General features: G+C 69.7%; 79 protein-coding genes and 1 pseudogene. 49 read left to right on the top strand and 31 right to left on the bottom strand.

From position 1 onward, the window contains the following. Positions 1 to 319 precede the first annotated feature (319 nt). Entirely contained in the window at positions 320 to 1,102 is a 783-nt protein-coding gene (locus tag ACIA5D_RS48930) for a transposase family protein (protein WP_396037592.1), read from the top strand. A 146-nt stretch (positions 1,103 to 1,248) separates the two neighbouring features. Here the strand turns inward: ACIA5D_RS48930 and ACIA5D_RS48925 are convergent, their stop codons facing one another. From ACIA5D_RS48925 to ACIA5D_RS48915, 3 genes are all read right to left on the bottom strand, one after another. Continuing rightward, the gene (locus tag ACIA5D_RS48925) at positions 1,249 to 2,571 is read right to left on the bottom strand and encodes a hypothetical protein (protein WP_396037591.1); all 1,323 of its coding nucleotides are present in this window, start codon (positions 2,569 to 2,571) and stop codon (positions 1,249 to 1,251) included. After that, positions 2,568 to 3,764, bottom strand: a complete 1,197-nt coding sequence (locus ACIA5D_RS48920; RefSeq protein ID WP_396037590.1) for an ATP-binding protein — start codon at positions 3,762 to 3,764, stop codon at positions 2,568 to 2,570. Before ACIA5D_RS48920 ends, ACIA5D_RS48925 begins: the two co-directional genes overlap by 4 nt. Before the next feature lie 178 nt (positions 3,765 to 3,942). Then, on the bottom strand, positions 3,943 to 5,238 hold the full coding sequence (locus tag ACIA5D_RS48915) for a DNA sulfur modification protein DndB (protein ID WP_396037589.1): 1,296 nt from the start codon (positions 5,236 to 5,238) through the stop codon (positions 3,943 to 3,945). A 373-nt stretch (positions 5,239 to 5,611) separates the two neighbouring features. Here ACIA5D_RS48915 and ACIA5D_RS48910 point away from each other — a divergent pair, with 373 nt between their 5' ends. Continuing rightward, the gene (locus tag ACIA5D_RS48910) at positions 5,612 to 6,022 is read left to right on the top strand and encodes an NUDIX hydrolase (RefSeq protein ID WP_396037588.1); all 411 of its coding nucleotides are present in this window, start codon (positions 5,612 to 5,614) and stop codon (positions 6,020 to 6,022) included. 496 nt (positions 6,023 to 6,518) lie between these two features. Next, on the top strand, positions 6,519 to 6,908 hold the full coding sequence (locus tag ACIA5D_RS48905; RefSeq protein WP_396037587.1) for a nuclear transport factor 2 family protein: 390 nt from the start codon (positions 6,519 to 6,521) through the stop codon (positions 6,906 to 6,908). 57 nt (positions 6,909 to 6,965) lie between these two features. Here the strand turns inward: ACIA5D_RS48905 and ACIA5D_RS48900 are convergent, their stop codons facing one another. Continuing rightward, a complete protein-coding gene (locus ACIA5D_RS48900; protein WP_396037586.1) occupies positions 6,966 to 9,383 on the bottom strand; it encodes a transglycosylase domain-containing protein in 2,418 nt (805 codons plus the stop codon). A gap of 298 nt (positions 9,384 to 9,681) precedes the next feature. Between ACIA5D_RS48900 and ACIA5D_RS48895 the strand changes: the two genes are divergently transcribed. Continuing rightward, positions 9,682 to 9,984, top strand: coding sequence for a WhiB family transcriptional regulator (locus ACIA5D_RS48895; protein ID WP_396037585.1), 303 nt, complete (start codon positions 9,682 to 9,684; stop codon positions 9,982 to 9,984). 2 nt (positions 9,985 to 9,986) lie between these two features. Here the strand turns inward: ACIA5D_RS48895 and ACIA5D_RS48890 are convergent, their stop codons facing one another. Genes ACIA5D_RS48890 through ACIA5D_RS48880 form a run of 3 tightly spaced genes read right to left on the bottom strand, consistent with a single transcriptional unit; the run spans position 9,987 to position 12,971 of the window. After that, positions 9,987 to 11,108: an ArsA family ATPase gene (locus ACIA5D_RS48890; protein ID WP_396037584.1), complete on the bottom strand. Its 1,122-nt coding sequence runs from the start codon at positions 11,106 to 11,108 to the stop codon at positions 9,987 to 9,989. Positions 11,109 to 11,127: 19 nt separating this feature from the next. After that, positions 11,128 to 12,084 carry an ArsA-related P-loop ATPase gene (locus ACIA5D_RS48885; protein WP_396037583.1) on the bottom strand — a complete coding sequence of 319 codons (957 nt, stop codon included), beginning with the start codon at positions 12,082 to 12,084 and terminating at the stop codon, positions 11,128 to 11,130. Between the two features lie 23 nt (positions 12,085 to 12,107). Further along, positions 12,108 to 12,971, bottom strand: coding sequence for a hypothetical protein (locus tag ACIA5D_RS48880; protein ID WP_396037582.1), 864 nt, complete (start codon positions 12,969 to 12,971; stop codon positions 12,108 to 12,110). A gap of 110 nt (positions 12,972 to 13,081) precedes the next feature. Here ACIA5D_RS48880 and ACIA5D_RS48875 point away from each other — a divergent pair, with 110 nt between their 5' ends. The 5 genes and pseudogenes from ACIA5D_RS48875 to ACIA5D_RS48855 all read left to right on the top strand — a co-directional run. After that, positions 13,082 to 13,237 (top strand): DUF4177 domain-containing protein, encoded by a 156-nt coding sequence (locus ACIA5D_RS48875; protein WP_185038204.1) that lies wholly within the window; start codon positions 13,082 to 13,084, stop codon positions 13,235 to 13,237. Continuing rightward, entirely contained in the window at positions 13,234 to 13,719 is a 486-nt protein-coding gene (locus tag ACIA5D_RS48870) for a RidA family protein (RefSeq protein ID WP_396037581.1), read from the top strand. Before ACIA5D_RS48875 ends, ACIA5D_RS48870 begins: the two co-directional genes overlap by 4 nt. A gap of 114 nt (positions 13,720 to 13,833) precedes the next feature. Continuing rightward, positions 13,834 to 14,604 (top strand): MBL fold metallo-hydrolase, encoded by a 771-nt coding sequence (locus ACIA5D_RS48865; protein WP_396037580.1) that lies wholly within the window; start codon positions 13,834 to 13,836, stop codon positions 14,602 to 14,604. Then, complete coding sequence (locus ACIA5D_RS48860) at positions 14,601 to 18,266, top strand: adenylate/guanylate cyclase domain-containing protein (RefSeq protein ID WP_396037579.1); 3,666 nt, start codon at positions 14,601 to 14,603, stop codon at positions 18,264 to 18,266. The genes ACIA5D_RS48865 and ACIA5D_RS48860 overlap by 4 nt, the downstream gene beginning before the upstream one ends. A gap of 31 nt (positions 18,267 to 18,297) precedes the next feature. Further along, positions 18,298 to 19,113: pseudogene (locus ACIA5D_RS48855) on the top strand (serine/threonine-protein kinase); the annotation flags it as partial. A 120-nt stretch (positions 19,114 to 19,233) separates the two neighbouring features. Here the strand turns inward: ACIA5D_RS48855 and ACIA5D_RS48850 are convergent. The 3 genes from ACIA5D_RS48850 to ACIA5D_RS48840 form a co-directional block, all read right to left on the bottom strand. Further along, positions 19,234 to 21,240: a biotin carboxylase N-terminal domain-containing protein gene (locus ACIA5D_RS48850; protein WP_396037578.1), complete on the bottom strand. Its 2,007-nt coding sequence runs from the start codon at positions 21,238 to 21,240 to the stop codon at positions 19,234 to 19,236. Beyond that, the gene (locus tag ACIA5D_RS48845; protein ID WP_396037577.1) at positions 21,237 to 22,493 is read right to left on the bottom strand and encodes a carboxyl transferase domain-containing protein; all 1,257 of its coding nucleotides are present in this window, start codon (positions 22,491 to 22,493) and stop codon (positions 21,237 to 21,239) included. The genes ACIA5D_RS48850 and ACIA5D_RS48845 overlap by 4 nt, the downstream gene beginning before the upstream one ends. A gap of 249 nt (positions 22,494 to 22,742) precedes the next feature. After that, positions 22,743 to 23,420: a Crp/Fnr family transcriptional regulator gene (locus ACIA5D_RS48840; RefSeq protein WP_020515203.1), complete on the bottom strand. Its 678-nt coding sequence runs from the start codon at positions 23,418 to 23,420 to the stop codon at positions 22,743 to 22,745. Between the two features lie 207 nt (positions 23,421 to 23,627). Here ACIA5D_RS48840 and ACIA5D_RS48835 point away from each other — a divergent pair, with 207 nt between their 5' ends. The 6 genes from ACIA5D_RS48835 to ACIA5D_RS48810 all read left to right on the top strand — a co-directional run bounded on the left by ACIA5D_RS48835 (position 23,628) and on the right by ACIA5D_RS48810 (position 28,492). Continuing rightward, the gene (locus tag ACIA5D_RS48835) at positions 23,628 to 24,815 is read left to right on the top strand and encodes a CapA family protein (protein WP_396037576.1); all 1,188 of its coding nucleotides are present in this window, start codon (positions 23,628 to 23,630) and stop codon (positions 24,813 to 24,815) included. Between the two features lie 41 nt (positions 24,816 to 24,856). Continuing rightward, positions 24,857 to 25,654, top strand: coding sequence for an endonuclease III (nth, locus tag ACIA5D_RS48830; protein WP_396037597.1), 798 nt, complete (start codon positions 24,857 to 24,859; stop codon positions 25,652 to 25,654). Between the two features lie 131 nt (positions 25,655 to 25,785). After that, positions 25,786 to 26,310 (top strand): TlpA family protein disulfide reductase, encoded by a 525-nt coding sequence (locus tag ACIA5D_RS48825; RefSeq protein WP_396037575.1) that lies wholly within the window; start codon positions 25,786 to 25,788, stop codon positions 26,308 to 26,310. Beyond that, positions 26,307 to 27,017, top strand: coding sequence for an NUDIX hydrolase (locus tag ACIA5D_RS48820; protein WP_396037574.1), 711 nt, complete (start codon positions 26,307 to 26,309; stop codon positions 27,015 to 27,017). The genes ACIA5D_RS48825 and ACIA5D_RS48820 overlap by 4 nt, the downstream gene beginning before the upstream one ends. Positions 27,018 to 27,051: 34 nt before the next feature. Further along, the gene (locus ACIA5D_RS48815) at positions 27,052 to 28,230 is read left to right on the top strand and encodes a MarP family serine protease (protein WP_396037573.1); all 1,179 of its coding nucleotides are present in this window, start codon (positions 27,052 to 27,054) and stop codon (positions 28,228 to 28,230) included. A gap of 31 nt (positions 28,231 to 28,261) precedes the next feature. Next, a complete protein-coding gene (locus ACIA5D_RS48810; RefSeq protein WP_396037572.1) occupies positions 28,262 to 28,492 on the top strand; it encodes a hypothetical protein in 231 nt (76 codons plus the stop codon). A 72-nt stretch (positions 28,493 to 28,564) separates the two neighbouring features. On the opposite strand, the gene mycP is transcribed toward ACIA5D_RS48810, so the two are convergent. Together mycP and eccCa are read right to left on the bottom strand one after the other, a co-directional pair. After that, positions 28,565 to 29,857 (bottom strand): type VII secretion-associated serine protease mycosin, encoded by a 1,293-nt coding sequence (gene mycP / locus ACIA5D_RS48805; RefSeq protein WP_396037571.1) that lies wholly within the window; start codon positions 29,855 to 29,857, stop codon positions 28,565 to 28,567. A gap of 294 nt (positions 29,858 to 30,151) precedes the next feature. Next, positions 30,152 to 34,138 (bottom strand): type VII secretion protein EccCa, encoded by a 3,987-nt coding sequence (gene eccCa / locus ACIA5D_RS48800; protein WP_396037570.1) that lies wholly within the window; start codon positions 34,136 to 34,138, stop codon positions 30,152 to 30,154. 184 nt (positions 34,139 to 34,322) lie between these two features. On the opposite strand from eccCa, the gene eccD reads away from it, so the two are divergent. After that, the gene (gene eccD, locus ACIA5D_RS48795) at positions 34,323 to 35,756 is read left to right on the top strand and encodes a type VII secretion integral membrane protein EccD (RefSeq protein ID WP_396037569.1); all 1,434 of its coding nucleotides are present in this window, start codon (positions 34,323 to 34,325) and stop codon (positions 35,754 to 35,756) included. 90 nt (positions 35,757 to 35,846) lie between these two features. Here the strand turns inward: eccD and ACIA5D_RS48790 are convergent, their stop codons facing one another. Then, positions 35,847 to 36,344, bottom strand: coding sequence for an inorganic diphosphatase (locus ACIA5D_RS48790; RefSeq protein WP_396037568.1), 498 nt, complete (start codon positions 36,342 to 36,344; stop codon positions 35,847 to 35,849). A gap of 658 nt (positions 36,345 to 37,002) precedes the next feature. Here ACIA5D_RS48790 and dacB point away from each other — a divergent pair. The 7 genes from dacB to ACIA5D_RS48755 all read left to right on the top strand — a co-directional run bounded on the left by dacB (position 37,003) and on the right by ACIA5D_RS48755 (position 44,583). Beyond that, positions 37,003 to 38,427, top strand: coding sequence for a D-alanyl-D-alanine carboxypeptidase/D-alanyl-D-alanine-endopeptidase (gene dacB / locus ACIA5D_RS48785; RefSeq protein ID WP_396037567.1), 1,425 nt, complete (start codon positions 37,003 to 37,005; stop codon positions 38,425 to 38,427). 82 nt (positions 38,428 to 38,509) lie between these two features. Further along, the gene (locus ACIA5D_RS48780) at positions 38,510 to 39,571 is read left to right on the top strand and encodes a zinc-dependent metalloprotease (protein ID WP_396037566.1); all 1,062 of its coding nucleotides are present in this window, start codon (positions 38,510 to 38,512) and stop codon (positions 39,569 to 39,571) included. Further along, positions 39,572 to 40,525, top strand: coding sequence for a tRNA lysidine(34) synthetase TilS (gene tilS / locus ACIA5D_RS48775; RefSeq protein ID WP_396037565.1), 954 nt, complete (start codon positions 39,572 to 39,574; stop codon positions 40,523 to 40,525). A gap of 139 nt (positions 40,526 to 40,664) precedes the next feature. Continuing rightward, a complete protein-coding gene (gene hpt, locus ACIA5D_RS48770) occupies positions 40,665 to 41,240 on the top strand; it encodes a hypoxanthine phosphoribosyltransferase (protein ID WP_396037564.1) in 576 nt (191 codons plus the stop codon). A gap of 252 nt (positions 41,241 to 41,492) precedes the next feature. Next, complete coding sequence (ftsH, locus tag ACIA5D_RS48765) at positions 41,493 to 43,505, top strand: ATP-dependent zinc metalloprotease FtsH (protein ID WP_396037563.1); 2,013 nt, start codon at positions 41,493 to 41,495, stop codon at positions 43,503 to 43,505. Continuing rightward, complete coding sequence (gene folE / locus ACIA5D_RS48760; protein WP_396037596.1) at positions 43,502 to 44,149, top strand: GTP cyclohydrolase I FolE; 648 nt, start codon at positions 43,502 to 43,504, stop codon at positions 44,147 to 44,149. Before ftsH ends, folE begins: the two co-directional genes overlap by 4 nt. 29 nt (positions 44,150 to 44,178) lie before the next feature. After that, positions 44,179 to 44,583, top strand: coding sequence for a RidA family protein (locus ACIA5D_RS48755; RefSeq protein WP_396037562.1), 405 nt, complete (start codon positions 44,179 to 44,181; stop codon positions 44,581 to 44,583). On the opposite strand, the gene ACIA5D_RS48750 is transcribed toward ACIA5D_RS48755, so the two are convergent. From ACIA5D_RS48750 to ACIA5D_RS48740, 3 genes are read right to left on the bottom strand one after another with little or no spacing between them, the layout of a single operon-like run. After that, entirely contained in the window at positions 44,580 to 44,840 is a 261-nt protein-coding gene (locus tag ACIA5D_RS48750; RefSeq protein ID WP_396037561.1) for a hypothetical protein, read from the bottom strand. The genes ACIA5D_RS48755 and ACIA5D_RS48750 overlap by 4 nt on opposite strands. Positions 44,841 to 44,871: 31 nt before the next feature. Further along, on the bottom strand, positions 44,872 to 45,573 hold the full coding sequence (locus ACIA5D_RS48745; RefSeq protein ID WP_396037560.1) for a hypothetical protein: 702 nt from the start codon (positions 45,571 to 45,573) through the stop codon (positions 44,872 to 44,874). 31 nt (positions 45,574 to 45,604) lie between these two features. Then, positions 45,605 to 48,202, bottom strand: a complete 2,598-nt coding sequence (locus tag ACIA5D_RS48740; RefSeq protein WP_396037559.1) for an FtsK/SpoIIIE domain-containing protein — start codon at positions 48,200 to 48,202, stop codon at positions 45,605 to 45,607. A gap of 139 nt (positions 48,203 to 48,341) precedes the next feature. Between ACIA5D_RS48740 and ACIA5D_RS48735 the strand changes: the two genes are divergently transcribed. Then, positions 48,342 to 48,896, top strand: a complete 555-nt coding sequence (locus ACIA5D_RS48735; protein WP_396037558.1) for a hypothetical protein — start codon at positions 48,342 to 48,344, stop codon at positions 48,894 to 48,896. Positions 48,897 to 48,900: 4 nt separating this feature from the next. Here the strand turns inward: ACIA5D_RS48735 and ACIA5D_RS48730 are convergent, their stop codons facing one another. The 7 genes from ACIA5D_RS48730 to ACIA5D_RS48700 all read right to left on the bottom strand — a co-directional run bounded on the left by ACIA5D_RS48730 (position 48,901) and on the right by ACIA5D_RS48700 (position 57,367). Next, complete coding sequence (locus ACIA5D_RS48730) at positions 48,901 to 49,503, bottom strand: hypothetical protein (RefSeq protein ID WP_396037557.1); 603 nt, start codon at positions 49,501 to 49,503, stop codon at positions 48,901 to 48,903. Next, positions 49,500 to 50,615, bottom strand: coding sequence for a M23 family metallopeptidase (locus tag ACIA5D_RS48725; RefSeq protein ID WP_396037556.1), 1,116 nt, complete (start codon positions 50,613 to 50,615; stop codon positions 49,500 to 49,502). Before ACIA5D_RS48725 ends, ACIA5D_RS48730 begins: the two co-directional genes overlap by 4 nt. Further along, complete coding sequence (locus ACIA5D_RS48720; RefSeq protein ID WP_396037555.1) at positions 50,612 to 51,157, bottom strand: hypothetical protein; 546 nt, start codon at positions 51,155 to 51,157, stop codon at positions 50,612 to 50,614. Before ACIA5D_RS48720 ends, ACIA5D_RS48725 begins: the two co-directional genes overlap by 4 nt. A gap of 4 nt (positions 51,158 to 51,161) precedes the next feature. Beyond that, positions 51,162 to 53,147 carry an MFS transporter gene (locus ACIA5D_RS48715; RefSeq protein ID WP_396037554.1) on the bottom strand — a complete coding sequence of 662 codons (1,986 nt, stop codon included), beginning with the start codon at positions 53,145 to 53,147 and terminating at the stop codon, positions 51,162 to 51,164. 3 nt (positions 53,148 to 53,150) lie between these two features. Beyond that, complete coding sequence (locus ACIA5D_RS48710) at positions 53,151 to 56,606, bottom strand: ATP-binding protein (protein ID WP_396037553.1); 3,456 nt, start codon at positions 56,604 to 56,606, stop codon at positions 53,151 to 53,153. A 103-nt stretch (positions 56,607 to 56,709) separates the two neighbouring features. Next, the gene (locus tag ACIA5D_RS48705) at positions 56,710 to 57,072 is read right to left on the bottom strand and encodes a hypothetical protein (protein WP_396037552.1); all 363 of its coding nucleotides are present in this window, start codon (positions 57,070 to 57,072) and stop codon (positions 56,710 to 56,712) included. Position 57,073: 1 nt separating this feature from the next. After that, positions 57,074 to 57,367 (bottom strand): hypothetical protein, encoded by a 294-nt coding sequence (locus tag ACIA5D_RS48700; protein ID WP_396037551.1) that lies wholly within the window; start codon positions 57,365 to 57,367, stop codon positions 57,074 to 57,076. Between the two features lie 308 nt (positions 57,368 to 57,675). On the opposite strand from ACIA5D_RS48700, the gene folP reads away from it, so the two are divergent. The 7 genes from folP to ACIA5D_RS48665 all read left to right on the top strand — a co-directional run bounded on the left by folP (position 57,676) and on the right by ACIA5D_RS48665 (position 62,231). After that, positions 57,676 to 58,539 carry a dihydropteroate synthase gene (gene folP / locus ACIA5D_RS48695; protein ID WP_396037595.1) on the top strand — a complete coding sequence of 288 codons (864 nt, stop codon included), beginning with the start codon at positions 57,676 to 57,678 and terminating at the stop codon, positions 58,537 to 58,539. 5 nt (positions 58,540 to 58,544) lie between these two features. Continuing rightward, complete coding sequence (folB, locus tag ACIA5D_RS48690) at positions 58,545 to 58,907, top strand: dihydroneopterin aldolase (protein ID WP_396037550.1); 363 nt, start codon at positions 58,545 to 58,547, stop codon at positions 58,905 to 58,907. After that, a complete protein-coding gene (folK, locus tag ACIA5D_RS48685) occupies positions 58,904 to 59,431 on the top strand; it encodes a 2-amino-4-hydroxy-6-hydroxymethyldihydropteridine diphosphokinase (protein WP_396037549.1) in 528 nt (175 codons plus the stop codon). Before folB ends, folK begins: the two co-directional genes overlap by 4 nt. Positions 59,432 to 59,466: 35 nt before the next feature. Continuing rightward, the gene (locus ACIA5D_RS48680) at positions 59,467 to 59,946 is read left to right on the top strand and encodes a DUF3180 domain-containing protein (RefSeq protein WP_396037594.1); all 480 of its coding nucleotides are present in this window, start codon (positions 59,467 to 59,469) and stop codon (positions 59,944 to 59,946) included. Positions 59,947 to 60,090: 144 nt separating this feature from the next. Then, the gene (locus ACIA5D_RS48675; RefSeq protein ID WP_396037548.1) at positions 60,091 to 61,323 is read left to right on the top strand and encodes an ABC transporter permease; all 1,233 of its coding nucleotides are present in this window, start codon (positions 60,091 to 60,093) and stop codon (positions 61,321 to 61,323) included. 54 nt (positions 61,324 to 61,377) lie between these two features. After that, positions 61,378 to 61,683 (top strand): hypothetical protein, encoded by a 306-nt coding sequence (locus ACIA5D_RS48670; RefSeq protein WP_396037547.1) that lies wholly within the window; start codon positions 61,378 to 61,380, stop codon positions 61,681 to 61,683. 53 nt (positions 61,684 to 61,736) lie between these two features. Continuing rightward, entirely contained in the window at positions 61,737 to 62,231 is a 495-nt protein-coding gene (locus ACIA5D_RS48665; RefSeq protein WP_396037546.1) for a hypothetical protein, read from the top strand. 50 nt (positions 62,232 to 62,281) lie between these two features. On the opposite strand, the gene ACIA5D_RS48660 is transcribed toward ACIA5D_RS48665, so the two are convergent. After that, positions 62,282 to 63,289: an ABC transporter ATP-binding protein gene (locus ACIA5D_RS48660; protein ID WP_396037545.1), complete on the bottom strand. Its 1,008-nt coding sequence runs from the start codon at positions 63,287 to 63,289 to the stop codon at positions 62,282 to 62,284. 2 nt (positions 63,290 to 63,291) lie between these two features. Between ACIA5D_RS48660 and ACIA5D_RS48655 the strand changes: the two genes are divergently transcribed. The 4 genes from ACIA5D_RS48655 (at position 63,292) to ACIA5D_RS48640 (ending at position 67,461) form a co-directional block, all read left to right on the top strand. Further along, on the top strand, positions 63,292 to 64,011 hold the full coding sequence (locus ACIA5D_RS48655; RefSeq protein WP_396037544.1) for an ABC transporter permease: 720 nt from the start codon (positions 63,292 to 63,294) through the stop codon (positions 64,009 to 64,011). Next, positions 64,008 to 64,721 carry an ABC transporter permease gene (locus tag ACIA5D_RS48650; RefSeq protein ID WP_396037543.1) on the top strand — a complete coding sequence of 238 codons (714 nt, stop codon included), beginning with the start codon at positions 64,008 to 64,010 and terminating at the stop codon, positions 64,719 to 64,721. Before ACIA5D_RS48655 ends, ACIA5D_RS48650 begins: the two co-directional genes overlap by 4 nt. A 140-nt stretch (positions 64,722 to 64,861) precedes the next feature. Further along, positions 64,862 to 65,854: a glycine betaine ABC transporter substrate-binding protein gene (locus ACIA5D_RS48645; RefSeq protein ID WP_396037542.1), complete on the top strand. Its 993-nt coding sequence runs from the start codon at positions 64,862 to 64,864 to the stop codon at positions 65,852 to 65,854. A gap of 137 nt (positions 65,855 to 65,991) precedes the next feature. Then, positions 65,992 to 67,461 carry a hypothetical protein gene (locus ACIA5D_RS48640; RefSeq protein WP_396037541.1) on the top strand — a complete coding sequence of 490 codons (1,470 nt, stop codon included), beginning with the start codon at positions 65,992 to 65,994 and terminating at the stop codon, positions 67,459 to 67,461. A gap of 1 nt (position 67,462) precedes the next feature. On the opposite strand, the gene ACIA5D_RS48635 is transcribed toward ACIA5D_RS48640, so the two are convergent. Together ACIA5D_RS48635 and ACIA5D_RS48630 are read right to left on the bottom strand one after the other, a co-directional pair. After that, entirely contained in the window at positions 67,463 to 68,587 is a 1,125-nt protein-coding gene (locus tag ACIA5D_RS48635) for an NADH-quinone oxidoreductase subunit D (protein WP_396037593.1), read from the bottom strand. Between the two features lie 17 nt (positions 68,588 to 68,604). Continuing rightward, on the bottom strand, positions 68,605 to 69,789 hold the full coding sequence (locus tag ACIA5D_RS48630; protein ID WP_396037539.1) for an SAM-dependent methyltransferase: 1,185 nt from the start codon (positions 69,787 to 69,789) through the stop codon (positions 68,605 to 68,607). Between the two features lie 109 nt (positions 69,790 to 69,898). On the opposite strand from ACIA5D_RS48630, the gene ACIA5D_RS48625 reads away from it, so the two are divergent. The 10 genes from ACIA5D_RS48625 (at position 69,899) to ACIA5D_RS48580 (ending at position 81,497) form a co-directional block, all read left to right on the top strand. Continuing rightward, on the top strand, positions 69,899 to 70,801 hold the full coding sequence (locus tag ACIA5D_RS48625; protein ID WP_396037538.1) for a Rossmann-like and DUF2520 domain-containing protein: 903 nt from the start codon (positions 69,899 to 69,901) through the stop codon (positions 70,799 to 70,801). Beyond that, positions 70,798 to 71,628: a pantoate--beta-alanine ligase gene (gene panC, locus ACIA5D_RS48620; protein WP_396037537.1), complete on the top strand. Its 831-nt coding sequence runs from the start codon at positions 70,798 to 70,800 to the stop codon at positions 71,626 to 71,628. The genes ACIA5D_RS48625 and panC overlap by 4 nt, the downstream gene beginning before the upstream one ends. Beyond that, entirely contained in the window at positions 71,628 to 72,053 is a 426-nt protein-coding gene (gene panD, locus ACIA5D_RS48615) for an aspartate 1-decarboxylase (protein WP_396037536.1), read from the top strand. The genes panC and panD overlap by 1 nt, the downstream gene beginning before the upstream one ends. A 154-nt stretch (positions 72,054 to 72,207) precedes the next feature. Beyond that, a complete protein-coding gene (locus tag ACIA5D_RS48610) occupies positions 72,208 to 73,119 on the top strand; it encodes a septum formation family protein (RefSeq protein ID WP_396037535.1) in 912 nt (303 codons plus the stop codon). Between the two features lie 63 nt (positions 73,120 to 73,182). Beyond that, the gene (locus tag ACIA5D_RS48605; RefSeq protein WP_396037534.1) at positions 73,183 to 74,826 is read left to right on the top strand and encodes an L-aspartate oxidase; all 1,644 of its coding nucleotides are present in this window, start codon (positions 73,183 to 73,185) and stop codon (positions 74,824 to 74,826) included. After that, the gene (gene nadC / locus ACIA5D_RS48600; RefSeq protein ID WP_396037533.1) at positions 74,823 to 75,671 is read left to right on the top strand and encodes a carboxylating nicotinate-nucleotide diphosphorylase; all 849 of its coding nucleotides are present in this window, start codon (positions 74,823 to 74,825) and stop codon (positions 75,669 to 75,671) included. The genes ACIA5D_RS48605 and nadC overlap by 4 nt, the downstream gene beginning before the upstream one ends. Before the next feature lie 130 nt (positions 75,672 to 75,801). Further along, positions 75,802 to 76,560: a type III pantothenate kinase gene (locus ACIA5D_RS48595; RefSeq protein WP_396037532.1), complete on the top strand. Its 759-nt coding sequence runs from the start codon at positions 75,802 to 75,804 to the stop codon at positions 76,558 to 76,560. Between the two features lie 57 nt (positions 76,561 to 76,617). Continuing rightward, positions 76,618 to 78,162 (top strand): lysine--tRNA ligase, encoded by a 1,545-nt coding sequence (gene lysS / locus ACIA5D_RS48590; RefSeq protein ID WP_396037530.1) that lies wholly within the window; start codon positions 76,618 to 76,620, stop codon positions 78,160 to 78,162. An 89-nt stretch (positions 78,163 to 78,251) separates the two neighbouring features. Then, entirely contained in the window at positions 78,252 to 78,608 is a 357-nt protein-coding gene (locus tag ACIA5D_RS48585; RefSeq protein ID WP_396037529.1) for an Lsr2 family protein, read from the top strand. 366 nt (positions 78,609 to 78,974) lie between these two features. Beyond that, on the top strand, positions 78,975 to 81,497 hold the full coding sequence (locus ACIA5D_RS48580) for an ATP-dependent Clp protease ATP-binding subunit (RefSeq protein ID WP_396037528.1): 2,523 nt from the start codon (positions 78,975 to 78,977) through the stop codon (positions 81,495 to 81,497). Between the two features lie 57 nt (positions 81,498 to 81,554). Here the strand turns inward: ACIA5D_RS48580 and ACIA5D_RS48575 are convergent, their stop codons facing one another. After that, on the bottom strand, positions 81,555 to 82,964 hold the full coding sequence (locus tag ACIA5D_RS48575) for a family 43 glycosylhydrolase (RefSeq protein ID WP_396037527.1): 1,410 nt from the start codon (positions 82,962 to 82,964) through the stop codon (positions 81,555 to 81,557). Then, complete coding sequence (locus tag ACIA5D_RS48570) at positions 82,961 to 85,456, bottom strand: alpha-L-arabinofuranosidase C-terminal domain-containing protein (RefSeq protein WP_396037526.1); 2,496 nt, start codon at positions 85,454 to 85,456, stop codon at positions 82,961 to 82,963. The genes ACIA5D_RS48575 and ACIA5D_RS48570 overlap by 4 nt, the downstream gene beginning before the upstream one ends. A 198-nt stretch (positions 85,457 to 85,654) precedes the next feature. On the opposite strand from ACIA5D_RS48570, the gene ACIA5D_RS48565 reads away from it, so the two are divergent. After that, complete coding sequence (locus tag ACIA5D_RS48565) at positions 85,655 to 86,626, top strand: arabinan endo-1,5-alpha-L-arabinosidase (protein WP_396037525.1); 972 nt, start codon at positions 85,655 to 85,657, stop codon at positions 86,624 to 86,626. 104 nt (positions 86,627 to 86,730) lie between these two features. Here ACIA5D_RS48565 and ACIA5D_RS48560 read toward each other — a convergent pair whose 3' ends face one another. Next, positions 86,731 to 87,633 carry an A/G-specific adenine glycosylase gene (locus tag ACIA5D_RS48560; protein WP_396037524.1) on the bottom strand — a complete coding sequence of 301 codons (903 nt, stop codon included), beginning with the start codon at positions 87,631 to 87,633 and terminating at the stop codon, positions 86,731 to 86,733. A 21-nt stretch (positions 87,634 to 87,654) separates the two neighbouring features. On the opposite strand from ACIA5D_RS48560, the gene ACIA5D_RS48555 reads away from it, so the two are divergent. The 3 genes from ACIA5D_RS48555 (at position 87,655) to ACIA5D_RS48545 (ending at position 89,526) form a co-directional block, all read left to right on the top strand. Continuing rightward, positions 87,655 to 88,158: a glycine cleavage system protein R gene (locus tag ACIA5D_RS48555; RefSeq protein ID WP_396037523.1), complete on the top strand. Its 504-nt coding sequence runs from the start codon at positions 87,655 to 87,657 to the stop codon at positions 88,156 to 88,158. Beyond that, positions 88,155 to 88,676, top strand: a complete 522-nt coding sequence (gene def / locus ACIA5D_RS48550; RefSeq protein WP_396037522.1) for a peptide deformylase — start codon at positions 88,155 to 88,157, stop codon at positions 88,674 to 88,676. The genes ACIA5D_RS48555 and def overlap by 4 nt, the downstream gene beginning before the upstream one ends. Positions 88,677 to 88,815: 139 nt before the next feature. Beyond that, positions 88,816 to 89,526 (top strand): adhesin, encoded by a 711-nt coding sequence (locus ACIA5D_RS48545; protein ID WP_396037521.1) that lies wholly within the window; start codon positions 88,816 to 88,818, stop codon positions 89,524 to 89,526. 143 nt (positions 89,527 to 89,669) lie between these two features. Here the strand turns inward: ACIA5D_RS48545 and disA are convergent, their stop codons facing one another. Both disA and radA read right to left on the bottom strand, forming a co-directional pair. Next, positions 89,670 to 90,860 carry a DNA integrity scanning diadenylate cyclase DisA gene (gene disA / locus ACIA5D_RS48540; protein ID WP_396037520.1) on the bottom strand — a complete coding sequence of 397 codons (1,191 nt, stop codon included), beginning with the start codon at positions 90,858 to 90,860 and terminating at the stop codon, positions 89,670 to 89,672. A gap of 83 nt (positions 90,861 to 90,943) precedes the next feature. Continuing rightward, on the bottom strand, positions 90,944 to 92,362 hold the full coding sequence (gene radA / locus ACIA5D_RS48535) for a DNA repair protein RadA (RefSeq protein WP_396037519.1): 1,419 nt from the start codon (positions 92,360 to 92,362) through the stop codon (positions 90,944 to 90,946). Between the last annotated feature and the right edge of the window lie 128 nt (positions 92,363 to 92,490).

Genomic DNA, 92,490 nt, shown 5'->3' with positions numbered 1-92,490 from the left:
CACCCGCTACGACAAACTCGCCGTCCGGTACCAGGCCACGGTCCACATCGCCGCGATCAACGAGTGGCTATGACACTTCATAAACACGCCCTAGCAGCAACCGATTCGACCTGCCGGGCCCAAGGAGCCCGTCGCAGGAGGTCTGACCTCGTATTACACCCGATCCGACCGAGTCGTGGTGGCTCCATCGCTCAATGAGCCATTTTCAACGTGATGGTGCAGGTCACGGTCGTTGCGGCAACCCGGTGTCTACATAGGACGAGGCTCCCGGTAAGACAGCAGTCGACCAAGATCCGATGCCCCAACCGGGAGCCTCGCTGTGCTGTCTTACCCTGCCGCGATTCCGCTGTCCACCCGCACCCTCAACCACCTCGCCGGCCTCATCCGCCGGAACCGCGAGCTGCGCCGATCGAGGTGGCGGCGCCTCGACCCGGGCCGGCAAGCCCTGCTCGCCCTGGCGCATCTGCGCAACGGCGACACCTACACCCGGCTGGCCTGCGGATTCGAGATCGGCGTGGCCACCGCCTGGCGGTACGTGCGTGAGGCCGTCGACCTGCTCGCCGCGACCGCTGACGGCCTGCACACCGCGATGGACAGGATCGGCCTGCTGGCCTACGCAATCCTGGACGGCACCCTGATCCCCGCCGACCGGGTCGCCGACCAGAAGCCCTACTACTCCGGGAAACACCGGCGCCACGGCGTGAACATGCAGGTCATCGCCGACCCGGCCGGTCGTCTCGTCTGGGCGTCCGCCGCGCTGCCCGGCGCCGCCCACGACCTGACCGCGGCCCGCACCCACGGCATCATCGATGCCCTGACCGGTGCCAACGTGATGACCTTCGCCGATAAGGCGTACCAGGGTGCCCGCGGCAGTATCCGGACGCCGTTCAAACGCCACCGGTACCGGCCGAAACTGTCGGCCCGGCAGAGAGCCGTCAACCGGGCCCACGCCCGCCTCCGCGCCCTCGGCGAACGCGCCAACGCCACCCTCAAGACCTGGAAAGTCCTGACCAAGCTACGTTGCTGCCCGCGCCGAGCGACCGCGATCGTGCAGGCCATCCTCGCTCTACACCACATCGAGAACCCGATCTACCGAGGATGAAAAAGGCTCAATGACCGGCCTCGTAAGATCTTCGATTGGAAGAAACCCTCCGAGGTATTAGCCGAACTCGTAGAGTCACATGCTTCCACCGGCTGAATCTGCCCAGTCCTACACGTTGGGAGGCGCGGCTTCAATCTCGGGGTTCGCTACCAGTAAATGGCAACAAATTCGACCTCAAGCTTTCGGGTAAGCGGTGCGTCGGCTCGTCTACGTTGTACCAGATTGTTCTGGCCGCCGCCCTCAGGAACTGAAATGTTCCGAAGAGCGGTTTCGCGAACGCGACGGACGATTTCGCGGTCGGCTTGTGTATCGACGGCCCTCACAACAACGTCAAAAGCTCGTCTCTGCGATTCCAGTTCGCCATTGTCCTCTAGCGTTGCCGCTGCGGCATCTACCGCGGCTGCGAGGGCTGCTGCATTCGTCTGGACACCCAGTTCGCAAGCCAAGTTGTGTCCGAAGTCCCGCACGACTTCAGGCCAGTCAATCTTTGGCGGATTTGCGTCATTTTCATTGGGTCCAGAAAAGTCATCCGGAAGCGCTGACATGAGTTCTGTTACGTCCAAAGAAACGCTCTTGAGGACGCCAGAGAGCTTTACGGGATCCCACTTATCGCGAAGCTTCGGCGATTCTACGCGTACGTAGGCGGTGTAGGCTTCTTCGCCGAAGAGAACCCTTCGTAGATCCCGCGAGTAGGCCGAAAAATTGGTGACTCCAACAATTTCAAGCGGCACGAGCATGTGCGCAATGCGACTTTCGGGCATGATGAGGGAGCGCTCGACTAAGATCTCCTCATCGTCCAACTTTAGAACCGCATATTTGTTGCTAATTCCGCAAACCGGGACTAGGCCGACCAAAAGTCCGTCAATCATCTGTAAGATCGTCACGGCCTGCTCGTAGCTCGACTTGTCAATTCCAAAGAAGGACTCTCGGTCCTTGACGATTTCGACGATAGAGGAAACTGCGCTCACGAGCTGATATGTCTTCTCCGCCGAGAGGGTGAGTTCCAATTCCAGGACGTCGCCACGCTTGACTTGATCCATAGATATCATCTGGCCGTGACGGATTAGCTTCCGCCGATTTCCAGAGATATCAGCTACCGTTGCAAGAGAGCCGTGCTCGATTGCGTGCCATCGACGCTTTGGGCCAGGGGCTGTCAATAGCAGCTCATCCTCACCGCCAATGCGCAAATCACGAAACGTGCTCTGAATTACGGCTTTCCGGACGGTCTCCCTGGCGGAAGTATCCGAATTCTTCACTCTCGACTCGGAGCCGAACTTTATTTTGCTCATTGCTAAGCCAGACGTCGCCTTGGCCTCGCGTTCGCTTGACCTTGTGAGAGTCTCCTTTACTGTATCCTTAATGGCTCCGTCCCGTGCCGCAATCAGGCTCGTAACGCTTACCTCGTCGAGGTAAACAAATTCTCGGCGCTGCTTGGACCATGACCGGTCACGTTTGCGAAAGATATTCATTCCTGGCCAGTCTTCTTTAGCGTTGGTATGCGCTGTACTCGCGTTACGGCTTCATTGACATCTTCTAAGCAAAGAGAGTTGCGGCCGTCGAGCGCGGCGAGGACAGCCGCTTCGGTCCAGATTGCCGATAGGTCCGCTGCCGTCCAACCATCGGTCCCGGCTGCCAATTCCGAGAAGTTCGGCTGCTCAGAAAACTTCAGCCGCCGCGCAGAAGCTGCCAGGATTGCGCTGCGATTTGTTGCATCGGGAAGCGAAAACTCCAGCTTATGGGATAGTCGACCAGGCCGAAGCAGGGCCTCGTCAAGGCTCCCGGCTAGGTTAGTGGTCGCAATTACGATTACTTGTTCATAGGCGGTGAAACCATCAAGGAGAGAAAGAAACTGGCCAACAAGGCGATTGGTTGCCTCGTGATTCGCCGCCCCCCTTTGTGTATATAGGCTGTCGATCTCGTCGAAGAACAGAACCGCCGGCGCGTGACTTTGAGCGTGTTCGAAGATGCTTCTGAGTGTTCTTTCGCTCTGCCCAACGAACTGATCAATGATCGCAGGGCCACTAATGTTGTAGAAACGTGCCTGAGTGGCGCTAGCGAGCGCTTTCGCAAGAAACGTCTTGCCGGTACCGGAAGGGCCAGAGAAGAGCATTCCCTTGATGGGATTGGCGCCAATGGCTTTTATCCTGTTGGCCGGGTCAAGCGCCACAGTGACCAAATCCCTGGCGCGCTTCACCATCTTGGTTGAGCCGCCAAAATCATCAAGTGTTGTTGTGTCCGAGGGCTCGTATATCAAAGACTCAATATCGAATTCGTTCCGATCGAGAAGACCCAGACGATCAACCGGCTTGGCTGAAAGCAATTTCCCGGGGTTTCCCGACGAGTCCATCTCAATTGTCTGACCGATTTCGAACGGTAGGTTCGGCCGTTGTCGAAAGGACCTAAGCTTGCCGTCGATCTCGACGACTGCGCTATCCTCGGCCACGAGGCGGACCGTGCCGACGTCTGAGCCCGTGCTCCACAGATTGGCCGAAACTTTCTCGGCAGGCTCGCCGTCTACGCAAAAGAGCACATCGCCTATTGAGTAGCTCTCACAATCGCCGGATTCAAAGTAGCCTGTTGCGCCGCCCTGAAAGTCAAGCCATACTCGATAAATTTCGGGTTCGACCAGTCGAACCTTCGCAACTCGTCCTTCGGCGTTCAATGCGTTTCCTGTAAGCAGTCGTTAGGGTTTATTGAAGACAGCACCTCAGCGAGTCCCCGCGGATGAGAACCGGCCGCTCAACTTCTAGATATGATTCTTTCCGCAAATATGGCTTGCTACGCCTTCAACACGTGTCGACCTTGTCTGCGTGCAAACGCAAGGATGCCTATGAATGTATTCACAGCATGGGCAACGTGCTGATTGCAGAATCGTGTGCCGGGAGACGAAGTGCAGCCATGACCTTCTTGGCCGCCACGCGTCCAGGGCCTCGCGTGGTGCTTATCTTGTCATCCGCGATGATGTTGCCGTCCCACATCTCGGCATCGCGGCGCCAATCGATCGTGGTGGCGAGGTCGATGTAGCGGGCGGTCCTCCAATCCGGGTCCGGATTCTTTTCGATCTCATAAGCTACGTGACCAATGACGACCAAGCCGGTCGCGGTCATATTGATGAAGTGCTTTCGGAAGTCTACGACCTGATTCGCCGGCCCACCCGACGTAGGCAACGCTGCAATGGAGTTCCACGGTGCCATGTGCTCGGTCAAGGTGGCGAGCATGGCGAGGGTCCGCTCGACGAAGGCGTCTTGAGTCTCGGTGGAGCCGATTACCTGGAGGCTTCTGCTCGGAATGCTCGCCTCGCTCAATGCGTAATCATGGAAGAGTAGCTCCTTGACCATCCCGCGAACCTGGTTGAGGAGGAAGATTGCTGGTGAAAGCTTCGATAGGCTCTTGGAGGTTTCGTCGATTCGCCCTCGCATTAGGGCTGAACCGTCCACGATCTTCGTCAAGACCCTATTCAACGGCTCCCTGGTGTTATATGCAGCTAGGAGGCTGGCGGGGATTTGCTTGGTCTGTGCTGCATCAGCGAAGTCCTGATGGACACGGGCCAGGTCCGGTTCCACGACGATAACCACAGAGATGCTGTCGCTCATGAACGGCGAGTCGATATCGGTCAAAGACTCGCTGCGCCTGGCAATCGCGGCAAGACGATGCTGGCCGTCAGTCACTGAGAACTTCGTCTCGTCTCCGATGACGACGAATCCGGCGGTCATTGCAAAGTTCCCTCGCGGGATGTGGATGGCAGGGATGGAGCGGACATTGAGCGTGACCGGCGGCAGGATGTAGTTGCCCTCGTTGTCGGTCAAGTACTTGGCAATGGAGCGAACATGGCCGGTGTCCATCGGACGGTTTGTAGCCATGCGGGGATTGCCCCCTTTGGTTGCCGAGTCCGCGACCACATGCTTGACAAGGAAGGCATTCGAGAAGGCCGTGGTCAGCATGAGGCGACCGCCCTGCTGAAAAACGACGCACGTAAAGACGCGGCCTCCTGCCGCCGACGCGGCCTCACTCGCCGCAGTCTGAGCCGCGGTCAATGAGTCGTGCTGGGTAAGGCCAAGTTCCGCGAAGAACAACGTGATGCCTCCGTCAGTCGGCGCCCTCCACAGTGAAGTGGCGCGAGTAGCAACGTATGGCATGCCGCGTACTACGTCAAGATGCCCACGTAGTACGTCTTGCCTTCAGCGTAATTCTGGTGGGCGCCTGTCTGATGGCTGTCCTGGCACGACACGCCTCCCTGCCGTTTTGGTGCGTGGGGTCGCTTCGCGACTTGACAGCCCCGGGTCCGTCGGTATCCGGGTTTAGGCCTCCGGGAGGACGGGAACAGCCGACCACCGCAGACCGCAAGGCGCACGGCGGAGTAATCGCCGGTGAGTGACTGATCAAGTGACGACCGTGGCGCCTACTGTCGGACCTTGTTCCTTTGCGGACGGGGTTGGTCGGGCTTGGATCCTTCGCCAGACTACGGAGGCGAGCCGCGAAGCATCTTGGTCCATGACGGAGCGAGGACATATGACCGAGTCAGGGAACACTGAGGATTTAGCCGTCGCTGCGGCCGTGGTTGTAGACGACGGTCGGGTGTTGCTGGTCCGTCGGCGTGTGGAGGAAGGCCGGCTTTCGTGGCAGTTTCCGGCAGGGAAGCTGGATCCGGGTGAGTCTGGTGATGCCGCCGCTGTCCGGGAGACCCTGGAGGAAACTGGCCTGACCGTTCGAGCCATCAGCCGCCTTGGCACACGAGTGCATCCTGACACCGGCAGGTCGATGCTTTACGTCGCATGCGACGTTGTCGCCGGCACGGCATATGTGGCCGCCATGGACGAGATAGCGGACGTGGCCTGGTGTGACCGCGCAATGCTTGCCGCATACGTGCCGTACCCGATATTCGGTCCCGCTCAGGAGTACCTCGACGGCAAGATCCGCTGACGATGCTCTTTGTGCAGCCCACGGCGGCGGGCTCGCCGACCGCGCCCTCGTTTACCCCCCGAAAACCACTTACAACCGTTGATCAAGGGCGGCAAATGACGATCGACCTCGGCGCACGCATGCGCTGGTGGTGGTTACTCCTGACGAACAATGACAAACCCGTTGGAGTGACGGTTGGCAAGAAGAGGGCCGTCGGTTCAAATCCGGCCACCCCGACCAGGTCAGAGGCCGTTTCCTTCAATGGAAGCAGCCTCTGCTGCGTCCTGGGCAACCGACCGTCTGGCTATCCCTTCCGGGCGACTGAGCAGGCAGGGAAGCCACCGCGACCACCAGATCCCCCGGCAACGCCGGCGTCCTCGACGTGGGCCAGCGCCGAGTCCAGCAACTCGCTGGGTTTACGAAGCAACGAGCGGCGAGCAACGAGCCAGCGAGGGCCGTAGGCTCGGTCGTCGCTTGGTTGCAGTTGAAGTTGGGAGAGCCTGCTGTGGCGTTGTCCGTGGAAGACAGGCTTGCGGTGCATGAGCTCATCTCGCTGCACGGCCACCTGATGGACAGCGGCGAATTCGGCCGGATGGGCGAGCTCTTCACCGCCGACGTTGTCTACGACCTCTCCGCGTTCGAGCGCGAGGAATTGCACGGGTACGAGGCGATCACCGAGGCGAGCCTGGCGTTGGGCGACGCGAACCCTGTCGGTCATCACGTCACGAACATCTGCGTGACCGAGGACGCGGACGGCACCGTGCGAGTGCGGTCGAAGGGGATCGGGATCTACGCCAACGGCACCGCGGGCAGCGTTGTCTACGAGGACGTCGTGCGTAAGGAAGCGCGCGGGTGGCGGATCGCCTATCGCAAGGTGGGTCTTCGTCGCGTGCCGTTGCACCCCTGAGCACCGAAAAGGGCGGGCCATCGGATGATGGCCCGCCCGTTCGTCACGTCGAAGCCGTCAGCGGCGGCCGGGTTTTGTGGGCTTGACGGTGGGGGTGCCGGGGAGCTGGGGGGTCTGGGGCTGCTCGGCGCCCTTCCCGTTGCTCTTCTCGATGATCACCACGCCGCCCTTGATGGTGCGGCCGCTGGGGTTGGTGCCGGCCACGGTGCCTGCTGGGCACTTCGAGTCGACGTCCTGGCCTACCGAGACGTCGAAGCCGGCGCTCTCCAGGCGGCTTCGGGCGCTGTCGACCGAGTCGCAGGTGACGTCGGGGATCGAGCGCTGGTCGCCGGTGGCGATCTTGTCGTCGCCGGCGGTTTTGAACTGGACCTTGGGTTTGCCCTTCATGAAGTCGGCCAGGGTGTTCCAGACTGCCGGGTTCACGGTGCCGTGGGACATGCGGTCGGAGTGGTCCTGGTAGTCCGGGTTCACCAAGTAGCCCGCTACCACCAGCGACGTGGTTCCTGCGATGAGGGCCGCGGTCTTGTCGTGGTCGGTGGTGCCGGTCTTGCCGAAGACGGGGTGGCCGACGACGCCGTGCGTCTGGCCGGCGGTGGTGCCGTGGCACTGGCCCATCTGCGCCGAGTCGCCTACCGGGCAGCGGGCCGCGTCCAGCGCGGCGCGGGCTACGTCTTTGCTTGTCGCGCGGATGCAGTGTGACTTGCCGATGTCGAGCTTCTCGTTGTTCTGCGTGGTGATCTGCTCGATCGGGGTGGGCTCGCAGTACATGCCGTCGCCAGCCAGCGTGGCGTATGCGTTCGCCATGTCCAGCGGGGTCGAGGCGGACACGCCCAGCGTGAACGCGCCCCACTGGTTGGCCGAGCCGGGGGCGGCCAGGTCGGCGTCCTGCTTGACGCGGAACTGCACGCCGAAGCGCTTGGCGACCGCGACCACGTTCTCGGCGCCGACTCGCTCTTCCAGCGGCACGAAGTAGGTGTTCACCGAGTTGCCGAAGCCGGTCCACATGTTGTAGACGCCGGCCTCGCCCTCGCCCGCGTTGCCGGGGCACCAGAAGTGGGTGCCGCTACAGGCGGACGGGCTGTTCGAGTCGATGATGTAGCCCGACTTGTACTGCTTCGGCGCGTTGATGGTGTAGCTCAGCGGGTAGCCCTTTTCCAGGGCCGCCACCATCGTGAACATCTTGAACACCGAGCCGGCCTGGTAGCCGGTGATGTCGCCGCCGCCGGAGAGCAGCGGGTTCGTGGTGTTCGGGTACGTGCCCCGGACGCCCTTCTTCGCCTTCTTCGGGTCGGAGGACATCTCGTTCTGCGGGTGCGACGGGTCGTCTAGCTTGTACTTCCGGTTCGCCGCCAGGGCGCGCACCTTGCCGGAGCCGGGCTCGACGGCGGAGATCAGCAGCGCGTTCTTGTTCTTGTCGCCGATCTCGTCGGTGATGTTGGCGCGGGCCGAGGTCTGCGCCTTGATGTCGAGCGTGGTGGTGATGCGGTAGCCGCCGCTCTTGAGGCGGCGCTCCCGGTCGTACTGGGTCTCGCCGAACTCCTCGCGGCCCATCCACCAGCGGTAGAAGTAGTCGCAGAAGAAGCCCCACGCGTTCTTGGCGACCGAGACGCAGCCGTTGCCGACCGGCTTGACCTTGGTCGGGATCTTCTCCTTGACCGCCTTGTCGGCCTCGGCCTGGGTGATGGCGCCCATCTCGACCATGCCGGGGATCACGTAGTTGTTCCGGCGCTGGAGGATCTGGTCGTACCCCTCCTTGCTGGTGGGGTTGAAGCTGGTCGGCGCCTTGACCATGCCGGCGAGCATCGCGGCCTCGCCGACGGTCAGGTCTTTGGGCTTCTTGTTGAAGTAGACCTGGCTGGCGGCGAAGACCCCGTACGCCTGGTTGCCGAACGGCGCGATGTTCAGGTAGCGCTCGACGATCTGGTCCTTCGAGAGCTCCTTTTCCACCTGCAGCGCGTACTTCATCTCGGTGACCTTGCGCTTCGGCGTGTCCTTGGTGGCGTCCACGACCTCCTGCGGGTTGGTCGCCGAGTACGCCAGCGACATGCGGACCCACTGCATGGTGATCGTCGAGGCGCCCTGCTTGGACTTGCCGTTGTTGTTGTTGACGAAGGCCCGGGCCACGCCCTTCAGGTCGACGCCGTTGTGGTGGTAGAACTCGCGGTCCTCGGCGGCGACGATGGCCGCGGTCATGTACTTCGAGATGTCCTTGAGCGGCACGTCGCTGCGGAACTCGTCGTAGAACTGCGAGATCTGCGTCTTGTTGTCGGACGCGTAGATGCGGGTGATCTGGGGGGAGCTGAAGTCTTTGAGCTCACTGGGCAGGTTCGCGAACGTCTGGCCGCCGGCCTTGGCGGCCAGCCCCGACATGGCAGCGGCCGGGAAAGCGGCCGCCGCGACGACGACGCCGGCGAGTAATCCGCAGATCAGCAACGACGTCGCGTTGGCGAAGATGTTGTGATCGCGTCTGCGCATCCAGGAGGTCACCTGAGCAGGGTACGCGAAGGGCACACGGGATCGCCCGTCGAGAAGCTCACGGGTCGCCCAGATTGATTGTGCTACGAAGCGGCGACTCTGTGCTGCCCCTTCTCGGAAGCCGGTGCCGCCGAAAAGCCCGGTACACCCGAGCTATGCGTATTTGAGGGACAACGTTGCGTAATCACCCGACTACAGAGCATGATGGTCCGGCGAGCTGTCGCACGACGTCTGCACTGCTTGGGGGACATAAGCGCGCGGACGTCAGGGGGTGAACCGCAAGGGGGGACGTGTACAGATGGGGATGATCAGCGACTGGCCCAGCATGGCGGCGTGTCAGAGTGGCGACCCTGACGCGCTGTTCGTGCAGGGTGCCGAGCAGAACGTGGCGAAGAGGATCTGCCGCAGCTGCCCGGTCCGCTACGAGTGCCTCGCCGATGCCCTGGACAACAGGATCGAGTTCGGCGTTTGGGGAGGCATGACGGAACGGGAGAGGCGGGCGCTGCTGCGCCGCCACCCGCACGTGGCGAGCTGGCGGAAGATGTTCGAGGCCGCGCTCCGGGAGAAGAGCGCCGACAAGGTTCTCGTCCCGACCCGCTGACTTCAACTTGTGAGCAGGGCGCCTATCGTTCGCAGCCCGTCGACGTCGTGGACGTCGGCGGGCTGCGCCGTGATCGAGGCGGCCGGGACGTCGGGGAACGCGTCCGTCAACGTGGCGGCCACGCGTACCTCTCGCTCGATCTGCCGCATCAGCGCGGCATGAATGCGGAGCGCATCGGCCGTCGTGGCCTGCGCCGGCGGCAAGGCGTCGGCCGAAGCGTCGGACAGGGATGCCGGCAGATCGGAGATGTCCGACCGGTGCATCCGGTTGAGGACCAGGCCCGCGAGCGGCATCCGCTCGGCGACCAGACGCTCCGCGAAATACGCGGCCTCGCGGACCGCGTCGCGCTCCGGCGCGGCGACCAGCAGGAACGCGGTCTGTGGGTCTTGCAGGATCCGGTACGTCTCGTCGGCGCGCTGCCGGAATCCGCCGAACATCGAGTCGAGGGCGGCCACGAAGCCCGACAGGTCGGTCAGCAGCTGGGCGCCGAGGATCTTCTGCACGGTACGGGAGAACAGCCCGAACGAGGCCGTGACCAGGCTGAACATGCTCTTGCCCGAGCGTGCCGGCGCGAGCAGGAGACGCAGCATGCGGCCGTCGAGGAAGCGGGACAGGCGAGCCGGCGCGTCCAGGAAGTCGAGCGCCGAGCGGGACGGCGGGGTGTCCACCACGATCAGGTCCCACTCGTCGGTGGACCGCAGCTGCCCCAGCTTCTCCATCGCCATGTACTCCTGCGTGCCGGCGAAGGTCGAGCTCATGGCCTGGTAGAACGGGTTCGCAAAGATCTCGGTGGCGCGCTGCGGGGTGGTGTGCTGCTGCACGACCTCGTCGAACGTGCGCTTCATGTCGAGCATCATGGCGTGCAGCTCGCCGCCGTTCTCGGTGTCGATGCCCTTGACCTGGCGCGGGGTGTTGTCGAGCTCGCTCAGGCCCATCGACTGCGCCAGCCGGCGCGCGGGGTCGATGGTCAGCACCACGGTGCGCCGGCCGTGCACCTCGGCGGCGCGTACGCCCAGCGCGGCCGCGGTGGTCGTCTTGCCCACGCCGCCGGCGCCACAGCACACGACGATCCGGATGGCCGGATCGGCGAGAAGACGGTCGACGTCGAGAGGTTCAGCCACCACTACTCCAGAGTAATCACGGTCAGGCCCGCATGAGCTCGCGTGCGAGCTCGTCCAGGCCGGCACGGTCGGCGCCGCCGGGCAGCAGGGGAAGCTCGATCACCGGGCGGCCGGCGTCGGCCAGCTCGACCCGCAGGGACTCCTCGAGATCGCGCCGGGTCAGATACGCCTTCGCCTCGGCGGCCAGGCCGTTGACCGTCGCCGCGTCGGTCGGCAGGCCGGCGTCGGTGAGGCCGCGCTTGAGCTCGGCCTTGGTCACCTTGCCGGCGGTGAGCAGCGCCGGGCGGGCGCCGTTCACGATGATCCGGCCGAGCGAGATGTTCAGCGCCTGGAGCTCGGCGATCGCGTCCAGCGTCTCTTGTACCGGCATTTCCTCGAGCAGGGTGACCACGTGCACCGAGGTGATCGGGGAGCGCAGCAGCGAGGCGACGCCGTCGCTCTGCGTCTTGATCGGGCCCATCTTGGTGAGCTTGGCCGTCTCGGCCGTGACGTTGAGGAACCGGCCGATCCGGCCGGTGGGCGGGGCGTCGAGCACCACGGCGTCGTAGACCCGGCGGCCGTCGTGCGAGCGGGTGGTCGACTCCTTCACCTTCCCGGTGAGAAGCACGTCACGCATGCCCGGCGCGATCGTGGTGGCGAAGTCGATGGCGCCCACCTTGCGCAGGGCCCGGCCGGCCGCGCCCAGGTGGTAGAACATGTCGAGGTATTCCAGGAGCGCCTCTTCCGGGTCGACCGCGAGCGCGCGCACCTCGCCGCCGCCGGCCAGCTTGGCGATCCGCAGCTCCTTGTACGGCAACGGGGCCACCTCGAAGAGCTGGGCGATGCCCTGCCGGCCTTCCACCTCGACCAGCAGCGTGCGGCGCCCGCCCTCGGCCAGGCCGAGGGCCAGCGCGGCGGCCACCGTCGTCTTGCCGGTGCCGCCCTTGCCGGTCACGACGTGCAGCCGCGCCGGCCATCTGCTGTTGACGTGCTCGCCCATGCCCACAACGGTACGGCGGGCTGTCAGCCGGACACCTCGCAGACCAGCCAGCCCGTCTTGCGGATCACGGTGAACTCGAGGGCTTGCCTGGCCGTTTTCTCGTCGCCGGTCGACATGGTGATCTGCACCGAGACCAGCGCCCGGTCTTCGCCGGAGGTGGACACGGCCGGTTCTTCCCAGCGGTAGACCGGGTCTTGATAGCCCTCCGAGTACGTCCGGATCTCGTTGACCCGGTCGGCGAGCTTGGTCTTGTCGCGCGCCTCGCGGCACACCAGGTCGTCGGCGGCGGTCGCGTCCTGCTGGGTGTAGACCGCGGTGAGGAAGCGGTTGACCGCGGTCGCCGGGTCGGGCGAGCCGGGGTTGTCGGCGTCGCGGAGCAGCAGGTATGCCGAGGTGGCGCCCCCGGCGCAGAGCAACAGCGTGGCGGCGAGCGCCAGCGAGACCCAGAGCCCGCCGCGCTTGCCCGTGGCGGCCGGCGCGGGCGGCACCTGCCAAGGCTGCTGCGGCCCCGACCAGATCGGTTCGGGCTGGACCTCGGGCGCGGACGGGCCCCAGCCCATGTTCTCGGGCGGCTGGGTCTGCCACTGCCCCGCCGCCTCGTGCTGGGCGTGCCAGGGCGTAGTGGCCGGAATCACCTGTGTGTGATCGGCCGCAGCGGCCGGCACGACGGTCGGCATGGAGGCCGTCGGCGCCTCGTCGGCGAACGTTCCCGACGGCGGCCACTGCGGTGCGTGCGGATCGGGCGCGGCGTCGATGAAGTCGAGCACGTGCGGCGGTTCCGGCGGGATCGGGTCGCCGGGCGGGATCGGCTGCGGCGGCTCGGGCTCGGGCGAGGGCACGGGCGCGGGCTCCGGATGACCCGGGTGGCCGCCCTGCGGGTGCGTCATGTCGCCCTCCAAGATCTCCTCTGCGAGGCCTTGGCGTCAGCCTAGCCAAGCCGGGCCGTGCGTGGGTCCTAAGCTGACCCGGTACCCGACGATTAGGGAGTATGCAGGCGATGCAGAAGTGGGAGTACGTGACCGTGCCCCTGCTGGTCCACGCGACCAAGCAGATCCTCGACAACTGGGGCGAGGACGGCTGGGAGCTCGTCCAGGTCGTTCCCGGTCCCAATCCTGAGCAGCTGGTCGCTTACATGAAGCGGCCGAAGTCGTGACGACTCCCATCGCCGGCGAGGGCGGCGTCGACGCCTACGAGAAGCTGGCCGAGCTCGGGATCACGCTTCCGCCGGTGGTGCCCCCGCTCGCGGCGTACCTCCCGGCCGTTCAATCCGGCAATTACGTGTACGTCTCGGGCCAGCTTCCCCTGGTCGAGGGCAAGCTGCCGCTGACCGGCAAGGTCGGCGCCGAGGTCACCGCCGAGCAGGCCGCCGAGCTGGCCCGCACCTGCGCGGTGAACGTGCTCGCGGCCGTCGAGTCGCTGGTCGGCCTGGGCCGGGTCGTCAAGATCGTGAAGGTGTCCGGGTTCGTGGCGTCGGCGCCCGGCTTCACCGGTCAGCCCGCGGTCGTGAACGGCGCCTCGAACCTGTTCGGTGACGTCTTCGGCGAGCAGGGCCGGCACGCGCGCAGCGCGGTCGGGGTGGCCGAGCTTCCCCTTGGCGCGCCCGTCGAGGTCGAAGCGATAGTAGAGGTCGCCTGAAGAGCCAAGAGATCCGTTTTGCCGGAAAGGGCAACGCAGCGTGACCTGAGCGGCCGCTGAGATCGCACATCCGGTCCTCGGCTCCACCCCCGTGCGCGACGTAGGATTTCGCGCATGGGGGGAGCTGCGCTCGACGGCCTGCCGGGCTGGGTGACGCTGCTCCGTGCCCCCAACCCGGGGCCGATGACCCTCGACGGCACCAACACGTGGGTGCTGCGCGCGCCGGGCGAAGAGTTCGGCTTCGTGATCGACCCGGGCCCGCTCGACGAGGGTCACCTCCGCAAGATCGCCGAGCACGGCCCGTTCCGCGCCATCCTGATTACGCACGGTCACCACGACCACGTCGAAGGTGCTCCGCGGCTGTCCGAGATGCTGGGTGCGACGCCGATAGCGACCGGGTCCGAGATCAAGAGTGACGGCCTGGACATCCAGGTTCTCCCTACTCCCGGGCATACCGCCGATTCGGTGTGTTTTCTGGTCGAGTCCGGGAATGTCCGGGCGATGTTCACCGGCGACACGATCCTCGGGCGCGGAACGACGGTGGTGGCCGCGCCCGATGGCGACCTGGGCTCCTATCTCGACAGTTTGACGGCGCTGACGGCGTACGAAAGCGTCTTGATGTTTCCGGGCCACGGCCCGGCGCAGGACGACGTGGCCGTATTCGCGCGGTTCTATCTCGATCACCGGCGGGAGCGCCTCGCCCAGGTGGAAGCGGCCATGGCGCGCGGCGCGGAGACCCCGGAAGCGGTTGTTGATCTCGTTTATCCCGACATCGACCCGGCCGTGCGGTTTGCGGCGATCTTCAGTGCCAAAGCGCAACTGGATTATCTCCGTCACAAAAATCGGGAATCAGGAACAAGGGCCGACGGGTTGGATCGGCTGTGACCTGTCCTGTGTGTGGAACCGTCGCCGTCCCCGGCGCCCGCTTCTGCCACAACTGCGGCGCCGCCCTCCCGGCCGCGGCCACGTTGCCCGCTGCCGAGCGACGCATCGTGACCGTGCTCTTCGGTGACCTGTCCGATTTCACGTCCTGGTCGGAAGATCTCGATCCCGAGCGCGTCGGCGCGGTGACCGACCGCGTGCTGGCCGCGCTCGCCGGCGCGGTGAAGACGTTCGGCGGTCACGTCGACAAGCTGACCGGCGACGGCATCATGGCGGTCTTCGGCGCCCCGGTGGCCCATGAGGACGACGCCGAGCGCGCGGTCCGCGCCGCGCTGAGCATGCAGCGCGCGGTCCGCCGGGTGCTCGACGACGAGCGCGGCGGCGGCGCCCCGCTCGGCCTGCGCATCGGCGTCAACACCGGCGACGTGGTCGCCGGCATTCAGGCCGGCATCGAATACACGGTCATCGGCGACACGGTGAACACGGCCGCGCGGTTCGCCGACGCGGCCGCGGTCGGCGCGGTCTACGCGGGCTCGCGCACCAGCGCCGGCACCCGGCACGTCGCCTCCTGGCGGCAGCTGCGCCCGCTGCGGCTCAAGGGCAAGCGCGAGCCGGTGCCCGCGTTCGAGCTGCTCGGCCTGCACGACGCGCCCGGCACCCGGTCGGGCCTGGGCGACGAGGCGCCGTTCGTGGGTCGCGAGACCGAGCTGGGCCGGGTGTCCGGCCGGCTCGCCGAGGCGATCGACTCGGGCACGCCGCGGGTCATGGTGATGACCGCCGAGGCCGGCATCGGCAAGTCCCGCTTCGCCGGCGAGGTCAAGCGGCTCGCCGCCGGCTATGACGTCGGCGCCGGCGGCCGGTACGCGGCGCACACCGGCGCCCGGGTGCTGCGGGTGCGCTGCCGCGCGTTCGGCGAGCGCCGTCGCTTCGCGCCGCTGGCCGACCTGGTGCGCAAGTCCGTCGGCCTGCCCAAAGACGTGGTCTCCACGGTCGGCCGCACGGTGGTCGAGGAACGCCTGCGCAAGCTCACCAACCGGCTGAGCCGCGAAGGGGAGGCCGCCAAGATCGATATCGACCGGTTGCTGGCCCTGCTCGGGTACGGCGAGGCGCCGGCGAACCCGGTCGGCCCGGCCACCGGCGCCGACTGGCAGCCGGCCACCACCCGGCAGGACGCCGACGCGGTGTCGTCGGCCGTGGCCGACCTGCTCTCGGCGCTCGCGGCCGAGGCGCCGCTGGTGGTCATCGTCGACGACCTGCACGACGCCACCGCGTCGACGGTCGACGGGCTCGGCCGCACCCTGTCGCTGCTCGAGGGCCCGGTCGTGGTGCTGCTGCTGGGCCGCCCCGAGCTGGTGCGCACGGCGGGCGCGCTGACCAGGCTCGCCGACGCCGAGGTCTACACGCTTCCCCCGCTGCGCGGCGCCGACGCGTCCCGGCTGCTCACGTCGTACCTGAACGGCGGCAAGCTGCCCCAGCCCGACACCGACCGCCTGCTCGCCACCGCACAGGGCAACCCGTTCTACCTGGCCGAGATGGTCACGCTGCTGATGGAGCGCGGCGCGCTGACTCCGGCGGTGGGCGCGAACGCGGTCGGCAAATGGCAGCTCACCAACGGCTCGCTCGGCAGCTCGCTGGGCAGTCAGGCACTGGGCAGCCAACTGCTCTCCCGCGATCTGGCCGCGGTGCTCGCGGCGCGTATCGACGCGCTGCCGCCCGAGCCCCGCGCGGTGCTGCGCGACGCCGCCGTCGTCGGCGACACCGTGCCGACCGGAGTGATCGAAGCGCTCCGGGAGCGGCGGGCGACCAGCGACGCGCGGCCCGGCGCGGTGGCCGCGGTCGAGCTCGAGCGCTCGATCGACGAGCTGCTCCAGCGCCGCATGCTGCACCGGGTGCGCGGCGGGTACGCGTTCACCACCCCGCTGATGCGCGAGGCGGCATACTCCGGCATCGGCAAGGCCGACCTCGCCGACCGGCACTCCTACCTGGCCACCTGGGCCGCGCCCGAGCTGATCGACCGGCTCGGCTACGACGGCGCCTCGCGCCTGAGCCTCACCGAGAACGAGCGGGACGCGTTCGTCGCCACCCACGCCGAGTGCGCGGTCGAGCTCGCCGACCAGGTGCGGCTGCGGCCCGACGCCGCGGTGCGCGATGTGGCCCCGCTGGGCGTCGCGGCGCTCGGCCGGATGGCCCGGCGGGCGCTGGCGAACATCGAGCCGGCCGCCTCGATCGAGTACGCCGAGCGCGCCTCGCTTCTGGTCAAGGAGCCACTGCCGGCGGCCGACCAACTCGTGCACGCCCGCGCGCTGCTGCGCCTGGGCCGGGCCGAGGAGGCGCTGGCCCACGGCGAGAAGATCGCCAAGAACTCCGCCGACGAGCCGGTGTCGCGGGCCGAGGCGCTGCTGGTGGTGGGCCGGGCGCACGAGGCGCTGGGCGACATCGGCCGGGCCGTCGCGGCCTGGCAGGAAGCGCTCGACGTGGCCACCGAGGCCGAGCTGCTGCCCGAGCGGGCCAACGCGATGCGCCGCCTCGGCATGGCCGACTTCCTGGCCGGCCGGCTGAGCCAGGCGAGCAGCCGGTTCGCGGCGGCCTATCAGGTGACCCTGGCCGCCGGCGACCGGCACGGGCAGGCCTGGGCGCTGCAGAACCTGGCCTGGGTGACCACGACGCGGGGTGACTTCGCCGGCACCGACGCCGTGCTCGGCCGGGCCGCGCGTCTCTTCGCCGAGCTGGGCGACCCGGTGGGCCGGTCCTGGCTGCGCGGCACCACGGCGTTCGCGCGGCTGCTGGCCGGCCGGTTGCAAGAGTCGCGCCGGCTGGCGCGCATCTTCCTGCCGTTCGGCGACCGGGTCGGCGAGGCGTGGGCGGTGGGCACGCTGCGTGCCGTCGAGGCGTACGCGGCGAGCGAGCTCGGCGAGCTGGGCGAGGCCGACGGCGAGGCCCGGCGGGCCTACCGGGACTTCAACGCGGTCGGCGACGACTGGGGGCGGGGCCTGGCGCTGGTCGTCCGCGGCGCGATCGCCCGCGGCCTCGGCGAGCTCGACCACTCCTTCGACCTGCTGAGCGACGCCCTCGGGTACGCCGACCGCACCGGTCACCCGCTGCTGCTGGGCATGGCCGGCACGCTGCGCGGTTTCGTCGCCCTCCAGCGGGGCGATCTGGCCCTGGCCGAGGCCGACGCGCGCCGGGTGATGGCGGCCGTCGAGCCGCACAACCCGCTGGCCCCGGCCCAGGTCGGGCCGCGGGTGCTGATGGCCGAGGCGCGGATCCGGGCCGGCGACGCGGTGACGGCGATCGGCCTGCTCGCCCCGATCGCCAGCGACACCGGTTCGCCGTCGCTGCTGTTCGCCCGGCGGCACGCGCTCGCGTCGTACGCGTCGGCCCTGCTCGCCGACGGCCGGGTGGCCGAGGCGCTGACCTGGATCGAGCGGGCCCGCGACGCGAAGTCCGAAGACGTGCGCAGCGGGGTGCTGGCCGAGATGACGTACGCCCGGGTGCTGGCCGCGGCCGACCGGTGCGACGAGGCGCGGCAGGCGGCCGAGCAGGCCGTTCTGCTGGCGTGTGCGACCGAGCAGGCCAGCGAGCGGGCGGCGGCCGAGGAACTGCGGGCCACCCTCGCCACCGGGCCGCTGGAAACTGTCGCGTACGCGTCGGACGTGCCGGGATGACCTAGCGCGGTCCTGGCGTAAGTTCTGTGGCATGACGGAGACGCCGCCAGGACCCCTGCCCGTGCCGTACGTGCCGGGCATGTCCGGTTTGTCCGTCATGGCGCGCGGCGGATACGCGACGGTCTATCGCGCGATGCAAGATTCGGTCGGCCGCGAGGTCGCCATCAAGATGGAGAACCGGCGCCTCGAGAGCAACCGTGACCAGGCGCGTTTCCTGCGCGAGGCCCGGGCCGCGGGCCGCATGTCCTCGCACCCGCACGTGGTCGATCTGTTCGACGTGGGCGTGACGGTCGACCAGCACCCGTACCTGATCATGGAACTTTGCGATGGCTCCTACCTGGACCGCATGCGGATCTCGCCGCTGAGCGCCACCGAGGCGCGCGACATGGGTATCAAGATCGCCGATGCGCTGGTGCACTCGCACGCCAACGGCGTGCTGCACCGCGACGTGAAGCCGGCCAACATCCTCTACTCGCACTTCAACTCGGCCGTGCTCGCCGATTTCGGCCTGGCCGTGCTGGGCGAGATGCGCGACTCCTCGGTCACCCTCGAGGTGCTCACCCCGGCCTATGCGCCGCCCGAGATGTTCCGGCACGACAACCCGTCCGGCGCCGTCGACGTCTACGCGCTCTGCGCGACCCTGTACGCGGTGATGCGCGGCCGCCCGCCGCGCTGGGACGGCGACCGCAACCCCAGCCTGATCACCCTGATGGAACTGTTCCACCAGCCCATCCCCGACCTGCCCGGCGTGCCCGGCGAGCTCATCCGGCTGCTGCGCTACGGCATGGCCAACGACCCGGCCTCCCGGCCCACCGCCGAGCAGCTGCGCGACCTGCTGACGAAGGTGGACCTGGAGGGCCCGGGCAATCCGCGGGTCCCGCCGCCGCGCTGGTCACCCGGCGACGACACCCCGACCGTCCGCCAGCAGAATCCCCTTCGGCCGGCCAAGAAGAAGTGGCTGTTCGGGCTACTCGGGATCCAGGACCGCTAGCAGCTCCCCGGTGTCCACCTCGGCGCCCGGGTGCACCGGCAGCGAGGCCACCACGCCCGCGCTCGGCGCGTGCACCGGGTGCTCCAGCTTCATCGCCTCCAGCGTGAGCAGCAGCTCGCCCGCGCGCACCCGCTGGCCGGGCACGACCAGCACGCGACGGACGGCGCCGGGCAGCGGGGCGATCAGCGAGCCCTCGGCGGCCTCCGGCGCGGGCAGCGGGAAGCGGGACAGTTCGCGCAGCGCCACCGACCCCTCCGGGCTGTCCACGTAGGAGACCTCGCCGACCCGGTGGACGTTGAAGGTCAGCCGGATCCCGTTGACGTCCAGCACCACCCGCTCGTCGCCGGCCGCCACCACCACGGTCTCCGGGTGATCGCCGACCACCGGCGCCTGGCCCAGCCCGGCCAGATCGAGCTCCTCCGGGTCGACCGCGCGCACCCACCAGCCGGCCAGTTCGCCGTGCCGGTTCATCCGGTAGCCCACTTCGACCGGGCCGGCCGGGCCGTCGTACACCGCGGTCTGCGAGCCCGACGGGACATTGCGCCAGCCCGAGGGCAGCGAGCCGAGCACCGTCGCGGTCGCGCGCCGTCCGGCGGCGCCGGCCAGTGCCGCGGCAAGACAACTGATGCGTACGGCGTCGACAGCCGAAAGCAACGGGGCGAACACCTCGGGGCGCCGGTCGAGGAAGCCCGTGTCCAGGTCGCCGGTGCGGAACGAGTGATGCCGCAGGACCCGGACCAGCAGATCGCGGTTGGTGGCCACCCCGTGCAGCTGGGTGCGGGTCAGCGCCGAGGCGAGCATGCGCGCCGCCTCCTGCCGGGTCGGCGCCCACGCGATCAGCTTGGCCAGCGTCGGATCGGGGTGCACGCCGATCACCGAGCCGTCCTCCACTCCGGCGTCCAGGCGAAGGCCGGGCTGGGGCAGCGGCCGGAAGGCGCCGGCCACGTCGGGAACGGCGAAGCGGTGCAGCGTGCCGGAGGCGGGCAGCCACGCATACGCCGGGTCCTCGGCGCAGATGCGCACCTCGATGGCGTGTCCCCGGATCGGCGGCGGGCCCGGCATCGGCAGCACGCCGCCCTCGGCCACCAGCAGCTGCAGGCGCACCAGGTCGTATCCGGAGACGCACTCGGTGACGGCGTGTTCGGCCTGCAGCGTCGGGGTCAGCTCGAGGAACCAGAAGTCGCCCTCGGCGTCGAGCAGGAACTCGACGGCGCCCGCGCCCACGTACCCGATGGCCCGGACCGCGATGATCGCCGCCCGGCACAGCTCCTCGCGCAGCGCCGGATCGACCGCCGGCGACGGCGTCTCCTCGATGATCTGTTGGTAGCGGCGCTGTACCGAGCACTCGCGCTCGCCGAACGGCACGACCGAGCCGTGCTCGTCGGCCAGGATCGGGATCTCGATGTGCCGGACCTCGTCGAGATACGGCTCGCAGAAGACGTCGCAGCCGGCCTCGCGCCGGGTGGAGGCGATCGCCTCGGCGAGCGTCGCCGCGTCGCGCACCACCCGCATGCCGGCGCCGCCCGAGCCGGTGTCCGGCTTGATCAGCACCGGATAGCCGGGGACCTTGGACGGCTCGGTGAAGGTCGGCAGCACCGGCACCCGGGCCTCGGCCACCAGCTCCTTGGTCTCCCGCTTGCTGCGCAGCACGCCCAGCGTCTTGGCGGGTGCGCCCACCCAGATCATCCCGGCGTCGGCGACCGCGGCCGCGAAGTCGGCGTCCTCGGCGAGCAGGCCGTTGCCGGGATGGATGGCGTTCGCGCCGGTCCGCTGGGCGGCCGTGATGATCAGGTCGCCGCGCAGGTACGCCGCCGCGGAGGCGCCGCCGTCCAGGCGTACCGCGTAGTCGGCCTCGGCCACGTGCGGCGCGTCGGAATCGGCGTCGGAGTAGACGGCGACCGTCTCGATGCCGACCAGGCGGCAGGTGGCGAATACCCGGCGGGCGATCTCCCCACGGTCTGCCACCAATAGCCGTCGGATCACTGGTCTACCTTTCCGGGTCGGAACACGCCGACGTGCCCGGCGCCCTCGACGACCGCGCTGTGCGCGGCGGAAAGGCACAGACCGAGGACGGTACGGGTGTCGCGGGGGTCGATGACACCGTCGTCGTCACCGCAGGTCGGCTCGTCGGCCGGCCAGCTGAACACGAAGCGGGGGTCGCCGGCGCGGCCGGTGTCCAGTGCCAGGTGCGGCACCGAGGACAGGGTCAGCGCCTCGATCTCGGCCGAGCCGAACCGCGTGGCCAGGAACAGCAGCGCGGTGTCGGTGGCGTTGGCGAGCTGGATGAAGTGGACGGCCTTCTGCGCCTCGGCCGTGCCGTGCGGCGCGCCGGTGCCGGCCAGCACGCCGACCGGGTAGCCGTGCAGCTCGCCCCAGCCGGCCACGAGCGCGGGGCCGTGCACGGGCTTGAACTCGTCGAAGTCGCTGCCGTCGAGGATCCGGGCGACGATCTCGCGCGGATCGTCGTCCCGGGTGAGCGAGAGCAGGTCCTCGGCGTCGTACTTGGGCGGCTCCGGCGGGAACGTGCGCGGCGCCGGGCCGCGCTTGCGCCAGTTGAGCCGGCGCACAGACTGGCGGGCCAGGCGCAGCCCGTCCCGCTCGTCCTCGGCCAGCTGGTCGGCGGGCCCGGTCGCGCCCGCGTGGCCGCGCACCAGGACGGTGTAGTCGGAGAGCTGGGGCAGGTAGGCGTCGTCGCCGCTGACCGGTCCGAACGCGACGCAGACCGTGGGTATCCGCTCGGCGGCGAGCCGGCTCAGGTCGCGTGCGAGCCCGCCGGAGCGGCGCCGGCCGCCCTTGGCCTCGCCTGGCGACTCCACCAGGTTGACCAGCGGCAGGCGGTTGGCCGCGGCGATCCGCGCGGCGCGGCGGATCTTCTCGAGCGGGTACGGGTCGACCGTGTTGCGCTCGACGGTCGGATCGATCGCGATGATCACGCACTCGACGCCCTCGACCACCCCCACGCCGGTGACCACGCCGGCGCCGACCGGGAACTCGGTGCCCCAGGCCGCTTCCGCCGACAACTCGAGGAACGGGCTGTCCTGGTCGAGGAGCATCTCGACGCGTTCCCGGGGCAGCAGCTTGCCGCGGGCGTGATGCCGGGTCACCGCCTTCTCGCCGCCGCCGGCCCGCGCCTCGTCCAGCGCCGCCTCGAGCCGGGCGAGCCGCGCCAGGGCGACCCCGCGGCACTCCAGGTAGGCGGGGGTCCGCGGGTCGATCGCCGTGTCGAGCACGGTCACGTCGGGACCCCGATGCGGTGTACGCCCCCCACCATGTTCAAAGCCGCGCCCTCTCGTGTTCGCCGGTGCCTCTCGACCACCTCCGTAACGAGCGGCCAAGCGGGTGCGACACGGATCCGAATGCGGCGGCTTTGTCGCCTTTTCAGGGGTAATCGGCGTGTTTGCGGTGCAGCCCTCTACGGCCCGTGATGAGGACGCGCAAAAGCAGAGCCCTCTTCCGAGGACTCTGCCGTTATCGGTGCGTCGGGCCTAGACGCGGGCCCGGCGGGCCAGGCGCTCGGGGTCGAGGATGATCACGCTCTTGCCGTCGAGCCGAAGCCAGGCGCGGGAGGCGAAGTCGGCCAGCGCCTTGTTGACCGTCTCGCGTGAGGCGCCGACCAGCTGGGCCAGCTCTTCCTGGGTGAGGTCGTGCGTGACGCGCAGCACACCGCCGTCGCGGGTGCCGAACCGGCCCGCCATCTGGAGCAGGTTTTTCGCGACGCGGCCGGGCACGTCGGTGAAGATCAGGTCGGCCAGCGCGTCGTTCGTGCGGCGCAGGCGGCGGGCCAGCACCCGCAGCAGCTGCTCGGCGATCTCTGGCCGGTTGTTCAGCCAGGGGCGCAGCGACGTCTTCTTGAGCCGGGCCAGGCGGGCGTCGGTCACCGCGGTGGCGGTCGCCGTGCGCGGACCCGGGTCGAACAGGGAGAGCTCGCCGACCATGTCGGACGGGCCCATGATCGAGACCAGGTTCTGCCGGCCGTCCGCGGCACGGCGGCCCAGCTTGATCTTGCCGGACAGCACGATGTACAGGCTGTCACCGGCCTCGCCCTCGTTGAACAGGACGTCGCCCTTGCGGACCTCGACCGTGTCCATCTCCTTGGCGAGCGCCTCGGCGGCCTCCGGGTCTACGCCCTGGAAGATCCCGCTCCGCGCCAGCACCTCATCCATGCCGCACACCTCCGAACACGCGCAACGCCTGCGCTCGATCAGTCTAGGCGCACGCGGGCGGGAATCGGGCAGGCACCCCTTGATCCAGATACTCCGGGGTAACCATTCCGACCGTGACGGGCCGTGTTGTTCGTCGCTCACGCATACGCGACAACAAGCCATTCGACGGAACGTCCGCGGTGCAACCCGAAGGTATCGTCGCCGTCGATGAATTCCCACCCCTCGTCCCATAGCCCGGGCCTTTTCGGGCGCCCTGTCCTTACTATCACGATTGTCCTGGCGGTTTTGGCCGGTGTCGGCGCCGGCGGGGTCGCTTTCGCCAATCGTGGATCGGGCCCTGGCCCGCAATGGCAGGAGCCCGCCGCCGCCTCGTCCCCGGCGGCCGCGCCCGCGAAATCCGCTGCCACCGAGGCCACGTCGGCGCCGGAAACGATCACGGTTTCGGCGACCGGCGACATCATGATGAGCAACGCGCCGAGCAAGATGCCGCCGGACGACGGCGACGGGTTCTTCGACTCGGTCAAGGCCGGCCTCGAGTCGGATCTCGTGATGGGCAATCTCGAGCAGCCGCTCACGGTCGACACCGGCGCCTCCAAGTGCGGCTCGCCGCCCTCGGCGAACTGCTTCGCGTTCCGGTCGCCGCCGGCCTACGCGAAACACCTCAAGGAGGCCGGGTTCGAGCTGATGAACCTCGCGAACAACCACACCAAGGACTTCGGCGCGAAGGGCGCGGTCAACACCCGTGCCGCCCTCGACGACGCCGGCATCAAATACACCGGCAACAAGGACGAGATCACCGTCGTCGAGGTCAAGGGGATCAGGGTCGCGGTGGTGGGCTTCTCCGGGTACGCGGGAGCGAACAATCTCAACGATCTGGAGCACTCGAAGGCCGTGATCCAGGAAGCCAAGCAGCAGGCCGATCTGGTCATCGTGCAGGTGCACATGGGCGCCGAGGGCGCGACCATGCAGCACGTCAAGCCCGGCAACGAGATCTTCCACGGGGAGAACCGCGGCGACCCGATCAAGTTCAGCCATGCGGTCATCGACGCGGGGGCCGACCTGGTCGTCGGGCACAGCCCGCACGTGCTGCGGGGGATGGAGTTCTACCAGGGCAAGCTGATCGCGTACAGCCTCGGGAACTTCGCGGGCGGCGGCAAGACGCTGTCCAGCCAGGGCGTGCTCAAGTACGGCGGGATTCTGCGGGTCACGCTCGGCAAGGACGGCTCGTACGCGGGCGGGAAGTTCCTTTCGACGTACATGAGCTCTGTCGGCCTCCCGACCCGCGACACCGGGCAGGAGATGGGCCGGCGGCTGGTCGCGCAGCTCAGCGAGGAGGACTTCGGGGACACCGCGGCGGCGCTCGGCAAGGACGGATCGATCAAGCCACCGGCGTAACGATTCCTGTCGTACCCACGACGTACTCTTTACCGGTGACTCTGGTGGTGCGGTCGGTCAAGCGATTCGCGGGCGAGACGCCGATCGGGCGCAAGCGGCGCGCCCGAAAGATGGCCAAGGTCCTCGCCGAGACCCATCCCGATGCCCATATCGAGCTCGACTTCACCACTCCGCTCGAGCTGGCGGTCGCCACCATCCTCTCGGCGCAGACCACCGACGTGCGGGTCAACCAGGTGACGCCGACGCTGTTCAAGCGCTACGTCACCGCGGCCGACTACGCCGCCGCCGACCGCACCGAGCTCGAGACGCTGTTGCGCCCGACCGGCTTCTTCCGCGCCAAGACCGACTCGCTGATGAAGCTGGGCCAGGTCCTGGTCGAGAAGCACGACGGCGTGCTGCCCAGCAAGCTCGACGAGCTGGTCAAGCTGCCCGGCATCGGCCGCAAGACGGCCAACGTGATCCTCGGCAACGCGTTCGGCGTCCCCGGCATCACGGTCGACACCCATTTCCGCCGGCTGACCAACCGCTTCGGCTGGGTGCACGAGGAAGACCCGGTGAAGATCGAGTTCCAGGTCGCCGATCTGATCGAGAAGCGCGACTGGACGATGCTGTCGCACCGGGTGATCTTCCACGGTCGGCGGGTCTGCCACGCGCGCAAGCCGGCCTGCGGCGCCTGCACGCTGGCCGCCATGTGCCCGTCCTACGGCACCGGCCCGACCGAGGCCGCCGCCGCGGCCAAGCTGCTCAAGGGCCCGCGCGCCCGCGAGCTGGCGGCCGCCGCCGGCGTCGACCCCGATCTGGTCCCCGCGGCCGCCGTGACGGCGCCGGAGGCCCCGTGAGGGCCTCGCGCGGCGCTGGCGCCTTACGGTCCTCGCCGGGGGCCCGGGCTTTGCGGTCCTCGCCGGGGGCTCGCGTTTTACGGGCCTCGCCGGGGGCCCGGGCTTTACGGGCCTCGCTTGCGGTCGGCGCCGTGGCGCTCGCGCTCGCCGCCGCCGGGTGCACCGCTTCGGCGGAAGACTCCAAGACTCCATCGCCGTTCGCCGCCTGCGCCGCCCTCGAGGGCGATGGGCCGGCGTCCTCCACCGTTCCCGATGTGACGCTGCCGTGCTTCACCGGTGACGACGAGGTGGCGCTGCGCTCGCTGCGCGGTCCCACGGTCATCAACCTGTGGGCATCGTGGTGCGGCCCCTGCCGCGAGGAACTGCCGGTCATGCAGCGGTTGGCCGACAAGGCCGGCGACAAGCTCACCGTCGTCGGCGTCGACACCCGGGACGGGCGCGAGGCCGGCGCCTCGTTCGCCGCGGCCAAGGGCGTGACGTTCCCGACGCTGTTCGACCCCGACAGCAAGCTGCTCAACGCGGTGGCCCAGATCAACCTGCCGGTCACCATCTTCGTCGACGCGTCCGGCAAGGCATTCGTGAACAATCTGCCGCTCGACGCCCCGAGGCTCACCACGATGCTCCGCGAGCACACCGGCGTGGCGGTGGCCCTGTGAGTCAGGGGCGGGTGCTGTCGCGCCCCGACGATCTGCCGTCCTGGTTCGACCCGCTGCTGACCCGGGTCGCCACCTGCCGCACCGAAGATTTCACGCCGCTGCGCCCGCCGGCCAACGGTGGCCGCCCCAGCGCGGTGCTCGTGCTGCTCGGCGAGCAGACCCCCGGCGAGCCCGACCTGCTGATCCTCCAGCGGGCCGCCACGATGCGAAACCACGCCGGGCAACCGGCCTTCCCCGGCGGTGGCACCGACCCCGAAGACGCCGACGCGGTCGCCACCGCGCTCCGCGAGGCACAGGAAGAGGTCGGCCTCGACCCGGCCGGCGCCGAGGTGCTGGCGCTGCTGCCCGACCTGTTCATCCCGGTCAGCTCGTTCGTGGTGACCCCGGTGCTGGCCTGGTGGCGCCGCCCGCACCCGGTGCACCCCCGCCAGCCCGCCGAGGTCGCGCACGTGGCCCGTCTGCCGATCAATGAACTCGTCGACCCGGAAAACCGTATCCGGGTGCGACACCCCAGCGGTTGGGTCGGACCCGCCTTCCAGGTCCGTGGATTGCTGGTCTGGGGATTCACGGCGGGGGTGATCTCAGCGTTGCTCGACATGGGTGGCTGGTCGCGACCCTGGCAGCCGGGTCGCATAGTGGAGTTGCCGGAAGCGTCCGCTCCGGTACCGGCGGCACGCGGCGGTGCGCCGGACGAGGTTCTGCCATGATCTCCCACTGGCCCGCCGCCTCTACGCTGAGTGAGTGTTCGTGGTCGATGGCATCCTGATCCTGCTCATGCTGGTCTTCGCGATCAGCGGCTACCGCCAGGGCTTCGTCATTGGCGCGCTGTCCTTCGGTGGCTTCTTCAGCGGCGTGTTGATCGGCCTCCAGATCGGCCCGCTCATCGCGGACAAGTTCTCCGACCCGACCGCCCGGCTCGTGGTGTCGCTCGCCTCGATCTTCGCGCTCGCCGTGCTCGGGCAGACCCTGGCCGGCTGGCTCGGCACCCACCTGCGCCGGCAGATCTCCAGCAAGCCCCTCCAGCGCGTCGACGACGCCGGCGGCGCGCTGATCTCGCTGGTCGCGGTGCTGCTGGTGGCATGGCTGATCGCCGTGCCGCTCGGCTCCACCCCGTTCGAGGGGCTCAACCGCGAGGTGCGCAACAGCGCCATTCTCGGCGGCATCGACAGCCTGATGCCCGAGCAGGCGCAGGCGCTCTCTTCTGCCCTGCGCGAGACGCTCGACACCAACGGCTTCCCGGACGTCTTCGGCGGCCTCGCGCCGACCAAGACCAAGGAGGTCGCGGCGCCCGACCCGGCGCTCAAGGGCTCCCAGATCGTGCAGAAGTCCAAGAAGTCGGTAATCAAGGTGCTCGGCACCGCGCCGAGCTGCTCGCGGCGGATCGAGGGCTCCGGCTTCGTCTACGCCGGCGAACGGGTGATGACCAACGCGCACGTGGTCGCCGGCACCCGAGAGGTGGCGGTCGAGGTCGACGGCGAGCGCCTGCAGGGCAAGGTCGTCGTGTACGACCCGGAGCGCGACCTCGCCGTGGTCTACGTCCCCGGCCTGAAGGCGCCGGTCATGCCGTTCGTCCCGAAACAGGCCGCGAGCGGCGCCAGCGCGATCGTGCTCGGCTACCCGCAGGACGGGCCCTACGACGCGCAGTCGGCCCGGGTCAGCGACGTCAGCCGGATCACCGGCCCCGACATCTACGACTCCGGCGACGTGACCCGCGAGATCTACACGATCCGGTCCCTGGTCCGCAGCGGCAACTCGGGCGGCCCGCTGATCACCCCGACCGGCCAGGTCCTCGGCGTGATCTTCGCGGCGGCTGCCGACGACAAGAACACCGGCTTCGCCCTCACCGCGAGCGAGGCGGCCCCGGTCGCCCAGGCCGGCCTCAGCCGCACCCGAGGCGTCTCGACCGACGACTGCGCGTAACCGGGCCCGTCTGGCCGAACACGCTGAGTGATTGGCCGGCTCCGCACCGGCGCCGTCGGCGGTCGGCACCGCCGGGCCGGCGCGGCCCGATGAGGTCGGACTGTCGGTTCCGGGCTTCGCGGCCGCCCGGCCGATCACGGGCGGGCCGTCGTGGGGCAGGACGACGATGTACTCCGCGGCCAGGACGAGCCCGCTCGGCTCGGGGACGTCGAGCGCCTCGGCCACCGCCCGTTCGCCCTCGATGGGGTCGAGCGGGGCGTAGTGCCGGGCCACTGGGCGGGCTCCCGCGCCGAGGCGAAGGACCAGCCCGCGGACGTCATGGCGTCGGCGGTCGTCAGGTCGTGTAGGCGAAGCGGCGGACGGTCAGCAGGGCCGCCGTCGCCGAGATCAGCAGGAGGGCGCCGGCCAGCCACCAGGTGTGGCTTGCCGGCTTCTCGGCGACCGTCGCGGGGGAGGCGGCCTGGCCGGCGGCCACCCGCGGCGGCACGGTCGACGCGTCGTCGGGGGCCGACTGGGCCTGGCCGGGGGCGGGAGCCGAGCCGAAGCGGGCGATGCCCGGCGACGGCGAGGTGTCCAGCGGGTTGTCGAAAACGGCCGGGACCGAGGCGGTCAGCGCGCCGGTCGGGTCGACCATGCCGAAGCCGAAGCCGGCGTCGCGGCCGGCGGGGCCCTCGTCGCGGGCAGTGCGGATGATGCGGTTGATGACCTCGCCGGCCGGCATCGTGGGCCAGCGGGAACGGATCAGCGCCGCCGTGCCGGTCACCATGGGCGCCGCGAAGCTCGTGCCCTGCACCTTCCAGTAGCCGCCGCCGGACTGGGCGCCGACCAACTGGGTGGCCGGGGCGGTCACCACCGTTTCCTTGCCGGTGATCGAGCCGGACCAGAGCGAGCTGCTGTCCTTCTCCATACCGGCCACGGCGATCACGCCGGGCTCACGAGCGGGGTACCAGACCTCGCTGTCCGACGAGGCGCTCGTGTTGCCGGTGCAGGCGACCACCACGACGTCCTTGGCGAACGCGTAGTCGAGCGCGGCGGCCAGGGTGGCGCTGCTGCCGTTGCCGCCGAGCGACAGGTTGATCACCCGGGCGCCGTGGTCGACCGCCCAGCGGACGCCCTTGGCCACGATGATCGCGTCGTCGTAGCGGTTCTCCTCGTCGAGCACCCGTACCGGAAGGATCTTGGCTTTCGGGGCGATGCCGATGACGCCGGTCAGGTCGTCGCCGCGGCCCGCGATGATCGCCGAGACCGTGGTGCCGTGGCCGACCAGGTCGGTGTCGCCGTCGCCCTTGGGGTCGACCAGGTCGAGGCCGGACAGCACCTGGCCGGTCAGGTCGGAGTGGGTGGAGTCGACGCCGGAGTCGATGACCGCGACCGTGACGCCGGCGCCGCTCGAATACGTCCACGCGCCGGCGATGTTCAGCGTCTTCAGGTACCACTGGTCGTCGCGGACCGAGTCGCCGACCAGCGGGCTGGGCGGCTCGGCGAGGGGACCCGGCTCGGCGAGAGGGCCCACCGCAGCGAGACGGGCCTGCGCCGGGAGAGGGGCCGCTTCGGCGAGAGGCGGCGCGGCGAGAGGCGGCGCGGCGAGCGCGGTCGCGGGCGCGACGGGCACGGCGAGCGTGAACACCCCAGCGAGCGCGGCGGAGGCAAGCCGTCGGCCGCTCAGCAACGGGCACCGCCGAAGGGCCGGGGAGAGTCGGAGTCGCCGCAGGTCACGCGGGTATCGGAGGCTGCGCGGCGCGCGGCGCCGGAGGGCACGCGGCATCGCGCCCTGGCGGGCCAGGGGCCGGGGCTCGCAGCACTCACGGGTCGCATCGCCTATCCGATCCTGGATGGTCGATGCAGATTACTCCGAAACGGGGGCTTGTTGGTGGGGTCCGTCGATGGATATCGCACCGGCAGTGTGTTAAATCGGTTTCGCTCACGCATACGGCGGTAGGTGCGCAAGTTGCACGAGGCGAATGCCCTCACGACGGGTGAGCAGGCGGCCACGTCCCGGCGGCATCAGCGTCGGTTTGACCGCGCCGATCAGGGCGCCCTCATCGGACGGACCGGACATCACCAGGCCTGGCACCGACAGCTCCCGCAGTCGCTGGATCACCGGCTCGTAGAGCGCCCGGCTCGCGCCGCCTGCCCGCCGGGTGAGCACCAGGTGCAGGCCGACGTCGCGGGCTTGCGGAAGGTATTCGAGCAACGGGTTGAGCGGGTTGGTCGGGCCGGCCACCACCAGGTCGTAGTCGTCTACCAGCACGAACAGCTCGGGTCCGGTCCACCATGACCGGTCGCGGAGCTGCTGCGCGGTGACGTCGGGGCCCGGCAGGCGGCGCTCCATGTATCCGGCGACCGACTGCATCAGCTCCAACGTCTTCTGGGCCTGGATCCCGTACCCGATGCGGTGTTCCGACTCGGGCAGGTCCATCAGGCTGCGCCGGTAGTCGACCAGGATGATCCGGGCCTCCTCGGGGGAGAACCGCCGGATCACCGAGGTCGCGAGGGCCCGCAGGAACGAGCTCTTGCCGCACTCGGCGTCGCCGAAGAGCAGGAAGTGCGGGTCGGACGCGAAGTCGATCTCGACCTGCTGGAGGTCGGCCTCGGAGATGCCGATCGGCAGCCGCAGCCCGGTGCCACGGTCGAGGTCGAGCTCGGCGTACGGAACCGACGACGGCAGCATGCGCACGCGCGGGGCGAGCGGCCCGTGCCAGTTGGTGGCGATCGCCTTGACCAGCGCGTTGGTATCGGCCATCGTGCTCAGCTCGGGCCGCACGGTCAGCAGGTGGAGGAACTTGTTCTTGTCGGTGGGGTGCTCGACGATGCCGCGGCCCGCCTTCTCGGGCACGGACATCGCGGCCCGCCGGTTGATGGTGGAGTCGCTCGGGTCGCCGAGCCGCAGCTCGAGCCGGGATCCGAACAGGTCGCGGATCGCCGGGCGGAAGTCCATCCAGCGCGAGGACGAGGCCACCACGTGGATGCCGTAGGACAGGCCGCGGGTGGCGATGTCGGTGATGACCGACTCGAGCTCCTCGTACTCCTTGCGCAATGTGGACCAGCCGTCGACCACGAGGAACACGTCGCCGAACGGGTCGGCGTCGGCCGCGCCGCCGGCCGGGTTGGCCCGCCGCCGGCGGTAGGAGGCCATCGAGTCGATGCCCATCGCCGCGAACCGCGTCTCGCGCTCGGTGAGCAGCGTCGAGATCTCGCCGACCGTGCGTCGCACGCCGACCGTGTCGAGCCGGCCCGAGACGCCGCCGACGTGCGGCAGGTCCCGGACCGTGGTGAGCGAGCCGCCGCCGAAGTCGAGGCAGTAGACCTGCACCTCGGCCGGGGTGTGTGTCAGCGCGATTCCGCAGATCATCGAGCGCAGCGCGGTCGACTTGCCGGAAAGCGTCGAGCCGACGATCGCCACGTGCCCGGCCGAGCTGCTCAGCTGCAGCCACATCACGTCGCGCAGCTGCTCGCGCGGCTTGTCGACCATCGCGATCGGCACCTGCAGCGCGCCGTGCAGCTCGGGGTTGGCGAACGCGAGGCCGCGATTCGGGTCGACGACCACCGGGCCGAGCAACTCGTCGAGGGCCGGCGACAGGTTGAGCGGCGGCAGCCACACCTGGTGGGCCGGCGGGCCCTGTCCGTTGAGCCGGTCGACCATCACGTCGAGCACGCTCTCGCCCGCGGCCAAACTCTCGGCGGCCAGTTCCTCTGGCTTGGGCTGCACCGGTTTCGCGGGCTTCGGCGCCGGGATGTACCGGGTCGAATACTCCAGCACCTGCGGGACGGCGTTGGCGCCACCGGCCGCGGCGCGGGCGCCCGCCTTGCGCATCGGCCCTGACACGTACGCGGCCTTGAAGCGCAGCAGCGGTTCGGTGCCGAACTTGAGGTAGCCGTGGCCGGGCGAGCGGGGCAGCTCGTAGGCGTCGGGCACGCCGAGCACGGCCCGGGACTCCAGCGCCGAGAAGGTCCGCAGACCCACCCGGTACGACAGGTGCGTGTCGAGTCCGCGCAGTCGGCCTTCCTCGAGCCGCTGGCTGGCCAGCAGCAGGTGCACGCCGAGCGATCGGCCCAACCGTCCGATCTGGACGAACAGGTCGATGAAGTCGGGCTTGGCGCTGAGCAGCTCGGAGAACTCGTCACAGATCACCAGCAGCGACGGCAGCGGGGGCAGCGCCGCGCCGCCGGCCCGGGCCTTCTCGTAGTCGCGCAGGCTCGCGTAGTTTCCGGCCTTGCGGAGCATCTCCTGGCGGCGGATCATCTCGCCGTCGATCGCGTCGACCATGCGGTCGACCAGCACGAGCTCGTCGGCCAGGTTGGTGATCACGGCGGCGGTGTGCGGCAGGCGATCGAGCGACGAGAACGTCGCGCCGCCCTTGAAGTCGATCAGCACGAAGTTCAGCGTCTCGGACGAATGGGTCGCCGCCAGCGCCATCACCAGCGTGCGCAGCAGCTCGGACTTGCCGGAGCCGGTCGCGCCGATCAGCAGGCCGTGCGGGCCCATGCCGTCCTGCGCCGATTCCTTGAAGTCGAGCTCGATCGGGCTGCCGTCGGCGCCCACCCCGATCGGCACGCGCAGCTTGTCGCGGTTGGGGCGCGGCGCCCAGCTCTGCTGCACGCTGAACGTCTCGGGGTCGCCCAGCCCGAGCAGGTCGGGCAGGCCCATCTCGGCGGCCAGCGGCGTGTCGGACGACTTCGACATCGCGGCCAGCCGCAGCGGGGACAGCCGGCGCGCGACTGCCTCGGCCTGCTCGACGGTGAGCTGGTCGGGCGTGCCCACCTCGGCCTCGTGGTCCATCGAGTAGGTGTTCAAGACCCGGCGTCCGCCCGCGTGCGCGGTCTCGAGCACCAGCAGCGACCGGTCGAGCAGGCGTGGCGGCAGCTCGTCGAGGTCGAGCACGGTCACGCCGTCGATGCCGTCGTCGAGCTGGGTGGCGCCCTTGAGGTCGATGCCGTCCAGCACGATGACCACGTGCGGTGAGCTCGTGCTCGCGCCCATCGGGTTGAACCGCGGCCGGTTGCCGATCACGTCTTCCAGCAGACGCTCGAGATCGGGGCCGGTGCTCGCGACCAGCCGCACGTGGCCGAGCGCGTCGGTGCGCGACGGGTGCAGGTTGTGCGGCAGCCACTTGACCCATTCCCAGTCGGCCCGGCGGTCGGCGCCGGCGCAGATCGCGACGATCACGTCGTCGGGCGCGTGGAACGTGGCGAGCTGGCAGATCACGGCCCGGGTCAGCGCGCGGGCGTCCTGCTCGCCGGTGGGTCCGGCGCCACGCACGAAGACCCGCGCGAAGCCGCGCAGCGAGGCCGCGACCGGCAGGTCGGGGACCACCGAGTACGCGTCGAGGAAGCGCCGCAGCGCGCCCGCGGTCATCGGCTCGAGCTCGTCGAGCGGCCGGGTCTCGGGCGGGATCAGCGGCGTGGCCAGGGTTTGCGGGCCGACCGCGAGCCGCACCACGCCGAAGTCGGGGTCGGCCGGGCGGCGTTCCCACACCCGATGGCTGCTCGCGGTCGACCAGAGCTGGTGCGGGTCGGGGTGGCGGTAGAGCATGCCGACGCGCTGTTTGGTCGCCGTCTCGCGGACTCGGCGGCGGAGCCCGGACAGGTGGCGCAGGTACTCCCGGCGCGCGGCCATCATCTCGGCCTTCTTGGGTGAGCCGCTCGAGCCCATGCTCGTGGTGAGCATGGCGATCGAGGAAACCCCGAAAAGACCGCCGATGACGTACGAATACGGCCCGCTCCGGCCCTGGCCCATCATCATCGCCATGGCTACCGAGCCGCCCAGCATGGGCAGCGCCATCATCGCCTGCTGCCAGCGGCCGCCGGTCGCCTGCGGGATCTCCGGCGGCGGCTCGACAGCGATCTCTCCAGTCGGAATCTCCGGCGCCGGGCGGCGCGCCGACCGTTTGATCACCACCGTGCTCATGCCTGGAATATCCCCTTCGTCCACAAAGGGGTGTGGTCACCCCGTGTGCGCGCGCCGTTGGCCGGACATCGCGACGCGCCCATGGTAGGTAAAGTGCGGTTCGTTCCGCACCCGTCCAACCACCCCACCGCCACCCTAAAGTCGACTAAAGACTTTCCAAAACATCGATGGGAAAAGAAGTCACGTGAGCGTCGGCCTCGCCCGAGTCACCATCAGCGCGCCGAACCGTCGCGTTGACGTCGCTCTGCCCGAGCACGTGCCGCTGGCCGAGCTGCTGCCCGAGGTGCTGCGTCACGCCGGCGAGGGTCTCGCCGACGACGGCGAGAGGCACGGCGGGTGGGTGCTCCGGCGAACCGACGGGGTCGCGCTGATCACGTCCCAAGGGCTTTTCCCCCAGGGCGTACGCGATGGCGAAGTCCTCCATCTCGTGCCCGCGCACAACGACTGGCCCGAGCTCGAGTACGACGATGTGGTCGAGGCGATCGCCGAGGGCGCCCGGCGTCGCGGCAGTGCCTGGACGGCGGCCTCCACCCGGACGGCGACCCTGGCCGCGGCCGGGGTGCTGCTCAGCCTCGGACTGATCGCGATCCTGCTCGCCGGGCCGTCCTGGAACGGCGCGGCCGTCGCGGGCCTGGGCGTCGCGATCGTGCTCGCGGTCGCCGGCGTCACCGCGTCCCGCGCCTACAACGACGGCCGGGCCGGCGCGGCGCTCGGCGCCTACGCGATGCCGTACGCGTTCGCCGGCGGCGCGGTGCTGGTCGCCTCCAACGACCGGGTGGGCGTGCTGGCGTTCCTGCCCTGGCTGGGCGACTCCGAGCTGCTCGCCGGGTCGGTGGCGCTGCTGATCGTGGCCGCCCTCGGCGGTGTCGGCGTGTCGGCCGCGCTGCGGCTGTTCACGGCGGGTGTGGTCACCGGGCTGCTGGGCGCCGTGACGGCGCTGGTCAGCATGTTCACGACGGCCGCCGGGGCCGCGGCGGTGCTGATCTCGGTGCTGGTGTGCGGGATCGGGGCGATGCCGCTGCTGGCGATCCGGTTCGGGAAGATGCCGACGCCGCCGGTCACCCTGCCGACCGGGACCGACGCGTCCGCCGGCTTCACCGGCGCGAGCGCCGCCGGCGCGTTCGACGTGGCCCGCGAGCGGCCCGACCGCGAGACGGTCTTCGCGGCGGTCACGCGGACGGAAGAGCTGCTCGCGGGCATGCTGCTCGGCCACGCGGTGCTGGCCGCCGGCGCGTTCCTGGTGCTGGCCGCCTCGGGGTCGCTGTCGTCGCGGATCCTGATCGCCGTGTCGGCCGCCGCGTTGCTGCTGCGTTCCCGGCTCTTCGTGACCTTGCGGCAGCGGGTGCCGCTGGTGGTCGGCGGCCTGATCGGGGTGTTCGCGCTCGGCGCCGACCTGATGCGTTCCGCCGACGCGACCCTGCTGCTGGTGCTGACCGTCGGCGTGCTGCTGCTCGCGATCGTGACCGTGGTCGCGGGTGCGACCTATTCCGCGCGGCCGCCGTCGCCGTACATGGGACGCGCCGCCGACATCGTCGACACCCTCGTGGTGGTCTCGGTGATTCCGGTGGCCTGCGCCGTGGTGGGGCTCTATGCCGCCGTCGGAAGCATCAGCCTGTAGATCCGCGTGAGATCAGGTCCCACCGCGGCGTGGAGCAGGTTGCCGCGGCTGGGATCCGGGGTGACCGTGGCGGAACGATCACGGGGTACGTCAGTGGTGTTCTTCGCCCTCGACCTCGGCGCGCTTGAAGGAGGCACGGATCTCCTCCTCGGCCTCGACCCGGCCGACCCAGGTCGCGCCCTCGACCGATTTGCCGGGCTCGAGGTCTTTGTAGACCGTGAAGAAGTGCTGGATCTCCATGCGGTCGAACTCGCCCAGGTGGTGGATGTCGCGCAGGTGCTCCTGACGCGGGTCCTCGTAGGGAACGCAGAGAACCTTGTCGTCGCGGCCCTTCTCGTCGCTCATCCGGAACATGCCGATCGCGCGGGCGCGGATCAGGCAGCCCGGGAACGTCGGCTCCTGCACCAGGACCAAGGCGTCGAGCGGGTCGCCGTCCTGGCCGAGGGTGCCCTCGATGAAGCCGTAGTCGGCCGGGTACTGCGTCGCGGTGAAGAGGGTCCGGTCGAGACGGATGCGGCCCGTCTTGTGGTCGACCTCGTACTTGTTCCGCTGGCCCTTGGGGATCTCAACCAGAACGTCGAAATCCATCGTTATGCTCCCTTGACTCGCCCACCGAAAATGCCGGTCACGACGGGCGGGGACCGAGGCGAGATGTCAGTGCCCACGGGATCCGCGCGCAACGGTGTGCCGGATGTCGCTAGTCTCCCCTAAGTCTGGTGCGGCGGGCGAGGAGGGGCGCGTGGGGAGGCAAGATTCACACGACGGGCCCGTTTACGAAGGCGCGCCCGAGCGCCATCATGCTTCCGGTTACGGTAACGCATCCGCCGGGCGCGCGAGCGTGCCTTCCGTGCCTTCCGGGTCTTCCGACAGTCCGCCGCCCGCCACGAATCCGCCCGGGTCGCCGCGGGCCACGCCGCCGATGCGCCTTCCGATGGCCGACGCCACCTGGGGCCCGGATAGGGTGGATTCGCCGCGAGGGCGGCCAAACGCGACGAATCGGGCGGAAGATCAACAGATGCAGCCCCAGGATCCGTACGCCGGTCGTCCCGAAGCCCCGCTGCCCGGTTCGCCGGAGCGTGCGTTCGGGGCGTGGTCCTCGCCGCCCGGGGCGCCCGGGCGGCCGGCGGGCGCGCCCGGGAATGGCCCGGCAGCTCAGCCCGGCGGCGGCGGCAATGGCGTGACCAGCGACGGCGCCGGGCCGGAAACGGCGGGGACGGATGCCGGTCCTCGTACCCTCAAAAAGCGCATGGTGATCGCCTTGATCTCCGCGGTCCTGGTCTTGGTTGCCGGGGTTGCGGTGGTCGGGCTGGTGAAGCCGGGGCCGGTGAAGGGCTGGCTCGAGGCGGAGACGAGCAGCGCGCCCACGAAGGCGCCGGTGACGCCGGATCCCACGCCCACGCCGGTGCTGGTCGCGGCCGCAGGTGGCGGGACGGCGCCGGATCCCGCGAAGGTGAAGGCGGCGCTCGATCCGCTGGTGGGAGCGCCGGCGCTGGGCAACACCGTCCATATGTCGGTGGTGGATGCGACGTCGGGGCAACCGCTCTACGAACGGGACGCCGACGTGCCGACCACACCGGCCTCGACGACGAAGCTGCTGACCGCGGTGACCGTGCTGGCGGCGCGCGGACCGGCCTACCGGCTGAGCACGACCGCGGTGGCGGGCAACGCTCCCGGCGAGGTGGTGCTGGTGGGCGGCGGCGACCCGACGCTGTCGGTCGACGCGAAGGGGCTGTACCCGGGCGCGGCGCGGCTCGACCAACTCGCGGCCCAGGTGAAGAAGGCGCTGGGCGGCGCCAAGCCGACGAGAGTGCTGGTCGACACGTCGCTGTTCAGTGGACCGGAGACCGCGCTGGGCTGGTCGTCCGACGACGTCTCGCCGGCCGGGCAGGTCGCCCGGGTGCAGCCGTTGATGACCAATGGCGGGCGGGTCAAACCGGTGCACAACGCACACGGCGGCGATCCGCGGTTCGGCGATCCGGCCATCGGGGCCGGCAAGGCGTTCGCGAAGCTGCTCGGGGTCTCGACCGCGACGGTCAAGCGAGGCAAGGCCCCGGCCCCGGCCACGTCGGCGGCGCCGTCCGGGCCGGCCGAGGTCGTGCCCGGCGCCCGGCTCGGTGAGGTGCAGTCGCCGCCGCTGGTGCAGGTCACCGACTGGATGCTCGAGCAGAGTGACAACATCATCGCCGAGGTGCTGGCCCGGCAGGTGGCGGTCGCGGCCGGCCAGCCGGCCACCTTCGACGGCGCCACCGACGCGATGATCGCCAAGCTGCGGGAGCTGGGGCTGCCCGGCGACGAGGCCGACCTGTACGACGGGAGCGGGCTCTCCCGGCACAACGGGATCAGCCCGACGCTGCTCACCCAGGTGCTTGCCCTGGCGGCGAGCGGCAAGCAGCCGGCGGTCACCGGGATCTTCAGCGGGCTGCCGGTCGCGGGCTGGTCCGGGACGCTCTACGGACGGTTCGTGACGCCGGCGCCCAACCGTGCCGCGTACGGGATCGTGCGAGCGAAAACCGGAACGCTGAGCGGGGTCAACACGATGGCCGGCGTGTTGGTGACCAAGGACGGCCGGCTGCTGGTCTTCGCGATCATGGCGAGCGGATCGGCCAACGCGATCACGGCCAAGTCGGCTCTCGACCGCGTGCCGGCCCGGCTGGTCGCGTGCGGTTGCTGAGCCGCTGAGAGCCCGCTGAGAGCCCGTTGAGGTCAGGGTTTCCACCGAGTGCGGGCTGGATTTCCGCGGGTACGGTGGGTGCATGGCGCAGTTCGTTGACTGGGATCTGGCCGCTGCGACCGCGGGGGCCCTGTCCAAATCGGGGCCCGCGGTCTCCTACGACGACGCGATGGCGGTGGTGACCGAGCTGCGCGCGCTGACCGACGAGGCGGCCGGCCACGTCGCCACGTACACCGGCCTGCAGTCGCAGGTCGAGGTCCCGCCGGTTCGGGTGGTCGACCGGAAGGACTGGGCCGCCGTCAACATCCAGGGCCTCAAGCAGGTGATCATTCCGCTGGTCACCCGGCTCTCCGGCGACAAGCAGCCGGGCGGGCTCGCCGACGCGATCGGCTCCCGGGTCACCGGCGTACAGGCCGGCACGATCCTGGCCTATCTCTCCGGCCGCGTCCTCGGGCAGTACGAAGTGTTCTCCGGCAACCCCGGCCAGCTGCTGCTCAACGCGCCCAACATCGTCGAGGTGGAACGCAAGCTCGGCGCCGACCCGCGCGACTTCCGGCTCTGGGTCTGCCTGCACGAGGTCACCCACCGCACCCAGTTCACGGCGGTCCCCTGGATGCGGGGGTACTTCCTGGGCGAGGTGCAGGCGTTCGTCGACGCGTCGCAGAGCGGGGAACACATCCTCGAGCGGCTGCGCCGCGGCGTCGCCACCCTCTCCGACGCGCTGCGCGACCCGGAAAGCCGTTCCTCGGTGATCGACATCGTGCAGACCCCGGCGCAGAAGGCGGTGCTCGACCGCCTGACCGCGCTGATGACGCTGCTCGAGGGGCACGCCGAGTTCGTGATGGACGGTGTCGGCCCCGAGGTGATCCCGAGCGTCGAGTCGATCCGCTCCAAGTTCAACCGGCGTCGCGAGAGCGGCAACCCGCTGGAAAAGGCGATCCGGCGGCTGCTCGGCATCGAGGTCAAGATGCGGCAGTACGCGGAAGGCCGCAAGTTCGTGCACGGCGTGGTGGAACGGGTCGGCATGGAGGGGTTCAACAAGGTCTTCGACTCGCCGCTGACCCTGCCCCGGCTCGACGAACTGGGCGACCCCGACGCCTGGGTGACCCGGGTGCACGGGCCGCAGCCCGCGATCGGGGGGTAGGTGGCGCGCATCCCGGCGGCGGTAGCGGCGGTGCGGCAGGCCGTGCGCCACGCGCTCCCGGCCGACGGGCTCGTGCTCGTGGCCTGCTCGGGCGGGGCCGATTCGCTGGCCCTCGCCTCCGCCGTTCGTTTCGTCCACCGCGGCGGCGTGGGGCTCGTGACGGTTGATCACGGGCTGCAGGAGGGGTCTGATTCGCGCGCCTCGTCAGTGGCGTCCTGGGCGCGTTCGGCCAGATTTGACCCGGTCGACGTGGTGACGGTGGCGGTCGGCGGCCGGCCGGGCGGGCCCGAGGCGGCGGCTCGGGAGGCTCGATACGAGGCGCTCTCCGCCGTCGCCGCTCGCGTGGGCGCGGTGGCGGTGCTGCTCGGGCACACCCGCGACGACCAGGCCGAGACCGTGCTGCTGGCGCTGGCCCGGGGGGCCGGGCCGCGGGGCATCGCGGGGATGCCGGCCCGCAAGGGGCTCTTTGTGCGGCCGCTGCTCGATGTGGCGCGGGCGGACACCCGCAAGGCCTGCGCGGCCCAGGGGCTCGTGCCGTGGGACGACCCGCACAACGTGGATCCGGCGTTCGCTCGATCCCGGGTGCGTGGGGCGGCGCTGCCGGCGTTGGTCGAGGCTCTCGGGCCCGCGGTGGTGGCGAATCTCGCGCGGACCGCGGGGCAGGTCGCGACGGACAACGCGGCGCTGGACGCGCTCGCCCGGGATGCTCTGCTTTCGGCGTACGAAAGCGGCGGTCTTGAAATTCTGGTTCTGTCGGGAATGGTGAGCGCCATCCGGACCCGGGTGCTGCATACCTGGGCCAAACAGCTCGGTGCATCCGGGTCGGCGCTCTCGCACCGGCACGTCGAGGCGCTCGACGCGCTGATCACCGATTGGCACGGTCAGGGGCCCGTGCACCTTCCGGGCGGGATTCGGGTGGCGCGGGTGCAAGGAAGACTCGTTCGGGTGGCCTGAACGCCTGTGAGAACTGTCACTCAGAGTGTCTGATTCGCCGGGCTTGATGGGTGGAAAGGGCATCTTTCCAGCGGTTCTTCAGGAACGGACTGGAGACCCGTGCGACGAGCGGCAACCTTCATGCGGCAGTCTTACCGTCATGGCTGACGGCTCCTGGTACGACGCCGACATCGATCACGTGATCATCTCTGAGGAGCAGATCCGCGACAAGATCTCCGAGCTGGCGAAGCAGGTCTCTGCCGACCACTCCGGCGCCGAGGGCGGCATCCTGCTGGTCTGCGTGCTCAAGGGCGCGGTCATGTTCATGGCCGACTTCGCCCGGGCGCTCGGCAAGCACGGCCCCTCCGTCGAGATGGAGTTCATGGCGGTCTCCTCCTACGGGCAGGGCACGACCTCCTCGGGCGTGGTGCGCATCCTGAAGGACCTCGATCGCGACATCACCGGGCGGCACGTCGTGGTCGTCGAGGACATCGTCGACTCCGGCCTGACCCTCTCCTGGCTGATGAAGTACCTTCAGTCGCGCTCGGCGGCGAGCGTCGAGGTGGTGGCCCTGTTCCGCAAGCCGGACGCGGTGAAGGTCCAGGTGCCGGTGAAGTACGTGGGCTTCGACATCCCGAACGAGTTCGTGGTCGGTTACGGCCTGGACTTCGCCGAGCGGTACCGCGAGCTGCCGTACGTCGGCGTGCTCAAGCCCGAGGTCTACGCCCGTAGCTGAACCGGTTCCTCAGCCTCTTCTCAGAATTCGTCTTTATGGGTGGATTTGCCACGAAAGCAGGCTGAACGGACGAGAGCGCGGTGGTGTCCGGCCAGCGGGCTCACGGGTTCGCGGGCGGCACGTACGGTGTACCGTCGAGTGACCGATGGCCGCAGTGTCACAGAGCGCCGGAGGGGCCGCCGGTGTGCGGCGACGTTGAGGTGACCAGGACGCCAATCAGGAGGGTCGGGGCGCTCGCCGCCCGACAACAGCATGGAGCGTACGCGTTTCTTCCGCCGCCCGGTGGTCTGGATCATTCTGGTGATCATCGGCGTTATTGCGCTGAGCTCGTTCTTCACCAGTGGTCCGAGCTACCAGCGCGTCGATACTTCCGTGGCGCTCGAGCGCCTTAACCAGCCCGGCATCAAGGACGTCGTCCAGAAGGACAAGGAGCAGACGCTCCAGATCGACCTGGCGACCCCTGAGCGGATCGATGGCAAGACGACCGACAAGATCGAGACTCAGTACCCGTACGAGGTCACGAGCGAGATCTGGCAGGACGTCCAGGAAGCCAAGACCGCCGGCCGGATCACCGGGACGATCGACACCAAGGTCTCCGGCGACAACATCCTCTTCAGCCTGCTGATCAACCTGCTGCCGATCGCCATCCTGGTGATCCTGCTGCTGCTGTTCATGTCGCAGATGCAGGGTGGCGGCTCCCGGGTGCTCAACTTCGGCAAGTCCAAGGCGAAGATGATCACCAAGGACACGCCGAAGACGACGTTCGCCGACGTGGCGGGCGCCGACGAGGCGGTCCAGGAGCTGTACGAGATCAAGGACTTCCTGCAGAACCCGGCGAAGTACCAGGCTCTCGGCGCCAAGATCCCGAAGGGCGTGCTGCTGTTCGGCCCGCCCGGAACCGGTAAGACGCTGCTAGCCCGCGCGGTCGCCGGCGAGGCCGGTGTCCCGTTCTACTCGATCTCCGGCTCCGACTTCGTCGAGATGTTCGTGGGTGTCGGCGCGAGCCGCGTCCGCGACCTGTTCGAGCAGGCCAAGTCGAACGCGCCGGCGATCGTCTTCGTCGACGAGATCGACGCGGTCGGCCGGCACCGCGGCGCCGGCATGGGCGGCGGCCACGACGAGCGCGAGCAGACGCTCAACCAGTTGCTCGTCGAGATGGACGGCTTCGACACCAAGGGCGGCGTCATTCTGATCGCGGCCACCAACCGGCCCGACATCCTCGACCCGGCGCTGCTGCGCCCGGGCCGCTTCGACCGGCAGATCCCGGTGGACAACCCCGACATGGAGGGCCGCAAGGCGATCCTGCGGGTGCACGCCAAGGGCAAGCCGTTCACGCCCGACGTCGACCTCGACGCGGTGGCCCGCCGCACGCCCGGCTTCTCGGGCGCCGACCTGGCCAACGTGATCAACGAGGCCGCTCTTCTCACCGCGCGTAACGAGAAGCGGGCGATCTCGAACTACTTCCTCGAGGAGTCGATCGACCGGGTCATCGCGGGCCCCGAGCGCCGCACCCGGGCGATGAGCGACAACGAGAAGAAGATCACCGCCTACCACGAGGGCGGGCACGCCCTGGTGGCGTACGCGCTGCCGCACTCCGCGCCGGTGCACAAGGTGACGATCCTGCCGCGTGGCCGCTCGCTGGGTCACACGCTGGTGCTGCCGACCGAAGACAAGTACACCCAGACCCGCGCCGAGATGATCGACACGCTGGCGTACGCGCTGGGTGGCCGGGCCGCCGAGGAGCTCGTCTTCCACGAGCCCACCACGGGCGCCGGCAACGACATCGAGAAGGCATCCGGCCTGGCCCGTGCCATGGTCACCCAGTACGGCATGAGCTCGAAGCTCGGCGCCGTCAAGTACGGCACCAGCGGGGACGAGCCGTTCATGGGCCGCAACATGGGCCACGAGCGGGACTACTCCGACTCGGTCGCCGCCGACATCGACTCCGAGGTGCGCGCGCTGATCGAGCTCGCGCACGACGAGGCGTGGGAGATCCTGGTCGAGTACCGCGACGTCCTCGACAACATGGTCCTCGAGCTGATGGAGAAGGAAACCATCACCCGCGAGGACATGGACCGGATCTGCGAGCGGGTCGCCAAGCGCCCGCCGATGTCGCCGTTCAACGGCTTCGGCAAGCGCCTGCCGTCGGAGGCGCCGCCGGTGCTCACCCCCGCCGAGCGGGAGAAGCTGAAGGCTCAGGCCGAGGCGGACGGTCAGTTCGCGGTCGGCTCGAACCCGAACGGCCTCGTGGAAGGCAGTAACTGATCAGCGACGACGGCGATCTCGACTATCTCGCCGCGCGCCTGGTCGACGGCAAGCTCACCGGTGCGCCGGTGGAGCAGGCCGTCGACCTGGCCCGCATAGAGAAAGCGGTCCGGGAGATCCTCATCGCGATCGGTGAGGACCCGGACCGGGACGGCCTCGTGCGGACTCCCGCCCGGGTCGCCCGCGCGTACGCCGAGCTCTTCGCCGGCCTGCGGGTCGACCCGGCGAAGGTCCTCACCACCACGTTCGAGGCCGACCACGAGGAGTTTGTGCTCGTCCGCGACATCGAGGTGATGAGCATGTGCGAGCATCACCTCCTGCCGTTCAAGGGCGTCGCGCACGTCGGGTACATCCCGGGAACGCACGGCCGGATCACCGGCCTCTCCAAGCTGGCCCGGCTCGTCGAGGTCTACGCCCGCCGGCCCCAGGTGCAGGAGCGGCTCACCTCGCAGATAGCCGACCTCCTGCTCGAAAGGCTGGAGGCGCGCGGGGTGATCGTGGTGCTCGAGTGCGAGCACCTCTGCATGGAGATGCGAGGCATCCGCAAGGTGGGGGCCCGCACGGTGACCAGCGCGGTGCGCGGGGCCTTCCAGACCGACGGCAAGGTGCGCGCCGAGGCGATGGCGCTGATCAACGCCCGATAATCGGTGGCGGGCGCCGCGATACTGGCGACGTGATCGAAAAGTTCAACCCACCGACCGTGCATGATCCGGCGGGCTACAGCCACGTCACCATCACGTCCGCCGGGCGGCTCGCCCACTTGGCCGGGCAGTGCCCGCTCAACCTGGACGGCAAGGTGGTCGGCGAGCCGGGCGACTTCGACGCGCAGACCGACCAGGTGATCGCCAACTGCCTCGCGGTGCTGGCGGCGGCCGGCGCCGGCCCGTCCGACGTCGTTCGCTCGATCATCTACGTGGTCAGCCCCGACAGCGCTGTTCTCGCCGGAGTGTGGCAGCGGCTCAACGCCTCGCCGCTCGCGCCGGCCTTCACCACCGCCAGCACCCTGCTCGGGGTGGCTTCGCTCGGCTACCGCGGCCAGCTGATCGAGGTCGACCTGACAGCGGCGCTTCCCGGTTAGATCACCGTGCGGAACGTGTCGGCCGCGTCCATCGCGGCCCGGGTCAGCTGGGCGGCCTCGTCGAGCCGCATGCGGGCCTGCTCGAGCTGCGCGATCGCCGACGCCACCGATGGGTGGAACGATCCCACCGCGGTCATCCGCAGCAGCGCCAGCGAGTCTTCCAGCTGGTCGGTGACCTGCTGGATGCCGCTCACCGCCCGGCCCGCGCCGTCCACCGACGCGGACACGTGCGCCTTGACCTCTTCGACGCTCGCCATCGCAGCTCCCTTTACCGGCTCGTTCGGGCGGTCAACGGAAGAACGCCAGCAGGCCGACGCCCATGCAGGTCAGCAGAACCGGAGTGAGGCAGACGACCGCGCCGAGGATCGGGGTGCGGTCGACCTTGACCCCTCCGCCGCCGTAGACGAAGCCGATCGTCGCCCAGCCGAGGCCGAACGCCAGCACCGGCATGCTCAGGCCGCAGAGCAGCGCATACGTCGGCACCGAGCCCTGCGGCGCGACCAGGTACAGCACGATCTGCACGATCAGCACCGCGGCGGCGAACGGGCCGTAGATCAGCAGGTTGCGGGCCCAGGGGCGCAACGGGCTGGCCTTCGCGGTGTCGAGGAGGGTGGCGTCCGCGGTGTCGGCGGTGCGCCGGGCCTGCTGCAGCGCCGCGAGCACGGCGGTGGGCCCGCCGGCCATCGCCAGCGACGCGGATTCCAGTTCCGCCGGGCGCGGGGTGAGCTCTATTTCGGGTACGCCGAAGTCGCGCACCAGCCGTGCGTGCTGGGGAGCCAGCCGGGCGCGTACGTCGGCGAACTCTTTGTGCGCGGCCGTGGCCGTCGCTTGTTGCTCGCTCGCCGCGGCGCTCGCGGCGCGGCGGACGGCGTCGAGGCGCTGGGCTGCGGCCAGATAGTCGGCCCACGGGCCGGGCGCCGGCTGGGTCGCCTGCTGGGTCGCCTGCGCCGGAATGCCGCCGGTCGTCTCCTGCTCCTGCTGGTCGGTCATGGCTCGTCGCTCTCGGGCTTTGTCATCGCCGTCATAGCTCGTCGCTTTCGGGCTTCAGGAACGGGACGATCGTGACGGTGCGGTCGGCGTGGCGGTCGTGCAGGAGCGCCCGGTTGGGCCTTGGGTGCCAGTCGACCGGGCGGCCCAGCATCAACGCCACATCGGACTGCGGGCTGTTGAGGAAGAGCAGACCCGCCACGTCCTCCCGGCCGGCGCTGCCGCCCGTCTCGTCGGTGAACCGGCGCGTGCCCCGCCACCAGGACAGCAGGTGCACGCCTCGGCCCGGCCCCTCGCGCAGCAGGCGGCGCAGGCCGGGCAGGCTGCCGGGACTCGCCGCGTCCATGCCGAACACCACCAGATAGCCCGGGCGCTCCAGGTCCATCGCCGTGGCCAGCCCGGCGGCGTCGACCAGCGTGACCTCCTGCCGGTGGCCGATCTCCTCGGCCAGCGCCTCGGCGAGCCGGTCGCCCTCGGCCACCAGCGACGAGATGACGAAGCGGGTGGTGCGCGGCTGATGGAACGCGGCCACGCCACGGGCCGCCGCGTCGAGCACCTCGGAGCCGGTCGCGGACGAGCCGAAGATCGCCAGATGCCGGCCGGGGGACGCGTCGAGCGGGAACGCGGCCGTGGAGAGGCTCACGTCGATCACCCGGCCCACCAGCGCGGCCGGTCGGCCGGCGCGGCCGGCCATCGCGGCCCGGTACGTCGGGTCGTCGGCCAGATGCTGGTGCGCGTAGCCCGCGAAGATGCGCGGCGGGATCGCCTCGGGGTCGCGGGCGCCCCACAGCTTGTGCCGCAACGCGCTCAGCACCTCGCGGTCGGCGTGCGGGTCGGGGAAGCGGACCACCCGCTCGTGCCCGCGGGTGGCGCCGCGCGGGCCGCCCAGGCCGCCCGCCGTGTTCACCACAGCGGTGCCCAGCGGCAGACCCGCCGCCGAGTCGTTGGTCGGTTCCAGCACGTCGCCGCCGCCCGGCAGGGCGATCCGGACCGGGAACTGGCCGAAGATCGAGTCACGCTTGGCGTAGAGCGCCTCGACGCCGAGGACCGTCTGGCTCGCCAGGATCAGGTGGATGCCGTACGAGCGGCCCTTGCGGGCCAGCGACTCGAGCAGGCCGACCGCCTCGGTGGCGATCGGGTCGTTGCCGGCCAGCAGCACCTGGAACTCGTCGATGACACAGAGGATCCGCGGCATCGGGCGACGCTGCCCCTCCTCGGCCGCCACCTGCCGCAGGTCGGCGAAGCGGGTCACGCCGGCGTTCTTGTACGCCACCGAGCGCCGGGTCATCTCGGCGTCCAGCTCGCGCAGCACCGCCAGGCCGTACTCGCGGTCGGACTCGACACCCACGGCGCGGGCGTGCGGCAGCCAGGTGCGGTCGCGCCGGGTCGGCACGAACTCGGCGAACGACACGCCCTCCTTGAAGTCGAGCAGGTAGAGCGCCATCTCGTCCGGGCTGTACCGGGCGCCGAGGCCATAAAGCACGTTGATCAGGTACGCCGTCTTGCCGGCGCCGGAACGGCCACCCACCAGCCAGTGCGGGGTGAGGTCGTTGAAGCGCAGCACCAGCGGGGTGTCGCCGTCGTGGCCCACCACGGTGCTCAGGCCCTCGGCCGCGTCGCCGCCCCACAACTCTTCGCCCGGCTCGGGCAGCAGATCGGCCAGGCCCACCTGGGAGGCGGCGGACGAGTGCGCGGCCAGCTCACGGCAGATCTGGTCGACCAGGTGCGGCGGCGGGTCGTCGTCGAAGTAGACCGGGGCGTTCAGCCAGCGGGCATCGGGTATCGAGCCGTACGTGGCGCCGGGCGGATCGCCGACCACCACATAGGGATCGCGGACCGACACCGTGGTGGTGCGCGGCAGCGGCGCCTGAGAGGTCTCGGCGGTCAGCGGCGGGGGCGGCCAGCCGGCCACGATCAGGTGCAGGCCGGAGTCGGGACCCTGCTGGGCGAGCGCCGCGATGCGCCGCAGTTCCTCACCCTCGGTCAGGTGCGGCAGGCCCGCGATGACGACCAGCATCATGCGGTCCCGACGACTCCGCCGCGGCGCGGCGCCCCGCCCCGGCCGCAGCCACTTGTCGGCCTCGGCGAGCACGTCGAGCAGCCCCTGCCGATCGGTGACGGGCGGCGACATGAGCCCCGCGTCGTACAGATCGGCGAACGGGGCGAAGACGGCGCCGCCGCCGACCCCGTCGACGGCCCGCACCAGCAACGAGCCGGCGGGCGCGGCGGCCAGCAGGCGCACCAGCAGACAACGCAGAAGGCCGAAGACACGGGAGTCGGTGGCGTTGGCATCGACCGTGAGATGCCCGGTGCCGAGCAGCGGCACAATCACCGGAAAGCGGGCGTCATCGAGCGGCTGAGCGACACCCAGGCGGACGAACTGAGGCGGGTAGACGCCGCCCAGCGGCGTGTTGGCGGACTGCGCGTCCAACGGGGAGCCCAGCCAGCCCGGCGCAAGCAGGCCCGCAGCGGCCCGCAGTTGCTCAGCGATCGAGTGCTGCTCCAACGGGTCGGCGACCGGCCGCGCCTCGGCCTCCAGCGCGACGGCGGCGGCCTCGACCACGGCGCCCGCCTGCCGATGCAGGGCAGCAGCCTGCTGGACCCGCAAAGCTGAATCCGCCACCGCCCTCACCTCCTGTGTGCGGATAAAACTTATCCCAGACCGGGCCCGGCATCGTGCTCCCGGGGGCCAGCGGGTTCCGTGCCGCGGCATTCACGGCCTTGGGTGGTGTGGCACGGTCTGGGTGCCGGGAGGCACTACTGTCGTATGTGTGCAGCCGCAGGAGCCCGTGACCGGAGCAGCGCCCCCGCCCCCGCCGGCGGTGCCACTCACGCCCGCGGTGCGCCCCGGCCGAAAGACCCCCAACCGCCGCACACGCCTGATCCTGGCCATGGTCGGCGGCGTCATGGCCCTGCTCTGCCTCGGCGTAGCCGGCGTCGTGGTCTCCCTCTACGACGAGGCCACAAAAATCGATCGCAGCGAGCCTGATGTGGTCACCGACAGCTTCCTCATCGCCTATCTCGTGAACCGCGACGACAAGGCTGCCCAACTGTTCACGTGCAAGAACCCAGATCTTGCTGAGATCAGTGCCCTTCGCGATCAGCTTGTCGCACGCGAGAAGCAGTTCAACGTGACGGTGTCAGTCAGTTGGGGAGCTTTAAACCGCCACGCCGTTGGCCCCGGGCAAGAGGACGTGACCACGCAGCTGACGATCTCGGGCTCCGCGAATGGCCAAATCAGTAGCAGTCGAAACGAAGACTGGCGATTCCGCGCAATCGACGAGAGTGATAGCTGGCGACTCTGCGCCGGAACCAAGGTCGGCTAGCCCCCTATTCCACCCACAGCAGGTGGACAGGAACCTCGAGGGTCTTCGGAGCTTTTCCGCTCCAGGCCCAGCGATACCAATCGAGCTCGCCGGCCACGCGCGCGCAGATGTCACCGACGTCGTTGGTGTGCAGCTCCGTCACGGCCCGCAGGTCTCGGCGCTCGCTACCGTCCTCCAGAAGCTCGACGACCCGCCGGCCGGTGATGATGCCTGCATCGAGCGCGGCGGTCGGTACCTTTCGCGGCGGCTCGTCCAGCGACACGAGCCGGGCCGTGAGGCCCTGATCCGTCGAGAACCCGGCTATCCCGAACTCTTCGACCCAGACCCGCTCGATCGGCACCAGCGGCGCGAAGACCTCGGTCTGCTCGGCCTCCGCCCGATACCACTCGGACTCGACCATGACCGGCACGTAGGTGCGGCTACCTTGCACGACCTTCTCGTCGGCACGCAGGTCGGCCCGCCAGCCGTGGCCGGGCAGGCCGACGATCACTCGCCGCCCGCGCAGCTGCCCGCTCATGTTCGCGGGCGTGGGAACGATCGACCGTGGCGGGTCCAGCGCCCAGTCGGGATGTGCCGCGAACGGATCTGGCACGGCTCCTCCGGTCATCCCTCACCTCCTAGCGGGGCGCCTTGCTGCCGCATGAACGGCACGGGATCGATCGCCCCGGCGCTCGACCGATCATTGTTCAGGTGTACCTCGAAATGAAGGTGTGGTCCGGATGAATTGCCGCTGGTGCCGACCCGGCCGATGATTTCACCGGCCGTGACCTCCTGGCCCTCCTTCACGAACGGGCGCTGCACCATGTGGCAGTACCTGGTCATGACGTCGCCGGCGCTCTGGATCTCCACCATCCAGCCGCAGCCACCCTTACCGGGGTAGCCGTCGACATTGCAGGTCTGCCGGCCGTTGTGGTCCTCGTCGCACTTCACCTTCGAGACGATGCCGCTGGCCGCCGCCGCGATCGGCGTGTACCGCCCGACGATCAGGTCGACGCCCTGGTGGGTAGGTCGATCCGCGGTGCGGAAGCCGGAGCCGACGGCCGCCTTGACCGGGTTGGTCCAGCCGGACGCCGCGATCTGCCCGCCCGAGGCACAGACCATGCTGATCGAGTTGCCCACCGCCCCGGCCGCCCCGTCAGCGAGCTCGTTCACGATCTGGGTAGCGACCGGCTCGTGCTTCGCGTACGCATCCGGATACGCGCTGATCTGCACCCGCTGGGCCGCCTCGGTGAGCGGCATGTTCTCCCAGCCCCCGACCGTCTTGAGCTTCTCGTAGAACTTCGTGCTCGCGTAGACCGGGTCCGTGATCTGCGCCGGAGTGCCCCAGCCGGAGCTCGGTCGCTGCTGGAACAGCCCGAGCGAGTCGTGGTCGTTCTTGGATCCGAGGTTGCCGAGGTTGGTGAGCCGGGACTCCTGCATCGCGGTAGCGACCGCGATGACCCAGGCTCGGGGCGGCATCTTCAGATCGGATCCGACATTGATGATGACAGCGGCATTTCGGATCTGCGCGGCGCCGTACTGCCGGACCCGGGGCAGCTTCGAGTCGGGGTCGACCGGCCCGCCCTTGCCGCAGCCGAGCGCCGCATTGAGCTTGTTGTTCTCACCGTCGGTGAGCCCGCCGAGCAGCACGGCGGTGATGCTTCCGCCGCAGCACAGCAGGACGAGCGTCACGACGAGGGCGACCAGGAGGACGATCCGGCGAGGGCGCGGGACACTCATGACCCGTCCCAGTCGATGCCGTCGACGAGCCAGTGCCCGTCGGGCGCGACCAGGCGCAGTTTGAGCTTGCCGGAGTCCATGGTGACAACCGCGGTCACGACGGTCTCGCTCACCGGCACGAGCGCCGGCCGGCCGATCACCCGATCGGCGGGGACGCCGACCGGATCGACGCCGTTGAGCTCGTCGGCGAGGTTCTTGGTGGAGTTGGGCAGGAGCCGATCACGCCACGTCTTCGGAGTGACTTTGGTGTGGTTGCACCAGGCCGACGCGAAGGCGTAGGCGACCTCCTCGGGCTGGGCCCGCCCAGGAAGCGTGGACGGGCTCGGCGGCGGGCCCGAGTCGATGACGCTGTCGTCGTCCTTCGGGTCGATGCTGATCGCCGGGGCCGGTGAGACCGCCCCGAGGGACGGCCGCCCGTCATCGCCGTTCGAGAAGACTCGGCCGATCCCGACCACCGCCCCCACGAGCGCCACGATGACGATCGCGACGCCGATACGGGAGCGGAAGATCCGGTTGAGGCCGAGTTCGAGGATTCGGGGCATGCGATCACTTGGCCTCGGAGCGCACCCGCGGCGTGGCGGGCTCCCGGGTCGTGTTCCCGGTCTCGGGCCGATAGATGGCGTACGAGGCAGGTTGCTCGGTCACGTCCGGCTCGGTCCATGTCGTGGCCCGGCGCGGTCGGGCAGGCCCGGCGGGGTCGCGGCGCGGCTTGTCGCCCGTCGGTGCGGGCGGATGGTCATGCACCGACTCGTTGCCGTCCGGGCGGGTATGTGACGGGACGACCTCGCGGCCTCCGCTCCTGGCCGGCTCGAGCTCGGCGCGGCTCGTCGCCGAGTGGGCCGGGTCCTCGAGGCGTGCCTCGGGCCGAAGGTTGCCCTGGTCGGCGTAGACGGTCCGGCCGTTCTTGCCCATCGTCGGCTCGCGAGTACCGCCGCCCTCGGCGACGTCAAGCTTGGCCGCCTCCCGCATGTCCCGGAAGAACCGCCGGTGCCACTGCCCGGCCGAAGCGATCGCCCGAGTGCCGTCCTTGCCGCCCAGCTGCGTGATCCGCCGATACGGCCGCAGCAGCAGCCATCCGACCACACCACAAAGCCACACAAGCACGACCTGCAGCCAGCCGGGCAGGCTCGGCGTATTCATGATCAGGTCAACTGCGAACAGGTAGACCGCCGCGCCAGTGCCGAAGATCGCGATGTTGAAAATGGCGGCGACGACTGCGTTGCCCAGTCGCCGAATTCCCGCGCTCGCCGGGCGAAGTAGACCCACAGTGCCCAGGATCGGAGCGGCGATTACCGCCCAGCGGAAGATCAAGAATCCGAGCAGTACGAGGACCGACGCAGTCAGATCAAACATTGCGAACATGATTGACGCGAGAACAGATATGAAGCCCGCACCGATGCGATCCATGCCGTTTACACCCTGCAAGTACTGATACGCTTCAGGGTCTTCTTGCTTGATCTGCTCGGCGACCTTCTCCCACTGGGTGTTCTTCTGCTTGATCAAGGCGTCCCGTGTCTGCGGGTTGGCCCGGAGTTTTTCGGCTTCCTGCCACGAAATCGACTTCGCGTCGTAGAGAGCTAGGCCGTATTTCTTGGCGGTTTCACTGTCGGCCGAGCCAAGGAGCCCACGAAGGAAATTCCGGTAGAGAATCGTTTCGGTAGCCGTGTCGCTCGCCCGAACCGCCGGAGGCCGGTTGTCGTCGCATGCGCCAGGTGTCGGGTCGTCGCACTGACCCGGCGGAGTGTCGTGGGCGCGGGGGCCGACGGCATCGTGGACAACGCCGAGGCTCGTGATGAGGGTCTGGTCCGCCAAGTTGGCAGATCGCACCGGCCATGCGGCGATCGCTGTCACAGCGACCATGACAAGAATGGCCCAACCTGCAGTCGTCGTCGCTGCGCCCATGTCGGCTTGCCGCGATCGCCAGAGAAGGTACAAGCCGACGATGGCCAGGGTGATGACGCCAAAAACGCTGAAGACTTTCTGGTAGACAGCCTTGGTGGCTTGATCTACCAGTGGATCGGCCCAACCCCATAGTGTTTGCGGATCCCACGCCCGTTCACGTAGCGCATTCGACGCGCCAATGATCGCAGTAGCGATCATGAATTCGCCATTGGCGACAGTTGTTTCGAATTTATAGTCAGGATCTATCAGCGTTGATGCGCATCCGCTGTCGAGATCGTATGTGGTGTAGCTGTAGCCAGCGTAGCCGTACTTGCTATAAAGGCCGTCGTATCCAAGCCCGTCAGCCGAAGCTGGACGTTCGGCAAACCAACCTGCGAGCCCGGAGTCCGGTGTGCTAGGTGTGGGGGGCAGGAGACACTGAGCTCGGCCCGCGCTGACGTCAGCCAGTCGGCTGACGCAAGCCTTGAAGTCGACCTGCCACTCCTCGGTGCTGCACGCGCCGCCTGGCGCCTTCAGCACCCCGCCACCCACCGCAGCCCCCGCAGGTGCCGGCGCCGCCACCGCCCAAACGATCGACGCCACAACCGTGACGAACATCGTCATGGCCAGCGCCACCGCCCGCCGCACCATTTCTCAGTCCTCCATGTCTGACGCAGACATCGGAATCGCCGCAGGCGGCGCCGCCGCAGGTGTGGTGTCCAGGTGCTCCAGCAGGCCCTCAACGTACGACACGTCCACACGCACCTTCTGGACGCGTCCGTCCACGTCGCGCATCACGAACTCGCGGAAGCCGAGCCGGTTCGTCGACGAAGTGTCGACCTGGGACAGCGAGGCCAGCGTCGCCTCGTACCCGTCGTGGACCGGCACCCGCAGCAGCCGTAGCGCCTCCGACGCGATCTCCTGGTCCTCCGCGATGCGGCCCACGAAGACTGTGGAGACCAGGTTTTGCACGTCGAGCCCGAGGATGTCGCGCGGGTTCTGCGACGCCACCAGCGCCGCGAGGTTCCACTTCCGGGAGTCGCGGGCGAGCCGCACCAGGAACGAGCGGCCGGAGCGCCAGCCCTCCATGAAGTGTGCCTCGTCGAGGCCGACCATCTTGCGGGAGGACATCGAGCCGCCGTAGCAGCGCCGCACCGCGAGCCGGTGGGCGGTGTGCAGCATCGGCAGCGCGAGCGATTCTTCGGCCGACCAGTACTCCCGCTCGATCTTCAGGTCGGGGAGGCGCAGGCCGGCCATGGTGATCACGGTGAGCGCCGCGTCGGCGCCGAGCAGGTGCTGCGGCGGGGAGCCGAAGAACAGCAGCGCCAGCGGCATCTCGGCCGTGTCGAGCAGGAGGTTGGCGAGTTCCTGGCCGTCGTGGTCGAGGCCCTGCAGGGTGCGGACCACGTCGTCGAGCGTGGACGACTCCTCGGCGGGCACCCGCCGGACGGCGTGCCGGAGCAGGGTCGCCGTCGATGCCTCCTTGGCGACCTGCGGCGGCACCAGCATGGAGCAGATGTCCTGCACCAGCATGCGGCGCTCGGCGCGGGCGTTCGAGACGGCGATCTCGAACTCCCGGTCGCCTCCGGGCCCGGTCGGGAACTCGGAGCGCACCGGCGTCGGGATCAGCGCATACGGCGCCAAGGTTCCCTGTTCCGATCCGGTCAAGTTCAACACCCGCGAGTACGGCCGGAGCTCGGGCATCTGGCACAGCCGGGCAAGGGGGCCGGACGGGTCGAGCAGGGTCACCTGGACGCCGCGACGGGCGTTCAGGTAGCCCAGCGCGCCCATCAGCGTCGACTTTCCACCGCCGGGCTCGGCCACGAACACCCCGAGGCCGGAGCGCTCCCGCACCTCCATCGGGAAATGCAGGTCGAGGAAGACCGGGCGACGGCAGGTGCCCGACGTACGCCCGATCAGGTCGCCACGACGGTCGCCGACGTTCGATGCCGCCTGCGGCAGCGCCGCCGCCAGCAGCTTGACCGGCATGCGCCGGACGTAGCCGGTGTTGGCGATCGGCTCGCCGGGGATGAACTCGCGGGCCAGCTGGTCCTGGTTCTTCGGGTGCTGCAGCGAGATCCGCAGCTCGCGCGAGTACAGCTGGATGAGCCGGCGGGCCCGCTCGAGGCACTCCTCGCGGGTGGCGCCGCCGACCGCGATCCGGTGCCAGCCGTGCGCGCGGGCCGATTCGACGGGCAGTCCGGTGGTCATCTCGTCGCCGATCACCAGCGCGCGCTTGGCGAGGCGCTCGAGCTCGGGCGGGGCGTCGATGCCGTGCTCGGCGTAGTCGAGCTGCTGCGAGCGGATCATGCGGAGCCGGTGCTCGAGGTTCTTGAACGAGCTGTTGGAGCCGAGGATGTCGATGCGCGAGGACAGCTCCATCGGCCACGGGAGACGCTCGTGGAAATGCAGCCAGGGCTCGTGCTTCTCGGGGATCTCGAGCGGCTCCATCCGGCCGACGGAGAGGACGGCGACGTGCCGCTCCTCGCCGGTCATCCGGTTGACCAGCTTGACCGTGGATCCGTACGGCGTGCGGTAGCGCTCGACCTGCTCGGTGAGCGCGAGGAGGTCGCCGGTCTCCCACTGCCCGTTGGTGATCGGCGAGAGCAGGGCGGGCGGCGCCATGCACAGCGCCACCGACCGGTACATCAGCCATTCCAGCTCGGCGGGGACGACCCGGCGGCCGCGCATGCCGAACGCGTTGAGGACCTCGTCGAACTGCTCGACGGTGCGGCCGAGCTTGCGCCGCTCGCCGTCCGTGGTGCCCTTGCCGAAGACCCGCATGATCCGCTCGGCGAAGGTGTCGCCGAGGGAGCGCCGGGCGAAGGTGACGCCGAGGTAGGTCTGCCCCTCGGCGTGGTTGACCGAGAGCAGGTGGCGTTGCGCGGCGACGAGGTGGTCGGACCACGAGGTCGCGCCGCGGACGTCGGGCAGCGGCTTCGCGGTGAACGAGTCGACCGTGCGAGCCCACTCGTCGGCCGGGAACGGCCGGTTGGTGCGCCGCAGGTGCAGGCGGAAACCGGCGAGGCCCGCGTACTGCTCGGAGATCGCCGACAGCAGCGCCTCACGCTCGGCGTCGGGCCGGAACGCCCAGCGCACCTCGGGCAGGGCGTACCAGGCCGTGACGGTGCTCTGGGTGAAGGTCAGGTGTCCGGCGATCTCGCTGATCGCGAGTTCCATGGCCGGGTCGCGGTCGTTGAACTTGAGCTTGTGCGGGCGCAGCTGCGCGGCCTTGACGTCCTTCTTCGAAGGAAGGGCGGGAAGGTTATCCGCCTCCTTCTTTCGCCGGGCCGGGGACTTTTCCTTGCGCTTCGCGGGCGGTTTCGCCGGAGAGGGTACGGGTAGAGCGGTATCGGGCGCGGTCTGCGCGGGCGGCGCGTACGGCTGCACGGCCGCCGCCGGGGCAGGAGCGGGCCGGGAGCCGACGGTCTGCCAGAGGGGAGTCGGAGTCTCCGGAGGCGCCACGGCAACCGGCGGGGTCGCCGGCCAGTCGTCGAAGTTGGGCCACTGTTCGTCGGACCCGCCGCCGTTCTCCTGATAGAAGTCGGCCTGGGGTCCCACCGGCGCCCGGCTGAACGACGGGATCGACTCGGGCACGCCCCAGGCCCCGGCGGACCCGTTGCCGGTCGGCGACGCGCCGGGGGCGGAAACAGGCGGCGGCACAGATATAGGCGCAGCTGCGGCCGGCGCCGCGGAGGCGGGCGGCGCGGAGACCGGCGGCGCGGAGACCGGCGGCGCGGAGACCGGCGGCGCGGAGACCGGCGGCGCGGAGACCGGCGGCGCGGAGACCGGCGGCGCCGACGCCGGCGGCAGCGCCTTGGGCGACGGCGCTCCCGGCGAGTCGAAATCGAACCCGAAATCGAAGTCGGGTTCGGACTCGGGTGAGCCCGAAGGCGAAGGCTCGACGGCCGGAGTCACCGACACCGGCGTCCCGCCGAAGAGGTCGAGGAACGGCGAGTCGATGTCGAGCGTGGTGTCGACGGCGCCGCCGCGCGGCCGGACCGGCTGCGGCGCCTGGAAGACCCCGACCGCGCCGTGCCCCGGCGCGGCGACGAGCTCTTCCGGGTTCGTTTCCGCCGAATCGGGCGCAGAGTAGTGGTCCGAACGCATACCGTTACTCTGTCTGCCCGGCGTGTTCGCGTCCGCGCGGGGCTGCCCGTGCGGTAGGGATCCGGTCATGCGCCAACCCCGAGGGAGCGTGCGGCAAAACTGGTCATACCAACTCCTCCCGAACCCGGATGCGAGTGGCGACAAGTCTCGGATCGCGTTGTTCCACGGCCGGCTCGCGCGTACGACGCCAATCGGTGAGCGCGGTGCGGATGACGACCCGGGCCGGCCGATCGGGGTCGACGTGCCGGAACACGTACGACGTGGTGACCATGGCGAGGGCGATCTCCCACGCCGGGAACACGTCGAAGTCGAACGTGATCAGGTAGTGCCCGAGCATGAACAGGGGGACCAGCGCGACGAACATGCCGTACTGCGCGTACGGCAGGTGGATGGGCAGCGTGTAGCCGGGCGGACCCAGATAGACCAAGCGCGCCCGGTAGATGTCGTCGTCGGTACGAAGCCGCATCTCAGTTGAAGATCAGGTTGATGAGGTAGTCGCCGACGAAGAACAGTGTCGCCGCGCCCGCGATGAAGGCCAGGCCCACGATCGCGATGGCGGAGCTGGTCAGCACCTTCGAGATCTCACCGCGACTGGCGCGTCCGATGAAGATCACGCCGAGCACCGCCAGGAGGATCGGTGCGATGTTGCTCGCGAAGAACTTGACGATGCCCTGGGTGTCGATGCCCTTGGGTTCGGGTGCGGCCAGCATTCCCTGCTGGACAGCTGCCACGACATGCGTGGCGAGCTCGGTGGCGATCATTGGTAAACCTCCCCGCGTCCGGTTAGGGGGGTCCGGACACGTCGCAGTTGTGAAGCCGCACGGCGACGCCCATATCGTGCTACTTCCAGCTCACCGCGTCGAGTGAGCTGTTCGGGCACTGCCATGCTCGTCTGCTCTCTTCGGTTCCTTCATGATGCCCAGATCCGAAGAGTACGGCGCGTCTTTCTTGGCTTCAAGCGGCCCATTCGTTACGCAAGGTAAGCGCATGCGTGAAAATGAGTCACCAGACATCGTACATACGTGCCACAACCCGCCCGTCCTACCCTCGTTCCGTGACGAGTCAGGCAATGGATGCGCAGCTCACGGGCGGGGAAACGACCCGCCGAGATCACCCGGTCGTGATGGGGATAGTCAACGTCACGCCGGACTCCTTCTCGGACGGCGGCCGGTACACCGACGTGGACGCCGCGATGGAACATGGCATGGCGCTGCACCGCGCCGGCGCGGACATCGTGGACATCGGGGGCGAGTCGACCAGGCCCGGCGCCGAGCGGGTGGACGCCGAGACCGAGGTGGCCCGGGTCGTGCCGGTGATCAGGGGGCTGGCCGCCGCCGGCGTACCGATCAGCATCGACACCACCCGGGCCGCGGTCGCGGCCGCCGCGGTCGCGGCCGGCGCCACGGTGATCAACGACGTCTCCGGCGGCCTGGCCGACCGGGCGATGGCCGGGGTGGCCCGGGATGCCGGCTGCCCGTGGATCCTCATGCACTGGCGCGGGCACTCCCGCGACATGAACAAACTCGCCGTGTACCACGATGTGGTCGCCGAGGTGCGCGCCGAGCTGCTCGAGCGGGTGGACGACGCGGTCAGTGCCGGCGTCGACCCGCGACAGATCATTCTCGACCCGGGCCTGGGCTTCGCCAAGAACGCCGAGCACAACTGGCAGCTGACCCGGCATCTCGACGTCTTCGTCGACCTCGGCTACCCGGTGCTGTTCGCGGCGAGCAGAAAGACCTACCTCGGCCGGCTGCTCGCCGACGCCGAGGGCCACCCGCGCCCGGTCGACCAGCGTGAGGCCGCCACGCTCGCGACCTCGGTCCTGGCGGTGGCGGCCGGCGCCTGGGGCGTACGCGTCCACGACGTCCGCGGCACCGTCGACGCCCTCGCCGTCTGGCGAGCCTCCGGCTCGCCGCGGCTGAGTAGGAGGTGAGGCACATGAACGGAACAATCACGCTCAGCGGGCTCAAGGCACGCGGGTTCCACGGCGTCTTCGACTTCGAGCGGGAACAGGGACAGGACTTCGTGGTCGACGTCGTGCTCGAGCTCGACCTGTCCAAGGCCGCGGCCACCGATGACGTCACCGACACCGTGCACTACGGCGAGCTCGCCGGGAAGCTGGTCGCGGTGATCGCGGGGGATCCGGTCAACCTGATCGAGACGCTCGCCGACCGGCTGCTCGGCGTCTGCCTGGCCGACGACCGGGTGGCGACCGCGGAGGTCACCGTCCACAAGCCGCAGGCGCCCATCCCGCACGAGTTCGCCGATGTGGCCGTCACCCTGCGCCGGGGCCGGTCGTGACCCGGGCCGTGCTGTCGATCGGCAGCAACCTGGGCGACCGCTACCGCCACCTCCAGCAGGCGGTCCGCGCGCTGGGCGAGAGCGTGGCCGTGGCGTCCGGCGTCTACGAGACCCCGCCGTGGGGCGACACCGACCAGCCCGCGTACCTGAACGCCGTGGTGCTCGCGGTCGACCCCAAGGCCGCCCCGCACAACTGGCTGGAGCGGGCGCGGGCGTGCGAGACGGCGGCCGGCCGGGTGCGCGACCCGGAGCGCCGGTTCGGCCCGCGCACGCTCGACGTGGACGTGATCGCGGTCTGGGATGCCGACGACCAGCCGGTGATCAGCGACGATCCGGAGCTCACGCTCCCGCACCCCCGCGCCCATCTGCGGGCGTTCGTGTTGCGGCCGTGGATCGACATTCAGCCGTACGGGCAATTGCCCGGCCACGGCTGGCTGACCGACCTGCTCAACGATCCCGCCCTCGCCGACGACCTCGCCGGAATGACCCCGCGCCCGGATCTGCCGTTAGAGTCGAGGTTGTGAGCAGCAACCCCCAGGCGCCCAAGTCGGACCCGTCGATGCGGCCGACGAGCATCTCGGTGCTGATCGTCGCCGGCCTGACCGCGGCCGCCCTCGGCTGGCTGCTGCTCAGCTTCTCCTACTCGTCGCTGCCCGACCTGCCGTGGTCCCCGATCATCGTGCTGCTCGTGCTCGCGATCGCCGAGGGCCTGCTCGCGCAGAACACGAGCGCCCGCATCCAGCGCAAGCCGGGCACGCTGCCGGTCGACCCGCTCGCGGTCGCCCGCTACGTCGCGCTGGCCAAGGCGTCGTCGCTGGTCGGGGCGATCTCGGCCGGGTTCTCGGCGGGCCTGCTGGCCTGGCTCGCGATGGAGCCCACCCAGGCGGCGCACGACGACCTGCCGACCGCGGTGGGTGGCTTGGTCTCCGCGCTGGCCCTGGTCGGGGCCGCGCTCTGGCTCGAGCGCGCGTGCCGCATCCCCGAAAAACCCGACGCCAAGGACGAGGACGACTCCGACCGCCCCAGCGGCCGGCGCTGATTTCGGGGCCGCCGATCCTTGCCAGCGGCAAGCATCGATAACCGGGCGCTACCGGCCGTCGTCGATCCGCCACTATTTCGGCCTTGAACTGAGACCGACCACTATCCGTATGCTTCGGGGCGCGAGCAACGAGGAGGCGCGAGGATGGCGTACGACGAGACGACCTTCAGTCGGACTGATGAACAGCCGACCGATCCGGCCGCCTACCGAGCGAACACCCTGGCCGCGGCCGAGCAGCGTCGCCGCGAGGAACTGGCCGCCGAGGCGGCGGCCGCCGACACCTCGCCCGACCTGCTGCGCCGCGACGACGACGGGCGCGACCGGCTCGGCATCCACCTCGGGTGGGAGGTCGTGCTGCTGCTGGCGGCGGCGGCCTTCGGCTTCCTGCTCTGGCGGCTCGACCCCTCCAGTCTCAAGCGCCCCTCGCTCGACAACCTGCTGGTGACCGGCGCCGCGATCGGACTGCTCACGCTCGGCGGCGGGCTGACCCTGCGGGCCGGCGTGCCCAACCTCGCGCTCGGCCCGATCGCCCTGGCCGCCTCCCTGCACTACGCCGAGCAGGGCGACCAGGGCCTGCTCAAGGCCGCGGTTCCGGCGCTGATCATCGCGGCGGCCGGCGCGATCGTCGTCGGCCTGCTCATCCTCGTGCTGCACGTGCCCGGCTGGGCGGCAACGCTCGCGGCCGCGCTCGGTGTGATCGTCTACGACCAGCTGCGCGTCGACCCGGTCGTCGTGCAGGGCAACTACGACCCCACCGACCAGGCGTTCTTCCTCTTCGGCGGCTTCGCGTTGCTGGCCGTCCTAGGCGGCGCGCTCGGCACGGTCACGCCGGTGCGCCGCTGGCTGGGCGGCATGCGCCCGCAGGGCGACCCGGCCCGCCGCCGCGGCGCGGTGGTCGCCGCCCCCGTGATCCTCTCGCTGGTGCTGTCCTCGCTGTTCGCGGTTGCCGCCGGCATCCTGATGGCCGCCCAGTCGGTGACCGCGATCGCCCCGGGCACCGGCCTCGAGTGGAGCGGCATCGCCCTCGGCCTGGCCATGCTCGCCGGCACCAGCGCGTACGGCCGGCGCGGCGGCATCTTCGGCACGCTCTTCGCGGTCGCGGCGCTCACCCTCTTCCTCGACTGGTCGACCCGCAAGGGCATGGACATCGCCCTGTTCGCGACCGCGGCCTGCGTCTTCGGCGGCGGCCTGATCGTGACCCGGCTGGTCGAGACCTACGGGCGCCCGCTCTCGCCGGGCAGCGGAGAGGACTGGAACGCGGCCCCCACGACCGGCGTCACGAACTGGACGCCCGACCTGGAGAGCTGGAACCCGGCGACGACCACCTCGGCCCGCACCGACCGCTGGGACGAGGGACCCTGGGGATCCGGCCGGTAGCGACGGTCTGTCCTGCCGGTCGGGGCAGATCCCGGCGGTCCTATGCTTGCCGTCATGACCACTCCGAGCTTCGCCGAGCTGGACGCCTTGACGACCGAGGAGCTGCGCGAGCGCGCCTTCGCCCTGGCGCGCAAGCACCACGACATCAAGTTCTTCTGGACCGTCAGCAAGCACCTGCCCGACTCCGACGACGTCGGTGAGCTCGACGGCGCGCCCAACTCGATCGGCCCGATCATCGACGAGTACGTCGCGCTCTGGCGCGAGTTCCGGGGCCGCGGCGGTTACCAGGAGCACGGCTACGGCGAGTCGGAGCCGCTGCTGCGCGCGGCCTTCATCGACTACCTGCAGAAGCACGAATAGCGGTATTTACCGCGGTCGTTTGAAAAGCCATTCGCGCTGGGAATTATCGGCGCATGGCTCTCGGCAACCGGTTCAAATCTGCGATCGGTGCGGGCACTCTGGCCGCACTCATACTGGTCCTCGTCTTCGGCAGCACGTGGTACGTGGACTGGGTATCCGACAACACCAACCCGAACACCGCCGGCGGGTGGTGGCTGCGGCTGCTCTCCTGGCCGCGCTGGTCGTTCAACTCCAACGACTCGCTGCGCGAGATCATCGTGGGCGACCTGCGGGCGATCCTGCTGGTCGTTCTCACCGCGCTTTTCCTGTACATGCTGCCCGGCTCGCAGCTGGCCCGGGCCCGCGGCACGATCAGCCAGTTCTTCGCGGGCTGGGCGTCGTACATCTTTGCGGGCGCCTTCGCGGCGCTGCTCACGACCCTGTTCCTCAAGAACCCGTCACTGCTCGGCGCGTTCCAGTCGGCCGGCAGCGGCGCCACCTACGGCCTGTTCATCGGCTGGATCGTCGGCCTGGCCACGCTCGGCGGTTACCGCGGCACGAGAAGTTGATCCCCACGCGGTGAGTGCGGGCCGGGTGGTGAAACCCCCGGCCCGTGCGCTCAGACCTTCGCTTCCGCTTCGGGCACTTCAAAGATCGACGTACGGGTGATGACGCCCACCACCTGCTCGCCCTCGACGACCGTCACCTCGGCCGCGTCCACCGCGAGCATGGCCGCCAGCGCGTCGTAGAGCGTGCCGCCGGCGTCCACGGTCGGCCGGCCGCCCGCCGCGGCCCCCGAACCGGCCGGGCTCATCGCCTGCTTGAGCGGGGTCACGGCCAGCCGCCGGATCCCGCGGTCGGCCCCCACGAAGTCGCTGACCGCCGTCGAGTCCGGCTTGCTGAGCAGCTCGGCCGGCGGTGCGTACTGGAGCAGCCGGCCGCCCTCGGCCAGCACCGCGATCCGGTCGCCGAGCCGCACCGCCTCGTCGATGTCGTGGGTGACCAGCACGATCGTCTTGCGCACCGTGGCCTGCAGCCGCAGGAACTCCTCCTGGAGCCGGCCGCGGGCGATCGGGTCGACCGCCGAGAACGGCTCGTCCATCAGCAGCACCAGTGGGTCCGCGGCGAGCGCCCGGGCCACCCCGACGCGCTGCCGCTGGCCGCCGGAGAGCTCGTGCGGATAGCGCTTGGCGTACCGGGAAGGATCGAGACCGACCAGGTCGAGCAGCTCGTCGGCGCGAGAGTTGATCTTCGCCTTGTCCCAGCCGAGCAGTCGGGGGACCGTGCCGATGTTGGTGCGGATGTTCTGATGCGGGAAGAGCCCGACGTTCTGGATCACGTAGCCGATGTGCCGGCGCAGCTCGACAGGATTCCGCTTGAGGATGTCGTCGCCGTCGATGAGGATCCGCCCGTGCGTCGGCTCGACCAGCCGGTTGATCATGCGGAGGATGGTGGACTTTCCGCAGCCCGACGGCCCGATCAGCACGGTGAGCTCGCCGGCGCGGACCTCGAGGCTGAAATCGCCGACGGCGACCGTCCCGTCCGGGTACGTCTTGCCGATGTCCTCCAGCGTGATCGAGGCCGCGCTCCGGGCAGGCCCGGATCCGTTGATCGCGGTAGCGTCCACGTATGTCCTTCCTGTTGCGGGCGCCGGCGCCCCCGCCGCTGGCCGCACCCGCCGGTGACGGGCCCGGGAATCCGTGGTTCTCCTGGCAATACGTCCAGGACAACGCGGACACCATCATGACCAAGCTCGGCTTCCACATCGGGATCACCCTGGAGACCGTGGTGATCGCGCTGCTGGTCGCCGTGCCGCTCGCCGTCCTCGCGTACTGGATCAGACCGTTGACCGGCCCGATTCTCGCACTCTCCGGCGTGCTCTACACGATTCCGTCGCTGGCGCTGCTCGCGCTGCTGGCCCCGCTGCTCGGCGCGACCAGCCGGGTGACGGTATTGATCGCGCTCGTGCTCTACGCCCTGCTGCTGGTGGTTCGTAACGCCTTGACCGGTCTGACCCAGGTGTCGGCCGACGTCAAGGACGCCGCGTCCGGCATGGGATACGGGCGATTCGGGCGGCTCTGGCACGTCGAGCTGCCGCTTGCGCTGCCGGGCATCGTGACCGGCCTGCGGCTGGCCACGGTCTCGACCGTGGCGTTGGTCACGATCGGCGCGATCATCGGGCAGGGCGGCCTCGGCGATCTGATCATGGGCGGCTTCTGGAACAACTTCTACAAGGCCGAGATCATGACCGGCACGGTGCTCTGCGTCGGGCTGGCACTGGTGCTCGACCTCGCCCTGATCGGGCTCGGCCGCGTGCTGACACCGTGGAGCCGGAGGCGCCTCGCATGAGCTACTTCCGCGACGGGATCGTCTGGCTCAACGACCCGCTCAACTGGACCAACCCGGGCGGCCTGCTCGACCGCCTTCAGGAGCACCTGATCATCACGTTCTGGGCGGTGCTGCTCGGCTGCGTGGTCGGGCTGCCGCTGGGCATCTGGCTCGGCCACCGCGGCCGGGGCGGCGGCGCCGTGGTCACCGTGGCCAATCTCACCCGGGCGCTGCCCACGCTGGCCCTGCTCACGATCCTGCCGCTCACCCCGATCGGCTTCGGCAAGCTCCCGGTGATCCTGGCGCTGGCCGTCTTCGCGGTGCCGCCGCTGCTGGCCAACGCGTACACGGGGCTGCGATCGGTCGACGCCGAGACCAAGGACGCGGCGATCGGGATGGGGCTCTCCGGCGGGCAGTTGTTGCGGCGGGTCGAGCTGCCGCTCGCGGTCCCGTACATCGCGGGCGGCCTGCGTACCGCGGTGGTGCAGGTGGTGGCGACCGCCACGCTCGCAACGTTTGTGAACGGCGGCGGCCTCGGAACGATCATCACGGCCGGATTCGGACTGGGCATCAGCGTCGGCGGCGCGCAGATTGTGGCCGGCGGCATAGCTGTGGTGCTCCTCGCACTTCTTGCCGAGGCCCTGTTCGCGGGCCTGGAACGCCTGGTCACGCCCCGTCCGCTGCGTTCGGTGCGCCGCCGCCGGGTCCCCCGGGCGGCTACGACCGGGTAACGGACCAGCATCTTTCGCGGAAGTTGTCATACCCAGCGGGTAGACCTAGGCACTGCATACATACGGGCAATCGCACTTCGGCTGCCCGTCGGACACGCGGCACGGCCACACGGTCGCGCCGGGACACAGAAGGCGGCAGTATGCGTCGACACCTGCTCCTGATGGCCGCCAGTGCCACAGCGGCCATCGTCACTCTCGCCGGCTGTGGCAGCGCCGGCTCCTCCGGCACGGAGGCACCTCCCTCGTCGGCCACCGGCCAGGGCTGCGCCCCGGTCGCGGGCAACGACCTGGTCGTCCTCACCGACGACAAGCACCTGCAGAACACCGACAACGTGATCCCCGCGATCAACAAGAAGGCGTCCTCGCCGCAGCTGATCGCCGGTCTGGACAAGGTGTCCGCGGCGCTCGACACGACCAAGCTGATCGCGCTGAACAAGGCGGTCGACATCGACCGCAAGTCCTCCAAGGACGCGGCCGCCGAGTTCATCACCACCAACAACATCACCGCGGGCCTCGAGAAGGGCTCCGGCAACGTCACCGTCGGCGCGGCGAACTTCAGCGAGAGCGCTACCCTCGGCGAGATCTACGGCCAGGTCCTGACCGCGGCCGGCTTCAAGGTCAAGGTCCAGCAGATCGGCAACCGCGAGCTGTACGAGCCGGCGCTGGAGAAGGGCGAGATCTCGGTCGTCCCCGAGTACGCGGCCACCCTCGCGACCTTCCTGCAGGGCAAGGTCGACAAGACCGGCAAGGACCCGTCCTCGTCCGACCTGGCCACCACGGTGACCAACCTGACGGCCCTCGGCGAGAAGGTCGGCCTGGTCTTCGGCAAGGCCTCCGAGGCGCAAGACCAGAACGCGTTCGCGACCACGACCGCCTTCTCCGACAAGTACGGCGTCAAGACGCTGTCCGACCTGGCCGCCAAGTGCTCCGGCGCGGCGACCGTGCTCGGCGGCCCGGCCGAGTGCCCGCAGCGGCCCAAGTGCCAGCAGGGCCTCGTCGACGTCTACAACTTCCAGGCCGGCAAGTTCTCCAGCCTGGACGCGGGCGGCCCGCTGACCAAGACGGCCCTCAAGCAGGCCACGATCAGCGTCGGCCTGGTCTTCAGCTCGGACGGCGCACTGGCGGCCGGCTGACCGTTTGCCGGGCGACCGGCAGCAGGGTGACCTTTTTCACCAAAAATTAACCGTTTGAAGGGCAAGCGCCGGGTTTCACGCGAAGCCCGGCGCTTGACCGTTCCGATCCTGGCGCACTCTGGGTAACATCGGCGGCCATGCCGGAGAGGGACCCCGAGACTGGAAACAGCTCGCGACTGCTCCGCGGCCTCATCTGGGCGGGCGTGCTGCTCGCTCCCGTGGCCGCGGCTGTTGTGCTGCTCGGCGACAGCTCGGCCTCGGTTCGCTTCGCCGTGCTGCTGGTAGCCGTGAGTGTCGTGCTGATCGGCGCGTCGGTGCTCATCCGCAACGACCCGGTCCTCCAGCGCATGCACGTCGAGGACCGCGTGGCCGAGGAGATCGAGGTCCTGCGCCGTGACCTACGAGCCGAGTTCAGCCGCGCCGCCCCGTCAGGTCCCGGCTTCCGCCCCGGTCTCGGCGCTTCCGGCATGTCCCCGGTATTCGACAATTCCGATAATTCCGGGTTTTTCGGCGATGCCCCGATGATGCCGCCTGAAGACGACCCGTTCCCGGCCGCGCCTCGCCGAGACCCGGGCTTCGCCGGCGGCGGCCGTGCCAGCGTCCCGGCCCCCGCGGTCGCTTTCGCCTCGGCAGGCATCCCGCAGCCACGCGGCTCGGCCTCGGTTCCGGCCTCGGCGCCCCCGCGCGCCTCGGCGTCCGTGCGACCCGGCAGCGTCCCACCCGGCGGAAGCGCCTACGGCCGCGCTGAGCAGCTCGAGGGCGACTTCGGCGCGAGCAATGGCTACGCCGACATGCCCGCGGCCAACGGTTACGCCGACGTGCCCGCGGCCAACGGCTATGCCGACGTGCCGGCGGCCAACGGCTATGCCGACGTGCCGGCGGCCAACGGCTATGCCGACGTGCCGGCGGCCAACGGCTACGCCGACGTGCCTGCGGCCAACTCCTACCCGGTCCCAGGCGGCACCTACGGCTCCGCCCGGGTCAACGGCCCCGGCTACGACGAGCCCGACGACTACCCCGCCGATGACTACGGCTATGCCCGGGCCAACGGTCACGCGAGCGACGGATATCCCGAGGTCGACAACGGCTACGGCCCACCCAACGGCGGCGGTCGGGCTTCGGTGAACGGCTACGGCCCCGATGGCGGCACCGGCCGCGCCTCGGTGAACGGCTATGGCCCGGGCAACGGCAGCGGGTCGGTCAACGGCTACGGCCCCGCGAACGGCGGCGGCCGAGCCCGGGTGAACGGCAACGGCCGGGCGTCCGTGAACGGCTACGGCCCAGCGGACGCTCCGAACGGCTACGGCCCGGCGGACGGCCCGAACGGCTACGGTCCGGCGGACGGCCCGAACGGCTACGACCCGGCTGACGACTACGACTCCTACCCTTCGCAGGCCGATCCCGAGCTCACCGGCTACGGCCTCGACGGCGGTTACGACGGCCCCGGCGAGCAGTCCTCCGGCGACCCCGCCTACAAGGCTCGCCGCCACCGCCCCTCGGCCAACGACACCAACGTCGGCACGCTCGCCGACTTCGCCGGCTACCCGGGCTGGGACAACGAGCCCCAGCCCGACGAGCGCTACGTCCAGGGGTACGGCCGGCGATAGGTCACTTGTCGATGTCCCCGACCACGAAGAACATCGACCCCAGGATCGCGATCAGGTCGGGCACCAGGCAGCCGGGAATCAGCGTCGCCAGGGCCTGCACGTTGGCGTAGGAGGCCGTCCGCAGCTTCAGCCGCCACGGTGTCTTCTCGCCGCGCGACACCAGGTAGTAGCCGTTCACCCCGAGCGGGTTCTCGGTCCACGCGTACGTGTGGCCCTCGGGCGCCTTCACCACCTTGGGCAGCCGCACGTTGACCGGTCCCGAGATCTTGTCGACCCGGTCGAGGCACTCTTCGGCGAGGTCCAGCGACACGTACGCCTGGTCGAGCAGCACCTCGAACCGTGAGTGACAGTCGCCGTCCTTCTTCGTCACCACCGGCACGGTCAGCTGGTCGTAGGCCAGGTACGGCTCGTCGCGCCGCAGGTCGAAGTCGAGCCCGCTGGCCCGCGCCACCGGGCCCGACGCCCCGTAGGCCGCCGCCTGCGCCGCCGTGAGCACACCCACCCCGACCGTGCGGGCCAGGAAAATGTCGTTCAGCCGGATGATCCGGTCGAGGTCGGGCAAGCGCTTGCGGACCAGCGCGATCGCCTGCCGCGCCCGCTTGGTCCAGCCGGCCGGCACCTCTTCCTTGAGGCCGCCGACCCGGTTGAACATGTAGTGCATCCGCCCGCCGGTGGCCTCCTCCATCACCGCCTGCAGCGTCTCCCGTTCGCGGAACGCGTAGAACATCGGCGTGATCGCGCCGATCTCCAGCGGGTAGGAGCCGAGGAACATCAGGTGGTTGAGCACCCGGTTGAGCTCGGCCATCGCGGTGCGCAGCCAGATCGCCCGCTCGGGCACCTCGATACCCATGAGCCGCTCGACCGCGAGCGCGACGCCCAGCTCGTTGGCGAACGCGGACAGCCAGTCGTGCCGGTTGGCCAGCATGATGATCTGCCGGTAGTCGCGCACCTCGAACAGCTTCTCGGCGCCGCGGTGCATGTACCCGACGATCGGTTCGCAGGCGACGACCCGCTCGCCGTCGAGGGTGAGCTTGAGGCGGAGCACCCCGTGCGTGGACGGGTGCTGGGGGCCGATGTTGAGCACCATGTCGGCCGTGTCGAGCCCGGCGCCGGTCCCGACGGTCATCTCCCGCAGAACGTCACTCACAGCAGCATGCTCCCACGCCCGTCCAGCCCGACCGTGTGCAGAAGCCACCAGTGCCCGCCGAGTCCGCCCGGTTCCAGGAGCTCGGCGGCCTCGCCCGCCGCGGAGAGGGCTCGCAGGTAGGCCGCCGGGTTGCTGCGTGCAAGATCAATCGGTGGTCGCGCGCCGTCGATTCCCAGCGCTTTCAGCGCCTCACGCTGGCGCATCATCCGGTACGGCGTCCCGGCCGCCGCCGCAACTGCGTCCATCGCCACGTGCGCGGTGACATCGCAGCTCCCGTCCGGCACCGGCGCCACCTGCCGTCCCTCCCGGAAGCCCGTCAGCGTCCCCCAGGCCGGTCGCGAATCGCGCAGATGCCCGTAGTCGACGGCGAGCGCGCACCCCCGCCGCACCCGCCCCACCGCGTCGGCCCAGGCCGCATCACGCGGCCAGCCGATCTCGACCCGCCCCGTCCCGGCCCGCTCGTTCCCGGCCCGCTCGTTCCCGGCCTGCTCGTTCCCGGCCTGCCGGTTGTGGGCCTGCCGGTTGTCGGCCTGCCCGTTCCCAGCCTGCCCGTTCCCAGCCTGCCCGTTCCCAGCCTGCCCGTTCCCAGCCTGGCCGTTCCCAGCCTGCGCGTTCCCGGCCTGCCCGTTGTCCTGCTCCGTTCCGGCCCGCTCGGCTCCCGGCCACCACCGTGCCAGCCACAAGAGATCGGCCGCGTCGGGTGCCCCACCGAGCGTCTCGGTCCCGGTCTCCGGGTCGACCAGCACCTTCCTCAGCCGCCCGTGGTCGTCGATGTCGGCCACGTCGAGCGGCACGTTGTCGAGCCATTCCGTGGCGATCAGCAGCCCGACGATCCCGTCCGGCACCTCCCGCGCCCAGCCGATTTCGGCGTCGAGCCGCTCGGGCCGGGGCGCGACCTCGACCGCCGTGAGCCGGGCGCGTGCGGCGAGGTCGTCCGGCAGCATCGCGCGCATCGTGGCCAGCAGTTCTCCCCGCCCGGCCCCCACATCGACCAGGTCGAACGTCTTCGGGTGGCCCAGCGCCGCGTCCACCCGTTCGGCCAGCCGCAGCACCGCCCTCGCGAACAGAGGCGACGCATGGACACTTGTCCTGAAATGTTCGGACGGACCGCCCTCCCCACTCAGGAAGAAGCCGCCGGGACCGTAAAGGCCGGCATTCATCGCGGTGCGCCACGTCGTCACGGGGCAAACATAGGCAATGGAGTTGACCACACGTGGTTGTCACGAGCGTGTTACGGCGGCGCATAATTCTGCTCGACCGGTACCCCTTTCTCGAGGACTGGATCCTGATATGAGCGCAGTGTCGCGCGGCCGCACGGGCGCGGGTCCCCTCAGCGTCGGCGTCGTAGGCGCCGGCCGCGTAGGGGCCGTGCTGGGCGCCGCTCTGAATGCCGCGGGCCACCATGTGGTCGCCGCCGCGGCCGTTTCCGCAGCCTCCCGCGATCGCGCGCGCCGGCTCCTGCCGGAGGCCGCGATCCTGCCGGCCGACGACGTCGCCCGCGCCGCCGGAGATCTCCTGCTGCTGGCCGTGCCCGACGACGCGCTGGCCTCCGTGGTGGCCGGCCTGGCCACGACCGGCGCGCTGCGACCGGGCCAGATGGTGGCGCACACCTCGGGGGCTCACGGACTGGCCGTTCTGGGCGATGTGAACGGCATGGCCCTGCACCCCGCGATGACCTTCACCGGCGCCGATGAAGATCTCGACCGGCTGCCCGGCATCGCCTGGGGCATCACCACCCGGGACCGCGCGTTCGCCACCCGCCTGGTCGCCGACCTGGGCGGCGTGCCCGAGTGGATCGCCGAGGACGCCCGCCCGCTCTACCACGCGGCGCTCGCGCACGGCGCAAACCACCTGGTCACCCTGGTCAACGAGGCCGCCGACCTGCTGCGCGCGGCCGGCGTGGAAGAGCCCGGCCGGGTGCTCGAGCCGCTGCTGCGGGCCGCGCTCGACAACGCGCTGCGGCTCGGCGACGCGGCGCTGACCGGCCCGGTCTCCCGCGGCGACGCGGGCACCGTCGGCAAACATCTCGACCGGATGCCGCCCGAGTCGGTCATGGCCTACCTCGCGCTGGCCCGTCGCACCGCCGACCGCGCCATCGCCTCTGGCCGCCTGCGTCCACAGGACGCGGCGCCGCTGCTCGACGTCCTGTCCCGCGCCGCCCACTCCCGCAGCGGCGTGGGGAGCGCGCTGTGACTGAGCTGATCCACACCCGGGGCGAGTTGGCCGCCGCGGTCGCGGCCGCCCCCACCAAGGTCGCCGTCGTGATGACGATGGGCGCGCTGCACGACGGGCACCGCGCGCTGATGCGGGCCGCCCGCGAGCGATCGACGTTCGTGCTGGTCACGATCTTCGTGAACCCGCTGCAGTTCGGGCCGAACGAGGACTTCGAGAAGTACCCGCGCACGCTGGAGGCCGACCTCGAGGTGTGCCGGGCCGAGGGCGTGAGTGTCGTGTTCGCGCCGGGCCGTGACGAGATCTACCCGGACGGCGCGCCGTCGATCACGATGAACGCCGGCCCGCTCGGCGAGATCCTCGAGGGCGCGAGCCGGCCCGGCCACTTCGCCGGCATGCTCACGGTCGTCGAGAAGCTTCTGCTGCTCACCCGGGCCGACGTGGCGTTCTTCGGCGAGAAGGACTTCCAGCAGCTGGCGCTGATCCGCCGGATGACGCACGACCTGGAACTGGGCGTCGAGATCGTCGGGGTGCCGACCGTGCGCGAGCCGGACGGGCTGGCGCTGTCGAGCCGCAACCGCTACTTGTCGGCCGGGGAACGGTCGGCCGCGCTGGCGCTCTCCCGGGCGCTGCGCGAGGGCGCCGCGCACACTGACGGCGACACGGTCCTCGAAGCCGCCACCAAGATCCTCGACGACGAGCCGGGTGTCCGCGTCGACTACCTGGCGCTGACCGGCCCGGATCTGGGCCCGGCGCCGCGGCAAGGCCCGGCCCGCCTGCTCGTCGCGGCCCGGGTCGGTGGCACCCGCCTGATCGACAACGTCCCGCTCCAGCTGAAGGGCCGCTGATGCTCCGCACCATGCTCAAGTCCAAGATCCACCGGGCCACCGTGACCCAGGCGGACCTGCACTACGTCGGCTCGGTGACGGTGGACCTCGACCTCATGGAGGCCGCCGACCTGCTGGCCGGCGAGCAGGTGGCGATCGTCGACGTCACCAACGGCGCCCGTCTGGAGACCTATGTGATCCCCGGCGAGCGCGGCTCTGGCGTGATCGGCATCAACGGCGCCGCCGCCCACCTGATCCACCCCGGCGACCTGGTCATCCTCATCGCCTACGGCCAGATGGACGACGCCGAGGCCCGCGCTTACCGGCCGCGGGTCGTCCACGTGAACGCCGACAACGAGATCATCGAGCTGGGCGCCGACCCGGCCGCCGCGGTCGAGGGCATGGCCGGCGATTTGGCCCGGGGTGATCTGACCCTGTCGGTCTGAACCGGAGCTCGGTCTGAACCGGAGCGCGGTCTGAACGGGGAGCGCGGTCTGAACGGGGAGCGCGGTGCTCCGCCCGTACCGAAAATGGTTTTGGGCTTCTTGATGTCTTTTATCGCCATATGCTCGGTGATAGAGGGCGTGGGGAGGGGCAGTCGTGCGGTACCGGGTGCGGATCCCGTTGGGGATCGTGGCGTGCCTGTGCGTGCTGCTGGCCGGCTGCGCCATGCCCGGGGGAGTCGACGGGGATCTCACCAACGGCTGGGCGGCGATGGAGCCGGCCAGCGGATTCGAGCCGGTGGCGGGCACCTGCCACGGGGCGAACTTCAACACCGTCGGGTCGCGGTCCACCTATGAGGAGATCGACTGCGGGCTGCGGCATCGCACCGAGACCGTCTACATCGGCACGTACGAGTCGCCGGCCGCGGATGCCGACGAGCCGCCCGCCGACGGGTCGGCGGGGGCCAAGGCCGCTTATCGGGTCTGCGACGAGCAGACCACCGCCTACCTCGGCGGATCGTGGCGAACCGCGCGCGTCTGGATCGGCGTCACCCACCCCACCACGGCGGCCTGGAGCGGCGGATCGCGCTGGTTCCGCTGCGAGGCGCTCGAGCTCAGCTCGGTCGAGGACGACGGCGCCCTGGTGCAGCGGGCCGGCACCCTGCAGAACGCGCTGGCCGACGGTTCCTCCGACCTGCTGCTGAGCTGCTACGCCGTGGCGATGGACAGCTCGGGCGCGATCGCGAGCATGCCGGGCGTCGCCTGCTCGGCCAAGCACAACGCCGAGTTCGCCGGCATCTGGTTCGCCAAGGATCTGGCCTACCCGAAGGACGACAAGGCCTGGCGCGCCTTCCACGACGGCTGCCGCGCGCTGGTCTCCGCCTACGTCGGCGTCCCCGACGACAAAGACCTTCAATACCGTACGGGCGTGATCTCGCTGCCCGGCAACAGCGACGTCTGGCAGCTGGGCGACTACGGCGTGCGCTGCTACCTGTGGCTGGACGGCGCCGACCTGACCGCGACCCTCAAGGGCAAGGGCGCCGCGAGCCTGCCCGTCCAGTACAAGTAACGCCCGCCACTGAGATGCCGCCCCCGCGTGACTGGCGTCGCGGCTGCGGGGTGTACTGAGCAGATGTCAATTCTGGCCGATCTTCCGGGGCTGCCGCGCCGGCTCGCCGCCGCCGACCCGGGCTGGAGCGAGACCACCGACGTGCTGGTCGTGGGCTCCGGCGTCGCCGGGCTGACCGCCGCGCTGCACCTGCGGGAACAGGGCCTGCACGTCACGGTGGTCACCAAGGTGAACATCGACGACGGCTCCACCCGCTGGGCGCAGGGCGGAATAGCCGCCGTGCTCGACCCGCTCGACACCCCGGCCTCGCACGCCAACGACACCGAGATCGCCGGGGTCGGTCTCTGCGACCCGGCCGCGGTGCGGGTGCTGGTCGAGGAGGGCCCGGCCCGGGTGCGCGAGCTGATGCGGATCGGCGCCGAGTTCGACCGGTACCCCGACGGCTCGCTGATGCTCACCCGCGAGGGCGGCCACCGCGCCGACCGGATCGTGCACGCCGGCGGCGACGCGACCGGCGCCGAGGTGCAGCGCGCCCTGCACGAGGCGGTCCGCCGCGACCCGTGGATCAAGCTGGTCGAGCACGCGCTCGTGCTCGACCTGCTGCGCAGCGCCGACGGCCGGGCCTGCGGGCTCACCCTGCACGTGCTCGGTGAGGGCAGCGAGGACGGCGTCGGCGCGATCCTGTCCCGCGCGGTGGTGCTGGCCACCGGCGGCATGGGCCAGATCTACTCGTCCACCACGAACCCGTCCGTCTCCACCGGCAACGGCGTCGCGCTCGCCATGCGGGCCGGCGCGACCGTTACCGACGTCGAGTTCGTGCAGTTCCACCCCACCTCGTTCGTGAGCGCCGCGGTCACCTCGGTGCAGCGGCCGCTGATCTCCGAGGCGCTGCGCGGCGAGGGCGCCCACCTGGTCGACGAGGCCGGCAAGCGGTTCATGGTCGGCCAGCACGAGCTCGCCGAGCTCGCCCCGCGCGACGTCGTGGCCAAGGGCATCCACCGGGTGCTGCTCGCCACCGGCGCCGACCACGTCTACCTCGACGCCCGCCACCTCGGCGGCGAGTTCCTCGAGCACCGCTTCCCGACGATCGTGGCCTCCACCCGCTCGGCCGGCATCGACCCGGCCACCGACCTGATCCCGGTCGCCCCGGCCGCGCACTACGCCTCCGGCGGCGTCCGCACCGACCTGCACGGCCGCACCACGATCCCGGGCCTGTACGCGTGCGGCGAGGTCGCCTGCACGGGCGTGCACGGCGCCAACCGGCTGGCCAGCAACTCGCTGCTGGAGGGCCTGGTCTTCGCGAAGCGGATCGCCGGCGACATCGCCCGCGAGCTGCCGCCGCAGGCCGACCCGGCCGCCACACCGGCCGGCCAATGGGTGGCCGACCCAGCCATCCGCGGCGATCTCCAGCGGGCCATGACCCGCGGCGCCGGCGTGCTGCGCTCGGCCGCCTCGCTGGCCGGCACCGCCGAGGAGCTGACCCGCCTGGCCGGGCTGCGCGCCGCCCCGCGCAACGCGGCCTGGGAGGCGACGAACCTGCTCACGGTCGCGAGCGCGCTGGTCGCGTCGGCGAGCATCCGCCGCGAGACCCGCGGCTGCCATTGGCGGGAGGACTACCCGGTGGCCGAGGACGAGTGGCGCGGCCACCTGCTCGACGGCCTGTCCGCCACGGGCACGCTGACCCAGTCCTTCGAGGAGATGTCGTGAGTCTTGATCTTGAGGAGGTCCGCCGGGTGGTCTACACCGCCCTCGGCGAGGACCTCGGCGACCCGCCGCGCGACGTGACCAGCGAGGCGACGATCCCGGCCGGCCAGGTGGACACGGCCGAGCTGGTGGCCCGGGCCGACGGCGTGGTGGCGGGTCTGCCGGTCGCGCTCGAGGTCTTCGCGGCCACCTCCGGCGGTTCGGCGAGTTTCGAGATCCGGGTGGCGGAGGGCGCACGGGTACGCCGCGGCGACGTGCTCGCCGTGGTCACCGGCCCGACCCGCGCGCTGCTGACCGCCGAGCGCACCGCGCTCAACCTGCTGTGCCGCATGTCGGGGGTGGCCACGCACACCCGCAAGTGGGCCGACGTCCTGGCCGGCACCAAGGCGACCGTGCTCGACACCCGCAAGACCACCCCCGGGCTGCGGCACCTCGAGAAGTACGCGGTCCGGGCCGGCGGCGGCACGAACAAGCGCATGGGCCTCTACGACGTCGCCATGATCAAGGACAACCACAAGCTGGCCGCCGGCCGCATCACGGCCGCCTACCGCCTGGTCCGGGAGAAGTTCCCCGACGTTCCCGTGCAGGTGGAGGTGACCAACCTCGCCGAGGCGCAGGAGGCGGTCGAGGCGGGCGCGACGTTCCTGCTCTGCGACAACATGACGCCCCGGCTCCTGGGCGAGGTCGTCGCGGCGGTGGGCGATCGGGCCGAGCTCGAGGCGACCGGAAACCTCACGCTGGCGACCGCCGAGGCGTACGCGGCGACCGGCGTCGACTACCTCTCGGTGGGCGGGCTGACGCATTCGTCGCCGATCCTCGACATCGCCATGGATCTCCGCCCACGCTGACCCTGGGTCGGCCATCGGAGTACGGCCTGCGACGATTGAACCCACCCGGCGCCGACGCCGGCTTCAGCAGGCGGGGACTGTCGCTGTTGCGGTTGGAGAAGCCGCTTCCTCGTACGATATGAGGGTTTTAATGCTTCTTTGTATTGACATCGGTAATACGAATACCGTGTTGGCGACCTTCGATGGCGACAAGCTGGTGCACAACTGGCGGGTGAAGACCGACGCCCGCAACACCGCCGACGAGCTGGGGCTGATGTTCCGCGGGCTGCTCGCCGGCGACGCCGTGGAGATCACCGGGGTGGCCGCCTGCTCGACGGTGCCGGCCGCGCTGCGCAGCCTGCGCACGATGCTCGGCCGCTACTACGGCGAGCTGCCCAACGTCGTCGTCGAGCCGGGCGTGAAGACCGGCGTTCAACTGGCCATCGACAACCCCAAGGAGGTGGGCGCCGACCGGGTGGTCAACACCCTCGCCGCGCACGCCCTCTATGGCGGACCGTCGATCGTGGTCGACTTCGGCACCACCACCAACTTCGACGTGATCAGTGCGAAGGGCGAGTTCCTCGGTGGCGCGTTCGCGCCCGGCATCGAGATCTCCTTCGACGCGCTCGCCGCCCGCGCCGCCCAGCTGCGCAAGGTCGAGCCGGCCCAGCCGCGCTCGGTGATCGGCAAGAACACCGTCGAGTGCCTGCAGTCGGGCATGTACTACGGCTTCGCCGGCCAGGTCGACCGCATCGTCGAGCGGATGATCGAGGAGATCGGGCCGGTCAAGGCCGTGATCGCCACCGGCGGGCTGGCCGGGCTGGTCAAGGACGAGTGCCGCACGCTGACCGCGCACGAGCCGATGATCACGCTGATCGGGCTGCGGATGGTATATGAGCGGAACGTCTGAGAGCCGCTCAGTAGGCTTGTCCGCTGACGTTGTTTCTTTTCCACAGAGAGTCGTGCCGTGACCGAGCAGAATGTGCCGCCGACCGGAGCTCCGCCGACTGATAGTCCAGGCTTGGGTAGCGACGCGGTCGAGGACCTTCCCGAGCAGATGCGGGTCCGCCGGGCCAAGCGGGAGCGGTTCCTCGCCGAAGGCGTCCCGCCGTACCCGGTCAACCTGCCCCGCACCGCGACGCTCAAGGAGATCCGGGCGAAGTACGCGGACCTGGCGACCGACACCGCCAGCGGCGACATCGTCTCGATCACCGGCCGGGTGATCTTCATTCGCAACGGCGGCAAGCTGTGCTTCGCCACCCTGCGCGACGGCGACGGCACCGAGCTGCAGGCGATGCTCTCCCTCGACAAGGTGGGTGAGCAGGCCCTGGCCGACTGGAAGCACCTGATCGACCTCGGCGACCTGGTCGGGATCACCGGCGAGGTGATCACCAGCCGCCGCGGCGAGCTGTCCGTGCTGGCCGACTCCTGGGCGGTCAGCGCCAAGGCGCTGCGCTCGCTGCCGGTCGCGCACAAGCCGCTCTCCGAGGAGACGCGGATGCGCCAGCGGTACGTCGACCTGATCGTCCGTCCGCAGGCGCGCGACACCGTCCGCACCCGCGCCACCGTGGTCCGCAGCCTGCGCGAGTCGCTGTTCCGCCGCAATTTCCTCGAGGTGGAAACGCCAATGTTGCAGTTGCTGCACGGCGGCGCGGCGGCCCGCCCGTTTGTGACGCACAGCAACGCGCTCGACACGGACCTCTATCTCCGGATCGCGCCGGAACTGTTTTTGAAGCGGGCCGTGGTCGGCGGCATCGAGCGGGTCTTCGAGATCAACCGGAACTTCCGCAATGAGGGTATGGACTCCAGTCACTCCCCCGAGTTCGCGATGCTCGAGGCGTACCAGGCGTACGCCGACTACAACGTGATGCAGCAGCAGGTGCAGGAGTGGATTCAGGAAGCCGCCTTCGCGGTGAGTGGATCACACATCGTGACGCACTACGACGGCAGCGAGTGGGACTTCGGCGGTCAGTGGCCGGCGGTGACCCTGTTCGGTGCGCTCTCCGAGGCGGTCGGCGAAGAAGTCACGGTGACGACCGATCGGGCACAACTCGAGAGCTACGCGGAAAAGCATGACCTTTCCGTCGACCCGAAGTGGAGCAACGGCAAGCTCGCCGAGGAGCTCTTCGAGCACCTGGTGGTGCACAACCTGCAGCGGCCCACTTTTGTACGGGATTATCCGGAAGAGACCGCGCCGCTGACCCGGGCACACCGGGAAACTCCGGGCCTCACCGAGAAGTGGGACCTGTACGTCAACGGCTTCGAGCTGGCGACCGCGTATTCCGAGTTGGTCGACCCGGTGGTGCAGCGCGAACGGCTCGTCGCCCAGTCGTTGCTGGCCGCCGGCGGCGATCCCGAGGCCATGCAGCTGGACGAGGATTTCCTGCGCGCCATGGAGTACGGAATGCCGCCGACCGGCGGGATGGGAATGGGAATCGACCGGCTGTTGATGGCGCTGACCGGCCTCGGCATTCGGGAAACGATCCTGTTCCCGTTGGTCCGGCCCGAGTAATATTCGACCCGCCATTGACGGATACTGCCGCCCTGGCGTTATTGTCTTGACCGTTGCGGGAGAACCTGTGTTCGGGAGGATAGCGGCGCGTGGCCAAGCAGATCATTCACAAGCTGGTCGATGACCTCGACGGCGGTGACGCCGAGGAGACCGTCAAGTTCGCGCTCGACGGCATTCAGTACGAGATCGACCTCTCCGAGAAGAACGCTTCGAAATTGCGGGACGTGTTCGCTCCCTACGTGGGAGCCGGGTCGAAGGTGGCCCGCGGCGGTGTGGTCGTGGGGGGCCGGGCCGCACGTGGCCGCGGAGGGGCTACCGCCGACCGCGAGCAGAACAAGGCGATCCGCGAGTGGGCCAAGAAGAACGGCAAGGACATCTCCGACCGGGGCCGCATCCCCCAGGAGATCGTGGATGAGTTCCACGCCAAAGGCCCCGGAAGGGGATGAGTTAGGCAAAACCCTGCGGGGCCCGTCGCGCGAGAGCGCGGCGGGCCCTCGCTGCTTTCCGGGTGATCTTTGACCGGGTTACGTAGAGTTATCCACAGGTGTGGACGAGGTTGTCCACAGCCTGTGGATGCACGACCTCCGGCGATTTCGCTGTCCGCGTACTCGTTCGGGTGGGGGAACAGCCGTTGAGCGTGCGAAGTTGGCTAAATCAACGTTGCGGTCGGTTTCGCCGGGCCACGAGGGCCCAGCAGAACCGCCGGGCGGCGATAGAGTTAGAGCACGGGCATCACCGATGCCCGTGCCGGCCCGAGAGGGTTAGGGGCCCCGCCAGTTCATTGGCGCACGGCACGTGAGGAGCACGAGGGCATGTTCGAGCGGTTCACCGACCGAGCGCGACGGGTTGTCGTCCTGGCCCAAGAAGAGGCCCGGATGCTCAACCACAACTACATCGGGACCGAGCACATCCTGCTCGGCCTGATCCACGAGGGCGAGGGCGTCGCCGCCAAGGCTCTGGAGAGCCTCGGCATCTCGCTGGAGGGCGTCCGGCAACAGGTCGAAGAGATCATCGGCCAGGGTCAGCAGGCGCCGAGCGGGCACATCCCGTTCACGCCTCGAGCGAAGAAGGTGCTGGAGCTGTCGCTGCGCGAAGCGCTGCAGCTCGGCCACAACTACATCGGCACGGAGCACATCCTGCTCGGGCTGATCCGTGAGGGCGAGGGCGTCGCCGCCCAGGTGCTGGTCAAGCTCGGCGCCGACCTCAACCGGGTCCGCCAGCAGGTGATCCAGCTGCTCTCGGGCTACCAGGGCAAGGAGCCGGCCGCGGCCGGCGCCGCGGCGGGCGAGGCTGCCCCGTCGACGTCGCTGGTGCTCGACCAGTTCGGACGCAACCTGACCCAGGCCGCCCGCGAGGGCAAGCTCGACCCGGTCATCGGCCGGGAAAAGGAAATCGAGCGGGTCATGCAGGTGCTGTCGCGCCGCACCAAGAACAACCCGGTGCTCATCGGTGAGCCCGGTGTCGGCAAGACCGCCGTCGTCGAGGGGCTGGCGCAGTCCATCATCAAGGGCGAGGTGCCCGAGACGCTGAAGGACAAGCAGCTCTACACGCTCGACCTGGGCGCGCTGGTCGCCGGTTCCCGCTACCGCGGTGACTTCGAGGAGCGCCTCAAGAAGGTGCTCAAGGAGATCCGCACCCGCGGCGACATCATCCTGTTCATCGACGAGATCCACACCCTGGTGGGCGCGGGCGCGGCCGAGGGCGCGATCGACGCGGCGAGCATCCTCAAGCCGATGCTGGCCCGTGGCGAGCTCCAGACCATCGGCGCGACCACCCTCGACGAGTACCGCAAGCACCTGGAGAAGGACGCCGCTCTCGAGCGCCGCTTCCAGCCGATCCAGGTGGGCGAGCCGTCCCTGGCGCACACCATCGAGATCCTCAAGGGTCTCCGCGACCGCTACGAGGCGCACCACCGGATCAGCATCACCGACGCCGCCCTCGTGGCCGCCGCGACGCTGGCCGACCGGTACATCTCGGACCGCTTCCTGCCCGACAAGGCGATCGACCTCATCGACGAGGCCGGCGCCCGGATGCGCATCCGCCGGATGACCGCGCCGCCAGACCTTCGCGACTTCGACGAGCGCATCGCCCAGGTGCGTCGCGACAAGGAGTCCGCGATCGACGCGCAGGACTTCGAGCGCGCCGCCCAGCTGCGCGACAAGGAGAAGCAGCTGCTCGGCCAGAAGGCCCAGCGGGAGAAGGAGTGGAAGGCCGGCGACCTCGACGTCGTGTCCGAGGTCGACGACGAGCAGATCGCCGAGGTCCTGGGCAACTGGACCGGCATCCCGGTGTACAAGCTCACCGAGGAGGAGACCACCCGGCTGCTCCGCATGGAGGACGAGCTGCACAAGCGGGTCATCGGCCAGGAGGACGCGGTCAAGGCCGTCTCCAAGGCGATCCGCCGCACCCGGGCCGGCCTCAAGGACCCGAAGCGCCCCTCCGGCTCGTTCATCTTCGCCGGCCCGTCCGGCGTCGGTAAGACCGAGCTGTCCAAGGCGCTGGCCGAGTTCCTGTTCGGCTCCGAGGACGCGCTGATCCAGCTGGACATGTCCGAGTTCCACGACCGGTACACGGTGTCCCGCCTCGTCGGTGCCCCTCCCGGCTACGTGGGTTACGACGAGGGCGGCCAGCTGACCGAGAAGGTGCGCCGCAAGCCGTTCTCGGTGGTCCTGTTCGACGAGATCGAGAAGGCCCACCCGGACGTCTTCAACACGCTGCTGCAGATCCTGGAGGACGGCCGCCTGACCGATGGTCAGGGCCGGATCGTCGACTTCAAGAACACCGTCATCATCCTGACCACCAACCTCGGCACCCGCGACGTGGCCAAGGCGGTGTCCCTGGGCTTCCAGGCCTCGGAAGACACCGAGAGCAACTACGACCGGATGAAGATCAAGGTCAACGACGAGCTGAAGCAGCACTTCCGCCCGGAGTTCCTGAACCGTATCGACGACACGATCGTCTTCCACCAGCTCCGCCAGGACGAGATCCTTCAGATCGTCGACATCTTCACCTCGCGTATCGAGGGCCAGCTCAAGAACAAGGACATGGGCCTCGAGCTGACCGACAACGCGAAGAAGTACCTGGCGAACAAGGGCTTCGACCCGGTGCTGGGCGCGCGGCCGCTGCGCCGCACGATCCAGCGCGACCTGGAAGACACCCTCTCCGAGCAGATCCTCTTCAACGAACTGCGCCCCGGCCAGATCGTGGTGGTGGACTGCGAGGGCGACCCGGCCAACGTCGAGAAGTCGAAGCTGACCTTCCGCGGCGCCGACCGAGGAGTCCAGGTTCCGGACGCGGTGCCGGCCGACCTGGGCGCCGCCTCCACCGAGGAATGACGACCGGCTAGACACGGAACGGCCCGGCTGCTTACGCGGCCGGGCCGTTCCGCGTTCTCAGCTCAGCTCGAACGTCGTCGCCGTCTGCCCGACCGTGATCTTGCCGTGGTCGGCGCGCAGGTAGCCGCCACCGTCGGCCTCGATCGTGACGCCGTGCCGCTTCCAGCTGCGCCGGAAGGCGGTGGGCGCGGTGTCGAGCTTGACGTCCGGGCCGTCGATGCGGACAAATTGGTCGGGCCGGTCGACCGACCGCATCACCTCGGCGCCGCCCTCGCGCGCCTCGAAGCGGAACTGCGTCGCGGCGAGATCGCGGGGCGCCCGCGAGACCACCAGCAGGCCGCCGTCGTCGTGGCGTACGAAGTCGTGGCCGCCGGGGGAGAGCCGCACGATCGGCCCGCCGTCGCCCACCGGCACCCCGAACAGCGGCGTCCCGTCCGGGTGCCAGTACAGCTTCTGCACCCGGGTGTGCCGGTTCGGGTCGTACAGCGGGTCGCCGGTGATGTCCCGGTAGTCGCGGGCGTGGAAGACCAGCACGTCGGTCACCCCGTCCTCGGCCACCGTGAACGAGTTGTGCCCTGGCCCGTACCGCTTCGTCGCGTCGTCGGTGACGAAGATCGGGTCGGGGGTCTTCACCCAGGACGCCCGGTCCAGCAGATCGGCGTCCGCGGACGCCGTGAGCAGCCCCATGCAGTAGCGGGCGTCGGTGGCGCTGGCCGAGAAGGTCAGGAACACCCGGCCGTTGCGGATCAGCACGGCCGGACCCTCGTTGACCCGGTAACCCTGGATCTCCCAGCTCTTGGTGGGCGTGGTGATCCGGGTCGGTTTCGTCGCCGGCGACCAGGGCGTGGCCATCCGGGCGATGTACAGGCTGGTGTTGACCGCGATCTCCGGCTCGCTCTGCGCCCACACCAGGTAGCGGCGTCCGCGGTGGGTGAACGTCGTCGAGTCGAGCGTGAAGCCGTCCCACTCGGTCAGCAGCTGGCCGCGAAGGGTCCAGCCGGACGGATCGAGCGGATCGGCCAACGGCGACTCCAGGATGTACGTACGGATGCGGAACACGTCGTCGGAGTCGCCGGCCGCGAAATACGCGTACCAGCGGCCGTCGACGCGATGCAGCTCCGGCGCCCAGATATGGCCGGCCATCTTGCCGCTCGCCGGGCGTCGCCAGATCACGGTCTCGGACGCCCCGGTCAGGCCGCCCAGAGTGGTGGCGCCGCGCACCGCGATGCGGTCGTACTCCGGGACCGAGCCGGTGAAGTAGTACATCCCGTTGGTGCGGGGCGTGATGAAGGGGTCGGCTCGCTGGCTGACCAGCGGCTGCGTGGTCGGGACACCGTAGATCTCGGCGTCGGTGCGCGGCCCGGAGGCTTCGGCGGTCCCGGCCTGGGCGAGCCCGGCGATCCCCGCCCCGGCGGCGACCCCGAGCGTGCCGCGCAAGAGGGTGCGCCGGCTGAGTGCGTACTTCATGAGGTCTCCTTGATCCGCAGGAAGGTGACCGAGTCGGCGGCAAAGGAACGGGTGAACGAGGAGCCGATGCCGCCGACCGTCCTGGTGACGGGCTGGATCGGCTCGGCCGAGCGGGTGTTCTGCTCGCCGGGGTCGCCGGACAGGACGGTCATCCGGGCCGTGCGCGCCACCTTGAGCCCACCGAGGTCGATCTTGGTGAGGGCGGGGCTGTCGGCGGCGTTGACGACCTTGACGATCAGCTCGCCGGTCTTGTCGTCGTGGGTGACGACCTGCGCGAAGGGCTCGATCACCTGGTTGTCGTCGAAGCTGCCCCACACCTCGCCGTCGCGGATCAGGGTGACCTGTGTCCCGCGTACCTGAATGGTGAGGTTGTAGGTCTGGCCGGTGACCACCGTGTCGGGCCTGGTCAGCAGCTGCTCCTTGGCGTCCGCACTGCCGGACGCCTTCTCGATCGCGCCCTGCGTGTTGTTCCAGCCGCCGAGGTTCCACCAGTACCAGGTGCCGGAGTCCTTGATCCCGAACGGGATGAGGAAGCCCTCGGCGCCCGCCGTCTTGGTGGCCTTGAGCGTGATGTCGTAGTCGGTGGCGGTGATGTTCGTGGCCGCGGCCACCATCGTGTTGGTCGCCGCGGTGTCGGTCTGCACGTAGGCGCCGTCCTGCACCGACCACGTGCCGCGGTTGGAGAGCGTCGACCAGCCGTCCGCGTTGCCGTCGTTGAAGTCATCGGCGAACAGCGGCTTGCCGTCGGGCGTGGTGACCTTGAGGTCGTCGTAGCGGGCCGCGGTGGCCCACGTGGACAGTCCGACCCGTCCGGTGATCGGCTGCGGCTGCACGACCTTGCCGCCGGTGACGCTCGAGGGCACGACGCGGTCGCCGACGTTGTTCATGAACAGCTTCTGCATCTGATAGCTGGTCGAGCCCCACGACTCGTCGTTGTCGAACCAGATCAGGTCGGGCCGCCACTGCACGTTGTCGATGTTGGCCAGCAGCGGCGCGTAGGACGCCATCTTCACGACGTCGGCGTTGCGCTCCAGCCCGGTCATGTAGGCGGCCTCGGCCAGCGAGTTCGCGAACTTCGCGTCCAGCGATGCGTACTCACCGAGAAAAACATCAGGACCGCTGCGATCGTACGAGTCATAGCGCGCGTTGTTCTGCAGGAACCACGACGGGCTGTTGTAGTAGTGCTCGTCGACCATGTCGCTGCCGGCCGCCTTGTTCTTGGCCCAAAGGTTGTCGAACGTGACGCCCATGTCGTCCGGCCCGGAGTTGCTGATCACCGTGACGCTCGGGTACTTCGCCGTGATCGCGTCCCGGAACTGCAGGTAGTTGGCGAAATACTCGTTCGGCAGGTTCTCCTCGTTGCCGACCGCGATCATGGTGAGGCCGAACGGCTTCGGGTGGCCCATCCGCGCGCGGAGCTTGCCCCAGGTCGACGTGACCGGGCCGTTCGCGAACTCGATCAGGTCGAGCGTGTCCTGGATGTGGCGCTGCAGCAGCGTCGGGTCGTCGGTGGCGCGGTTCTGGCCGCAGCCGGTGACCAGCGCGGGCACGACCGGCAGCGGCTTCGCGCCGACGTCCTCGGCGAACTGCAGGTACTCGTAGTAGCCGAGGCCGTAGCTCTGGTTGTAGCCCCAGAAGTTGGCGTTGGTGGCCCGTGTCTCGACCGGTCCGACCGTTTCCTTCCACTGGTAGGAGCGGGCCCTCGGGTAGTTGTTCGCGGCGTCGTAGGAATACATGCTGCCGGTGTTGACGAGGCAGCCGCCCGGGAAGCGCAGGAATCCGGGATGAAGCGCCGCGATCTTCTCCGCAAGATCTTTTCGAAGACCATGATTCTTGTACGTCTCGCGCGGGGTCAACGAGATCATGTCCAGTCTGGACGAATTATCGGTCCCAATGGTGACCCGGCCGGTGTCGCTGGTGGTCGTTGCCCGCAGCGTGCCGGTGTACTTGGCCCACGTGTCGCTCGTGATCCTCTTACTGAGCGGCGCGGCCAGCGTGGTCCCGTCCGCCGCGTGCAGGCTGACGGTCAGGGTCGCGCCTTGATCCGCGCGAGCCCAGACGGAGAAGTTGTAAATTTCGCCCTTTTTCGTGGCGATGCCGCTGTTGTAGCCGGCGTTGGTGAGCCCGGCGGCGCCGGTGGTCCGCAGATAGGTGCGGTTGCGGTCGTCGAGCCGCGCGGCATCGTCCACAGTGGTGGCCGTGCCGGTCACGGTCCAGCCGGTGAGGCCGGTGTAGGAGCGGTTGTCGGCCGGCAGGAACTCGAAGGATCGGTTGCGGACGAGCTCGGCGTAGAGGCCGCCGTCGGCCGCGAAGTTGATGTCCTCGAAGAAGACGCCGTACATCTCGTCGTCGATGGCGGCGCCCTGCTGCTGCGGGCGCAGCGTGATCGTGTAGTCGGGGTCGGTGGCCGCGGAGGCCGGTGGTGCCACCGCGAGCGGCAATGCGACCAGCGCGACGGCCGCGCCGGCGAGTCGGGTCCGGAATCGGGGCATGACGGGGGTCCCTCCCGAGATGTCCTTGTGCACGTCAACATCGTTTGGTTGGCTTCGGGCGTCCCCGGTGCTCGCGCAATCTGTAAAACGTCCTGCTGAAGGCCGCCTTAAGCCATCGCCCACGTCTTGACGTCCATCTATGTGAACGTTCACTCTAGCCGTAACACCCCCGAAATGTCAGCGGCGAGAGGGAGTCTCATGTCGTTCCGCAGGAAAGCGCTTGCCAGTGCGGTGGCGCTGGTCGCGGCCGGTGCGGTCGCGGTCGGCGTCGGGCCGGCCGAGGCGGCCACCTACCCGAACCCCGGCACCGTGACCGGAAGCATCAACGTGCACGACCCCGGCATCGTGAAGAAGCCCGACGGCATGTACCTGATCGCGCACACCGGCGACAACATCGTGCTCAAGACGTCAACGGATCGCACGGCCTTCCGCGACGCCGGGGCAGCCTTCCCGAGTGGGGCGTCCTGGACCACCTCGTACACCGGCGGCAGCAGAAACCTGTGGGCGCCCGACATCTCGTACCGCAACGGGAAGTACTTCATGTACTACTCGGCGTCCACCTTCGGCTCGAACCATTCGGCGATCTTCCTGGCCACCAGCACCACCGGCGCCTCCGGCAGCTGGGGCAACCAGGGCCTGGTCATCGAGTCGAACACCAGCGACAACTTCAACGCGATCGACCCCAACCTGTACGTCGACCCGTCCGGCCGCTGGTGGCTGAGCTTCGGCTCGTTCTGGTCGGGGATCAAGCAGGTGCAGCTCAACGCGTCCACCGGCAAGCGGCTCGACAGCACGATCCGCTCCCTGGCCGGCCGGGGCGGCGGCGCGATCGAGGCCCCGTTCCTGTTCCGCCACGGGTCGTACTACTACCTGTTCGCCTCGTTCGACCTCTGCTGCCGCGGCGCCTCGAGCACGTACCGGATCATGGTGGGCCGCTCCACCAGCGTGACCGGCCCCTTCGTGGACAAGAACGGCACCGCCATGACCAGCAGCGGCGGCTCGGAGATCCTCGCCGGCCACGGCAGCATCCACGGCCCCGGCGGCCAGTCCGTCTTCACCGACACGGACGCCGACGTGCTGGTCTACCACTACTACGCCGACAACGGCGCCGCCCGCCTGGGGATCAACCTGCTCGCGTACGACTCGAGCGGCTGGCCGTATGTGTATTAGCCCCCCGCTGTGGACAATGCCCCAAAAATGTCAGACCCGGCTGCTTTATTTGCCCCACCCAAACCGGGTGGGGGCGGTCCGTGGGGGCGGCGGCTAGTTGATCACTATTGATGGATCTGTTGCGTCGAAGGTTGCGGGGCGTCGCCGGCCAGTACGAAGTCGTCGGCGCCCAGCGGCTCCACCAGACCGTCCTCCACCAGCCCCGCCAGCGCCCGTGCTCGCTGCACCTCGTCCCGCCACACCATGTCGAGGCGCTGGCGCGGCACGGGCCCGCTGGCATGCCGCAGCACCTCGAGCAGCAGCCCCCGCACCTGCCGATCGGTGCCCGCGTACCGCTGCGGCTTGCGGCTCGGCCCCTCCGGCAGCTTCTCGCCGGTGGCCCGCCACGCGCAGGCCGCCTCGAACGGGCACGCCGTGCAGCGCGGCGCCCGTGCCGTGCAGACGATCGCGCCCAGCTCCATGAACGCGATGCTTGCCCGCGCGGCCCGTGCCTGATCGAGAGGGAGCAGGTCGGCCACCGCCACCAGATCGGCCGCGGTCGTGGAAGCCCCCGCGTCCGACTTGCCCTCGACGGCCCGGGCCACCACCCGCCGCACGTTCGTGTCGACGACCGGGTGCCGCTGCCCGTACGCGAAGGTCGCCACCGCCCGGCCGGTGTACGTTCCCACGCCCGGCAGCGCCAGCAGCTGTTCCAGGTCTTCGGGCACCCGGCCGCCGTGCCGTTCCACGATCGCGACGGCGCAGGCGTGCAGGCGCATCGCCCGCCGGGGGTAGCCGAGGCGGCCCCACATGCGGATCGCCTCGGACGGCGGATCGTCGGCCAGGTGGGCGGGGGTGGGCCAGCGGGTCATCCAGGAGCGCCAGGCGGGCTCGACGCGGACGACCGGCGTCTGCTGGAGCATCACCTCGCTGACCAGCACGCCCCAGGCGGTCGTGGTCGGCTGCCGCCAGGGCAGATCGCGGGCATTCCGGTCGAACCAGGCGATGGCATCATCGGCGAAAGTCATGGCAGGACTTACTGTAGGCGGGTGCACGAGCTTGCCATCACCGTCATCGGCCCCGATCGTCCCGGCATCGTCGCCGACGTGGCCGAGGCGCTCGCCGGGGTCGGCGCCAACCTCACCGACTCGACGATGACCCGCCTGCGCGGCCATTTCGCCATGACCCTGATCTGCACCGGCACGGGCCTGGAGGCCGCCGAGACGGCGCTTGCGCCCCTCGAAGGGGTGACCACCGCGGTGCGCCGGGTCGAGCCGGAAGCGGAGGCTGCCGACGCGGGCGAGCCGTGGCTGGTGAGCGTGCACGGCGCCGACCGGCTCGGCATCGTCGCAGCCGTGACCCGGGTCGTGGCGGCCGAGGGCGGCAACATCACCGATCTCAGTACGCGCCTGGTCGGAACCCTCTACGTGCTGATCGCCGAGGTCGACCTGCCCGGGGGTGTCTCCGACGAACTGGCCGAACGGCTCGCCGTGGCCGGCGCCGAGCTGGGCGTCGACGTGACGCTGCGCCAGGCCGAGTCGGAGATCCTGTGAGCTCTGCCGTCGAGGGCCACGTCCTCCCGGTCGTCACAGCCCCCGCGGCCGTCCTGAGCGCACCCGGCGAGGAGGTCGACCCCACCGATCCGTCGATCGTGCAGCTCGCGGCCGACCTTGTCGTCACCATGAAGATCTCGCCCGGCTGCGTCGGTCTCGCCGCACCCCAGGTCGGCGTCGGCGTGCAGGTCTTCGCCGTCGACGTGGTCGGCCACCCCAAGGCGGCCACCACCCACGGCACGTTCGTCCTCTGCAACGCGAAGATCGTCGAGGCGAGCCGGTGGAAGGCCGGGCGCGAGGGCTGCATGTCGGTGCCTGATCTCACGGGCGACGTGAAACGCGCCGGCCGCGTCGTCGTCGAGGCCGTCGCCCCCGGCACCGGCGAGCCGGTCACCATCACCACCGACGCCTTCGAGGCACGCGCCCTGCAACACGAGATCGACCACTGTGCCGGCAAGCTTTTCCTCGATCGGGTGGCCGGCGCGCACGCCATCTACCAGCGCAAGGTCTATCTCTAACGATTGGTAAGGCGAGTCGGTGTCGCATACCCGGCGCGTCGCGACCGTTGCCGGGGGTGTCCGGGTTTACGGTGGCCCCATCATGCGAACGACGGTTGGTCCCCTTCCATCCGCCGTCTACTGGCGGCGTCGTGCGGTCGTGCTGGGAGCTGTCCTGCTCGGCATCATCGTGCTGTTCGTTTCCTGCTCCGGTGGCGACAAGGGCGACCAGCGCGGCAAGGGCGCGGGGCAGTCGCAATCGCAGTTTCCCACCCCGGCGCCGGCCAAGACGTCGCCTTCGTCGAGCGAGCCGTCCTTCCTGGATGGTGTGCCCGGCGGCAACCAGCCGTCGCTACCGGCCCTCGGCGACCTCGAATCGCCGACGACGGGTGACGGCGACGACGGAGCGGCGGCGACCACCGCGCCCACCACGGCCCCGCCCGGGCAGAACACCAACGTCACTGCCCCCGCGGACGGGTCCTGCGCCGACAACGAGATTTCGGTCGCGCCCAGCGTCGCGTCGACGACGATGAAGCGGAACGCCTCGCTCGACATCACGCTCACGGTGAAGAACATCAGCACCCGCGCGTGCAGCCGCGACGTCGGGGCGGGGCCGCAGGAGCTGTACCTCGACCAGGGGGCGCGCAAGTACTGGTCGTCGGACACCTGCAGCACCAACAAGGGCAGCGACGTACGGCAGCTGGCGCCGGGCGAGACGCGCTCCTACAAGGTGACCTGGAATGGGCGGCAGTCGAGCAGCTGCACCGGCAACCAGGCTGCCGGGCCGGTCCCGCCGCAGGGGCAGTACGAATTGCGGGCTCGGCTGGGGACGCTCGTCAGCCAGCCGGTCGTGATCACCATCACTGCCTGAGCCACCGCCGCCCGAGCCGCCGCGGCTAGACACCTCTGGGCGCGGGTCTGGTTGGGCTGGCTGGCAGCCGTGGCTCCGGGGTGGTGACCCCCCAGATGGTCTCTAGGTACCGCCCGGGGCCATGGCAAGCCCAGCCAGGCTACCTAGACGTAGCGCTCCAGAATGGAGGCTTCCGCCAGCCGGGAAAGGCCCTCCCGAACCCCGCGAGCGCGAGCATCCCCCACCCCGTCCACGGCCTGCAGATCTTCCACCGTGGCGCCCAGCAGTCGCTGGAGACTGCCGAAGTGGTCGACCAGGCGGTCGACTATGGGCTGGGGCAGACGAGGAACCTTGGCCAGGAGCCGGAACCCCCGAGGGCTGACCGCGGCGTCCAAGGCGTCGGAGGCGCCCGGGTAGCCGATGGCCTTCGCCACCGCCACCAGGTCGATCATCTCGGTGGCGGAGAGCAGATCGAGCTCGACCAGGGCCTCGTCCAGGGTGCGCGCCTTGCGGCCGGTGGGCAGGTAGTCGCGGATCACCAGCGTGCGGTCGGAATCGACGCCCGCCATCAGCTCGTCGAGCTGCAGGGCCAGGAGCCGGCCGTCGGTGCCCAGCTCTACCACGTAGCCGGAGATCTCGTCGGCGATGCGGCGGACCATCTCGAGTCGCTGGACCACCGCCACGGCGTCACGCACGGTGACCAGGTCTTCGATCTCCAGCGCCGACAGGGTGCCGGAGACCTCGTCCAGGCGGAGTTTGTAGCGCTCGAGGGTCGCGAGGGCCTGGTTTGCGCGGGAGAGGATGGCGGCCGAGTCGTCGAGGACGTGGCGCTGGCCGTTCACGTACAGGCCGATGATGCGCATGGACTGGCTCACCGAGATGACGGGGAAGCCGCTCTGTTTCGCCACGCGCTCGGCGGTGCGGTGGCGGGTGCCGGACTCTTCCGAGGGGATGGACGGGTCGGGCATCAGGTGGACCGCGGCGCGGACGATGCGGGTGCCGTCGCTGGAGAGGACCACCGCGCCGTCCATCTTGCACAGCTCGCGCAGGCGGGTGGCCGAGAACTCCACATCAAGCGGGAAACCGCCGGTGCAGATGCTGTCGACCACGGCGTCGTTGCCCAGGACGATCAGAGCGCCCGTGCGGCCGCGGAGGATGCGTTCCAGACCGTCGCGCAGGGCGGTGCCGGGGGCCATCAGGGCCAGGTTGGCGCGCAACGGGTCGGCGGTCACGCCGCCGCCGGAGAGGCCGGGGGTTGATGATGTGGTCGCCGCGGCGCGCGCCGAACCGTTGACGCCGGGACGTGGCGTCGGGGTGGCGGCGGCGGGCTTGGAACCATCGCGGTCGAGCGGCACCTGTACATTCTACGGACTGTCATCCAGGCCGCGGAGGCGTGGTTCGATGAATGCTCCGTAGCGTGATGAAACCTCACGCTCTGTCACCGGTTGCCGTGCTCGGCCGAGGCGCGGGCGGCGGTTTGCAATGCGGAGCGTAGGTCGGTGACCTCGGTGACACGCATGCCCTTGGGTGGCGCGCCCTCGGGAGCGCAGCCGGGCGGGACCAGAGCCTCGCGGAAGCCCAGGCGGGCCGCCTCGGCCAGGCGGCGGCCGACCGCGCCGACCCGGCGGATCTCGCCGGTGAGGCCGACCTCGCCGATCGCCACCAGGTGGGGGGCCATCGCCAGGTCGAGGCCGCCGGAGGCGACGGCCAGGGCCATCGCGAGGTCGGCCGAGGGCTCGGTGAGGCGGATGCCGCCGACGGTGGCGGCGAAGACCTCGCGGTTGTAGAGCTTGAGTTGCTTGGTGCGGCGCTCGAGCACGGCCAGGACCATGGCCAGGCGCGCGCTGTCGAGGCCGGAAACGGTGCGCCGGGGCGAGCCCTGCACCTCGGCGCCGATCAGGGCCTGCACCTCGGTGACCAGGGCGCGCCGGCCCTCCATGGCAACCGTCACGCAGGTGCCGGGAACGGGCTCTTGATAGCGGGTGAGGAACAGGCCGGACGGGTCGGGGAGGCTCGCGATGCCGCCCTCGTGCATCTCGAAGCAGCCCACCTCGTCGGCGGCGCCGTAGCGGTTCTTCACCCCGCGGACCAGGCGCAGCGACGAATGTTTGTCGCCCTCGAAGTGCAGGACGACGTCGACCAGGTGCTCGAGGACGCGCGGGCCGGCGACCTGACCGTCCTTGGTGACGTGACCGACCAGGACGGTGGCGATGCCGCGCTCTTTGGCCACCCCGACCAGCGCGGCGGTGACCGCGCGGACCTGGGTGACGCCGCCGGGCACGCCCTCGGTGCCGGGGGCCGAGATCGTCTGCACCGAGTCGAGCACGAGCAGGCCGGGCTTGACCGCGTCGAGGTGGCCGAGGACGGCGCCCAGGTCGCTCTCGGACGCCAGGTAGAGCTTGTCGTGCAGGGCGCCGAGCCGCTCGGCGCGCAGGCGGACCTGGCTCACCGACTCTTCCCCGCTGACCACCAGGGACGGGGTACCGGAGCCGGCGGCCCACTGCTGTGCCACGTCGAGCAGCAGAGTGGACTTGCCCACACCGGGCTCGCCGGCGAGCAGCACGACCGCGCCGGGGACCAGGCCGCCGCCGAGCACGCGGTCGAGCTCGCTGACGTTGGTCGGCACGGCCTTGGCCGGGGCTGCGCTGATCGTGGCGATCGGGCGGGCCGGCTCGGCCGGCATGCGCGAGCTGACCACCCGGCCGGCGCCGAGTGGGCCGGTCACGGTGGACTCGATCACCGAGCCCCACTCGCCGCACTCGGGGCACCGGCCGAGCCATTTCGGCGGCTGGTGCCCGCAGGCATCGCAGACGAAGGCAGGTCGGGCAGCCTTCGCGGCCGTACGGGAGGTCGTCACCCGGACAAGCTAGCCGGAGGGTACGACAATTACGGTTCTACTGACGCTTGTGTGGGTGGTTTCTGGGCGTCTGGGTGGCGCACGCCGTTGTCCTGTCTAGGTTCTGGCTTGTCGAAGGTCAGAACGGT

This window comes from Actinoplanes sp. NPDC051513 (genome assembly GCF_044454685.1).
In the GTDB taxonomy this organism is placed as follows: domain Bacteria; phylum Actinomycetota; class Actinomycetes; order Mycobacteriales; family Micromonosporaceae; genus Actinoplanes.
The sequence above is the reverse complement of the archived record's forward strand: the minus strand, read 5'-3'. Positions and strand labels throughout refer to the sequence as shown.

Coding starts and splice junctions, on each gene's coding strand:
- ACIA5D_RS48925 (WP_396037591.1), bottom strand. CDS start 2,571: ATGAATATCTTTCGCAAACGTGACCGGTCATGGTCCAAGCAGCGCCGA.
- ACIA5D_RS48915 (WP_396037589.1), bottom strand. CDS start 5,238: ATGCCATACGTTGCTACTCGCGCCACTTCACTGTGGAGGGCGCCGACT.
- ACIA5D_RS48910 (WP_396037588.1), top strand. CDS start 5,612: ATGACCGAGTCAGGGAACACTGAGGATTTAGCCGTCGCTGCGGCCGTG.
- ACIA5D_RS48900 (WP_396037586.1), bottom strand. CDS start 9,383: ATGCGCAGACGCGATCACAACATCTTCGCCAACGCGACGTCGTTGCTG.
- ACIA5D_RS48895 (WP_396037585.1), top strand. CDS start 9,682: ATGGGGATGATCAGCGACTGGCCCAGCATGGCGGCGTGTCAGAGTGGC.
- ACIA5D_RS48885 (WP_396037583.1), bottom strand. CDS start 12,084: ATGGGCGAGCACGTCAACAGCAGATGGCCGGCGCGGCTGCACGTCGTG.
- ACIA5D_RS48880 (WP_396037582.1), bottom strand. CDS start 12,971: ATGACGCACCCGCAGGGCGGCCACCCGGGTCATCCGGAGCCCGCGCCC.
- ACIA5D_RS48875 (WP_185038204.1), top strand. CDS start 13,082: ATGCAGAAGTGGGAGTACGTGACCGTGCCCCTGCTGGTCCACGCGACC.
- ACIA5D_RS48865 (WP_396037580.1), top strand. CDS start 13,834: ATGGGGGGAGCTGCGCTCGACGGCCTGCCGGGCTGGGTGACGCTGCTC.
- ACIA5D_RS48840 (WP_020515203.1), bottom strand. CDS start 23,420: ATGGATGAGGTGCTGGCGCGGAGCGGGATCTTCCAGGGCGTAGACCCG.
- ACIA5D_RS48835 (WP_396037576.1), top strand. CDS start 23,628: ATGAATTCCCACCCCTCGTCCCATAGCCCGGGCCTTTTCGGGCGCCCT.
- eccCa (WP_396037570.1), bottom strand. CDS start 34,138: ATGAGCACGGTGGTGATCAAACGGTCGGCGCGCCGCCCGGCGCCGGAG.
- ACIA5D_RS48790 (WP_396037568.1), bottom strand. CDS start 36,344: ATGGATTTCGACGTTCTGGTTGAGATCCCCAAGGGCCAGCGGAACAAG.
- dacB (WP_396037567.1), top strand. CDS start 37,003: ATGGTGATCGCCTTGATCTCCGCGGTCCTGGTCTTGGTTGCCGGGGTT.
- ACIA5D_RS48780 (WP_396037566.1), top strand. CDS start 38,510: ATGGCGCAGTTCGTTGACTGGGATCTGGCCGCTGCGACCGCGGGGGCC.
- hpt (WP_396037564.1), top strand. CDS start 40,665: ATGGCTGACGGCTCCTGGTACGACGCCGACATCGATCACGTGATCATC.
- ftsH (WP_396037563.1), top strand. CDS start 41,493: ATGGAGCGTACGCGTTTCTTCCGCCGCCCGGTGGTCTGGATCATTCTG.
- ACIA5D_RS48750 (WP_396037561.1), bottom strand. CDS start 44,840: ATGGCGAGCGTCGAAGAGGTCAAGGCGCACGTGTCCGCGTCGGTGGAC.
- ACIA5D_RS48745 (WP_396037560.1), bottom strand. CDS start 45,573: ATGACCGACCAGCAGGAGCAGGAGACGACCGGCGGCATTCCGGCGCAG.
- ACIA5D_RS48730 (WP_396037557.1), bottom strand. CDS start 49,503: ATGACCGGAGGAGCCGTGCCAGATCCGTTCGCGGCACATCCCGACTGG.
- ACIA5D_RS48725 (WP_396037556.1), bottom strand. CDS start 50,615: ATGAGTGTCCCGCGCCCTCGCCGGATCGTCCTCCTGGTCGCCCTCGTC.
- ACIA5D_RS48720 (WP_396037555.1), bottom strand. CDS start 51,157: ATGCCCCGAATCCTCGAACTCGGCCTCAACCGGATCTTCCGCTCCCGT.
- ACIA5D_RS48715 (WP_396037554.1), bottom strand. CDS start 53,147: ATGGTGCGGCGGGCGGTGGCGCTGGCCATGACGATGTTCGTCACGGTT.
- ACIA5D_RS48710 (WP_396037553.1), bottom strand. CDS start 56,606: ATGCGTTCGGACCACTACTCTGCGCCCGATTCGGCGGAAACGAACCCG.
- ACIA5D_RS48705 (WP_396037552.1), bottom strand. CDS start 57,072: ATGCGGCTTCGTACCGACGACGACATCTACCGGGCGCGCTTGGTCTAT.
- ACIA5D_RS48700 (WP_396037551.1), bottom strand. CDS start 57,367: ATGATCGCCACCGAGCTCGCCACGCATGTCGTGGCAGCTGTCCAGCAG.
- folP (WP_396037595.1), top strand. CDS start 57,676: ATGGATGCGCAGCTCACGGGCGGGGAAACGACCCGCCGAGATCACCCG.
- folB (WP_396037550.1), top strand. CDS start 58,545: ATGAACGGAACAATCACGCTCAGCGGGCTCAAGGCACGCGGGTTCCAC.
- ACIA5D_RS48680 (WP_396037594.1), top strand. CDS start 59,467: ATGCGGCCGACGAGCATCTCGGTGCTGATCGTCGCCGGCCTGACCGCG.
- ACIA5D_RS48675 (WP_396037548.1), top strand. CDS start 60,091: ATGGCGTACGACGAGACGACCTTCAGTCGGACTGATGAACAGCCGACC.
- ACIA5D_RS48670 (WP_396037547.1), top strand. CDS start 61,378: ATGACCACTCCGAGCTTCGCCGAGCTGGACGCCTTGACGACCGAGGAG.
- ACIA5D_RS48665 (WP_396037546.1), top strand. CDS start 61,737: ATGGCTCTCGGCAACCGGTTCAAATCTGCGATCGGTGCGGGCACTCTG.
- ACIA5D_RS48655 (WP_396037544.1), top strand. CDS start 63,292: ATGTCCTTCCTGTTGCGGGCGCCGGCGCCCCCGCCGCTGGCCGCACCC.
- ACIA5D_RS48650 (WP_396037543.1), top strand. CDS start 64,008: ATGAGCTACTTCCGCGACGGGATCGTCTGGCTCAACGACCCGCTCAAC.
- ACIA5D_RS48645 (WP_396037542.1), top strand. CDS start 64,862: ATGCGTCGACACCTGCTCCTGATGGCCGCCAGTGCCACAGCGGCCATC.
- ACIA5D_RS48640 (WP_396037541.1), top strand. CDS start 65,992: ATGCCGGAGAGGGACCCCGAGACTGGAAACAGCTCGCGACTGCTCCGC.
- ACIA5D_RS48635 (WP_396037593.1), bottom strand. CDS start 68,587: ATGACCGTCGGGACCGGCGCCGGGCTCGACACGGCCGACATGGTGCTC.
- ACIA5D_RS48625 (WP_396037538.1), top strand. CDS start 69,899: ATGAGCGCAGTGTCGCGCGGCCGCACGGGCGCGGGTCCCCTCAGCGTC.
- panD (WP_396037536.1), top strand. CDS start 71,628: ATGCTCCGCACCATGCTCAAGTCCAAGATCCACCGGGCCACCGTGACC.
- ACIA5D_RS48605 (WP_396037534.1), top strand. CDS start 73,183: ATGTCAATTCTGGCCGATCTTCCGGGGCTGCCGCGCCGGCTCGCCGCC.
- ACIA5D_RS48595 (WP_396037532.1), top strand. CDS start 75,802: ATGCTTCTTTGTATTGACATCGGTAATACGAATACCGTGTTGGCGACC.
- ACIA5D_RS48580 (WP_396037528.1), top strand. CDS start 78,975: ATGTTCGAGCGGTTCACCGACCGAGCGCGACGGGTTGTCGTCCTGGCC.
- ACIA5D_RS48575 (WP_396037527.1), bottom strand. CDS start 82,964: ATGAAGTACGCACTCAGCCGGCGCACCCTCTTGCGCGGCACGCTCGGG.
- ACIA5D_RS48570 (WP_396037526.1), bottom strand. CDS start 85,456: ATGCCCCGATTCCGGACCCGACTCGCCGGCGCGGCCGTCGCGCTGGTC.
- ACIA5D_RS48565 (WP_396037525.1), top strand. CDS start 85,655: ATGTCGTTCCGCAGGAAAGCGCTTGCCAGTGCGGTGGCGCTGGTCGCG.
- ACIA5D_RS48560 (WP_396037524.1), bottom strand. CDS start 87,633: ATGACTTTCGCCGATGATGCCATCGCCTGGTTCGACCGGAATGCCCGC.